A 115,343-nucleotide genomic window follows, 5' to 3' on the forward strand; every position below is an offset into this window, starting at 1 on the left:
CTCGGGCGGAATATTAATATATCACAGCTTATCTATGATAGTCAACTATTTTATTAAATAATTTTTAATTCAATATCTCTTGGATAAATAAATGCCGTTCATGGACCAGATTAATAATTTGTCCCTTCACGGATACCCAAGGACGTGTCGGGTGATGATGATCCGAGAATACGATCTCTCCCATGCGTCCATCATTCAATCGCACAACCATTCCATTGTGGAATTGTGTGACACGATGAATAAAGGTGCGTACACAATCGACATCCAATTTACCGAATGATTCTTCTGCTAACTGCTCTAGCACCAAATACGGCGAGGCAGCCTTCTTGAATGTCCGATTCAACGTCATCGCATGGAAAATATCCGCTACAGCAACGATTTTGGCATAAGGGTGGATCTGTTCGGACTTAACCCCAAGCGGATATCCCGAACCGTCAATCTTCTCATGATGCTGCAGTGCCGTTCTTTTAACGCCTTCATTAATCGATGCAAGATTCTTAAGCAGGTTATAACCGTAGGTTGTATGACGACGAATCTCTTCTGTCTCTTCACGCGTTAATACAGTTGGCTTGAAGAGGAGATCTGGATCGACCTTAGCATTCCCAATATCGTGCAGCAGCCCCGCTAGAGCAACCTGCATGAGCTCCTTCTGTGGCATCCCTTTCCACTTGGCCAGCATATATGAAGTTAACGCTACAAGTACAGCATTATGATACATGTACTCCTGCTCTTTCATCTGGTGAGGCGAGAAGGTAAGCACATTGTATTGCGCGATTTGGTCAATTAGCAATTCAAGCTGTGAGCGCAGTTCCAGTACAGGAATATCGTTCACAATCGCACTTTTGAATGCCCGTCTGACCAACGAGACCATTTTCTCATATTGCTCATAGAAGGATAGCGAGGCGGGAGTTGCCACGGCTGGCGTGACAGATTCACTCCCCTCCTCGATCTCTTGTGCTTTTAGTCTGTCTTCTGGACGCTCGACAGCCACTTGCGTGATAAGAAAAGCTTGTAGGATTTCTAAATCACGCTGAAGGATGACTCTCCCCTTATGGAACAACAAACTTCCTAATGGAGTGTGCACATCTTGTATGATTTTATCGCCTAATTTCAGCCCTGAAACCGTCACATTCGCCATCGTGGCTTCACTTCTCCCGTATATGCAACTACGATCATCTATTCTTCTGAATCGCTTGGTTCATCCAAATCTTGCACTTCTGTACCTGGCTCAGCCGAAATATCTGCTGATTCTAGGCCTTCTGCCTGATCCTGCTGCTCCCCATTCGATTCTTCTTCTTCTTCACTCTTATCCGCGCGCGCTACCGTTGCTACCGAATCGTCCTCACGGATATTAATCAATCTAACCCCTTGCGTATAACGACCCATCGTGGAGATGCCAGACATACTCATCCGGATCAAAGTACCGGATTCTGTAATGATCATTAAGTCCTCTTCATTACGAACCACTTTGAGTCCGACGACAGGACCATTCTTCTCCGTAACGTTGATTGTCTTAATCCCTTTACCGCCACGGGTCTGAGAACGATACTCTGTTGCTGGTGTACGTTTACCGTAACCTTTAGAAGTAACGATCAACACCTCGAGTTCAGGATCTACGATATCCATATCGATGACTTTGTCATCTTCACCGATACTGATCCCTTTTACCCCTGTTGCGCTGCGGCCCATGGAGCGAACGTCATTCTCGGAGAAGCGGATCGACATCCCTTGGCTTGTACCCATAATGATCTCTTGATTGCCATCCGTTAACTTAACCCCGATCAGATCATCGTCTTCACGCAGGTTGATCGCAATCAAGCCGCCCTTACGAATATTCGTATAGTCATCAAGCGGTGTCTTCTTCACAATCCCTTGACGTGTTGCGAAGAACAAGTATTCATCGCTGTCAAATTGTTGTACCGGAATCACGGCATTAATCGTCTCACCCTGCTCAATGTGAATCAGGTTGATAATTGGAGTCCCTCTTGCCGTCCGGCTTAGATCTGGAATCTCGTATCCCTTGATCTTGTACACCTTTCCTTTGTTCGTGAAGAACATCAGGTAATGGTGCGTATTGGTTACGAAGAGATGCTCGACGAAGTCGTTATCCTTCGTATCCATCCCAATAACACCTTTACCGCCACGACGTTGACTGCGGTATGTGTTCACAGGAAGACGCTTGATATACCCTGAATGGGTAATCGTTACAATCACATCTTCTTGTGGGATCAGATCCTCATCCAGGATGCTCTCTTCACCAACCGTAATCTCTGTACGACGCTCATCACCAAAACGAATCTTGATCTCGTTCAACTCTTCGCTGATGATATCGAGTACGAGCTGCTCATTCGCAAGAATCTCGCGATACTGTGCGATCTTAAGCATCAATTCTTGATACTCGCTCTCGATCTTATCGCGTTCCAGACCGGTTAACCGGCGAAGACGCATATCGAGAATCGCTTGAGCTTGGTCGAAGCTGAGTCCAAAACGAGTAATCAAGCCTTCACGCGCTTCTTCGTCAGACTTGGAGCCGCGAATCAATGCGATCACTTCGTCGATATGGTCAAGCGCAATGCGAAGACCCTCTAAAATATGAGCGCGAGCTTCCGCTTTCTTCAGATCGAACTCCGTACGACGACGGATAACGACTTTCTGATGCTCCAGGTAATGATAGAGCATGTCTTTCAAATTCAGAACTTTCGGCTGCTTATCAACCAAGGCAAGCATATTAATACCAAAGTTCGTCTGCATAGCTGTATGTTTGTAGAGATTGTTCAAGACGACATTCGGGTTCACATCTTTGCGAAGCTCAATCACGATGCGCATACCGTTACGGTCGGATTCATCTCTTAAATCTGTAATGCCTTCTAATTTCTTCTCGCGAACCAACTCAGCGATTTTCTCAACGAGACGCGCCTTGATCACTTGATACGGCAATTCATGGACGACAATTCGTGCACGGTTTCCGTTCTCCTCAATGGTTGCACGTGCGCGCATCGTTACTGATCCGCGTCCTGTTGCATAGGCTTGGCGAATGCCTTCCCGTCCCAGAATATATCCGGATGTCGGGAAATCAGGACCTTTTATGTAATCCATCAATTCCATTGGCGTGATCTCAGGATTGTTAATCAGTGCCTGCACCCCATCAATGACTTCGGATAAGTTGTGCGGCGGAATATTCGTCGCCATCCCGACAGCGATCCCCGATACCCCGTTAACGAGCAAATTCGGAAAACGAGCTGGCAAGACAACAGGTTCATTCTCTTCCCCATCATAGTTCGGAGCAAAGTCGACCGTTTCTTTGTTAATGTCGCGCAGCATTTCCATCGCAATCTTGGACAGACGTGCTTCGGTATAACGCATTGCCGCTGCAAAATCACCGTCAATGGAACCGAAGTTACCGTGCCCGTCGATCAACATATATCGTAACGAGAAATCTTGTGCCATCCGGACCATCGTCTCGTAAACAGCGGAATCCCCGTGTGGATGATACTTACCGATAACTTCTCCGACGATTCTCGCCGATTTCTTGTACGGCTTGTCCGGCGACATGCCGAGTTCCGACATCGCGAACAAAATTCTACGGTGAACCGGCTTCAGACCATCGCGAACATCAGGTAAAGCACGGCTAGCAATGATGCTCATCGCATAATCCATGAAGGATTCGCGCATTTCAACACCAATGTCCCGATCTTTAATTTGCGAGCGTATTTCTTCTGACATGCTGGACCTCCTCAAACTGTATATCCCTCAAAAACACAATCCATATATTTCTATTTGTTCCACCATCCAAGGACAATTAAACCTTAGCCGGACAGTGTCTGTGCCTTGCTGCACAACATATCTATTATACCATTGAAAAGGATGATTGTCCTGCTGTTTTCATTTCTTTTCATTCCATCGATGGCGAAAACAAGAAGAAAGGAAGATGGTTCCCCATCTCCCCTGTGTTCTAAATATCTAAGTTCTTAACGTCCTTCGCGTATTGATGAATGAAGTCACGTCTTGGTTCAACGTTATCCCCCATCAGTGCATCGAAAATGGCGTCTGCTTCCATCGCATCATCAACTGTAACTTGCAGCATCGTGCGGCTCTCAGGATCCATTGTCGTCTCCCAGAGCTGACCTGCATTCATCTCGCCGAGACCTTTATAACGCTGTACGTTATATTTCGCGCCTTCGCCGAATTCTGCAATGATATCGTCACGTTCTTTTTCGCTGCCTGCGTAACGAACCACTTTATTGCGCTCTACTTTGAAGAGCGGCGGTTGTGCAATATAGATGTACCCTGCCTCAACTAGCTTGCGCATGTAACGGTAGAAGAAAGTAAGCAGTAGCGTACGAATATGCGCACCGTCGACATCGGCATCGGTCATAATAATGATTTTGTGATAACGAGCTTTGGCAAGATCGAAATCTTCACCAATCCCTGTTCCTGCCGCTGTAATGATCGCACGAATCTCGAGGTTCGATAGAATCCGATCAAGGCGTGCTTTCTCAACGTTCAGAATCTTACCGCGCAGCGGCAAAATAGCTTGGAAATGACGATCCCGTCCTTGCTTCGCCGAACCGCCCGCAGAGTCACCCTCTACGATGTACAATTCGCTGATCGAAGCATCCTTCGATGAACAGTCTGCTAATTTCCCAGGCAATGAACTTACTTCAAGCGCGCTCTTACGACGTGTTAACTCACGCGCTTTCTTCGCAGCTTCACGGGCACGCGCAGCTTGCTGACCCTTCTCGACGATTTTACGCGATACCGCTGGGTTCTCATCCAAGAACTCTTGGAACTTCTCAGCGAAGAAGGATTCCACAATACCGCGAACTTCACTGTTCCCGAGCTTCGTCTTCGTCTGACCTTCGAATTGCGGTTCAGGAATTTTCACGGAGATAATCGCCGTTAGTCCTTCACGCACATCGTCACCGGAGAAGTTCGAATCGTTGTCTTTGAGCAAATTCACACGACGTGCATAGTCGTTAATGATTCGCGTCAGAGCACTCTTGAAGCCCGATTCATGCGTTCCACCTTCATGGGTATTGATATTATTGGCAAAAGAATAAATATTCTCGGTATAGCCCTCATTGTATTGCAGCGCGACTTCAACTTGGATATTATCTTTCATGCCTTCCACGTAGATCGGCTGTTCATGCAATACTTCGCGGCTGCGGTTCAAATATTGAACGAATTCAATGATACCGCCGTCGGCTTTGAAGGTGTGCGTCTGACCTGAGCGCTCATCGAGAATCGTAATCGAAATTCCTTTATTCAAGAAGGCAAGCTCACGAACACGTGATACCAAGGTATCGTATTCGTAGACCGTTGTATCGGTAAAGATCTCTGGATCCGGCTTGAAACGAATCGTTGTCCCTGTCTCGTCGGATTCGCCTACCACTTTCATATCGTATTGCGGCGTACCCCGACGGAATTCTTGTTGATAGATATGTCCGTCACGTCGAACTTGCGCAATCAGTTGCTCGGACAACGCATTTACAACGGATACCCCTACCCCGTGCAGACCACCGGACACTTTATAGCCTTCCCCACCGAATTTACCACCGGCATGCAAGACCGTAAGTACAACTTCCAGTGTCGGACGCTTCAGCTTCGCATTCTCGCCTACGGGTATACCGCGACCATTATCAATAACAGTAATACTATTATCTTCATGAATAATAATTTGAATGGTGTCGCAATAACCGGCCAAAGCCTCATCAATACTATTATCGACTACTTCCCATACCAAATGATGAAGCCCTTTACCGCTCGTCGATCCGATGTACATCCCCGGACGTTTACGAACAGCTTCAAGTCCTTCGAGTACCTGAATCTGACTCTCATCATATGTATTTTGGTTCATAGACATGCCCTTCACCTACTTCTATAGTTTCAATTCAACGAATCGAGGGTGCTTAAGCCCCCGCCGTAAAAGAATTCGCTCTTTTTTTCAACGTCGTAGAGGAAATCGGAGAATAATATATTTTGCCTTTGGTAACAACGATGGATTTCGCTTCTTCCTCGCCGATTACTTCAACATTTTTTTGCCCTTCCGCATAAGAAAGAAACTGCTTCGAGCATTTGGATGATTTCTCGATCGATACATCAAAAATCGCTACGAGCTCTGACGAGCGAATCACCTTTTCTCCGCCTAAATGAATATACATCAGATTCTACGCCTCCAAACCAAAAGGTTATCTCACAAAGACAAGTGCTTAACGCATGACATTTCCCGAACGGACATGATAAATGTTCGCATCCTTCAGCTTGCTCGCATGAATGCTCTCAATGCTGGTCGTTGTAATAAACGTCTGCACTTTACTCTGGAACGTCTCGATCAACTGCGTTTGTCGATTCTGGTCAAGTTCTGACAGTACATCATCCAGCAAAAGTACCGGATATTCGCCAATTTCCTCATGAATGAGCTCAATCTCAGCCAATTTAAGCGATAATGCGGTTGTGCGTTGCTGGCCTTGAGAACCGTACGTTTGAACTTCTTTATCGTTGATAAAAAAAGAAAGATCATCACGATGAGGCCCCACGAGGGTCATTCCACGCCGGATCTCCTGTTCTTTCATTTGTGATAACTTTATCATAAATTGCTCAAATAAGACAGCTTCATCTTCCGACCCGTCCATGGGAAAAGAGGGAAGATAGCTGATTGAAAGCTCTTCAATCCCGTTCGTGATCCCCTGATGAATCGATTTGGCCCACTGTTCTAGTTTACTTATAAATTGTTTCCTCTTTCTGATAATTTTAACACCTTGGGTCACGAGTTGTTCGTTCCACACCTCGAGCATCGCTTGGGATGAGGCCCCTTGCTGCCAGGCATTCTTAAGCACGTTATTGCGTTGAACCACAATTTTCTGATATTGCTGGAGAGCGTAGAGGTAATTGGGCTGCACTTGGCCGATTTCGATATCGAGGAACCGACGTCGAATCCCCGGTGTTCCTTTGACAATTTCCAAGTCTTCAGGTGCGAACATGACCACATTCAACGCCCCAATGAAATTGCTGAGCTTCTTCTGCTCCAGCCCGTTAATCTTGGCCTGCTTGCCTTGTTGAGCGAGGTTGAGCTCCAGATGAACGGGGCCGTACTTCTTATCCACAACCGCCTCGAGATGCGCACGCGATTCTCCCCAGCCGATCAGTTCCTTGTTCTTATCCGTGCGATGTGATTTGGTCAGGGCAAGCACGAAGATCGCTTCGAGCAAATTCGTCTTGCCTTGCGCATTCTGACCAATGAAAATATTCACTTTCTGATCCGTATTCAATTCAATCTCAGATATATTGCGATAGTTCTGCAGCCGAATATTCTTAACGAACACGCCTTCGCCTCCCCTCGTGTCAGAATGGACAGCTTATGCTACGAAAGCGCAGATCGTTCGACTTGAAACTCCCCATGCCCGTCCACTTTGACGATATCGGCAGCGTACAGCTTGCGTCCGCGGCGATTCTCCAATTCTCCGTTCACCCACACTTGCTCTTCTTGCAGGAAGAACTTCGCATGGCCTCCTGTTGCAATGCAATCCGACAGCTTCAGGAATTGTCCTAATGTAATAAATTCGGTCTTAATCGTAATCTTCTTCATCTTTCAATCCCTCTCAAAGGCGATTCTTGCCAAATTAGACTTGCGGTGTACGATACGGCAGGATCAGGTGCAAACTGTTCTGATGGTCTGTCGGTTTAATAATGATTGGGCTCATCGCGCCAGTAAATCCAATAAAAATATATTCGCTCTCGATAACTTTCAGCACGTCTAACATATATTTGGAGTTAAACGTAATGCGAAGCGGTTCGCCGTTAAATTCACGCGCATCCAATTGCTCCGTTACCTTACCCAGCTGTGTTGAGCTCGAAGAAATCTCGATGCTGCCATCCTCTTTGGTCATCAGGAGTACAATATTCGTCTTTTCTTCACGGGATAACAAATAAGCACGGTCAATCGCTTCCGTTAATTTTTTTGTATCCAAGACGAGTTCTGTTTTGTAATTTTGCGGAATAATTTTAGAAGTATCGGGATAAATGCCGTCCAATATACGCGAATAGAACAAGACACGATCGATTTTGAATAACACTTGGTTATCTGAGACGACAATGTCGACCATGGTGTTCTGGTCCGGCACGATTTTACTTAATTCGTTCAGGGTCTTACCAGCAATAACGACATTATTGAATCGAGCATCGGACTCGACTTGAATCGTTGCTGTACGGCTTGCTAGACGGTGGCGGTCTGTTGCAGCGAATTTCAATTCATTGCCGGATAAGTTCCAGAGGATCCCCGTTAAGATCGGTGTGCTCTCGTTGGTTGAAATTGCGAATACTGTTTGTTTGATCATTGTCTTGAGCAGGTCGCCGTTTATACTGAATACTTCGTTTTCTTCAATTGTCGGAAGAACAGGAAACTCTTCAGGATCTAATCCAACCATTTGGATATCTGTAGCGCCAGAGCGGATAAATGTCTGGAAATGCTCTTTAACCTCAATTTCGATAAATTCCGACGGCAATTTCTTAATCATTTCGATAAAAAATTTAGCAGGTAGTACAACACTGCCAATTTTCTCGATTTGAACGATGGTTTGTTTATCGTCTTCAACAGGAATAAAACTTTGGATTGAAATATCTGTATCGCTAGCCGTTAAGGTTACCCCTTGGTAGGTAACATCGATTTTGATCCCGCTAAGAATAGGAATCGTCGTCCGACTGGAAATTGCTTTGGATACATGTTGTATCGAATCATTGAGTTCATGTTTTAAAATGCTGATTTTCATGGATATTCTCCTTTTACATTTTCCTTGTGAAAAATGATTGCGTTGCGACGTTGTGTATAGTTGTAATTCTTTAAATAATTATTAGTAATCGTAGTAGGCACCCTGAATATGTGGATAAGTGCCTTAACCATTCAAAAATGAAGCCTATCCACATGTGTATAGATTGTGCATAGGCGTTTTTGTTGTGGCATATAGTTGTTGATAGTTTTGAGAAGCTCCGGCAACCATCACGTAGGATTCTTAATTTTCTCCGTGATGTTATGAATGATTTTATATAATTCCTGATCTTGCTTCAGCGACTGGCTGATTTTCTCATGGGCATGAATGACCGTTGTATGGTCGCGCCCGCCAAAGGCTTCGCCGATCTTCGGAAGGGAATAATCCGTTAGTTCGCGAGACAGGTACATAGCGATTTGACGTGGGAAAGCGACGGCTTTGGTCCGTTTTCTCGCTTTGAAATCTTCCAGCTTGAGGTTATAGAATTCGCCAACTTTCTGCTGAATGTGCTGAATCGTAATCATCCGCGGACGAGCTGTCGGGATAATATCCTTGAGCGCTTCAGCGGCTAGATGCGATGTAATATCTTCGTTAATGAGCGACGAGTATGCAACGACACGAATTAGAGCGCCCTCGAGCTCTCGAATGTTCGTATCGATTTGATTGGCAATATAGACCATAGCTTCGTTCGGAATATCAAGGTTCTCTGCCTTCGCTTTCTTGCGAAGAATCGCGATGCGTGTCTCGAGATCCGGCGCTTGGATATCGGTGATTAATCCCCATTCGAACCGGGAGCGAAGCCGTTCCTCCAACGTTGGGATTTCCTTCGGTGGTCGGTCACTGGAAATAATGATCTGTTTCCGTTCTTCATGCAGCGCGTTGAATGTGTGGAAGAATTCCTCTTGTGTTCCGTCTTTCCCCGCTAGAAATTGAATATCGTCAATGAGCAAAATGTCGATATTTCTGTATTTATTCCGGAAGCTTTCCCCGCGGTTATCACGAATCGCATTAATAAATTCATTCGTAAATTTCTCGGAAGAGAGGTAGAGAACTTTGGCAGATGGATTATGCTCCAAGATGAATTGGCCGATCGCATGCATTAAGTGCGTCTTGCCAAGACCAACGCCTCCATAGAGGAAGAGCGGGTTATAGGCTTTGGCCGGTGCTTCTGCCACAGCGAGCGAGGCAGCGTGCGCAAAACGGTTATTCGCACCAATAACAAAGGTATCGAAGGTATACTTCGGATTTAACATATGAGGAAACGGTTCATCTTGAACGATCGGCTCTGTAACAGCCGTCAATGGCTGAGGGGGGAGCAGATCAACCTGTTTTGGTTCGTCGATCACAAATTTGACGTCAACTTGTTTGTCCAAATATTCGGAAATGGCGGATGCGACTAATTTGGTATAGCGGCTCTCCAGCCACTCTACTGCAAAAGATGTCGGTGCCGATATGATGACAGAAGAATCACTAAGGGATACGAGTCTTGTCGCTTTAAACCAGGTATCAAAGCTGGGTTTGCTTAATTTTGTTTGGATGACAGACAAAATTTGATGCCATATTTCATTTGTATGGCTGCTATCCACAGAAGTCACTCCTTATTATTATTTCAAATGTGGTCGTAGCCATGGGTATGCCATTAGAGCAAGCTAAACTTGTCCTATGTCGTAGAAAAAGAAAAAACGATGTAGAAATATCCACAAAATGCAGTATCGTTAAACTGATTTTGTACCCTTACATCGAAGTTTGTTCACAACGTTATCCACAGGCTGTTGATAAGATTGTTATTTTAAACGGCTATTCACAGCAAAAAGTAATCTAAGCATAGCAAAAAGAGGCTTGATTTTCAACGGATCCAAGCATTTTATCCACAAATTCAATAACTTGTGTATAATTTTTATATACAACACAAGATATTGTTTATAACTTGTTGAATAAACGACAAAGTTATCCAAAATGTGATTTTTATTATTCACAGGTTGTCCGCTGTGGGTAAGTTTTTGTCGAACAATTCTGTGTATATGTATCCGGGTGAGGCTGTGGATAATGTGAGTGGTATAGTTTATGGATCAAGGAAGAATGTCATACATTAGATTGTCTTTCATCTATATGGTATTAGTAGGGATTAGTTGACATTTGGGTGCGCCCGTGATTTAATGATATAAGGTGTTTTTTGAAGACCGATAATTGGAATTCCTTTGAGGAGGTGCAAATAGATGAGACCTACATTTAAACCAAATGTGAGCAAGCGTAAGAAGGTTCATGGTTTCCGTAAGAGAATGAGCACTGCAAACGGCCGCAAGGTTTTAGCTGCTCGTCGTCTTAAAGGCAGAAAGAAATTAAGCGCGTAAGAGCGTATGATAAGACCACTCAACGTGGTCTTTTTTTCATGTAAGGAGAAGAAATCGTATTCAATGGGACGGTTTATAAAGGCTTCTGTTGGTCGATACTGACAGTTGATCTAATCTCATGAGGCCAGAGGAGTTCGTCGTGCAAAAAAAACTGCGTTTAACTAATCGTGCAGACTTCACACGTGTCTATCGGCATGGGAAATCATTCGCCAATCATCAATTTGTGGTGTATTGGTTCAACAAGCCGGAAATCGAGCGGTTTCGATTAGGCATCTCTGCAAGCAAAAAGATCGGGAATGCGGTCGTTCGCAATCGAATGCGCAGGCTCATTAAGGAAATTGTTCGTAAAAATGAAGCTCGGATCATCGACCATGTCGATATGGTCTTTATCGTACGAAAAGGAGCTGTCCAGATGTCTTTTCAAGAGATGGAGAAAAGTATTCTGCATGTGCTTAAAAAAGCATCGCTCATCAAGCGGTCCCGCTAGCATGTGGACAGTTTCTTTGTTGTATTAAATATGTTATTATTTACATTGGAATCGGTAGGCGAAGAGAGGAGTTATGAATCTTGTTTCTGAATAAGCTACGTAACCGTAAATGGATTGTCCTCGTCGCACTTGTGATGCTGGTTGTATTGCTTGCGGGCTGTACTTCGACAACACAGGCATCGTTGACGACGGAAGAGATGAAAAACGGAGGATTTTGGCAGTCTAATGTCGTGTATTATTTCTCCTATGCACTGGATACATTCGCAAGATGGTTCGGCGGAGAGTATGGTCTAGCTATTCTAGTGCTCACGTTGATCGTACGTACATTAATCTTACCACTCACGATCAAGCAAATGCGCAGTTCCAAAGCAATGCAAGAGATTCAGCCGGAAGTCAACAAAATTAAGCAGAAGTACAAAGATGATCCGAAGAAACAACAGGAAGAGACAATGAAGCTGTTCCAACAGCATTCCATTAATCCACTTGCAGGATGTCTTCCATTACTTATTCAGATGCCAGTATTTATCGCACTGTATAACTCGATTTACATGAACATTCATATTAGAGAGCACGCTTTCTTATGGATGGAGCTTGGTAAACCGGATCATCTCTATATTCTACCGATCATTGCGGCGATTACAACTTTCGTACAATCGAAGATGATGCCGACGCAAGCGACGGGCGCGATGCAGATGATGTTCTTCATCTTCCCAGTATTGATCTTCGTGATGGCGATTCAGTTCCCAGCCGCGTTGCCGCTCTACTGGATTTACAGTAACCTTTATACAATTATTCAGAATTACTTCCTATATAAAAGAAAATCGGGTAAAAACAAGGAGGCTCTTCCTTCCAAATGAGAACAGTCGTAGCTTCAGGTAAATCGATTGAGGATGCAGTAAAGAACGGTTTAACCCAGTTGAATACAACTGAGGATCGCGTTTCGATTACAGTATTAGAGCAGCCGTCCAAAGGATTGTTCGGCCTCATCGGTGCCAAAGCGGCGAAGGTAGAGGTCACGCTGCTCCCTGAACCCGAGGTTGCAACGATTTCAGCGGTACAAGCTGTAGAACCTGTTGCAGTGGAAGAGAAAGACGATACGTTCCCGATAAAAGAGGCTATCCGCTTCATTGAAGAAGTAGCTAGTACGATGGATTTGGCAATTGAAGTCGAGCATACGCAGGATCGTGAAGGACATGTCTTGAACATTACCGGATCCAATCTCGGATTGCTCATCGGTCGAAGAGGCCAGACGTTAGATGCACTGCAGTACTTGACGAATATTGTCGTTAATCGATATTCGAAGAATCATCTGCGCGTTGTACTCGATGCGGAGTCGTTCCGAGACCGTCGAAGAAAGACGCTGGAGGATCTAGCAGAGAGGCTGGCTGGCCGAGTGATCCGGACACGGAAAGAGGTTGTACTCGAACCGATGTCTCCGCAAGAGCGGAAAGTGATCCATGCGAAGCTTCAACATCATCCAAAAGTAAAAACATTTAGTAAAGGCGAGGAACCGAATCGCCGTGTGATTATTACACTTAAGTAGACGAAAATGCAATGACTCCTGGATTGATGCCGAGTCATTGCTTTTTTCATAGATGAAGAGGTGTTAGCGTGATTAATGATACAATAGCTGCAATAGCAACAGCCGTAGGAGAAGGTAGTGTTGCGATTGTACGCGTCAGTGGACCAGAATCAGTTGCGATTGTCGAATCAATATTTGCAGCGAAAAATAAATTAACACAAGTGGATTCTCATACCGTTCATTATGGCTATATCGTGGATCCTGATACGCGAGAAAAGATGGAAGAAGTACTCGTGACGGTTATGCGAGCACCGCGTTCTTTCACCATGGAAGATGTGGTGGAGATTAGTACGCACGGCGGTGTGATAGCGGTCAAGCGCGTGATGGATATCCTGCTGCAGCAAAATGTTCGTCTCGCCGAGCCGGGGGAATTCACGAAGCGTGCTTTCTTGAATGGTCGAATTGACTTATCCCAAGCCGAAGCCGTTATCGATTTAATCCGTTCTAAGTCAGAACGTGCGTTCTCAGCAGCCTTTAAGCAGGTGCAGGGGAATTTGTCGAAAGAGATTGAAGTGTTGAGACATACTTTGCTCGAGACGATGGCTCATATCGAAGTAAATATTGATTATCCAGAACATGATGTCGAATCGCTGACAAGTGCATTCATTCGAGAAAAATGTTCATTGGTTATGGGGCAAATCGAGAGGTTGTTAAGAACAGCGAATGAAGGCAAAATATTAAGGGAAGGGATCGTCACGGCGATTGTCGGGCGACCGAATGTCGGTAAATCTTCCTTATTAAATGCATTAGCCAAAGAGAGCAAGGCGATTGTAACGGATATTCCAGGAACGACGCGCGACGTGATTGAGGAATACATTACGATTAATGGCATTCCGCTTAAGCTGTTGGATACAGCAGGGATTCGCGAAACGGCGGATGTCGTCGAACAGATCGGTGTCGAACGGTCGAAATCTGCGCTTGAAGATGCGGATCTTGTCATTCTTGTGCTGAATCAGAATGAGCCGCTGCATGCAGATGATCTGCAATTAATGGAACAAATCAAGAGTAGACAAGTGATTGTCGTACTGAATAAAATGGATTTACCACAGCAGCTTGAGCTGCGTCAGATTGAAGAGTTGTTCGAAGCGAATCGGATCGTGAAGATGTCGGTCAAAGAGCAAGAAGGATTGGATGCATTAGAGGCTGCTATCGCAGGTATCTTCTTTAGCGGCGGTATTGAGTCCAATGATCTGACCTATGTCAGCAATGTTCGACACATTGCGCTTCTGAAGAAAGCGATCGTGTCGTTGCAAGATGCGATGGATGCGACGGAACAGCATATACCGATCGATCTGATTCAGATTGATGTTAGAGCGGCGTGGGAACAGTTAGGTGAAATTATCGGCGATGCGGTAGGAGATTCGCTGATTGATCAAATATTTAGTCAATTCTGTCTAGGTAAGTAAAAGGAGGATCGGAAGATGGGCTATGTAGCTGGGGAATATGATGTGATTGTGATTGGTGCAGGGCATGCGGGCGTAGAAGCTGCGCTTGCCTCTGCACGGATGGGATGTGAGACATTACTGCTCACAATCAATTTAGATATGGTGGCGTTTATGCCGTGTAATCCATCGATTGGTGGTCCGGCTAAAGGCCATGTCGTGCGTGAAATTGATGCCCTCGGGGGAGAGATGGGACGCAATATTGACAAAACGTACATTCAAATGCGGATGTTGAATACAGGGAAGGGACCTGCGGTTCATGCCCTTCGTGCGCAAGCCGATAAATTCTTGTATCAGCATGAGATGAAGAAGACGATTGAAGAGACCCCGCATTTGACGCTTCGCCAAGGGATGGTCGAAGAACTGATTGTAGAAGATGGCCAGTGTGTTGGAGCCGTCACGAAGACGGGTGCAGAATATCGTGCCAAAGCTGTTGTCTTAACGACGGGTACCTACCTGCGAGGCAAGATCATCATGGGTGAATTGATGTATGAGAGCGGGCCGAATAACCAGCAGCCATCGGTGAAGTTATCCGAATCCCTGCGTGCGTTAGGGTTGCAATTGGTACGATTTAAGACAGGAACACCGCCGCGTGTTCATAAAGATACGATTGATTTCTCGAAGACGGAAATTCAACCGGGTGACGAGCATCCGAAGTTCTTCTCTTTCGAGACGACTTCTTCCGATAATGAACAGCTTCCTTGTTGGTTAACGTACACTTCTTCTGCGACACATCAGATTATTAATGATAATTTGCATCGTGCACCGATGTTCTCTGGTGCGATTGAAGGAACGGGGCCTCGTTATTGTCCTTCCATCGAAGATAAAATTGTACGATTCAGTGATAAGCCCAAACATCAGATTTTCCTCGAACCAGAAGGTAAAAATACGTCGGAGTATTATGTACAAGGGCTGTCAACCAGTATGCCGGAAGACGTTCAGCTACAAATTCTACGTTCAATTCCAGGGCTTGAAAAAGTTGATATGATGCGTACGGGTTATGCGATTGAATATGATGCCGTTGTTCCTACTCAGCTATACCCATCACTTGAGACGAAACTTGTACCGGGTCTATTCACGGCGGGACAGATTAACGGAACATCCGGCTATGAAGAAGCGGCTGGGCAAGGGATCATGGCTGGGATTAACGCGGCTCGCAAAGTCCAAGGAAAAGAAGCTGTGGTGCTCGATCGTTCCCAAGGATATATTGGTGTTCTTATCGATGATCTAGTTACTAAAGGAACGAGCGAACCTTATCGTCTGTTGACATCTCGTGCAGAATATCGTTTATTACTCCGTCATGACAATGCGGATCTCAGACTTACACCGATTGGGCATGAAATCGGATTGATCACCGAAGATCGCTACGCGAAGTTCTTGCACAAAAAAGAAATGGTCGAGTTGGAGATTGAACGTCTGCGTACAACGAAGATTCGTCCAGATGAGCAGGTGCAAGCGATGTTAGCTTCGGTAGGTTCTGCACCTCTTACCAATGGGGTAGACATTCTGACCTTGCTTCGTCGCCCTGAAGTGACTTATGCGCATATCGAGCCGATTTCATCTTCTTCGCATGAATTAACGGAAGAGATGAAAGAGCAGGTTGAAATTCAGATTAAATATTCCGGATATATCGAGAAGCAATTACTGCAGGTTGAACGCCTTCAGAAGATGGAGAAGAAGAAGATCCCAGACGACATTGATTACAGCGATATTCATGGCATTGCGACGGAAGCGAAGCAGAAGCTCGATAAGATTCGACCGATTTCCATTGGTCAGGCTTCACGGATTTCCGGTGTAACGCCAGCAGACATCTCCATTTTGCTCGTATACTTGGAACACTATAACCGCGTAATCGCATCGAGAGGATAAAATATGGATCACATTCAAACCGTATTTGCAGAACGGTTGGCGAAATATAATATTTCGCTGACCGAACAACAATTCAATCAATTCGAGATTTATTTGATAGAATTGGTCTCATGGAATGAGAAAATGAATCTAACAGGGATTACTGAAAGAGAACAGGTCTATACGAAGCATTTCTATGATTCTGTGTCGCTTTCTTTCTTTTTGAATATGAAGGAGATTACGACCGTTGCAGATATCGGGTCGGGTGCCGGTTTTCCGAGCATTCCTCTTAAAATCTGTTTCCCGCATCTAAAAGTTACGATCGTTGATTCTCTGAATAAACGCATTCAATTTCTTAATCATCTGGTCGAGCAGCTCGGACTTACCGACGTACAATGTATTCATGGACGTGCAGAGGATATTGCTCGTCAATTCAAGTACCGAGATCAATTCGATCTTGTAACTGCACGGGCGGTTGCCAGACTTGCTGTTCTGAATGAATTCTGTCTTCCGTTCGTTAAGGTAGGGGGGACCTTCGCAGCGATGAAGGGGACTGATCTTACAGAAGAAATCAAAGAAGCAGCGCGTAGCTTCAAAGAATTAAAGGGCAGCGTCAATCGGGTAGAACATTTTAAGCTTCCCGTAGAAGATTCAGATCGGCATATCGTGATTGTCGATAAGAAAGGCCCAACCTCAGCCAAATATCCTCGTAAAGCTGGAACGCCATTAAAAAGTCCGCTCCTATAAATTTTCCGCAGCATCGAATAGAGATGTTTCACGTGGAACATTTCACGAAAATGTTGCTTCACGCCGATTGTCTGGCAGGAAAACGTCATAGAATTGGAGAATATATAAATAGTAGAATATTAAGTTATTAGCATAAGTTGGATAACCAACGAAGCTGTTAATCAGATGAGGCTGCTCAATGATGAAAGGCCTCATTCTCTCTCTTTATTTCATTTTCATGAATTGAATATCGAAACGAATGCACGGATGTTGTTCACTTGGCGAAAACAATTTTTGCGGTTGGATAGACATGCTGAAGTTTCTACTGGATCATGGTTTAGGTACATCGAGAGGCAATGGATTGAAACGTAGTGACGTTATTTTTCCATGGAGTGGAGTACGTGGGCTATATTTTCATGTGTTCTTTGAACAATAGAATCCATCAGAACAATTATAGAATGATAGGTAGATTCAAGAAGATAGTGCCTGTTAGTTATTGTTCTAATTGCCATTCGAGTGCGATTATGAATTTAGGTGGTATCATACGAAATGAAAGAACAATTGTCTAAGCTATTTGGAATCGCAGAAAAAAATAATCAAGATGAGGTTAAACAAATTCCGATCTCGGAAATTGTTACAAGTCCTTATCAACCACGGACGATATTTGACGATGAGAAAATCGATGAGTTATGCCAGACGATCAAAACGCATGGCGTGATTCAGCCGATTGTTGTTCGCATGCGCAATGGCAAATATGAGATTATTGCTGGGGAGCGTCGTTGGCGAGCGGTTACACGCCTTGGACTAGACACCATTCCGGCCATTGTTCGTGAGTTTAATGATTCTCAAGCGGCATCCATCGCCCTCATTGAGAACTTACAACGTGAAGGCTTAACTTCGATTGAAGAAGCGGTAGCATATCAGAAATTGATGGATTTACATAGTCTGACCCAAGAGAGCTTAGCGCAGCGATTGGGTAAGAGTCAATCAACGATTGCGAATAAAATTCGTTTGTTAAATTTGCCTGATATGGTGAAAACGGCATTAATGGAGCGCCAGATTACAGAGCGTCATGCAAGAGCGTTGTTGTCACTTGACTCCGAAGAACTGCAATTAAAAGTATTGAATGATATAATAACAAAAGAACTGAATGTAAAACAGACGGAAGCACGTGTTGCCTTCTATAAAGAAGCGATGCAGCCGAAGAGCAAATCGAAACGGATTTCGTTCACGAAGGACGTGCGTCTTGCCTTGAATACCATTCGACAATCCATTGAGATGGTATCCGGTACAGGCATGCAGATTAAGACCGATGAGAAAGATCATGAAGATCACTACGAGATTGTCATTAAAATTCCAAAAAGATCATAAAGAAGCTTCACGGTTCAGCGGTAGCGATGTCCGCTGTCTTCTTGTTGATAAATTTGAGGTGAGAATGAGTGTCTAAAATCATAGCGGTAACCAACCAAAAGGGGGGCGTTGGTAAAACAACGACTTCTGTAAATTTATCAGCTGCACTTGCCACGCTAGGCAAACGTGTCTTATTGGTTGACATTGACCCGCAAGGTAATACAACAAGCGGGATTGGTGTGAATAAAGCTGATGTTACAAATTGCGTCTATGACGTCATTATTAATGATGTGCATCCGAAGGATGCGATTCTTCCAACTCAAATCACAGGGCTAAGTATTCTGCCGGCAACGATTCAGCTAGCAGGGGCTGAAATTGAATTGGTTCCTACGATATCTCGTGAGGTTCGTCTTAAGAAGTCGCTTCATCTGGTGAAGCATATGTTCGATTATATTATTATCGATTGTCCGCCATCGCTCGGTATTCTTACGATTAACTCCTTAACCGCAGCGGATTCGGTCATTATCCCGATTCAATGTGAATATTATGCGTTAGAAGGATTGAGCCAACTGCTTAATACAGTGAGGCTTGTTCAGAAACATTTAAATACGTCCCTTCAAATTGAAGGTGTCTTACTTACGATGTTCGATGCTCGTACGAACTTAGGTATTCAGGTAATTGAAGAGGTCAAAAAATATTTTCAGCAAAAAGTATATCAAACCGTTATTCCTCGCAATGTTAGGCTGAGTGAAGCCCCTTCGCATGGTGAGTCAATTATTACGTATGATCCGAGATCGAAAGGTGCGGAAGTGTACTTGGAGCTTGCAAAGGAAGTGATATCAAGTGAGTAAACGTCTAGGTAAAGGGTTGGATGCACTTATTCCATCATTGTCTATTCATGAAGATGACAAAGTAATCGAAATTATGCTAGGTCAATTACGTCCCAACCCGTATCAACCGCGCAAAGCATTTGATGAAGCTTCGATTCAAGAATTAGCAGAATCGATTAAGCAGCATGGCGTTATTCAACCTATTATTGTTCGCAGTGTGTTGAAGGGCTTTGAGATCATCGCAGGGGAACGCCGTTTCCGTGCATCGCAATTATGCGGGAATGCTACGATTCCAGCTGTCGTTCGTAACTTCAATGACCAACAAGTGATGGAAATTGCCCTCATCGAGAACCTCCAACGTGAGAATCTGAATGCAATTGAGATTGCCGTTGCTTATCAGGGGTTAATGGATCAGTTCTCCTTAACGCAAGAAGAATTGTCGATGAAGGTTGGGAAGTCGCGTTCACATATTGCCAACTTCCTTCGGTTGCTTCAATTACCTGAAGAAGTGAAAGATTATGTTTCACGTGGAACATTATCGATGGGACATGCTCGTGCTATTGCGGGGGTCAAAGATGTTGGTAAGGTAAAAGAATTGGCCAAACAAACGATTAGTAATGAATGGAGTGTGCGGGAATTAGAGGAAGCCATTCAGAACTTAAACGCAAAAGCAACAGCGGTGAAAGAAAAACCGAAGGCCAAAAAGCGTGATCCATACATTCATCAAATTGAAGAATCCTTGCGTGAACGATTCAAAACAACGGTTAAGATTAAGGCGAGTAAAGATAAAGGTAAAATTGAACTAGCCTATTATAGTCAGCAAGATTTGGAACGTTTGTTAGAGTTGTTAGGCTAACGAAATTTCGTATAGATGTCACCAAGTAGCATGCCATTGAATTCTTCTGAGCGAAGGATTACACTTAGGTATGCTATTCTTTTTTTGGGGAGAAGAGAGGTGCGATACGTGGAAAATTCAGAACAGCAACGCGTCATTTACATGGACCATGCAGCAACATCCTGGCCCAAGCCTGATCAGGTCGTCGTAGCTATGCAAAATGCAATGCAAATGTACGGGGCTAACCCAGGTCGGGGAAGTCATACAATGGCGGTTCAAGCTAGTCGCGTGATCTTTCAGACAAGAAGAAATCTAGCAAAATTATTAGGAATTCGAAACCCGAATGACATTGCCTTTACCATGAATACGACGATGGCGCTTAATATGGCTATCAATGGTCTATTGTCATCAGGAGACCATGTGATCGCGACCTCTATCGAACATAATTCGGTACGCAGACCCTTGGAATATTTGCGTCGTACGCTTGGTGTGGAAGTGACGTATCTGGAGACGGATGCTGCGGGCAATCTGGATATGGAACATTTCGAGGCTTCATTTCAGCCGCACACGAAATTGGTTGTCTGCAGTCATAGTTCGAACTTACTTGGGACGATCTTGCCAGTCGAAGAGATTGGGCAGATTACGCGAACACGAGGTGTTATGCTGCTGGTCGATGCAGCGCAGTCGGCTGGTATTCTGCCGATCGACGTAGAACGCATGGGGATCGATCTGTTGGCCTTTCCTGGGCATAAAGGACTTCTGGGTCCTCAAGGGACTGGCGGGCTTTATATCGGCCCTCACGTTGATCTGGAGCCGCTTATGCGCGGGGGGACAGGCAGTCGGTCAGAGGACATGGAGCAACCAGGAGTAAGGCCGGATCGTTACGAAGCTGGAACACCAAATACGGTTGGAATTGCAGGATTAAATGAAGGCGTCAAATTTATTCTGAATGAGACCGTCGAAAAAATTCATACTAAAGAATGGTCGCTAACGAGGTTGTTAATGGAAGGGTTAGAAGCGATAGAGGGCATTCAATTGCTCGGCCCGCCCAAGGATCAACCGCGGACGGGGATCGTCTCCTTTATCGCCCAAGGCATTGAAGCATCACAGCTGGCTTTTCGCCTAGATCGCGAATATGGCATTGCAGTAAGGTCAGGGATGCATTGCACACCTCTGGCGCATGCTTCAGCTGGAACGCTAGAGACAGGGGCTGTGCGTGCAAGCGTAGGCTATGCGACAACAGAAGAAGATATCGATGCCGTTATTGCGGCAGTTAAACAGATCATTGAGGATTTTGCACGGTAGGGGAGAACAGATGAGATGGACACGATGACGTTAGAACAAATGCAGTGGATGATAATGGGTGTAATGGTTTTACTGATGGTCGTCTTATTGATCATGTTCATCGCACAAGCGGTGAAGCTGAAGAAATTGAGACGCAAGTACGATCTCATGATGGAAGGCACAGGCGTAAATGATCTTGAGAATATCATCATCGAGATGAAAGAACATATTTATGCATTACGAGAAGAACAGAGTGAGCATACGAAGCAAGTAAGTGGAATTCATCAGCAAATGAAGAAGATGAAATCTAACGTAGGATTTCTACGATATAATCCTTTTCAAGGGAATGGCAGCGATCTCAGCTTCTCCTTAGCCATTGTAAATGATGAGCAGGATGGTATCGTTCTCAGTGCCCTTCATAGTCGTGAGAACACATATGTGTATGCCAAGCCGGTGGAGCAAGGCGAATCGAAATATCCTTTATCTCCGGAAGAGATGGAGGCACTTAATCTCGCCCAGCGTAAGAATTGAGCCGATGATGCCATTGTTTGATGGCCATATATAAGCTGTTCGCTATAATATCCGACAGCTTCATGACGAGGCTTAGACGGGTATTCTGTAGGACAAAGTATTCCATAAAGCCGCCAACGTTGACGATCCCTGTGATATGCATATCGCCAACAGGCGGCAATTGTTTGTGTACGCCTGCACCAGGTCGGACCGGTCCAGAAGCAACTTGAATATTCCCGACGCTGGTCGTCTGGCCGAGGCATGCATCAATGCCGATAATGAACGGATTCTTGACAGAGGATTCGATGTACTGTAATGTATCGCTTAAATTCACGGCATGAACCGGATGATCCAGTGTTCCATAAATCTCGAATAGAGGGCTGTTGAATTTCGAGAGAGCGGTTCCGACGAGAGGTCCTAGACAGTCGCCTGTAGATCGATCCGTACCTACACAAACGACCGTAATCGTACTCTCAGCAGGAATGGGGGTCAGGAAATCTACTATTCTGTTCGTGACGGCTGCATGAATGTGAGATTCGGTATGCGCGATTTTGAGAGAAGGTAGTTCTTTGATCCGGCTAGAATACAGGGAAAAGGACATATGGGATTAACCTCCGTCTATGATTTGTATTCCTAGTATATGGATGGAAGAGCGGATTTATACTTCGAAGTGTAGAAGAATCCATTCTATAGAGAGAGTGAGGCAGAATCATGGGGACATGGATGCTGATTGCATTTGATTCGACCCAACAGGCATTGCGAACGGAGATGCTCTTGGAGTTCTTAGATATCGAGATCGATATATGTCCAACACCGAAGGAGATTACGGCAGGATGTGCATTATCGATTCATTTTCCAGCACAAGAGGTTGAATTGGTGAAGAAAACGATCAGAGATGAGCAGGTAGAGATCCGGGGGATTTTTAGACAGCAAGAGCATGAATATGTATTCGTAGATATGTAGTACAATGGGATAGGGAGTGGTGTAGTGGCTTATTATGCGCTTGCCGAAGAGACAGGAGAAATCATTGAACAGAATTTGAACTGGTTCCAGAAGAAGATCTGGGGACCCGTGACGAACCCCGAACTGTGGGAAAATATGATGTGGGAGATTATTAAAGTCCTCCTTATCATTATCGTATGCCGTGTATTGATTCGTGTTCTTCATAAGGCAATTAACCATCTGATTATTAAGAAGGGCGACACTCGATTGCAGTTCACACCAAGACGGATGATTACGATCGGGAAATTGCTTAAAAATGTCACGACATATGTTATTAACTTCGTGATGATCCTTATGGTCATTAGTGAGTGGAATATTGTAGATTTAAGACCGGTGTTAGCAGGGGCCGGGGTGCTCGGGCTTGCGATTGGGTTCGGGGCACAGAGTCTTGTCAAAGATATCATTACAGGGTTTTTCATTATTTTCGAGGATCAATTCGCTGTCGGTGACGTGATCGAAGTGAATAAGAATCGGGGGACTGTTGAAGTCATTGGTCTACGCTCGACACGCATTCAGAGCTGGACGGGAGAAGTGTTCATTATCCCGAACGGAATGATCAATGAGGTGACGAACTTCTCCTTACACAATTCCGTAGCTTTTATCGATATATCCGTTGCCTATGAAGAAAATGTGGATGAGGCCATGGAAATTATGAAGAAGGCGATGCCGGAACTGAAGGAACGTAATCTCGATATCGTAAAAGTTCCCGAGGTGCTCGGTGTACAAATGATGAGCGCATCAGATGTAAAGATTCGGATCATTGCGGAATGTAAGCCATATACACAAGCTGGTGTAGCACGATTTATTAATATAGAAATGAAGCGGCTGCTTGATGCGCATGGCATTGAGATTCCATATCCGCGGATGGTGACGTATCACCGATCAGAGAGGGAGGGATAGGACGTGGAACGCAAACAATTCGAACTATGGGATGTCGTACAGATGAAGAAACCGCATCCTTGCGGAACCAATGAAATGGAGATTATTCGGATGGGAATGGATATCCGGGTTAAATGTGTCGGTTGTCAGCACAGTGTTCTCATCCCAAGACAGAAATTCGAGAAGAATATGAAGAAGGTGCTTCGCAATACGAAGCAGATCACACCGCCCACAGAATAATTTTTGGGACAATCCTGTTGCAGAATGTCAAAAAGTGTGATAGAATTAATTTTGCTGCGGAAAGGTACCCAAGAGGCCCAAGGGGGCTGACTCGAAATCAGCTAGGCGTCGCAAGGCGTGCGTGGGTTCGAATCCCACTCTTTCCGCCACCTTCATATGATAAATTCAACCTCTCTATTCATTAGAGAGGTTTTTTGTTGCGTTTATCACAGATTCGTGTCCAAGAAACAACACATTCCAAGACTTTAACGGGTATTTATGTTGTTTCTTTTTGTTTTATCCAAAAATGTTATGTGATTGAGAGGAACTATTTCCCTGAAAACGCGTACATACAGGTACAACACATCCAAAGGACAAGAGGAGAGGTTTCAATGCTAAGCAAAACGACGGTTGTACCTAAAGTTAAGCAGCTTCAGTTCCAAGACTGGGAGTATGGGTTATTTCTTCACTTCGGTCTACGGACATTCTATGAGGGGTATGTGGATTTCGATGAAAGACCGATGACGCCAGAAGTTTTTATGCCGACAAATCTAGATTGTGAGCAGTGGATCCGCAATGCGAAGGAGTCGGGGATGGAATATGCCGTCCTGACAGCGAAACATCATGATGGATTCTCGAACTGGCCATCCAAATATACGAAGTTCTCTGTTGCGTATTCACCGTGGAAAAATGGGCAAGGGGATGTCGTACGCGAGTTCGTCGAGGCATGCCGTAAAAATGATGTTAAGCCAGGACTTTATTATTCTCCGTTCGATGGTTCAGCTGATTTCTACACGCAGGACGCGAAGGCCTATGATGATTATTTCGTGAACCAGATCACGGAGCTGCTCGGCGATTATGGCGATATCGATATTCTATGGTTCGATGGCTGCGGGTCGGAAGGGCATGAATATGATTGGCCGCGCATTATCCGTGAAATTCGCCGTCTACAGCCGAACATTCTTATCTTCAATATCGGGGATCCTGATTTCCGCTGGATTGGGAACGAAGACGGCATTGCGCCAATACCAACGTGGAATGTGACCGACGCCATTGAATGGTCGATTCTCTCAGAAGGGGAAGATGAGCTTAGCGGCCAGCACTGGCTGCCAGCAGAATGTGACGTACAGCTGCGGTCAACCTGGTTCTATAGTGATCAGAATGAAGATACATTGAAATCCCTCGATGAACTAATGGGACTCTATTATCATTCCGTGGGCCGGGGAACGAATTTGCTGTTAAATATCGGACCGGACCGTGAAGGGTTACTGCCAGCCATCGATGTCGAGAGAGTGCAGCAGATGGGGGCAGAGATTCGCCGCCGATTCGGGCAGCCTATTGCGGACACCTCGACATTCGTAGAAGAGAAGCCAGGGAAATGGGTATATCAGACGGACAAGCCGCACTTGATTGATCATGTCGTATTGCAGGAGAACCTGGAGCAAGGGGAGCGGGTCCGCAGATTTACTGTCACGGTTATCTCTAAGAAGACACATAAGCCTGTCCAGGTATATGAAGGCATCAATATGGGACATAAAGCGATTATCCGAATTCCTGCCGTCTATATTCGCGGTGTGATCATCGAGGTGACGGAGAGCGAAGGAACGCCTATTTTACGAGAAGCCTCACTACATTATACCGGAGCATAATAAAAGAGCCACCGCATGAAAATTGCGGTGGCTCTAATCTTGTTAAGAACGAATGAGGTGTAAAAGTTCATCGAAGGAAGTAATGATGGCGTCAGCGCCTTCTAATTCGCCGGACTTGCGGAAGCCTGCATAGTCGCAGCCAATGGCTGTGATCTGATTTTTTTTGCCGGCTTCAATATCCGATGAACGATCTCCGACCATCCATGCCGTAGGGACTTGATGGTTCTCTAGGAGGATCCGAATGAGGTCTACCTTCGTTGCGGTCTGGAATTCCCCTGCGCTATATAAACGCTCAAATAAGTGATCAATACCCATATGACGCGTAACGTCCTTCACGTAGCCTTCCAGCCCATTGCTGCCGACGAATAGGCGAATCCCTTGGTCTCTGAGCGCCTGAAGCGTCTCAGCCACGCCAGGGTATAGTTTTCCTTGACCACGCTCCATTAATGCGTTCTCATATTCGTGCATTAGCTCATTCGCACGTTCTCTTACTTCCAAGGAAGCTTTCGGCATGAGCCGTTCCCATATATGTTCAAGGAGCATGCCGAGGCAGCCAAGAATATCTTGATCGGCCGGTACGTCTCCATGGTATAGATTCTCCTCACGAAGCTTGGCGTATGTAAGATGGAATGCTTCAATTACGATTGTCTCTGTCTGAAATAACGTACCGTCGAGGTCAAAAATCATTGCTGCAGGTTTCTGTAACATTTCTGTCTCCTCCGTTATCTAGGTTTTCTATTTTCCTATAGTCATAACATAATTGAAACGGAAGTACAACTTAGGCGGGGCACGACTTTGTGATGTCAAGCATAAAGAAGTTAAGAAATTTTCATCATTTTTTAATAATAAAGAGGAATGTGTTGCGCGGCGTAGGGTTAACCAAACGGTGGTACATCATGGAATCGCGTTATATGTTACAGTAAGCGTGTGGTTAACGACAGAGCTTAAAAGTTTACAAAAATAAAACATTGTGCAGACGATGAGGAGGAATAACATGAAAAATCCAACGAACAAACGTATTCATAAAACAGCGGTTGCTATGATGCTTAGTCTTTCGATTACTTTGTCGGCGGGGCTAATCATTCCAGCTCCATCCGCACAAGCAGCTCCGACGACGAACAGTTACACGGTTGCAATGGCAGTTATGAACACAGGCGAGAAGTTTCTAGGTGTCCCTTATAAATTTAGTGCTGAGGCTGGAAGAACGGATCAATTTGATTGCTCGTCTTTTACGCAATATGTATTTAAGAAGAACGGGATTGATCTTCCGAGATCTTCGCGTGAACAAGCGACAGTAGGTACGCGCGTAGCGAAGAGTGACCTTCGTGCTGGGGATTTGGTATTCTCGGATACGAATCATGACGGCATCATTAATCACGTAAGTATTTATATGGGTGACGGCCGATTGCTTCACACGTATCGTGTAGGTATTGGTGTGGCGATTTCCAATTTTGAAGGCAGCACATGGGATAAGACCTTCGTGACGGCGCGCCGTGTGATTCCAGACAATACGAACTTGACTTATGATAATAATAATTCTGACAATAACAACGGAAATTGGGACAATCAAGCGGAATAGGTAATTCCTACGGTGAAGAAACGAACCGCCCTGTATTCACATGATGAGTGCAGGGCTTTATTTTTGTTTTGTAAAAGAAGAACAAATGTTTGACATTTGCAAACTTAAACAAATATTATATATAGACCGATTGTTATAATTCTGATCGAGGAGAAGGGGTTTTGATGCGGGTAAAACCAAAAACGCGTGATCATATTGTCGAGATTGCGACTCGCTTATTTTTCGTGCAAGGATATCATGCGACAGGGCTGAACCAAATTATTCAGGAAAGCCAAGCGCCCAAAGGTTCGCTCTATTATTATTTTCCGAACGGAAAAGAGGAGCTGGCTCAGGTATGCATTGAACAGCAGCGGAAGCATACAGCAGAGATTCTGCGGAGCAACTTCACAGCGTCGAATGATTTTGTTACGGGTGTACAGGCATTTTTCTTAGGCCTTGTACAGGAAATTGAACGGCAGCAATTCCAAGGCGTTCCGCCAAGCTGCTTCTGGAATGCTGTAGAGACATCTTGTATTAGCAATCGATTGCGGGAAGCCTGTCAGGATACATTCGATATGTGGAAATCAATCATGGTGGAACGTCTCCTGAAGGAAGGACATGAAGAGAAGCGGGCGGAATCGATTGCTATGGGGGTTTTCTCATTGCTCGAGGGTTCTTTTGTCCTGGCATTGACGTACCGGGACGCGAATCCGCTCATTAATGCGTCGAATCTGATTCCACTGCTGTTGATAAGCGAGAGCAATTAAGAAGGATTAGACAGAAAAGATTTGGGGGATAGGAATATGGAAGCTGCTATGCAAGCTACAACACAAACGGAAGGAAAATCATATAAGGTCATGCCGATTATGATCTCACTCTTGATTAGTGGATTCGTCGGCATGTTCAGTGAGACGGCGCTGAATATCGCACTCAGTCAGTTGATGGAGATTCTACACATCACGCCAGCGACGGCGCAATGGCTCACGACCGGATTCCTGCTGACGCTAGGTATTCTCGTGCCAGTATCCGGTTTATTACTTCAATGGTTTACGACAAGGCAGTTATTTGTTGCATCATTATCATTCTCCATCGCAGGGACGCTGGTTGCGGCGCTTGCTGGGAATTTTGAAGTACTGCTCATTGCGCGCGTACTTCAGGCGGTAGGGACAGCGCTGCTGCTGCCGCTAATGTTTAATACGATTTTGGTGATATTCCCGCCAGAGAAGCGGGGCGCAGCGATGGGGGTTATTGGCCTTGTGATCATGTTCGCACCGGCAGTGGGACCAACGGCAGCGGGGTTAATTATTGAACATTTGACTTGGAACTGGATCTTCTGGATCTCTCTGCCGTTCCTTGTCATCGGGCTCTTGTTCGGGATTGCCTATATGCAGAATGTCTCGACCGTTACGAAGCCTAAGATCGATATTCTCTCGATTATTTTATCGACGATTGGATTTGGCGGCATTGTATTCGGGTTCAGTAAAGCGGGTGAGGAAGGGTGGAGCAATCCGATCGTGCTTATAACGATTGGCGCTGGTATTGCGGCGCTCATCTTATTCTCGATCCGCCAGTTAACGATGAAGAAGCCGATGATGGATTTAAGGGTGTTCAAATATCCGATGTTCGTGGTCGGTACGTTAATGGTCTTAATCTGCATGATGATCATTCTTTCTACCGTGCTGATTTTACCGCTCTATATGCAAAATGGGATGGGGCTTTCGGCGTTCACGGCCGGTATTGCCTTATTGCCCGGCGGTATTCTTAATGGATTAATGTCGCCTGTCATGGGCAAGCTGTTCGATAAGTACGGACCCAGATGGCTAGTTATTCCAGGTCTAATCATTGCAGGTGTCTGCTTGTGGTTCTTCACAAGTCTTACGACAACATCTGCGATCGCACTTATTATCGTACTGCATTCATGTCTGTTCATTGGTATTTCGATGGTGTTCATGCCGGCGCAGACGAATGGTCTGAATCAATTGCCGCCATCGATGTATCCGGACGGAACAGCCGTTATGAATACATTGCAGCAAGTCGCAGGGGCAATTGGTACGGCGGTTGCTGTCAGTATACTGTCGCACGGCACTAGCGACTACCTGAAGACATCTGCGAATCCTCAGGATCCGATGGAGATAGTGAAGGGGATGACTATGGGGGCGCAGCACTCGTTCCTATTCGGATTAATTATTGCGGTTGTAGGACTGGTTCTAGCCTTCTTCATCCGCCGCGTACATGTAGAGAAACAAGAGATGAAGGTATCTATGCATTAATCTCTGTTAGAAACCAAAAAGGACCTTTTTAAGGGTCCTTTTCTGGTATCGGTGGTCAGTTAGTTGGAACTCTTGTGATACATCATCATTGTTAGCTTGTTCGACGGATTGCTGTGAAGCAATTCATCTCTAGGGTGTTACAGACGGTAGCCTGCGGCACATCCACTCGCTTTCTATGCTGAGTAACTACAGATATCCTTCTTCGTGTTCATGTTCAACTGAATTGTTCAATGGAACCACACCTCGCTTGCACCGACAAGAGTTATTATGGACATTGGCCAGAAATATATGCATTCACTTTTTATTTTTTTTGAATCGGTGGAAAATGGGGAGTAGTGAGAGGAATACTTGCTAAAAAGCATCTATTTGGTGGAAATGTGATCTGAAAATACGAAATAACTGCTAAAAAGCAGTTAATTTGGAGAAAAAGTGGGCGTGCTCACAAAATAACTGCAAAAAGGCAGTTAATTCGGAGAAAAAGTAGGCCAACCTCGCAAAATAACTGCAAAAAAGCAGCAAATTAGCTGGAAAGTCGCTCGAGAATACGAAATAACTGCTAAAAAGCATTTAATAGCCGGAATAAGGTTTGAAACTGAAAAATAACTGCTAAAAAGCATTTATTTCTCGATACGCCAAAAAGGACCCTTGCGGGTCCTTTATCTGGTTGCCGGTACGATAGTCGATTTTAGAATACAGAGAATCACTACATCATGTTAAGCATGTACCATGTGTTGCAGACGGTAGTCTTTAGCACATCCACTCGCTTTCTATGCTGAGTAACTACAGATATCCTTCTTCGTGTTCATGTTCAACTGAATTGTTCAATGGAACCACACCTCGCTTGTACCGACAAAAGTATTATGGACCGAACGAAGAGAGATTATGCATATCTTATTTCATCTTTTTCGTTCGTGTCGTTAGTGTACCATTGCGTGGTGCTTCTTCTTCCACTTCCGGTCCTTGTTCGTCGTCTCGGGGAATGTATCACCGCGTTTCAATTCGATCATTTTCGGATCTTGGATCTCTGTGTGGAAGCTGGCTTCACCAACCTCCATGTACCAGCCGTTATTCGGCGCTTTGTCACCGGGTTCGAATTCTGTTCTCTCGCCCATGCGGGCCACCTCCTTCAGGATAAGTGCGTTCCACATTATTGTGAGTCAAAGCGATGCTGAACATGAATGGAGAATTGTTCCCGCAGGAAGCTGCCACAAACCGGCACTTGCAGGTCGTGACTGAATTTGGTACACTATTTGGGTGCGAGTTCGACTCGTGCCCCTTGCTCTCAATCTTGAATTGAGGGCCGCTAAGTCCAAGAGGAGGTGAAAAATATGCGCAAATATGAAGTGATGTACATTATTCGTACTGATATTGAGCAAGAAGTTGTTCAAGCAGCAGTCGAGAAATTCCAAGGCATCATCTCCAACGGTGGTGGAGAGATTACAAAGCACGATGTGCTCGGTAAACGCCGTCTTGCGTATGAGATCAAGAAGTTCCGTGATGGACACTATGTCCTAGTTAACTTCACAGCTGAACCAGCTGTTGTAGCGGAACTTGAGCGTGTGATGAAGATTTCCGATGAAGTCATTCGTTACCTGATCACTCAAGATGTTGCTTAATTGAGACAAGCTTATGTAATTGAACGTTGAAGGAGAGGATTGGATGTTAAACCGTGTTATTCTTATCGGTCGATTAACGCGTGACCCTGAATTGCGCTACACGCCAGCTGGTGTTGCAGTGACTCAATTCACCATTGCGGTAGATCGTCCGTTCTCGAACCAAGGCGGCGAACGTGAGGCGGATTTCATTCCAGTCGTTACGTGGAGACAACTTGCAGAGACTTGCGCGAATTATTTGCGTAAAGGTCGCTTAACCGCGGTAGAAGGGCGTATCCAAGTTCGTAACTATGACAATAACGAAGGTAAACGTGTATACGTAACGGAAGTTATTGCAGATAATGTTCGTTTCTTGGAGTCTGGCAATCGTGAAGGCGGCGGATCTCGCGAAGAGGCTCAAGGCTCAGGTGGTTTCGGCGGTGGCGGATTTGGCGGCGGAAGCAATCAAGGAAGCAACCGGAATACATCGCGTAGCAACCAGGATCCTTTTTCGGATGACGGAAAACCGATCGATATATCGGATGATGATTTGCCATTTTAATTGGAAAGGACTGACAACGAATGAGCTTCAAGCAAAGAGATAACAATGAAGAGCGTGGCGAGAAGAAATTCGGCGGCCGCCGTGGCGGACGCAACAAACGTCGCAAAGTTTGCTACTTCACAGTAAACAAAATTACTCACATTGATTATAAAGATACGGATTTGCTTCGCAAATTCATCAGTGAGCGCGGAAAAATTCTTCCTCGTCGTGTAACTGGTACAAGCGCGAAATACCAACGCTTGCTTACAATCGCGGTTAAACGTTCCCGTCAAATCGCATTGTTGCCATACACTACAGAGTAAGATCTGTGAACAAGAGCCTGCCTGAGACGATTCTCAGCAGGCTTTTTATATATTCGAAGAAAGCAGGTGCGAAGGATGGGGCTCGGACTCATTGTCGTGGAAGTCTGTGAGAGTAATGCAATGGCCGCTCTACCGCTGGAGGACCTGGAAGAAGAATTTCCTGAGGTTGCCATTATGCGGACCGATTGCTTAAATATGTGCGCCTTATGCAAGGCCAAATCCTATGTGATGGTGGATAATCAACGTGTTGCATCCTCTGATCGAGATATTTGCTTAGCGAAGACCAAAGAAGCCATTAAGCAGCATTTGGATCAGTTCTATGGGGCTGTAGAAGAATAATAGAAAAAGATCTAGCCGCTGCTCCGTTTGTGGACGGCGGTTTTTTGCGTTATTCGAATGTACATATGTGGGGGTATTTTGGCGTGGAAGTCCAGCAGGGGTTACGTTACAATAGGATGGAAGTACTTACCGATCGGATTCATACATATTGTCATCATTATTGTTGAAGATGGGGGCTGTGAGATGAAAATATCAGTTGAAGGATTCTCGTTCTTTCACTTATTGCAGCAAGAAATGATCGATGTCTTTGGTTACTTGGAGAGCTTGAAATATCGTTATCGAGTCGATGCTGCAGGGCTCTGGAACGGTTATTTCGTCAATCGAAGTGAAGAAATCTGTCAGCTTCGGGAAGTGGACTATATACGCAAGATTAAGCTCGCACTCGCGGAACGCTCCATGACCGTGCCAAATATAGCGATCGATGGAGCCCATGTCTGGGATCCGAACCCGGAGAAGCGGGAGCTACTCTACCAGAATGCACTCGCGCATCTCGATGTCGCTGAATATTTGGGGGCTCAGACGGTTCGAATCGACACAGGTGGTTTCGGATCAACTGATATGACGGAAGAACAGTTCGAATATACGGCCAAGAGGTTCCAGGAATTCGCCCAACGTGCTTATGACGGGGGGTACCGGATTGGTCCAGAGAATCATAGCGGTCCCTCACGTATGCCAAAATGGATGGTGAAGCTTGCTCAAGCAGTGAATCATCCTGGCTATGGCGTTCTACTTCATATGGGACGGTGGGATAGCGATGTGGAGGCTGGGGACTCCCTGCTCGCGCCTTGGGTGTATCACGTTCATCTTGATCCGAAATATGTACATCCGCACCAGATTGAGAACCGGATGCAGCTGCTATTTAACCACGGGTATGATGGCTATTGGGGAATTGAATATTATGCGCAGGCGGCCCCATATGCAGAGATTGAGAGCTACGTCAGCGCAGTCAAAGCAGCTTATTTAAAACAAATTGGTGTTATTATTCGCTAAAAGGTCAGACTCACTGTTCAGGTGGTTGAATTTGGTTTTTTTGCGAAGCATTCACTTTTTGTTGTACCATGGAAGTAGGCGTAGGTAATTGCTGCAGCCGGAAAGGAGATGCGTGTCCGAAGATTGTGCCCATAAATCACCGCAAATAAGGACCATTCGATAAGGCACAATAACCACATAACATCATCTTGCAGACAAAGGAAAAGGTTTATGAAGAAACTAAACATTAAAAAACGTTATATTGCAATATCCCTTGTCGCGCTCGTATTGATCGGAGGATTTATATTCCGCAAACAGCTCGTGCTGCTCGGATTCGATCTCTTCCTGTCCGGACAAGTGGAGAAAAAGCTAGAGGGCTCGTATGAGCCGATTGAAGGGAAAAAGCCGGAAGAGAGCAAAATTACGCCGGCAGGCGATCCTTTCTCCATGCTGCTGCTCGGCATTGATCAGCGCGGCAAGGAGGTCGGTCGATCCGACACAATCATCTATACCGTGGCAAGACCTAAAGATGATAAGATCTTGATGGTGTCGATCCCGCGGGATACGTACGCTGAGATCGTCGGAAAAGACAAGGAAGATAAGATTAATCACGCATTCGCGTTCGGCGGAAAGAAGATGATCATCGACTCGGTCGCGAAGCTGGTGGATGAGCCTGTCGACCACTATGCGACAATTAATTTCCAAGGATTCATCGATGTCGTCGATGCCATGGGCGGCGTAGAATTGCCGATTACGAAGGATATCGTGAACAAAGCCGCTGAGCATGAGAAATTCACCGTTAAAGGCGGCAAACCGATCTATTCCGGTCAGGAAGCACTGTATTATGTAAGATATCGGGAAGATGATCATATTAATCGTAGTGAACGAAACATGGTGTTCCTCAATGCCATTATGAATCGCATGACCCAACTGAACCAAATTACGAAGGTCCCTGAACTTATTTCAATTATGGGTGATAATTTCACAACGGATATTGAACCGAAGAAAATCATTGATTTGGCGAAGGACGTATTCACAGCCGATCATCGTGAAATATATAGCTACACATTAAAGGGAGAAGGCGGACGGAAGGCGAATCATATATGGTACTATATTCCAGATGAGAAAGACTTATCCTATATTCACGATATGATCGATAATTGGATGGATCCGAACACCAAAACGGACCAATTAATGGTGCCAGTCAAGGAGAAGTAATAATCTAGACTGCATCGGTCAGGGAAACAGGAGGTTATGGGGAAACATGAATATTGCTTTTTTCTTGTTGCCGAAAAATGAGGTTGTCTGTCTGACACAAGAAAGTACCTTGCGGCAAGCATTAGAACGGATGGAATATCATCGGTACACTTCGGTACCAGTACTTACGGAAGATGGGGAGTACGTCGGCACGTGTACGGAAGGTGATTTGCTCTGGTTCATGAAGAATTCGAACGGGAAGACGACCTTCGAGACGGCACACAAGGTAGTCTTGAAGGACATTCCGCTGCGAAGCGCCAATAAGCCGGTGCGGATCGATTCCAACATGGAGGACTTGATAAGTCTTGCGAAAGTGCAGAATTTCGTGCCTGTCGTGGATGACATGAACAAGTTCATCGGGATCGTGCGCCGTTCGGAGATTATTGGGTATTGCGAGAAGAGGGTCTTCGCGAACAAGGTATAGAAACAGCAGCAAAAGCCATATCGGATGAACAAGGTTCAAGCGACTGCAGGGTCTACGGCACCAACGTGACAATGCAGTCTTTTTTTTAAAAGGACGACGAAGTCGTTTCTTCTTGAATGTAGAAGCTTTCGCCATCAAGCCACTCCTTCCTTGGGTCAGCTTCGATAAGAAGCTTTATTTATGATATAATCGAGAGTAAAGCGTTTTTATTCATGGAGAGAGTGTGGGTGACAAAGATGCAGAAAGAAATGGATTTGGCCAAGCGCGCCAAAGTGATTGAATGGCTGAAGACAGAAGTGCTCGATCACGTTTCACGACTGTTTAAATCTTTGTGGGAAGGCAGTACAACACGTGTCGTTGACAGTCTGTCCAGCCTTATCGTGAGCAGCTATATTCTAGGCCGCCGCCTTGGCGTGCCCTATAAAGAATTAGATGACAGCATTCTTGAGAAACTTAAGAAACATAAGCAAGAAGGGCATCAGCTTGAAGACTGGTATCAAGACATCTCCGCGCTCGAAGAACATTTACGTAAGAGGTGAACACATTGAAAATGCGCTGGTCTTCGGCATTGTGGAGCATTGCTGCTCTACTACTGATCTTGTCGCTATTTACACCGTTCCAAATTGTAACCATTAGCTTTATCGCCATTCCGATTGTTGTGCTCTATGCGACAACAAATGTTCGAACATTTATCCTGCATATGCTCTGCGTATACCTGGTTGCATTTCTAGCCATGGGAACCTTCGGCTCAGCAGCGATCTTGTTCGCCGTATACTTTACCATCCCTGCCGTGGTGATGGGCCGTCTGTATCGACGCAAGGCGTCAGCCATGGCGGTTTTCGTAGGTGGTACAGTTACTGTGCTCGCAGAATCGATCATTATGTTGTTCGTCATGAATACGATCCTCGGCTTCGACTTTAATCTCTACCTTGGGGAGACCGTTCGGACAAGTCTTGATCCGCTGCAAACCGCGAATCTGATGCCTGTCGGCTGGACACCGAAGATGACGGATGACTTGGTCGCGATGATGACGCAGATGGTACCGTTCGCACTGATCTTCAGCTCGGTCCTGATCGCTGCTGTCACGCATACGATAAGCCGGCGTATTCTAAATAGACAGGGCGTCGAAGCTTCGAAGTTCAAGCCGCTTCACGAATGGATGCTGCCGAGATCGCTGATTTGGTATTACTTTATCGCGGTACTCGCAGATATGTTCATTTCCGATACGGATACATCCTTCGTCACGGTTGTCTTAGTTAACTTATTGCCATTATTAAAAATCGCGTTTATGATCCAAACGGTATGCTTCTTCTTCTTCGTAGCGCATATTAAACAATGGAATCGCATCCTGCCTATTCTGTTCGTGATTCCGCTCTTCATTTTCCCGCCGCTTCGGATTATCGGCTTATTGGATATCGCGTTTCCAATTCGCCAAAGTTTGGTAAAACCTAAAATGTAGGGTGAGGAATGGATGCCTAAATATTTATTTCAGCGGTGGCACGGTTATCATATGGTGTGGGCGTTCATCGTCATGCTGGTCATGATCGTTGCGCTCGCATGGCATAACTGGGTGCTCGGTGTAGCAGGTCTTGTATTGATTGCGATCCTCGTCATCTTGGCATGGAATGCGGAGAAGAACTTCCGGAAAGACATGAATGAGTATATTGCAACGTTAACGTATCGCGTGAAGCGGACAGGAAATGACGTAATTAATGAGCTGCCATTCGGCGTTGTCCTCTATGATGAGGACAAACATGTAGAATGGCATAATCCATACATGCTCCACATGTTAGGGCGTGAGACGCTGATCGGCGTCTCGTTGAAGGAGCTTGTACCTGGATTGCAGATACAGAAGGAAAAGGATAAGGAGCGGATCGTCCAGAGCGAGGTTGCGATCGGCGACCGTATCTTCTTAACCGTTCCGAAGCAAGAAGAGCGTCTGATCTACTTCCAAGACGTAACGGACTATGTGACGCTCCGACGTCGCTATGAAGCGGAGAAGCTCGTAATCGGCATCGTGATGCTCGATAATCTAGATGAACTGACCCAGGGGCTGGATGATCAACAACGTGCGGCACTGCTCTCGAGGGTGACGAATCATATTACCGAATGGGCGCATGACCATCAGATCTATATGAAACGCCTTACCTCGGATCGATATCTGATTCTGCTCGATCACGAGCTGCTCAAGGAAATTGAGATGACGCGCTTCGTTATTCTCGATGAGGTTCGTGAGCTTACGGTGGATAACAAGCTGCCGCTTACACTCAGCATCGGGATTGCAGCAGGAATTGATAATATCATTGAGCTAGGTCAGCTGGCACAGTCCAGCTTGGATATTGCACTTGGCCGCGGCGGCGACCAGGTAGCTGTCCGCGAAGGACAGCGGTTATCGTTCTATGGCGGGAAGTCGAATGCGGTGGAGAAACGGACACGGGTCCGTGTACGCGTCGTTGCGCATGCGCTTCGCGATTTCATGCAGGCGAGCGACAAAATAATAATTATGGGCCACCGCATGCCGGATATGGACTCCGTCGGTGCGGCGATCGGGTTGCTCAAAGCTGCCCAAGCGCTGCAGGTAGAAGCTTATATTGTGCTTGAGGGTGTGAACCCATCCATCGATCGCATGATTAGTTATATTAAGCAGAATGATGCGCTCTGGGAGCAATTCATTACCCCAGAACAAGCGGTGCAGAAGATGACCGCGAATACGCTCGCGATCGTCGTGGATACGCACAAAGCTTCCATGGTGAAGGAGCCGCGGTTATTGCAGCTCACGAACCGCGTCGTGGTGATCGATCATCACCGGCGTGGGGAAGAGTTCCTGCAGGATGCCGTCCTGATTTATATGGAGCCGTATGCCTCCTCGACCTGCGAGCTTGTGACAGAGCTGCTGCAATATATTCATGATCGAATTATTTTCCAGCCGCTCGAAGCGACAGTGCTTCTGGCAGGGATTACGGTGGATACGAAGAATTTCTCCATGCGGACGGGCTCAAGAACGTTCGAGGCGGCAGGATTCTTACGGCGCAATGGCGCAGATACGATTATGATTCAGAATATGTTAAAAGAAAATCTCAAGGAATATATCGCAAAAGCGGAGGTGATGCGCCTCACGCAAATGCTGTACGGACATATCGCTGTAGCGGTTACAGAACCAGAACGTAAATTTTCACAGTTGATGATTGCGCAAGTAGCTGATACGCTGTTAACCATGAACGATGTGCTAGCTTCCTTTGTTATTAGTGAACGGCCGGACGGTCATATCGGAATTAGCGCTCGTTCCCTCGGCCAAATGAATGTGCAAGTGGTGATGGAACGGCTCGGCGGCGGCGGACATTTAACGAATGCCGCAGCGCAATTGGACGGAACATTGGCAGAAGCCGAAGCGAAGCTCAAACGGGTATTGGCTGAAATTGATGCGGAAGAGGGGTTATTCGAATGAAAGTTATTTTCTTGAAAGATGTTAAAGGTCAAGGTAAAAAAGGTGATATTAAAGAGATTTCGGAAGGATACGCGCAAAACTTCCTTCTACCAAGAGGTCTTGCACGTCTAGCGACGGATGGTAATGTGAAGACGCTGGAACAGCAGAACCTATCGGAACAGAAGCGTAAAGCACAAGAGAAAGCAGATGCAGAAACGCTCGGCAAAACGCTTGAGGAGACAACAGTTGTCATCAAGGCGAAATCCGGTGAAGGCGGCCGTCTATTCGGAGCGATCACAAGCAAGCAAATTGCTGAGGCTCTTGAGAAAATGAAATTTAAAGTCGATAAACGTAAAATTGAATTGAACGATCCGATTCGTTCACTTGGAACGATGCATGTCATGATCAAATTGCATCCGGAAGTGAAGACTCAGGTGAAGGTTCAAATCGTGGAGGAATAAGATGAACGAGGATCTGAATCTGAATTTCAATCGTCTTCAGCCGCAGAACCTCGAAGCAGAGCAAGCAGTTCTTGGCGCGATTCTACTCCAGCCAGAAGCGCTAATCACCGTCATGGAGCGGGTGCGGGAAGAGGATTTCTACGACCCAAGGCATCAATTCATCTTCGCGGCGATGATTCAGCTTGGGGAAGAGAATCAGCCGATCGATTTGATTACGATGACCGCGACGTTGCAGGATAAGCAGCAGCTTGAGGATATTGGGAATGTTACGTACCTGATGAAGCTGGCGAATGCCGTCCCTACGGCAGCGAACGTCGATTACTATGCACAGATCATCGAAGAGAAATCGATGCTTCGCCGTCTCATACGGACTGCGACCCAAATCGTCAATGACGGTTATGCGTCAGGCGATGAAGTCAGCGATTTGTTAAGCGATGCGGAGCGCAAAATCTTAGAAATATCGAACCGCCGGTCGGGTACAGGGTTCATCGCGATTAAGGATGTCCTCATGGAGGTATTCGAGAACGTCGAGAACCTCAGCATGAACAAAGGCGGAACGACGGGGATTCCATCGGGGTTCACCGACCTTGATAAAATGACGGCGGGCTTCCAGCGAAATGACCTTATTATCGTTGCTGCCCGTCCATCCGTAGGGAAGACGGCCTTCGCGCTGAATGTGGCACAGAACGTGGGCGTACGGGCCAAAGAGACCGTCGCGATCTTCAGTCTCGAGATGTCCGCCGCACAGCTCGTGCAGCGGATTGTCTGCGCCGAATCGAACGTCGATGCGACACGTATGCGGACAGGAAATCTAGAGAATGATGACTGGGAGAAGCTGACGATGGCGATCGGAGCCCTCGCTGAGGCGAACATTTTCATCGATGATACGCCGGGCGTTACGGTTGCCGATATTCGTGCGAAATGCCGTCGGCTTAAGAAAGAACATGGCCTTGGCATGATCATGATCGATTACCTGCAGCTGATTCATGGCCGCGGTAAGGCTGGTGAGAACCGTCAGCAGGAGGTCTCCGAGATTTCGAGAACGCTGAAGATGATTGCCCGTGAACTTGAAGTACCGGTCATTGCCTTGTCGCAGTTAAGCCGTGGGGTTGAGCAGCGGCAGGACAAGCGTCCGATGATGTCTGACCTTCGGGAATCCGGTTCGATCGAGCAGGATGCCGATATCGTCGCGTTCTTGTACCGTGACGATTACTATAATCAGGATTCCGAGAAAAAGAATATCATTGAGATCATTATTGCGAAACAGCGGAATGGCCCGGTCGGGACCGTCGAGCTCGTCTTCTTGAAGAACTTCAACAAGTTCGTCAATTATGAACGGACGCATCAAGATCCAATGCCAGGTAGTGCATAGGCGAATGTCGGGTTATTCCCGAACATTCGCCTGTTTTGTGTGAAAATTGTTCGCATTTCGTTGACTTTGCTAGGCAACACTGCTAAACTTAACATGCCGCGAAATGCGGTACAAACTTGGTGTATGAACACCCGAAACGGGGGAATCAGTCTTGTCAACAGTTGTTGTTGTCGGAACCCAATGGGGAGACGAAGGTAAAGGTAAAATTACGGATTATTTAGCAGAGAGTGCTGAAGTCGTTGCACGTTACCAAGGTGGTAATAATGCAGGGCACACGATTCTAATCGATAATAAAAAATATAAATTAAGCTTAATTCCATCCGGTGTTTTCTATACGGATAAAATCTGCGTGATCGGTAACGGTATGGTCGTTAACCCGAAAGCGTTGATCGAAGAAATCAACTATATCCATGAGAATGGATTTTCGACGGATAACTTGCGCATTAGCGATCGCGCACATGTCATCTTGCCATACCACATGGTCCTTGATGCACTGGAAGAAGATCGTAAAGGACCGAATAAAATCGGCACAACGCGCAAAGGGATTGGCCCAGCTTACATGGACAAGGCTGCACGTAACGGTATCCGTATTGCAGACCTGATGGATGCGGCTGAGTTCGAAATGAAGCTTCGTCATGCGGTACAAGAGAAGAATCAATTGATTCAACAAGTTTATGGTGCAGAGCCATTAAACGCGGACGACATTCTCAAAGAATACTTAGAATATGCGGAATTCATTCGTAAGTACGTAACGGATACTTCTGTTGTATTGAACGATGCTATTGATGCGGACAAGAAAGTATTATTCGAAGGCGCACAAGGCGTCATGCTGGATATCGACCAAGGTACGTACCCATTCGTTACATCGTCTAACCCATCTGCGGGCGGCGTATGTATCGGATCTGGTGTAGGTCCTTCGAAGATCCAACAAGTTATCGGGGTTGCCAAAGCGTATACAACGCGTGTAGGTGACGGTCCTTTCCCAACGGAATTGAACAATGAAATTGGTGATGCGATCCGTGAAGCAGGACATGAATACGGTACGGTTACAGGCCGTCCACGTCGTGTGGGCTGGTTCGATAGCGTCGTCGTCCGTCATGCACGTCGTGTTAGCGGAATTACAGGCTTGTCCCTGAACTCGCTAGACGTATTAACAGGTCTTGAGACTGTGAAGATCTGTACAGGCTACAAATACCGCGGCGAAATCATTACGCATTACCCTGCAAGCCTGAACATGCTCGCAGAGTGTGAAGCGGTATATGAAGAAATGCCGGGTTGGTCGGAAGATATAACTTCGGCGAAGACGCTTGCTGATTTGCCTGAGACGACGCGCAACTATGTTAACCGCGTATCCGAGTTGACAGGTATTCCAATCGCGATCTTCTCGGTTGGCCGTAACCGTGAGCAGACGAACCAAATCTTGCCGATCTACGTATAATTGATCATTATTATATCGCTCCAATCTTTCGCTTAGGCGAGAGGTTGGAGCTTTTTTAGTTTCGGGGTTATTTCATTGCCCGGGAAAAGCGTGGTGCGTGTGTGTTAGGGAACAAGGATTGAACGACTGAAAGGATTTAGAAAATGGTTGTTGACCACTGTGGTCAACAGGAATATAATCGAAATTGACCGATGTGGTCAATGATACAGGAGGTTATCTTATGGTTGCTAAATTTCTTAATCTGAGCCCGGAGAAGCAGGAACGGATCCTCAATGCTGCGATGAAGCAATTCGCGCAGAAAGGGTATGAGCAGGCATCGACGAATGAGATCGTGAAAGAAGCCGAAATCTCCAAAGGCATCTTGTTCCACTATTTCAAAAATAAAAAGGAGATGTTCCTCTACCTCTTTGACCGGGCAGTGGAGATGATGATGGAAGAGTTCCTCGCGAAGCTGGATGCAGAGGAACGGGATTTATTCGTGAAGTGGCGTCAGGCCACGATGCTAAAGCTGGACCTCATCACCAAGCACCCGGATCTGTTCGATTTCCTCCGCGTGGCCTATCTCGAGGACGCATCGGAGATTAGAGACGAGTTGAAGCAGCGGAATCACGACCTGATGTCCACGGGATTCAACGTGATGTTCAGTCATATCGATACGACAAAGTTCAAAGAGGGGACGGACGTCGAACGAACGCTGAATATTATTTTCTGGACACTCGAAGGGTTCGGTGCACGTCAGCAGGATCGCATCAAGGCTTCGCCATTTACGGAAGCTGATATGAATGAGCTGGTCTCGGAGCTGGATAAGTATATGGAAGTACTGAAGCAAGCTTTTTACAAATAAATGAGGGTGGAAAAGGAGTGTTCAGGATGCATGTCATTGAAGTCAACAACCTGACGAAAACCTATGGAAGCGCAAGAGGGATTACGAATTTGAGCTTTCAAGTCGAGCAAGGTGAAATCTTCGGATTCATCGGGCCGAACGGGGCTGGCAAATCAACGACGATTCGGACACTGCTCGGGCTAATCTATCCGACGAGCGGCAGCGCAAAGATCTTCGGGAAGGATTGTATTCAGGACGGACCGGCGATTAAGAAAGAGATCGGCTATCTGCCCTCGGAAGTGTTCTACTACGACAATATGAAGGTGAAGGATCTGCTGCAGTACTCTGCCAGCTTCTACAAGAAGGACTGCCGGAAGCGTATTGCTGAGCTCGCAGCCATTATGGACTTGGATCTGAATAAGAAAATCGATGATCTATCCCTCGGCAACAAGAAGAAGGTCGGCATCGTCCAAGGACTGCTCCATGAACCAAAACTCATTATTCTGGATGAACCGACGAGCGGCCTTGATCCATTAATGCAGCAGCGATTCTTCGAATTGCTCGAAGCGGAGAATAAACGGGGAGCAACGATTCTGTTCTCATCGCATATTCTGAGCGAGGTTCAGCGTCTCTGTGACCGGGTAGCGATCATCAAGGAAGGCAAGTTGATCCAGCTGGAGAAGATCAGCACACTCAAGGAGAACAATTATAAACGATTCAAGTTGGAGACGAAGGAGCCCGTGAGTTCGGATTACTTCCAGATGAGCGGGGTGAACGAGCTGAAGGTCGAAGGAACGACGATCTCGTTCCTCTATCGAGGCAACGTCAATGCGATGATGAATAAGATTGCGGCCGTCGATCTAGCGAATATCCTCGTGGAGGAGCCAGATCTGGAAGAGATCTTCATGCATTACTATGAGAAGGAGGACTAATCCATGAATATGGTCTTGCATGAATTACGTGCATATCGCAAGTCTACCCTCATCTGGATGTGTACGCTTGTTGCATTGGTCGTGCTGCTCTTATCGATGTTCCCGACCTTCGCGAAGGATGCGGAGCAGTTCAAATCGATGCTGCGGACGATGCCGGAGGCCGTACTCAAAGCGGTTGGCGTACAGATCGAGACGATTACCTCGATTCTCGGATTCTATGCCTATGTCTTTATGTATATCTCGCTCTGCGGCGCCATTCAGGCGATGAATCTAGGGACTTCGATCCTATCGAAGGAGATCCGGGAGAAGACGGCGGACTTCCTATTGACGAAGCCTGTGACCCGAACTGCGGTCGTGAGCGCTAAGCTGCTCGCAGCTTTCATCTCACTGTTGATAACGAATCTTGTCTATCTCGCGGCCGCTGTGATCATGGCCTTGGCTGTGAAGAATGGGGACTTCGAGATGTCGAAGCTGGTACTCATCTCCGTCACGCTATTGTTCATCCAACTGATTTTCCTAGCATTAGGGTTCTTCGTCTCGGTCTTGGTGCTTAAGATTAAATCCGTATTACCGATTTCCCTTGGCACAGTATTCGCGTTCTTTATTATTGGGATGCTCGGAGCGACGTCCGGCGATGAAGCGATTCGGTATTTCACGCCATTTAAATATTTTGACCCGGCCTACATTATGCAGCATGCGAGCTATGAAGGACCATTCCTCTGGTTGGGGTTGGGGATTGTCGTTGCGGCCATTGTCATGAGTTATGTGGTATATCGAAAGAGAGATATTCATGCCGTCTAAGGCGCGTGGAAAGGCTGTAAGCTGGCGTATGGATAATGGGAGGCGATAATCATGAATCTCTGGATTCGCGAAATGAAGGCGCATCGCAAGTCGCTCATTCTATGGTGTATCGGAATCATTGCGATGGTTGGCGCGAGTATGAGTAAATATGCGGGGTTGTCGATGTCTAATTCTGGGGCGTCGATGAATGAATTGATGGCAGATATGCCAAAATCGCTGCAAGCGATGATGGGGGTCGGCACATTTGACCTATCGAAGGCTAGCGGGTATTACGGGGCAATCTTCATCTATCTGCTCCTGATGGCAACGATCCATGCGGCGATGCTCGGGGCGAATATTCTCTCCAAAGAAGAACGGGATAAGACGGCGGAGTTCCTTCTCGTGAAGCCGATCTCCCGCAGTCAAATGCTAACGTATAAACTCTTCGCTGCACTGGTGCAGATCGTCTTATTCAACCTTGTGATGCTTGTGAGCTCCATTCTCTTCGTGAACCCTTACAGCCACGGGGAGTCCGTCAATCACGATATCATGCTGCTCATGATCGGGATGTTCTTCCTGCAGCTGTTGTTCCTCGGGATCGGACTTGCGATTGCGGGGGCTAGCCGGCATCCGAAGCGGGCTGTCTCGATTTCGACGGGCATTCTGCTGCTAACATTCATGCTATCGATTGGGATTGATATAAGCGGGAAGATCGATGGGCTGAAATACTTGACGCCATTTAAATATTTCGATGCGAAGCATGTGATGTACGGCGGAGGTCTCGATGGATTATTCATTGGGCTGACGGCCTTGATCTTGGCGGGGTCTCTGATCTTAGCGTACGTAGGCTATAATAGACGAGATTTGCACGTTTAATATGTATAGGTTCGGATTAACGAACGAGGGACTCCAACCTGAGCCGCAAAGGTACAGGTTGGAGTTTTTTTTGCGGGATAGCGTTACCTTCTCCTTACGAGAAGCTTTATACTGAGGAGGAGGTGATAGGACGGTGAAAATCACGGAAGTCGCAAGCCTGCTGAACGTATCGGCCAGGGCCATTCGATTCTATGAGGAAAAGGGTCTGATTACGCCTGATAAGGAGCCAGGCAATCAGTATCGCCTATTTACGGAGGAACATATCAGGCAGCTGCAGACGATCATTGCCCTTCGGGAAATCGGCGTACCTGTGGAGCAAATCAAAGTGATGCTCGACGGACTGGAACAAGGCAATACCGCACCTCTGCACGATGAGCTGGAGCAGCATCGGAATCAACTCTATCGGGAATGGCTGGAGATGAAGCAGCTCATCGAGACGGCAGATCGGATGCTGGAGCGAGTACAAATGGAACACAAGGTGGATCGGTCATGGATCTTTAAGCTAGCGGAAGGTTCTAAGCGGCTGCGAGATTCCCGGAATGCTTGGAAGGATCGATGGGGGTTCGATCGGCTGGCGGCCATCTATGATGAGGAAGCCGAACAGGGGGCACCTGCGCATCTCAGACCGTTCGCGGAGGAGATCGGCGGGAAGTATGCGCTGCTGCTTGACCACATGGTGGAATGGATCGCCCCTCGCGCGGGAGAGCAGGGACTCGACATCGGCATTGGAACGGGAAATTTGGCTGAGCGCTTTCTCGCGCAGGGTGCCTTGATGTCTGGTCTAGATCAGTCGCAATCGATGTTGAACGAGAGTCGGCGCAAGCTGCCACATCTGCATACGAGACTCGGGAACTGGCTATTGATTCCGTATTTCGAACGAACCTTCGATTTCGTCGTAAGCAGCTTCACGCTGCATCACCTGACCGAGGAGCAGAAGCCGATTGCACTCGAGGAGATGACACGGGTGCTGAAGCACCGGGGACGGATCTGTCTTGTCGATGTGATGTTCGAGCACGAGGAGGCCCGTGAACGGTACCGACGCTTGAAGGAGCGCGAAGGGGATCAAGCGGTCTTGCAGTCACTTCAAGAGCGGATGTATGCGGACAAATCGAAGCTGCTGGCTTGGCTCCGAGATCATGGTTATGTCACCATGCACCAAGCCTATTCCGAAGTGCTGCATATCGTCTATGCGATTCGAGCATCGGATTAGGGCTTGAGCTTCTCCTAACGTGAACCTCTATGCTGGGTGTGGAAAGATGAACGCCGAGGAGGATGAGGGATGAATCAGAAGGAGACGCAAGGGATAACAGGCACTGAACAGCAAGGGGCAGGCAGCCTCAGTAGTACGGAAGTCTATGCCCTTCCTGTTGCAGAACGGTATGATGCCTTGATTATGAAGGAAGATCATGCGAAGAACATCGATTATTTCCTAGGGAATGTTATTGCGGATGGGAGCGGGGCCTTGCAGCTCGATGTGCTGGATCTAGGAGCGGGTACAGGTAGGCTCTCCTGTATGGCAGCACCCTATGTCAGATCGATAACGGCCTTGGATGCCTCTGAGGGCATGCTGAAGCAGGCGGCGATGAAGCTGGCAGGAACGGGGCTGCAGCAAGTTCATATTCAGGTTGCCGACCTGCGGGGACGACTTCCGCTGGAAGACCAGTCGGTAGATCTCGTTATGGCCGGTTGGAGCATCTGTTATGTGGCCAGCGAGAATCATCCGCAGCATGAATCTTACTTGAAGGCGCTGATGCAGGAGATTCGTCGGGTGCTGAGGCCCAGCGGGAAGGTGATGATTCTCGAGACACTGGGGACAGGTAATGCACAGCCGGAGCCGGCAACTTTCCTCGCCGACTATATGAGGGTGTTGGAAGAAGAGTATCATCTGACGAAGACGATTCTGGATACGAGCTTCAAATTCGATTCAGTAGAGCAGGCGGAAGTGTTGTGCCGAGATTTTTTCGGTGATGCGGTAGGGGATTGGATAGAGCGGGAGCAGAGCCTGGTGGTTCCGTCTTGGACGGGCATTTGGCTGGGAGAACTCTAATTCGGAGAATAAGAATCATAAGATTCGAGCGATACTATAGCAGAATGGAAAGAAATGAAATAATTGTTATAGGCATGCGCGCGGGAACGTGGTACAGTGGAGTTCGTCCAATTGGACAGAATTTCAAATACGAAGCGAATTAGCGATTCAGATCGCGGCGCTTACGTACCATTTTCCCACAGATAGGAAGGATTTAGAACTATGGCACAACCAGAGGAACAGTCACCTCGAGAACGCTGGATGCAGCTCGTCAAGAATGTCTGCGTGACGATCGTCTGCGGGATACTTGTCGGTCTCGGCATTCAGTTATTCTTAACGCCTCATCAATTATTAAGCGGAGGTATTCCGGGAATCGCGATGATTATGCAGTACGCGGCGAACTGGAATGTATCTCTCGTCTATTTCGTCCTGAACGTACCGGTCATTGTATGGGGCTGGATCTCGCTCGGTCGGAAGTTCATTTTACTTAGCTTGCTGTCCGTCATCGTAACGACGATTACGTTGGAGTACATTCCGGCTTACCAGGTCACGACAGACCCGATCATGGGCGCCATCATCGGCGGGATTGTGATTGCCATCGGCGTAGGGTATTCCCTGCGTGTCGGAGGATCGACGGGTGGATTCGATATCATTGGATTTATTGTAACAAAAAAAAGAGATTTTCCGCTCGGTACGGTGCTGTCGGTACTCAACTCGGTCATTATTGTAATTCTCGGATTCTTGATTAGCTGGGATGTTGCATTCTATTCCCTACTCTCCTTGTTCATTAAAGGCAAATGCATTGATATGATTCATGTGCGTCATATGAAAGTGACGGCTTTTATTATTACGCAGAAGAAAGATCTGATGGCGGAAGAACTGATCAAGTTCCCGCATGGCATTACGATGGTGAAGGCGTATGGATGCTACAGCCATACGGAGAACTATATGCTGATGACTGTAACGACGCGCAGCGAGCTGCCAAGCCTTCGCAAACGCGTGCTCGAGGTGGATCCAAGAGCATTCATTAATATCGTGCAGACGGCCGAAGTGGTGGGGAGATTCCGCCGCGTTATTTAATTTTATAGCTATTCATGCGACGCGCCTTCGGGCGCGTTTTTTGGTATGCGTGCCATGTGTAAAAAATGTACTCTTCGGCGAATGGTACCCTCCGTTTCCGTTAATACTAAGAAGTATGTCTGTTCGCAAAAACTCGTATGTGCAGGAAATGGAGGAATCGAACTATGGTACGACTGCTTATGAAGCTATCGAAGTTATTAGGACTTGTGATTCTTGTTAGTTCATTAACGCTCGTGACAACCGGATTGATTGTCAATTCGTATATAGATAGCGTATTGAAGAAGTTCAACATCCAGCTCGAAGGCAAGCCGTTCGCGCTGTCTTCGCTATGGGGCGGGAGCAAGCCGGCGAAGACGGAGTCCGGCGTGACGACAGGAAAGTCTGGCGACGCAGAGAAGCCGTCGTCCGCTAAGACGCAGGATGGCGCCGTCCCCGCATTCGGCGGGGTGACGGAGCCGCCAGCGGCGAACGGCGGCGGGTCTGGCGATTCCGCCGCCGGAGAGGGCAACGCCCCTACGGGAGGCACGACCTCGGGCGACACAGGCGCCGCAGGCACCTCGGGCAGCAGCACGGGCACGGGTACGGGCAGTGCTGCGGAGCCAGGAGCAGCCACGACCACGCCGAAGGAAGACGTGGTCATTCCTTCGGATGCCATCGCCAAGGCGAAAGATGGCTTGTCGACGGCCGAGAAGGAGAAGGTGTTCACGACGCTCATCTCCAAAATTCCAGCGGATGAGCTTCAGACGGTGCTGAACGCCGTAGAAGACGGGCTGACTGGAAGTGAGTTGACAGAGGTGGAGCAGATTATCGCCAAATATGTGAGCACCGAAGAATATGACAAATTAATAGAATTATTGAAGCAATAGACCCCAAGGGACAATCTGGAATCCATGGGATGGAAAATGTCTGACGCACAAGATGTGGTATGCGCTTCCAAATCTAAAATCAATCTATAGACAGGTGTGCGAACACCTGTTTGTTTTTATCTATCGAGCTGAGTCTAAAGACGCTGATTTGACATAATCGACAAATTCTGGAACACGACTCTATTCCTAGTCGTGGAGTTGAATTTGGTAGGAAAGCTGTGGTAAAGTAGTTTCGTTGAGCAAAAAGGTTAAAATTTTGACACTTTTTGCAGAACTGGAAATCAAAAATACCACGCAAAGGAGAAGAGTATGTCGGATGTAAATGAAAAATCACGTTTTACGTTACCAGCATGGCTGAAGCGTCCTAAGAAACAATTGATCATCGCCGTCGGTAGCTTGTTCTTCGTAGGTGTGGCTGCTTTTGCAGGCAACCAGTATGTAACAGCGAACACGGTCGAATATTATAAAGTATACATGAATGGCAAGGAAATCGGTTCCGTCAACAACAAAGCGCTCGTAAGTCAATTAGTTGAGCTTAAGACAAAGGAAGCGAAGAAAGATTACCCGAATGTACATATGTCGCTAAATGCAGATCAGATTAGCTACAGTGCTACGAAGGAATATAAACCAACGGTAGATAATAACGAGACGTTAGACAAACTCGGCAAGCTTCTCGTGCCAACGGCCGTAGGGGTTGCGCTTGAGGTTAATGGCAAAGTCATAGGTACCGTGAAGGACCAAGAGACAGCCGATATGCTGCTCGCAAAGGTGAAGAGTCAATATGAGCCAGCGGCCAAAGCGCCTGCCAACCAAGTGAGAACGCTCTCCGTGAGCGCGGCGCCGGCCAAGAACGTGAAGACGCCGATGAAGCGTCTTGAGTCGATTGGGTTCAAGGAAGAAGTCGAGACGGTTCCCGTGAAGTTAGATCCGTCTAAGATTCTATCGGAGAAAGAAGCTTATCAGCTGCTAACGAAGGGTGAAATTGCTCCGATTACCCATAAAGTCAAGGAAGGCGATACCATCTCAGGGATTGCACACAAGTATGGTGTAACCCAAGGTGCGATCTATAAGAACAATCCAACGGTTGATGAATTTACACTGAAGATAGGTCAAGAACTGGATTTGACGGTGTCGAAGCCAGCACTTACGGTGGCAACCGTCGAGAAAGTAACGGAGAATATCGTGATTGAGCCGCAGACGATTATCCAGAAGGATCCGAAGATGCGGGCAGGTCAGTCGAAGGTGATCCGTCAAGGGAAACCGGGACTGAAGCAAATGTCGTATATGTTAACAAAGCATAATGGCGATCTGGTCATTGAGCAGTGGCTCGGACAGAAGGTCATTACAGCAGCAATACCAGAGATTATTGTACGCGGGACGAAGGTTGTGATCGGTGAAGGTTCAGGGAACTTCGCATATCCTGTCTCGGGTGCAAGCTTGTCGAGCCCTTACGGCAAACGTTGGGGACGTACGCATAAAGGAATCGATTTAACTTCGTCGAACCACAACATCAAGGCGGCGGATGACGGCGTCGTCACGTTCGCAGGCACGAAGAGTGGTTACGGGAATGTCATCATTGTGAACCATAAGAACGGCTACGAGACGCTGTATGGACATCTGAACAGCATTAAAGTGAAGAAAGGTGCCGTCGTCGAGAAAGGTCAGCTGATCGGTATTATGGGCAACACGGGACGTTCCACAGGTACACATTTGCATTTCGAAATTCACAAGAATGGATCGCTTCGGAATCCATTAAGTTTCTTATAGATTAGAGCTTACAGCACTTATATCGGTATAAAGGTTAGATTCGATGAGAGCACCATGGAACGTTTATCGTTCGATGGTGTTTTTTTCTTTGCTTGGCGGCATCTTGTTGTTAGGAAAGGCTCGTCCCCATGTGTTAGAATAGAAGAATCATGGATAGTTAGGGGCGGTTGATCTAATGCTGGGTAAAATTCTTGTAGTCGACGATGAACAGCCGATTGCGGATATATTGAAATTCAACTTAGAGAAAGAAGGCTATCAGGTTATATGTGCATTTGACGGGGGCGAGGCGGTAGAGCTGGCGCTGCAAGAGAAGCCAGACCTGATCTTGCTGGATCTTATGCTGCCTGTGAAGGACGGCATGGATGTCTGTCGTGAGGTGCGGCAGCACCTGCAGACACCGATTATTATGTTAACAGCCAAAGATACGGAAATTGATAAAGTGCTCGGCCTTGAGCTAGGGGCGGACGATTATGTTACGAAGCCTTTCAGTACGCGAGAGCTGCTTGCACGTGTGAAGGCTCATCTGCGTCGTCAGACGAAGGTCGTACAGACCTCGGCAGTTGATACGGCGACAGAGGAGCGACAAGGGGTCGCGTATTTCAATCTGTTCATTGATACGGATATGTACGTAGTCTATAAGAATGGCGAGCCGGTGGATCTGACGCACCGGGAATTCGAGCTTCTGCACTATATGATCCGCAGCAGCGGGAAAGTAATGACACGGGAGCATCTATTGCAAGCGGTATGGGGCTTCGAATATTTTGGTGATGTGCGGACGGTCGACGTGACGATTCGTCGCTTGCGCGAGAAGATTGAGGACGATCCGAGTAAGCCGGAATTGATTACGACGCGTCGCGGTCTCGGTTATATGATGCGCAGCCCAAAAACGGGAGGACTGTAAGTTCATGAAATGGGTACGTTTTTTTCGCACGATCCAAGCGAAGTTAATCATTATCTATGTGCTGCTCATCTTGATTGCGATGCAGCTCATTGGTGTGTATTTCGTGAGCGTGATGAAAAATTCGTTAACGAGCGGCTTCACGCGGGATTTGAACAGCAAGGGTGAGATGCTCTCGATCTATGCCGTGCGTTATTTGACGCCGAAGGTAGATGATCAGACGTCAGACGCCTTGAGTATTGAAGGGCTGAATGATCTTGTTCGGGACCTTATTAACATTAATGACGGGGAAATCCAGGTGCTGGATGCGTCGGGAAAAGTGCTCACGACTTCACTGCAAGCGCATCAGGCCTATATTGGGCGTAAGAACACCCAGACGGTTGTCAGCCGGGCGCTACAAGGTATTCGCGATAATGAAGACGAGATGATCGACGAGAACCGGGTGCGGAAGAAAATCGTCGCGAAGCCGGTCATGAACGGCACAAAGGTCGTTGGTGCGATTTATATCGTCGCTTCGATGAAGGAGCTCTACGATACGATCGAGCGCATTAATAATATATTTGTCTCCGGGACATTGATTGCGCTTGGATTGACGGCTCTGCTCGGGATCATTCTGGCTCACACGATCACGAGTCCGATCAAGGAAATAACGAAGCATGCGACCGATGTCGCCGAAGGGAATTTCGAGCTGCGATCGCCAGTAATGGGCAATGATGAGATCGGCCAGCTCAGCGAGGCGTTCAACTATATGACCCAGCGGCTTCATCATGCCTTATCCCTCCATGAGGAGGAGAAGGAGAAGCTGCAGTCGGTCTTAACGAATATGAGCGACGGCGTATTGGCGACCGATGAGCAGGGTCATATCATCGTCATGAACCGCCGCGCGAAGGAGATGCTCCGGGTCGAGGAGCGGGGCGCGACCGATCAAGATATCACCGAGCTGCTCGGCATCTCGATGCAGCATATCAATACGTTGGAACAAGAGGCGAGACCATCGATGCTAATGAAGCTGGGCCTCGATCAGGAGCAAGAGCAAGAGGTCATCCTCCGGGTCATGTTCTCGACGATCCATCGCCGCGGCGAAGGGGTAACGGGGATCATTGTTGTCCTGCAGGACGTCACCGAACAGGAGAAACTCGAACAATCACGGCGCGAGTTCGTCGCGAACGTGTCACATGAGCTGCGTACGCCGCTCACGACAATCAAGAGTTACGTCGAAGCACTGGATGATGGAGCGCTCGAGGAGCCGCAGCTCGCTGGCCGATTCGTTGGCGTCATCCGCAATGAGACGGAGCGGATGATCCGACTCGTAACGGACCTGCTGCATCTGTCCCGTCTCGATTCGAAGCAGGCGATTCTGCGCAAGAAGCCGACGAACATGGTCGAGATGCTGGAGGAAGTGGCAGACCGGTTCTCCTTCCAGATGAAGCAGCGGCGCATTAAGCCGTCAATCTTCATTGCGAACGGCATCGAGCAAGTGGTGCTCGACCGAGATCAGATTGATCAGGTACTTGATAACTTGATGTCCAATGCGATTAAATATACGCCTGACGGCGGCGTGATTGAACTTGAAGCGCATAAAGCAGGCGCTGACCGGATTGCGATCTCGATCAAGGACACCGGCATGGGGATTCCGAAGAAGGACCTGGATCGCATCTTCGACCGCTTCTATCGTGTCGATAAAGCGCGATCACGCAGTATGGGCGGTACGGGGCTTGGGCTGTCCATTGCCCGGGAAATTGTGAAGGCGCATGGCGGTACGATAAATCTTGAATCAGAGCTAGGCGTAGGCACCAAGGTGACGTTCACGATTTCTACACTGGATGAAGGAAGTGAGGCATCATGATGGAGAAATCCAAGACCATTATCCTGACTTTCTTGGTCGTGCTTAGCTTGATACAGAGTTATTTCCTATCCTATAGCATGCCGAACTTCGAGCCGATTCAGAAGTCTGAGAGCAGTTATGTGAAGACGGAAGAGATGGGGCCGGAGGAGAAGATCGAGAATCTCGTCTTCCCGGAGCAGATGGTGCTGCATTTGGGCGGAGGGAAGCATACGGTATTCTCGCCGGATTATATTTTCTACAAAGAAATTTTCAAGCGTCTGCAAGGGCGTAAATTCGATGTATTCCAACGGACCTCTACGCACCTGCTGGATCTATCCCGTATTCGGAATGAAGACCCAGGAATTGAGCTGGTATTCGGACAGGGTGTACCTGTGACGCTGCTGCGCAAAGTGATGCAAATTCAAGGGGATCCGGAATTCGGGGATGAACTGATTAACCGAATCTGGATATTCACCTCAGACGATAAAGAGACCGTACGCGCGCTGTTCTTCAGCAGCAAGAACCAGGTGGTTTATGAGGCGACGAAGGCCGATTTGACCGTGCAGGACGTGAAGCAGCATGTGGAATTCGGGCAAGCATGGGACAGTTACCGTCTGTTGTATGATCAATACTATTTGCCGGATAAGCCGCTGAATATGGTGCAAATTGAGGTGCCATACGAGGTATTTACCGCCGAGCAGATGCAGCACAATCTCTTCTTCGATCCAAGCACGACGCGGAATATTAAGGAGAAGGATGGCTCAGAGATCTATACGGACAGTAAGCGGAGTCTGCAAGTACGCCCCGAACATCAATGGGTAACGTATTCGGACCCGGTTGCGCGGGTAGAAGGCGCGAATGACGTCAGTGAGAACGTGCTCTCGGCTGTACAATTCGTGAATCAGCATGGAGGTTGGAATGGAACGCATCGGCTTACGATTTCACCTATACAGGTGGATGGTACAGAAGTGGTCTTCCAGCAGTACTATGGCGGGTACCCGATTGTGACGGACTCGTTGTTCCGGTTCGGCAGCATTCGGCTTAGCGTGCAGCAAGGCGTTGTAACGAGCTACCAACGTTCATTGATATACCTTGATGATCGGGCGTCACTGAAGCAGCTTCGAACGCTGCCAGGGGGCGATGAGCTCGCGAAGATGTTCAAGCGGTACCTCGATCAAACAAATAACAAAGTCCAGTGGATTTTCCCGGCGTATCGCCCGTTCCTAACGGAGAAAGTGATTCGGTTAATACCGACGTGGGCGGTTCGTCTTGAGGATGGTTCCATGGATTATTTGAAATAACAGCAGGACTGTATCATTATCGCTGAAAAGGAGGATGTCCATGGATTGGAGTCGTGCGAAGAGTGTATTGATTCTGGCTTTTCTGATTCTCAACATTATTCTCGGGTACCAGTTATGGCTTGATGTCAGGGAGCAGCTAAGCTCCAATCTAGACTGGACCTCGCTGCCGGAAGATACGAAGAAGCAAATGGAGATGAAGCTCATTCAGGTGCAGGGCAAGATCCCGTCTGAGACACCAACGCTAACCGAGCGGACGTTCCAGTTCGTCGATGAGGAGCAGGTTACGAAGCGGGTGAATTTGGCAACGCCAATCTCGAGTCAGTTGATTTATATTGATGAGAAGGAATTACGTAAAGCCTTGAAGGATGCAATCCCGACGATTGCTTCGTATTCCTATGATCAGCCTACGAGCTCGGACGGTGTCTTCCGGCTTCAGTATATGCTCGATAACAAGTGGCCGATGTTCGAAGTCAGCTTAGAGCTGTTCTACGCGAACCAGAACATTGTGGCGTATCGGGAGAATAAGGTGGTTGAGCTTGAATCCAAGGAGAAGGACGATAAGGGGCAAAAAGTGCTGCCGGCAACGAATGCACTGGGGATTTTGATTGAGAAGTTCCTGCCGACGGGTTCGGTCGTGAAGGAAATGAAGCTTGGGTATCATGGGCAGGTCTATAACGAGACGCTCGTGACCGCGCCGGCTTGGCGAATTGTACTGGAGAGCGGTGATATTTACTTCGTGAATGCGATTAGCGCCGAAGTCTATCATCCTAAGGGAGAGCAGCAGAAGGAGTAGTGAGTGATGGGGATGGAGTTTACGGTGTTGTCGAGTGGATCTACCGGCAATGCGACAGTTGTGCAGAATGAGTCTGCGACGGTGCTCGTTGATGTCGGCCTAAGCATGAAGCGGATGAATGAATTGTTCGAGGAGCAAGGTATTCAGCCTGCGAATATTGATGCGGTCATGATTACGCACGAGCATTCGGATCATATTAAAGGTCTTGGCGCGCTGGCGCGTAAATATGATTTGCCGATCTATGCGAACGAGGCGACATGGGAAGCGTTAGAGAAGCATATTGGTAATATTGCAGAGGAAAAAAAGGTCGTGATGCAGACGGGCGAAGCGATCGATTTCGGGACGCTGCGCGTGGAATCGTACGGAATCTCGCATGATGCTGCCGAGCCTGTCGGGTATTGTTTCTACGATGGCGAAGAGAAGCTGAGCCTGGCGACAGACCTCGGCTATATGAGCGATAAGGTGAAGGCGGCGATCTCGGACTCGGACGTCCTTGTGCTGGAATCCAATCATGATGTGGAGATGCTGCGGATGGGTCGGTACCCGTGGAATATTAAGCGGCGCATCCTGAGCGATGTTGGGCATTTGTCCAATGAAGCATCGGGCGAGGCACTGAGTGAGCTGATGACAGCGAAGCTGAAGCGGACGTATCTGGCGCATTTAAGCCGAGAGCATAACCTGATGGATCTTGCCAAAATGACGGTGCGGGATGTCATGGAGGATCATGGGCACTTTTTCAAAGAAAAAGAGTTCGAGCTAAGAGATACCTACTATGATCGTCCTACGCCATGGGATAAGGTGGGAAAACCATAAGCTGATCGAGTTCATTAGCTTTGGCGGCGATTTCTTCGCGTGTGAATAGACCTTTGTCTACGAGCAATTCGATGAGTGTGCAGAGGGCGAGAGTGTTGCGGTAATGCTCCTCCTTGAGGTCTGCAAGCTTCGCTACGAGGTTCACATGCTCCAATGTACGGTTGGCCATTGTCATTGTAATTCGTCTCCTTTCATAGGTTTGTTTGTGTTATGATAGGGAAGAATAGAGAAGTAGATTTGTCACAGTCTCTATTATCTAGCTTTTATCGTCTCTAGTAATATTGTAGGCAGTTAGGGGTCAAAACATTCCTACGATTTTTGCGAGATTGAGAGAGGGGATGACCCGAGTGAGCTTTTTCGATGATGATTTCTATTCACCGAAGGTTTCTAAGCCTATCAAAAAGTTATTAGCGCGCAGAGCTGCACGTGGTCTGGGTCCCAGAAAACGTTGGTCTACGCTTCAAATATCGGTCGTAAGCTCGGTGTGCAGCGCAGCGGTCGGGATTCTTCTATTCAGCTGGATAACCGGCGCAGGAAGCCATGTCGGCGTGAGCGCACGTCCTGACTCAGGGATGGAGATGAAGAGTCAAGGTGCGATGTCCTCCGATCCGTTCGAACGAATTATTGATGTATCCGATCAAGTCAGCCCGTCGGTCGTGAGCGTCGTGAACCGTCAGAAGAAGGATGCGAAGACGGTGGATGCGGGGCTTGGATCGGGGATTATTTTTAGAAAAGAAGAAGGACGTGCGCTCATTCTTACGAATGCGCATGTGATCGAAGGCGCAAATGCCGTACAAGTGGTTCTGAACAATAATGCAAGGAAAATAGAGGCAACGGTCGTTGGGAAGGATCATACGACGGATATCGCGGTCCTATCGGTGGAGGATGATAATCTTCCAGAAGCGGCGGTGCTGGGGGATTCAACGAAGCTTCGTCGCGGCGAGATGGTACTCGCGATCGGTAATGCGCTGGGGTTAGGCGATTCCCTGTCGTATGGGATCATCAGTAAGACGCTTCAGGTCGTTCCTGTCTCGCTGAGCGGTGACGGCACTTATGATTGGGAAGCAGAGGTTATCCAGACCGATGCGGCGATCAATGAAGGCAACAGCGGCGGTGCACTGGTGAATTTGCAGGGGCAAGTGATTGGTGTGAATTCGATGAAGATCGCCGATGTCGGCGTCGAAGGGATCGGTTTCGCGATTCCGATTAATCAGGCGATGAAGATCGCGAATGAGATCATCCAAGAGGGCCGTGTGATACGCGCTTATATGGGGGTCTATACGATTGATCTGAACAATGACTATGCACCGATTACGGAGGAGCAGCGGAAGAGTCTGAAGCTGCCGTCGACCGTGAAGGACGGGGTCATCGTCATGGAGGCGAGTGGTCCGTCGGCGTCGGCGGGACTCGAGCTGAATGATGTCATCGTGAAGCTGGATAACCAGGAGGTCGATTCGACGCTTGAACTTCGCAAGTACCTGTATCAGCAGAAGAAAGTCGGCGATACGATGCTGGTCTCGTACTATCGGGAAGGCAAAGGAATGACTACGGAAGTGAAGTTAACCGATCGGCCTCAGGAGTAGACCGGGACCGATTCGGATACGCTAATAGCAGCTAAGAGAAAGAGGGACATGTGCATGTATGTCGTATGTAAAGATCACGTTGAATTAGCCATTGATCGATTCGTCGATGAATTCGAAGATGCACCGGATGTGGTGGATCTGAACGAGGTGGATTTCCCGCAGTGGAAGCCGCCGGTCAAATGTATGGAATGCGAGCATGAAGCGAAATTCCTTATCGTGTAGGTGAAGGGCCCGAGAGATCGGGCTCTTTTTTTTGGCTATTTTGAGTTCTGAGGCCTGTGGATATGTCGGTAACATGGCGTTTTGGCAGAAAAACTTAGATATCCACAGGGTTTTGGGGTGGTTTTCATGGGGGAGGTTGTTGATAACGTCCTCGATTTGGCATGGAGAGCATGGTTCCTCAGGGACTTTAATGTCTGTAAAGGCGTAGAATGCATTCTAAGGGTGGTTTGAGGGGAGGAATCGTTTGGAGTAGGTTCACGCACATGAAGGCTGGCAGAGGGCAATTAGGTCGGTTTTATGTTGGCACAGCTTGTTAAAGCATCATCCTATCGGCGTAACTTCGTTATTCTTCGCATTATCGATCTTCTCACGATCTACAAAACCTCCTTGTACCCCTATGATTTAGCCGCATTCCGTTTAAATCGATTTTATATCGCATAGTACGCCTGTTGGGTATAAAAATCGTTCTGAGAGAGCCATGTCATTAGGCATTTTTGGGGCAATTTCGTGAGGGAGAGGAGGTCAAATGTACTTGATTTTAATATTACATATAACTAACATCAAAATGTATGTATATGTCATATATTTTTTTGACATTTGTAATAAACATCCAAACGATGTCATGAATCATTTCATCCCCTCCCTCTTTTTGCGGTTTTTCACCCTATTTTGACGATTTTTTCGGATTTTCGCCCCGATTTTCCATCCAAATTTCGTGGCGGTTCGATTTTGTAAGATATTAGGTGTCGTTCACTTCGTCACCACTAATTCCGATATTAGTATTACTATATAGAACTACTACTATTTTCGAGCAGTAGAATTCATTGAAATCCCTTTGCTTATGGTATAATGATGCGATTATAAAGGTCGAACCAGACGTAGAAGGAGCGAATTTCTTTTGAATATACAGATCGTGTGTGTAGGTAAGTTGAAGGAGAAGTACTTGGTACAAGGTATTGCAGAGTATAGTAAGCGTCTCGCGCCATACGTGAAGCTAACCGTACATGAGGTGCCTGACGAGAAGGCGCCAGAGAACATGAGCGATGCAGAGATGCGCCAAGTTCAGGAGAAGGAAGGCGACAAGATCATGTCGCACATTAAGCCGGACACGCATGTCGTGGCCCTCGCGATTGGCGGCCAATTGTGGTCGAGCGAGGATCTCGCTGCACATATGGACAAGCTCGGTACCTATGGCACGAGTACGATTGCCTATGTCATCGGCGGCTCGAACGGCCTTTCTGAGGCGGTGCTGTCGCGTGCGCAATCGAAGCTCTCTTTCGGCCGCATGACGCTGCCGCATCAGTTGATGCGACTGGTGCTGGTGGAACAGATTTATCGGGCGGTGAAGATTAATCGGGGGGAACCGTACCATAAGTGACGGCGAAAAATTAGGAGTGAAAAAGTTCGTCTCGCCATATATTTGCCCTGTTCCTATCCGTGATGATGGAAGATAATTCAGATAGAGGTATGGCTAATCAGCTTCGGAATAAGTTATATCATGAAGTTCGTAAACATAAAATTATTTGAAATTAGATTTACCTTTAAGTAGTAATAATCAAGCATGGAAGAATGCAATTGAGATATTTATAGATAGAATGGAAGGGAGGTTCTTGTTATTAATTCAATATTACTCAGATAACATAAGGGTCGATAACAGACATATTGATTATAGCTTCGGCTCAGTGGCATTATGCTGTTTGTTTATAGAAACCTTGCATCAATTTATAATGGACTTGATGAAACGGTTTTTAGAGGACATCGGGAGGCGTTTATAAAGTTTTTGACTAAAAGCATTTTTTCAGTTAGTACTTCACTAGAAGAACTGCTGGTTATTTTTACTCAGATATTCGTAATGGAATTCTTCATCAGGCCCAGACAAAAAGGAATACACAGCTTACTTTTGACCAGGATGAAATGGTTACCGAGATTGAGAATGGAATTCGTTTAGATGTAATTAAATTTAAGGACGAATTATATAGACCGCCTTAGTCAAAGCTCGGATATCGAACTTAGAGAAAATTTTATAAGGAAGATGAACTACATAACAACAATAGATGTTGTAAGTAACTCAAGAAGGCAATAACCCGTCTACGCCCGTGTTAAACGTCTTTTCATAGAACTTCTTCATAACTATCGGTAGTAGAGCGAGAGGGCGTTCAGCTAATGGGTACGATAATGCAACTAATTGATTAATTATTACGTCTAACATATGGAAAAATGAGGTATAAAATAAATCGAGCGTGGCATTACAAAGTTTTGCAATCGGATTTAAAGATGCTTGTGAGGATGACACTGTCATCAGGGATTTATTCTCTCGCGCCGAATTGGATTGATCATAGATTAATATTTGGGTGGTAAGTAAGGTGACTCAAAGAATTACATAAAAAATAGAGGTGTTTATTAGCTGAAAAACAAAAACGTTTATATTTTCTAGCGAATATCATCGATTTACCGTCTACAGTTCGAATATATTGCAATTTTTGCGGGATTTCTTCGTATGACGGGAGTATATTGATTGAGTGAACACAGGGAGGATACTGGGATGAGAATGCCAAGCGACAGCGAGCTGACATTGCTATTCGATGGAGATGGGCGACAGCTTCAACAATTTATTGAGAAGCATCATGAAAAACTCAAGCGCTATCAATTGATGGATGATGAGAATGAATTGGCGGACGAGCTCGCGATCAAGGAGCAAATTCCGATTGTGTTTGCTTTTGTATACAGCGTCACTGTAGATTGGGGAGAGGATGACGAGGAGATCGTCCGATTGTTCGGTAAACGGCTTCTAGATGAAACGGTCGAGGTGACGTCTACGGACAAAGGATTGGACGTTACCTACAATGGACAACTGCATTCGATTGCGCTTACCTTTACCGGAAATGATCGCTATATCACGATTCGCGGCTTTCAGGATCTGATCCGGGACAAATACGAAATTCGACTATTTGAGGCCTCGTATCTTTCTGATACGCACGATTTTTTGATTTTACCGAAGCGGCAGTGGGAGGAACTGGATGCCCGGTATCCGGTGCGGAATAGGGAGATATTCCGTGTCATCGATGATGAGCTGGATTTTCCGTAACCAGGATGTTTTTGCCCTGATTTGCTTGGGATAAGACAAAAAAGAGCTATAGCTGCGACAATAGTTTCATTTTTATAGCGGTTCGTATGTAAAACAAGAGCAATCAGGGATTTATTCTCTCGTGCCGAATTGGATTGATTAGAGTACAAGGGAGCTGGCCGCGACAGCTCCTTTTCGCATTTTTCGCCGATAGACCCGTTAAGCTGAACCGTACCACAAATGAGGCGAAATTTTTGGCCTTGAACGCTCGCGTGGCGCGGAAAGTTGCCCCCGAGTGGGAGATGGGGCTGAGGCCACCCTGGCGGAAGATCGCCGCGCAGGTAGGCACGTGCTGACCGTTGCAGACAGTTCGAAGGGGGCGCGTGAGGCGCAAGTACTTTTTGCGCTAATTGGCGGGTCGGATCATGACTGAAGCACATCGAATCGGCGGCTAGTTCCGCTCACACTAGTTTACTAGAGTGCGAAAAAACAGTTCCATTTAATGGAACTTCCGCTGTAAATATGAGATGATTTATATGGAAGTTTCAAATCGGAGGGGATGACGCAAGAGTATGATCGAACAAATAGAGCTGCTCGTCAAAACAGGCTTTCTTAGCCGAGAGGAAATCTTCGAAATATTAACGGAGGAATATGACATTTCAATTGAAGAGGAGCAGCTTCAGACAGAAATAAACAGCTTGTTCAATCGTCATATGGAAGCTTCTAAACAATGGGCTCGTCCAACGCATTTTGAAAATCTAGCGACGGTCTTTGACATGCTTTGCGATGGAGGCATCATTGCACTGCATAATGCCGGCATTACGATAAGCGATGGCATTGACGTTGCTAAAGAATGTTATGAAGAACTGATTGAACGAGGAAAACTGCCTGCGGGCTACTGTTTTTATCACGAGCAGGATATTGAGAGAGCTATCGACAGTAATGTATTGCCCATTGCCTTCGGCACGTTCAGAGAAAATCCGGAACACGCTGTCAATGTGGCGGATGTCATCGTTTCGTTTTTTGAAAGCTTTGGTTTTCATGTGCTTTGGAATGGCGATATCAATAGCCGTATTGAATTGCGGGATTTTGAATGGAGAAAGACGTATAGCGAGCATGAATCTTATGGGGTGGAACGCGCTGTTGAAATCATAGCGCAATCCAGTTATGACCTTGCCTTCAATGCCCCGCGTCCTGCGGATGTTGGCGGCGGAAAAGCGGATTCGGACTTACCCCCATATACCAAGCGTACTTTTTCGGAAATCAAGCACTTGCTCCCTGCAGATTGCTGGGCTTACTCTCGCAACGAGAAGAATAACGGCGAATTTGAAACTGAAACGGTGCTTGTATATGACGGAGACTTGGGCGTCGACCATATCCATCTTGATTATCCATTGGGAATCGATGCGCAAAGAGGGCGCGGGCAGCATGAGGCATGGCTTGAGCAGCAATCGGTGTTTTTAATCTTGATAACAGGGGACCTGATTGTCCGTAACTACATCTATAATGAAAATACGGACGGTTCAACAGGCTTGATTGTGCTGGGCAATGTACAAGCCTCCAATATCATTGTCGGCGGTCAAGAAATCTATATCTGCGGCAATCTTGAAGTGAAGGAATTATTTTGGGGCGAATATAATCATGGAATGCTTAGCGTACGCGGAAACATGACGGCTTCCTTGTTTGTAGAAACAGACGAATACTATGTAGGGATAAAGGGTGAACGCCATTTCAAGAAACATTGGGTGGATGCAGATGAGTTTGATGAAAATGACGTTCAAACGGTGCTCGCAGAAGGGTGCTATTGGATTGAAGATCATGATGAAAATTATGAGAGTGAAACACAGCTCAATAGAGAAGGAATGTTCAATAGACTGAAGGCAAACCAGCCCCTTGTCATGGAAGAGTGGCCGGAAGAACCGCCGCGGATTTTTGAGAATGAAGAATTGAGCGTGAACAATTTGCAGCGAATCATGGCCTCTCCTTTATTCGGGGAGGATGACACTTACAGATTTTATATAGACGATGTAAGTATAAAGGTGAGTCGACCTTATCTTAATGAAGCAGGCAAGAAAGTCGGCGGTAACATTTATATCCTGCAAGATGATACTTACGCCGTATTCATTTACATAAAGGAAAGTAAAAAGCTTTTTACTACTACGAAAATTTCTCTTGATATAATTTATCAAAACAATGCCGGGGAGGATTGGTATCAGTTGGATGACCGTTCTCCTGCACCGTACGTACAGCTCCTGAAACATTATTGGCCCCGTATACTGAAGGAAATCACCTATAGGGAAAGCCTCAACGCGGAAAAGATTGCCTATTGGCAAGGGCAGCTCCGTGACACGGTAACGGTTGAAAAGATCGAGCGAATACTCGCTTTGCCGATCATAACGGAAAAGTTCAATAACTACTATGATGAAGACAAAAGCGGTTTCTGGAGCGGCAGTCTTCATTACTGTTTCCGATTGCCCAAAGGAGAAGATAACCCCCGCATCGGCGGGGGTAAAGAAAGACGCGATTTGTCGTTATTCCCTACGATTGATGGTGATTTTGATGTATTCTTATATCACTTCGATATCGAAACAAGCGATGACGGTATAAAAAAGGTTGTATTAAAATTTCAGCCGCATAACGAAGGGAATACCCGTCAGGTTGAAGCCGCAGAAATCAAGCACATTCAAACGGCACTTCGGTTCTGGAGCAGAATTGAGAATACTATTTTCTTGCATAATGACGATTTCCAGGCGGAACGGTAAGCGATTGGAAAAGTTTATAGTTGAGGAGATGGTGGCTGATGAAATTAAATAGTGATTTTTACAATAAATTTAATGAAAGGTTTGTCAACAATATTAAAAATACGCCTCAATTCATGAAGGATATGTTAGAAAATGCTTTTCCGGATGAAGAAACGCCCATCGATCACTGGGGCTCCGATTCGTTAGGGGGAGCCGAATTTTTTGTCGATAATACGAATCAAATCGTTAGAGTGATCAGCCTGGATTATGAGGATTCTGAGCGGTTTGGTGAAGACGATGAAGATTTGCTTAAGGATGAAGATAGACGCTTGAAACAATACGAAATGACAATTAACCAACATAAAGAGGACAACTCTCATTTTTTTGTTGATATTGTTGATCTGATAAAGGATGAACTGAAATTTACCGAACCTCAATACATTGCCGGGAACAATAGGCAAGTTTTTTGTGATTTCATGCCAAAACCTACCAGCGAAGACAATACTATATTTGAGGCTTCAGAATACTTTTTTAGCAGTGATGCGAACATAAGTGCTTTTTGGGTGCTTGGTGATCGAATCGCCTTTGTTCAATATGCGGAGTCCGAGGGGGAGGGAGACATTCAGATTTTTGTTACGATAGGCGTTGTCCGTAAATTGCAAGATTAAACAAGTTAATGGAGGAACCATGATGGCCATTCAATCCATTTTGCAAAAAATAAATGAAATAAAGGAGAAAAAAATAACTCTTCCTACCCAGCATAAAGCAATATCTATCAATCCTACGCTCAATGCTGATGAAATTTCTTTATTTGAGGAAAGTTTGAATGCTAAATTTCCCGATGACTTCAAGTGTTTTTTATCTGAAATAGGAAATGGAGGGTTTGGTCCCGGTCATGGAATCATTCCGCTTGGCGCGGAAATGATTATAGACCCGAGGATACCCATTGGAAATCAGGACACCATTGATACTGAAAAAGATTTTGCGTATGTATCGGCGTGGAACTATGAGCCGCTAAGACGCGCCATGGAGGATGGTTCTTCAGATCAAGACAAATTGATGGAATATTATTTTTCGGTCGACCGGATAGCAGGCGCTATCCGTGTATGCGATTGGGGCGGCGGCGGTCTGGGCCTGCTCGTTGTAAAAGGCAGTGAATATGGAAAAGTGTGGAGCGACTACCGAGGGGACTTTGGCGGTATTTTCCCTGAGACGATTTCAAGCGAAAATCTTGCACATATGTCCTTTCTGCAATGGTATGAGGCTTGGTTGGACGAAATCGTTTTGGAGGTGCCGCTGGAAGAGCGCCGGTTCTGGTAGGTCATGATTCTGCCGAGGGAGTGTAGAGATGATTCAAACCACCGAAAAGCTTATACAGCTGTTGAAATCCGGTCAAAAGCTAGATGCTAGCGTTCTTGCATCCTATTGCCGCTTAATATCGAAGTACGGAGACCGGGAGGATGCAGCGGCATTATTTCGAATCTTCGCAGAGCGTCCCTCCGATTACAAGCGTGAGCTGCTACTTGACCCCGTTATGAGATGTGGAGACTTGGCACTTGCGGAGGAGATCGATCCTTTTTGCTTTGAGCAGGGACGGCTTAAGGAAGGAATGCCTAGCGAGGTTCTTCATGTGATGGGGTATATGGGGTATGAGAAATATATCGATTATATGGTGGACTGCATCGGTGCAAACGACTGGCATCTGTGCGAAGATGCTTGCCTCGGACTGCTGCACCTTCCTTGTGAATCGCATGGGGAGAGGTTGGAGAGTGAGCTGGACAAGGTATACGGGCAGCCGCTTTTCCCTGAACTTTTACCTGCCCTGAGCTTTAAGTTTGCAAATGAACAAATTGTTTCCAGGCTGCTTGCGTGGGGGGAACAGGCATCAACGGATTGTAACGCGGGACTGATCCTTGGCATTTCCATGTTTGGCAGTACACAGAAAACACAAATTAAATCTATTTTAATGGAACCGTTTTGGGAAATGTACAGCAGCGGTACGGGGAGCCATTGGTGGGGCTATATGTCCATGCAGATGGTCGAGCTAACGTTCAGCGAACTCATCTCGGATCTAAAAGCGCAGACACCTGTAGCTCGGAAACATGCAGAGCATACCCCGGACGAACGGACGTTGGAACACCGGCTTGATGTTTTGCACGACCTGTTGGAATTGAAGCTGGCCGATGTTCCGCACCCTATCAGGTTTTCCCCGCTCAATCAAGAGTCTGTAATCGACCTCTACCAGGAGTTGTTTCAGTGGAGTAACGAGCATGAGGATGACTCGGTGACAGGCAGAGTTAGCACTTACCTTGGATACAACCACCGTCTGATGGAAAAGTACATGCAACTAAGAACGAGAATGGAAATGGGCATAAAGCAGGAATTAGAATTGGAGGTTTGGGCAAGCGGCGGCAAAAATCATATCTGAGGTGATAAGCTATAAATTTGCATAAATTTAGTCACGCGAAAGAGTTAATGCGCGTTGCGGATAGGATGTCTATAAAAGCAGCCTTACTCTCGAAGGAGCAGGGCTGTAAATATATTCTTGCGGCACTTGAAAAATATAAGCCTTGGAAGACGGAGGGGCACCTTTCTATTGGTGAAGATGCAAATAGCTTGTCCACAGACGATTACGAATTTTCTTTCTCGCTATCCATGGAGAGCGTTCCTGCTTTCATATTTTTCGAGCAAAATTATATAAATGAGTGCAATGTTGTGGTTGTTGATGATGCAAAGAATATTTCCTCGCTGATGGGAAATAGTCATGGTATGGAGTATTTCATCTCCGATGAGAGTCTTTCGTTCCTGATTTCCGTTAATTGGTATGTAATAGAGTATACTGGAGATATTGATTTATCAAAATGAGTGATACATACGGTCCCCATTAAAATGGTAAATTTGCAGGATTCCGATAGAACGCGATCTAGGGCAGAATGAACGGAGGGCCATGGATGATTGATTTTAACGCGGAAGTCATATCGGGGTATTCGATGGGTAATGTGGTTTTGGGGAGAAATATATCAGAGTATATCGATGAACTATATTCGCGGCACAGGACTCAGCTTAAAGAATATTCCGTTCCGGATGGCAAGGTAAGATCTGCCTATACATTGGATGGCACTATGACCATTGTTGTAGATTCTAGCGACCTGATCGTCTCTATTGGCTGCAATCAAAGTTATACGGGGCGTTATAAAGGGTGCTTGTATGCCGGGCAATCCATGAGGGATATCACCCGGCTGACATCCAGGCAGCGTATTTTTAATGGATCGCTGATCATTGATGATGATTTTGGATTTTCTTTTGTAATTCCTCCGCCTTATGATGAAATTGCTGATGTAATGGAGCACATACCGCTTGATTTGATATTTAGCGAAATCTATGTGGCTGACTTTTCTTCTTGGAATCCCAATCATAGCGGAGCAAGATTTTTGCACGAAAGGAAGACAAAGAAGTGAAAATGAATTCACAAGTACTTTCTGGACAAATGGTTGAGCTTGAGAGGGGGCAGGTAAGTTTTTTGGGTCCGAAACTGGAACTGCATGATTGCTCCGTCATTTCAGAAACCGATGGGCGAGGTATGGCTTTTCCCGGACTGAGGATGCATGGAGGAGTTTTCGATCAAAAGCAAGCCTTATGGAACTTTCATTTTCAGGGTGTACATTTCTTACGCGTCAAGTTTATGGGCAACTATATTGGCTGTGATTTTGGCGACTGGGAAGACATGCACAGGTCATCCGTGTCAGAGTGCGACTTTTCATCTGCACGCATGCACGATTGCCGTTTGTTGAACTGTGACATGAAGGGAATTCTTATTCCCAAATGGCCGTGCTTTTGCTTGTTTAATCCGGTGGAAGCCCGGGATTTTGTGATCTCACAACAATGGCCGAAGAAGATCGGTCTGACTTTGGATATTTATACGGATTCGGACCCGGAATGTGTCGCTGCATTGGGTGATGTCAGTGTGTTGGCTAAGGAAAGCGGGTTGCCAATGAGCGAAATACGCGAGCGCTTGCAAACCATTCCCGGTCTTCATATTGTTGAATAAGGCGGTTCAAGTTGGAAAATTACGGGGAGGCATTTTGAACGAATCAGGAATATTGGAGGCTAGGTATATGTGTACGGCACTGGTCATGTATGACACAAGTGAAGTCACTCCAATGGAGGATTGCAATGCAGGCGAGTCTTTCTCTGATGCTATCGGTGCAAGGATTACAACTGCCGGATATTATACATACAAAAATGATGAAGATGGACTCTATGTTGATTTGATAGAAACATCACTCGCCGATCTCAAGCGTAAAATAACCGCAAAAGAAGTAACGGCATTTCGATTATATAGTCAACAAACTGGCTATTTATGAAAATTTCATCGGATTTGTGGAGGATGTATCGAAGAAAATCAGCTATCCGTATGGGATCGTGTATGCTGCCCCAAAAGTGGCAGATGCTTTTTACTATGCTCAGGGTAAGAACTTGATTAAATTGTTTCCATATGAGGATGTGGGGATTTTTAACAAAGAAACTCCTGGGCGATTTAAAGGGAAGGTTCGTTACAGGGGGGAGATGCTGAGAATGATATATCCCTGCAATATGATAAACGAAAACCATCTTCATATCAAAATTCATGGGATGACGCTTGAAGAGTGGATTGTTAAAGAACGGGGACGCGGCTCTTTAAGGAAGATCAGCAATGATTTGTGGCTTTGGGAGGTTGGGAGGGATGATATGGAAGGCGTAAGCAAATGCTGCGGAGACGCCGGAATCCTGGTAGCCTGGAAGCAGCCCTTTCCAACAAAGCCATCCAAAACTTTGCTTTAGAGTCTTCGCCAAATGAATATCGACAAGTGAGAATTTTTCAGAATAAGGAAAGAAATACAATTATATCATGTGCGTCAGGAGTTGTTGCAGGCTCGACTACGACTAATGTAGGACAAAGGAGAGAACATGGATTTTCAAGTGCTGCAATTAAAAATCGAGGCGGCTGCGAAGGCTTCATTCGAGCAAGTAAGAAACAAATATTCAGGACAAAGCTTTTGCGGTTACGCCTTGTATTCTGACTCGGATGCAATCACCGTATGTCCGGCGGTAAACTCAATCGATCACTTGAACAAAATGATTGCAGGTGACCCTGATGATGCGATTTATTATCGCTGGAGTCCAGGGGAATGGGATCATGAATTTGAAGGTGCTGAATTCTTTAAAGATATATCCAATCTTTTGTATAGCGAAGTGATGAGTATACAGTCGACAGAAAGACACAGGGGCTATAAAGAGAAGGTTTATGAGTGTTGCGTGGCTGCGCTTGATACGCTGAAAAAGGAAGGCTTTTTCTCCGATATGAGCGAATCGGGAGTCTTGGTCTTTACTGTATCGGATGACACACATGCACTGGAATGTGATTGGATTGCCCGATTGAACCGAAAAGAACTTGCTGAAGAATTTCATAATTGGATTGGCGGTTGAAAGTTTGATTTAGTACGGTTCTTATCTGCGGCATAAAGGTGAGATAGATGTGTACGTGCTGGGCCATGTATGACACAAATGAAGTCATTATATAAGGAAAAGAATGTACGATTGGGGAGATATTATGTTCGTCATACATGCCTACCTTGCGAAGTCGTCCAATCCTTACTCCCATGAGCGTCTTGCCTCTGAGTTAAGCGCCTACTTTGATTTTGAAACAAAGAATGGACTGGAAATTGGAGCATCAGCAAATCCGTTTACGAAACAGAAATACTTGATTCTTCGTTGGCCAGGTTGGAATTTTTCAGCGCATTTTGAAACTGGCCATAATGTAGCTGCAGATGCAAATTACATTGCAAGCGTCACCAAGGATTGTCCGCCTGAAATCAAAGACTGTACCGAACGCATTCGCTTCGTATTCTCGTCTGATGATGGACGGGACTTCACAGATCATATCATTTCGGCGATAGACTATTTGGTGGCGATACCGGGCGCAATCATTTTTGATGAAAGTCAAGAAGCAATCATTCATTGCTGGTAATGAGGAAAATTCATGCGGTAGCCTCAAATCGAATAGGATCGGGGAGATGACGGTGCAACTTTCAGATACCACCCATGCCGAAATTACTGCGCTGTGTAAACAAGGCGATGATTTGGTGAGAGCAGGCAATCTTGAGGCGGGCAAGAATAAGTACGTCGCGGCCCTCCGATTATTGCCGGAAAATCATCGAGAATGGGAAGCCGCAACGTGGATATATGTGGCTATTGGGGATGTCCATTTTTAGATGAAAAATTACGATAAGGCATTCAAATGTTTTTTTAATAGCGGCGGAAAAGGTACCTTGCTTCGCATCCGTCAGTTTTACCTCGGCCGCAAGAGTGCGTTGTGATCGTACCCGAAATCGATGCTTTTGTCGCTACGCTAAACAATGAACTTCGACCATTGGAAAAGGACCTCATCTTCCGCTTGATACCGGATATGAGGTCCTTCTTTTATGACTGGGGGTGTTTCAATTCCACGCGTCCCGCTAGTCTCCACTCGATATTTCCGCGAAGCAATAGCTTCGCTTTGCTTGTTGCCTGCACAAATGTGACGTTTCAGCTGGCATGACGGCGCAGCAGCAAGGAGGCTAGGGCCGAAATCCCGCTGATTCCCCCACTTGTCAGGAAAGCTGCATGGTACCCGGACAGTTGCGAAGCACCGGCTATTCCGTCGGCAGTTGGCTGCCCACTTGCCACTGCGTGAGCCACGGTTACGAGTACCGCTATGCCGAGTGCACCGCCCAGTTGGCGAGCGGTATTTTGCAGCCCTGCAGCGATGCCGGAATCTTTGGATGGGATGCCAGCGAGCACAGCGTGAATGGCCGTCATCAGCATCAACCCTAGCCCTGCGCCAATGAGCAAGCTAGGAAGCAGCAGCCAGGTAACGTAATCCGGATGAAGCGGCAGCCAATTCAACCAGACGAATCCTGCCGCGGCCAGAAGACCGCCGAAGAAAGGAAGCCTATGGAATCCCGCATCCTCAAGACGGCGAGAAACAATAGCGGTGGTGGCTAACGTACTGGCCATCGGCAACAGGGCAAGACCTGTGTCAAACGGACTGTAGCCTTCGATATTTTGCAGGACAAGCGAGAGAAAGTACATATTGGCCGTCAAGGTCGCGCCGAGCCCAAGTACCATGATCATACCGACAGACACGTTCCGGTGACGAAAGATTTCGAGCCGAATCAGCGGCTGCTTCACACGGAGCTCCACCCAGACGAACGCAGTCAAGAGAATCAGCGATAATCCGAGAGTCCAGAGAACGACCGGTGAGTCCCAACCTCGATCGACCGTCTGCGTGATCCCGTAGATGAAGGCTGCGACAGAGAGTGTAATCGCAGCCGCACCAGGAATATCCAGCTTCTCCCGCTTGGCGTTTTTCGGCTGGTGCTGGAGACTGAGCGCAACGATTATTATAAGCACAACGCCGATGGGCACATTGACAAACATAACCCAGCGCCAACTGGCGAAGCTGGTAAAAATACCGCCGATAATAACTCCGAAAGCGGAAGCGAGCGACGAAGATGCTGCCCATAGCGAGATCGCCCGTTTCTGCTTGGGACCTTTCGGATAAGAGGCCACAATAACCGCTAGCGTAGATGTAGCCAGCACCGATCCTCCGAAGCCCTGAACAGCCCGTGCAGCGATTAGCATAACACTGCTTGTGGCAAGGCCGCCGACAAGGCTCGCACCTGTGAATAGCATCAGCGCGGTTTGCAGAATGACTTTTCTCCCATAGATATCGCTTGCTCGGGAAGCGAGTAGCATGAAGCCGCCGAGCATTAACAAGTACGCGTCCACAACCCATTGTTGCCCCGTGGCCGAGAGACCAAGGTCGGCGCTCATCGCCGATAACGCGACGTTAACGATGGAACTGTCCATGACAACCATAAACGCGCAAACACAAGCGATAGTCGAGGCAATCCATGCAGGAACACCAGGTCGCAGCAATGATGTCGAGCCGACTGTCGCGGTTGAAGAAGATGCAGAGTTCATAAGCTTCACCTCTTGTAACGATTTACGCCTCGATAGACGTTTTTCGCTTATTATCATACACTGGAAAGCATTAGGCATGATAACGCTATTGGGACAAAATATATCGAATAATGGCCACGAAAGGATCGAGTGATATGAAAAATGAGACAATTGATTATAGCGATCGGCTGGACGGTCCTTCTTTGACCGCGTTCTGGGGCACGGAAAATTCCGATCACGATTTCCGGCTTGGCACGCGCGAATACGATTGGCACAGTCACAAGCGCGGACAAATCTTTTGCGTGGAGAGCGGCCTTATTCATGTCCGCACCGTGCATGGCTCATGGCTGCTTCCCCCGCATCGTGCTGGTTGGATACCGCCGGACGTGCGTCATAAGGTCAGCGTGAGCGGCGCGATGAACGGATGGTGTGTGCTTGTCCTTCCCGAGATCGGTCGCGATTTGCCACCGCACCCTTGCGTGATCGGGATTTCCGAGTTGATGTACGCTTTGGTCCGGAGGGCTGCCTCCTGGTACGATCAGGACTTTCTGGAGCCGAAGCAGGAGCGAATCGCTGCCGTTTTGCTCGATGAAATCGTTCAAGCTCCGTTGGAGCCTTTACACTTGCCTATGCCTTCCGAGCCCCGTCTTCTGCGCATTGCGAACGAAATCTTGCAGTGTCCTGAGGACAACCGAACGCTGGATGACTGGGCTGCATGGGCCGCTCTTTCCCCTCGGACCTTGCGGCGGCTGATTCTGGCGGAAACCGGCTTGACGTTCGCTCAGTGGCGTCAACAGGCGCGGTTGACGCATGGGCTGGAAATGCTGGCACGGGGGGATTCTGTCGCGATGATTGCCGACGCGCTCGGCTATTCTTCGCCCAGCAGTTTCATCGCGATGTTCCGACGTGCTTTCGGGGACTCACCGGGACGTTATTTGGCGGCACGAGAGGAGAAATAATCAATGAATGCGATCATCGGGTTCTTCCGAGTTGATAAATTCCCGTACGTTTTCTTGCAAAAATATACAATATCACGAAGAATAAGCAGGGACCAAGAATCACCGAATACTTCAATAGACAGGTTGATAGGACAATAGGAACGGCGTGGATGTACTTTTTTTCATGAAGGTATCAAACATTCCGCTCTCCCATTTTCACCGGTTCATGTTCACTTCGCTCTTATATCCCACTGCATACTGTACGAGGAAGTTCTCAGAACCTTCGAATTTACGTGGCTCGATATAACGAAGAGTAAGCTTCTTATCGTTGTAAGTGATTGGCTCGATGAAAATGGGGTATTTATAAATATTCCTAGTGGGGATTAGCGTTCGGGTAAAAACAACTGTCTTGGCGCGTTGTTTCATGCGCAAGACAGCTCCTTTCGCGTTTTCGCCGTTGGACCCGTTAAGCTGAACCGTATCATAAGTAGGGCGAAAAGAAAGACGCCGCTAATTGAAGCGTCAAAGAACAATTCAATGTCCTTGACGCTTCTCCAACGTTTACGGTGAAGGTCTCTGTTGGCTGTGAGATTTTATTGGGAATATTGATTAGTCATGAGAAGTCCAAATCATGTGTTTGAGGTGTCAAAAATGGAGTTTAATCAATATTTAGCATTTGTCAGAAAAGAGAAATTGAAAACGAATGTTATAGTTTCTCTCCCATTAAATATGGATTTTCGATAGAGAAACATATATATGTTTATGCTGAACAAGGCATTTTTTTCGGGAAAAAGATACCTTTTGCAACAGATATCCATGGACACACATATTTATTGTCTTTAGAAAATGATAGTTATGGACAAGTGGTTTTTCTACAACATGAATACGAAGATGACCAAGAATATGATTTAGTCGCAATCAGCTTTACAGATTTTCTTAATGAATTTGTATCCAAAGAGAAAACATTCCTAAAATGAGTGTCACTCTGTAGGAGCTGTCACGCCGCGACAAGCTCCTTCTTATTTTTCGCCGATGAATATTGCCGACAAGGATTATAGGGTTACTATTCAAAACCATGCTTTGAAAGTAAAGTAAATTTAACATTCATGTTGAAAAAGTAGATTTACAATTACCGTAAGATTTGGACGACCTCAAGTAACCTAAGGTGTAGGGTTTGCGACTTTAGTCGTGAGAGTCTCAAGAGGGATAATGTAAGAAGGAGAATGGAGATGACCGTAAAGTTTATCTTGAATTATACGAATGGAGATTTCACGGAAAACATAGAAGTTTCAATTTATAAAGTGTATCGCAGGGGTACCTCTTTTCAACTGTACCATTTAAATCGCAACCCTGCTCTTATTGTACACAAAGAATTGTTGGTTATCGATGAATCGGGGATTGCACCAGGGTGTATGTTTAAAAGTGTTACAGAATTTTGCGAAAAAATTATCCCCTATTTATTGAATAGGAAAGATGAGTCATTATTTTTATTTGGGGAGTACTATGATGCAGAGAAAGATAAGATGATGGACATTGATGATATTGAGATTTCCTGTTTAATAGGCGGAGCAGCCACCTTACAAAAAGAAGAGAAAAAGTAATCTAGGATCTATAGAGGTAGTTGCTGAAGAATCTGAATCAATAGAAGAAAATAAGATCGATATACCCTGCTCGAGGGCCTCGGCTTGACGGCACCTTGAAATTACCTTTGAACGACAAACTCGCGAAAATTCCAAGTAGGCTTTTCTATATAATAGACATAAAGATATCTCTATCGTCCGTTTCTCTGCTATATTAACTGTGGTAAATTATGGAGAGTACTTATTTAAATGTCTTAGAAGAAAATGACTAGGAGAGAAATACTTCTTGGAAACTCACTCATCCAAATATCAAATGAAAAAGAGCTATATTATATTATTGCTAGTGTTCATATTAGTTGTTTTAACCGGATTGCGCATTTTATGGATGGAAACGTTTCATGTTTCCAAACAGGCGTCAATTCATAATGGGCAATACGATTTGCGCAATTGGAATGCAGAAGATGGCAGCATTCTATTACTTGATGGGGAATGGGAGTTTTATCCCTCACAATGGTTGATAGATGGTAGTCGGCAACAATTGTTCGGCGATAATGCGCCAAGGCATATTCAGGTACCGGGAGGATGGAGTGAAGTTTTGCATGCTGACAAGCCATCTCCATACGGGTATGGCTCTTATCGTTTGCTTCTTTATGTAGACCCGGCGAAGCATCTTAATTATAGTATTCGTGTACCCAGCGTACGCACTGCATCAGAATTATATGTAAACGGTCGATTACTTACTGTATCCGGACAGGTAGCGACAACAAAGGATGAATATTTTTCGAAGGACCTACCTTATTCTACAACCTTTACAGCAGATGACAACGGTGTAATCGAACTCGTCATTCAGGCGGCAAATTATGTGGATAGTCGAAGCGGGGGCATTGTCCGATCCATTAAATTTGGTTCAGAAGAAGCCATTGCCAAAGAGATGAAAGCTTCCATTTTTATGCAGTTTTTAGCAGCGATAATATTTATTATGCATGCTGTCTATGCACTTATTTTGTATGTACTAGGAAATAAGGAAAAGAAGCTGCTTTATTTTAGTTTGCTTGCATTATGTGTAACGATCACGAGTGTCTTTAGTACGGATGAGAAGTTGTTCCATCAGTTATTTTACATTGGTATTAATTGGGATTTTAGGTTGACTAATATTGCTTTCGTTATTGCAGCTTATGCTTTGCTCCAGTGTACGAATCATCGCGAGCTTCCATATTGGCGTAGGATGTACCCTGTCTATAAAATAATGAATCTAGGGACTGCCGGCATTACGTTGTTTTTAAATCCAACTCAGGTGATCATGCTCTTCCCTATTTATTATGTATTAGGTGGTACTGCTGGAGTTATTACGCTAATTACGATGTTTAAAAAAATGATTAAAGATTTAAAGAGCAATCTTTTACTGCTTGTCTCTTTTCTTGCGTTTGTGAACTATGTTCTTTGGTCGTTAATCTTGCTGGATAGCGGTTTGAGTCTTGTCTACTATCCGTTCGATATGATTATTGCGATGGGTTGTTTAGCCTCTGAATGGTTTAAGGGTTACTTTATCATGCATGCGAACACCAAAGAGCTTGCTGCAACCTTACAAAGAATGAATGACCATAAAGATCAATTTCTGGCAAACACTTCGCATGAATTTAAAAATCCGCTGCATAGCATGCTTAACATGTCACAATCCGTTTTACAAAGGGAACAGCATTTATTGCAGGAACGGAGCATCAAGGAGCTAGAAACGGTCTTATCTGTAGGACGTCGGTTGACATGGATATTAAACGACTTGATTGATGTAATGAGTTTACGGGAGGGCAATCCTCGTCTACAGAAAAAAGTCATATTTATTCAGCCGATCGTAACCGGAGTTATGGATATGCTTCAATTTAATGCAGAAGTAAAGTCTATCACAATTGCAAATCAGATTTCGGAAGATTTTCCCCCAGTAATTGCGGATGAGAATCGAGTGATCCAAATCGTGTTCAATTTACTTCATAATGCTGTGAAATATACAAATGAAGGGACAATTTCGATACAAGCTTTTACCAAAGACGGAAAAGCGTATATTGTGATTACTGATACGGGGATCGGAATGGATGAGCAGATGCTTCAGCGCTTATTCCGTCCGTATGAGCAAGGCAGTACGAGTGTGACGATGATTGAAGGCGGCTTTGGGTTAGGTTTAAGCATAAGCAAGCAGCTGGTTGAGCTGCATGAAGGTACTTTAGATGTATCCTCTGTTATAGGCGAAGGCTCGAAATTCACATTTTCGTTGAAGCTGGCGGATGAGGAAGCGAAAGCGTGGGAAGAAAGGGAAGGTTCGAACCGATTGGAACCGTTCGAGTCACAAACTATGGCGATCCAAGAAATAGCCTTCACAGTCGATTTGGACCAAATGGAACTTCCGCTAGCTGCGAAAGGGGTAACACCAACAACTCCATTCCAAATGAATCGAAATCGTCCGCTCGTATTAATTGTCGATGATGATCCAGTCAATCTTCAAGTGCTTGAGGCGATACTGACACCAGACGAATACGAGTTAATGATGGCAACGAGCGGTAAAGAAGCGCTGGAATTACTGGATACCAAGGACTGGGATCTGGTCATCTCTGACGTTATGATGCCGCAGATGTCCGGTTATGAGTTGACGCGGATGATTCGTGAGCGGTTTACACTGACAGAGCTCCCTGTTCTGCTCCTTACGGCAAGAAGTCAACCGAAAGATATTCAAAGCGGCTTCTTGGCTGGAGCCAACGATTATGTGACGAAGCCAGTGGAAGCTGTAGAAATCAAATCGCGGATTGAGGCGCTAACGACAATTAAACAATCAGTTCGGGAACAATTGCGTTTAGAAGCTGCCTGGCTGCAAGCGCAAATCCAGCCTCATTTTTTATTTAATGCGTTAAATGCTGTAACAGCTTTAAGCGAGATTAATCTGGATAAGATGCGTGATTTGGTCGATGAGTTTAGCAATTTTCTGAGGAATAAATTCAGATTTCAAGATATGGGTGGACTTGTTCCGATTGAAGAGGAGCTAAGTCTAGTGCGCTCTTATTTATATATTGAGAAGGTTCGATTTGAAGAAAGGCTGGAGGTTGTTTGGGAGATAGATGATTACGAGGAGTTAGAAGTTCCCTTTCTTTCGATCCAGCCTCTGGTGGAAAATGCGATAAGACATGGCGTTATGAAGCGCGCTCGTGGTGGCAAGATTTATATTCGGATTTCTGTCCATGAAACGCATACAGAGATAACCGTTGAAGACGATGGGGTTGGAATGGATGAGGTTCAATTGCAACGAATTTTAGAAAGAAAAGCAGATAAGAGGTCAGGTGTCGGATTGATCAATACGGATCAGCGATTAAAACGGCACTTCGGCACAGGACTTCATATCACAAGTACGTTATGTACAGGGACAAAGGTAACTTTTCATGTACATAACAGGTTGAATAGCGGGGATAAAGCTAGGTGATAAATAAGTGATTGCATGAGGAGCATCCTTGGCTGCTCCTTTCTTATTTTTCGCTAATAGCCCCGTTATGCTGAACCGTACCACAAGTGACGGCGAAAAATAGTGGTGTTGGGAGGGGGGAGAGGCTTGTAGGAGTGGTGGAGCCAAAGCTCCAGTGTTCGAGATAGAATAGAACTCAGAACAAAGGAATGGCTCCCTGAACTCTAATAGCTATTCGCACATCTACTGCTGAACCTCCTCCTTTAGAGGAGCCGTCTTAATAGTTTTTATCGCTTCCCTCAGTTGATCTATTTCTAGAAACCCTAACTCTTTCGCTTTCTCCACATGCTCCTCGCCTTTCGTATGATCGCCTTTTTGGCTGTAGGCTAAGCCATCAGACAATGAATCTCGACATCATCTGGAAATACATCCCCTCATATAACAAATCCCCGCCGTTATCGTATACAAGCGCGTACCCTTCGCAGGATCCGATTTTTAACGCCACCGACGTATTTGACTTTAGAAAAATATTATATTTTTATTATATTTTTCCTGCTCTTTATTTAAATAGTTTCCTATATCTTGAGCTTGTAAGTTGCAAAGGAGGAAGCTGTAGTTGTGGAGGATTGGTGGGTAGAACAGTAGTTCGATCTGAAAATAAGGGATTTGCCCATCAAAATAGTTGATTACCCATATAGAAAGCAATCCAAGCGTTTACTATAATTGTAAATATAGTTTGGAATTGGAGGGAAAAGCGAAGTGAAATCGGAAGCTTTAGATGATTTAATTGTTGGCGAAAGCCGTGTTCTTACCGATTCCCAAGTCACATCCTTGTGGGGTGGGATAGATCCGCAATTTTCACCGGACAATGCCGTTGCTGCCGTACAAAGAGCACTGCCACAAGAGGAATATGAGCAATTATTCCCTTGCCGTATTGGCACGAAGGAATGGCACAAAATTTCTGCTAACCTACCAAATTACAATATAGATCAAACCGACTATTATTCATATAACAACTTGATTGCTGCCATTACAGATGTAGCTAATATCAAATATAAGCTGGAATATAGACAGGACGATACTAAGAACAGTCGCGTATTCCGATTCGATAAAAAAGCAAAGACACAAACGCTCATCTACCAAAATGCCAACTTTAGCACCTCGAATAGGACGGTTCCGATTATATCGAAAACGGTTGATTTTGGTTCCTTTTTAAAAGAAGGGTCTGAATTGAAGCGAAAGCGCGAGCTGGCAGCCTTTCTCGCCAATATTTCGCACGAAACGGGTATAGTTATGTCAAGATTCGCAAGAGGTCGGCAAGTCTGGGGTTTGTATTGGAATGAGGAAATATCCTACATTAACACCACCACTGTCAACTATGCAGAAGCACATGACTATTTTCCGCCAGTTGCGGGTAAATCCTATCACGGACGTGGACCGATGCAGTTGAGCTGGAACTACAATTACGGATTGATTAGTGGAATTATTTACGGCTCCAAAGACAAGCTGCTTCAGCAGCCTGAGCTTATTGTGAACGATGGCAAGTTAGGCTTTATGACGGCGATCCTGTTCTGGATGACACCACAGCCTCCCAAGCCTTCCGCTCATGATGTGGTGGTTGGCAACTGGACGCCTTCTGAATCGGAGATTTCTAAAGGATTAACACAGGCGGGCTTTGGTATTACCATTATGATCATTAACGGTATCCTTGAAGGTAACTTAGACGAAACCGACCGTCGTATCAAAAGCCGCGTTGATTATTATCGTAAAATTACGACACAAATGGGGATATCCCTTGAAGGAGAAAAATTAATTACTGTAGGCATGAGTCCATTTTAAAACCTATGGATGTATTTGACGAAATTTTGGTGTAAGAACGTGAATAGCATTCAGATAGTGAGCTCACTGTTCAATTGTTGAGGTTAATGGAAAATTGATCGCTTTATTAATTAAGCTTGGATCAAGCTACTTTAAGGAAGAAACCGATCATAGCTTCATATTCAGTGGTGATTTGCGTCATTTAAGGTATTGGTTGGAATGGATACAGAAATAAAAAACCTGCGAAGCCGCTAGGGCTGTCGCAGGTCGCATGAAGTGATCAAGGTGTTCTCTGATTGAAGTATTGGTAAGTGCCTTTCGCATAGACGTTCCATTCCCCAGTTTCCGAGAACTTCGCGGATCCGCTATAGATGGCGGCTTTTCGGATTATCGTTCCGCCGGTTGGCATGAACTCGTCATGGCTGGTCGGATCGCCGAGGACGTCGATAACGTTTCCGTTATGCTTCAAGACGATCGCTATCAATTTTTTGCCTGGAACATTGAGATTCAGTTCGACGTTGTAATAGACCGCATTAATGACATCAAAGAAATCATAAAATGCGCCGTCGATCACGTTGACGTTGTCTATATCCTGTATATTTTGCACAGGAATCTGGAAAATATTCGTCGTTGCACTCGTAATTGCGTTCGTTCCCGGGTTGTAGTGATACACATCGATAGAATATCCCGTAAAGCGTTGCGCCGTACCGAAATAAGGATTGCGGATTTGGAGTGCTTTATTGTAATCTCCGCCATCGATGTATTGGGAGAAGTAAGCTTCTCCACTTACTTGCGCCTTGACGTTGACGCGCAGCAACACGGCTTTATTATCCGCGCCGATGATCCAGTAGTCGCCGTTCATCGGGGCACTGGCCCATACTGTCCCGTTCAAAGGCGTCGGACCCATTAACGTCTGGTCCGGCGTTGCGAAATAGACATTAAAGTTCGACTGCCCCGGGAATTGGGACTTCAGATCGTAAGTCAGGTTCGGCACGCCGACTTTGGTGTTGATCTCGACGAAGCCTTTGTCGACCAGTTGTACCGAGAGCACGGTTAAATTGTACGTTGCGGATCCTCCGTTGCTATCAGTAGCTGTGATCGTAACGGTAACGGATCCCGTATGGCCAGCCTTACCAGGCGACAGGGTGAGCTCGCTACCGTTTACCGTCGCTTGCGCAGCATTCGGATTGCTTACAACCGCGATAAAGGTCATCGCATCGCCATCTGGATCCTCGAATAGCTGGGATAGATCGTAAGAGCGAGTATTCGTATAGCCCGGACTTAACAGTTGCGTCTGAATCGCGGCTACGACCACCGGCGGTTTATTGGGAGGCGTAACTGCGGCGGCGGTTACCGTCAAATTGATCGTTCTCGACGTATAGGCGCCCTTCGGATCCGTCGCTGTCACTTCGATCGTTGTCACGCCTTCGGCTAGCGGCGTAATGCTCAGTTTGCTGCCGGTCACGACGGCTGTCGCCAATGCTCCGTTCTGCACCGTCGCTGTATACGTCAATGCCTCATTCTCCGGATCGGAGAAATAGAGCGACAAATCGATATCCTTGGCGGCCGTTCCGGCTCCCAACGATTGATCCGGCATGTCGAGGCCGACAGGCGGCTGATTCGGAACGTTCGCTGACGTCACCTTCAAGACGATCGTCTTCGACGCCGTTGCTCCTTTCGGATCCTGCGCCGTCACTTCGATCGTCGTCTCGCCTTCGGCTAGCGGCGTAATACTCAGCTTGTTCCCGATCACGCTGGCTGTCGCCAACGCTCCGTTCTGTACCGTCGCTGTATAAGTCAACGCCTCATTCTCCGGATCGGAGAAATACGCCGACAGGTCGATATCCTTGGCGGTCGTTCCGGCTTCCAACGATTGATCCGGCATGTCGAGGCCGACAGGGGGCTGGTTCGGAACGTTCGTCGGCGTCACCTTCAAGACGATCGTCTTCGACGCCGTTGCTCCTTTCGGATCCTGCGCCGTCACTAGAATCGTCGTCTCGCCTTCGGCTAGCGGCGTAATACTCAGTTTGCTGCCGGTCACGACGGCTGTCGCCAATGCTCCGTTCTGCACCGTCGCTGTATACGTCAATGCCTCATTCTCCGGATCGGAGAAATAGAGCGACAAATCGATATCCTTGGCGGCCGTTCCGGCTTCCAACGATTGATCCGGCATGTCGAGGCTGACAGGCGGCTGATTCGTATTGTTCGCAGGTGTCACCTTCAAGACGATCGTCTTCGACGCCGTTGCTCCTTTCGGATCCTGCACCGTTACTTGAATCGTCGTCTCTCCTTCGGCTAGCGGCGTAATGCTCAATTTGCTGCCGATCACGCTGACTGTAGCCAACGTCTCATCTTGCACTGTCGCCGTATACGACAATGCCTCATTCTCCGGATCGGAGAAATAGAGCGACAAATCGATATCCTTGGCGGCCGTGCCAGCTTCCAACGATTGATCCGGGATGTCGAGGCCGACAGGCGGCTGGTTCGGAACGTTCGCTCGCGTCACCTTCAAGACGATCGTTTTCGACGCCCTTGCTCCTTTCGGATCCTGCGCCGTCACATGGATCGTCGTCTCGCCTTCGGCTAGCGGTGTAATGCTCAACTTGTTCCCGATCACGCTGGCTGTCGCCAACGCCCCGTTCTGCACCGTCGCTGTATACGTCAACGCCTCATTCTCCGGATCGGAGAAGTAGAGTGACAAATCGATATCCTTAGTGGCCGTACCAGCTTCCAACGATTGATCCGGGATGTCTAGGCTGACTGGGGGCTGGTTCGGAACGCTCGTCACCTTCACGTTGAACGAAGTCGACACGACGTGACCTTTGCCATCGTTGACACGCATCGTGATAACTGCGGTGCCTGCCGCGACCGGCGTGAGTGTTACCGTCATACCAGTCTGCGCTGCCTTAACGATATTTTTGTTGGACGTCTGCGGTGCCATCGTCAGCTTGTCGTTATCCGGATCGCTGAACAATCCATTAACATCCACGTACTGATCGCCGTCGCTCAGATCGAACATAAGATCCGGCAATGTACGTTCGACGACGGGCGGCCGATTTACTTCAGCCACCGGAGTCGATTCCTGTGCTGCAGACGAAGTTGATTTCTGTGCCGCAGGCGTCGTCGTTACTGCGGACCCCGATACGCCCGGGCCTAATGTGACGTTCGATACTTTCGTATCTGAGCTTAACGTTACAGCAGCTTTCGGATCGTTCACGGTAAGCTGTTGCACGGTGCCTGTCACATTCAAGTTAACCTGAGTGGCCGAGCTTACGATTAACTCCCCGATATTTGCATTGCCTGAGAGCGTTGTCGCCTGATTTCCCGTTAATGCCAAAGAAGAAACCGTCCCCGTCAGCTCTACTTTAGACGCACCTTCCTGAAGCGTAACTTTGCTGACCGTTCCATGGCCATCGAACACGAGCGACGCATTGGATGAGACACTGACATTATCGATTTTGGAGCTGCCGAGTGCTTCAACCCGCACATCCTGCTTATTGACCGATACTTGTCCCAGTGATGCATTATCGAAGACGACCGTATTGCTGTCACCGCCATTAACGAGTGTATGGCCCGTCACCTTCAGACCGTTCGAGTAGAAATCGTGGGCAAGTTTAGACGAAATCTCTAGATTTCCAGTGACGTGTACATTGTTCAAGCTGATAAAATCCCCGGATACGGTCAAATTTCCGTCAATCGCACTGCCGCTTCCGTCGAGCATAAGATTTCCGGAAAACTCCGCTCCATTAGCTGACGGTTCGGCGCCGCTCCGGGTAATTTCCAACGATGTAATGCGTTCGATCGTTCGTCCGTTCGCGACAAACCGAATTTTAGCACCTTTCAGTACCGCCGCGTTGGCTATGCGAAGCACGCCTTTGACGTTGTTCGCAAGCGTGTATTGAATACCGTTAATTTGAACTGAGTCATCCGAAATTCGTTGTAATGATGATGGATGATTCTCAGGGAAGAAGGTGTGCAGCACAATCTCCGCGAGATCTTGGCGTTGCACGAAGCTTTTCGGCTGAAATCCGCCTTCTTTGGTCCCCATTACGCCCTCGCCGAACGCGCGGGTCACGGATGGCTTCGCCCACACTGAAACTTTAGAGAAGTCGGCCGATACCGGTGCAGTCGCCTGAACATTCGACTGCCACCGTGCCGCGCGGTCGAGTATGACGGCAAGCTCTTCGTAGGTCAGCGACGCGGTAGGACGGAATTTTCCGTTGCCTACCTCGCCCATTAATCCGGCGCGATAGACGGCTTCGATTGCTGAAGCCGTCCAGTCCGTTTTTTTCACATCCGTAAAAGACGGAGTCGAACCTTTCTTCAAAGGCAATTGCAGTGTCGATGCGAGTACAACCGCCATCTCTTGCCGGGAAGTCAATCCATAAGGATGGAATCGTCCAGTCGAATCTCCCGTGAACAGCCCCATCTGTTGCGCCTGCAATATAGCCGCCTGGCGCTCGGCGCTTAACGTTGCTATATCGCTGAACTTCCGTTCGACGGCGATAGGGCTTCCGGCGAACGTCGTCGGGATCGCAGTAGTCAAACCCATGGTAACGAGTAAATATTTTGCGAGCGTCTTTTTCATAGATCGAGCTCCTCTTGGTTGTTATTTAGAAGCTACCCAAACCGTCAATCGTATTCTCTTCTAGCGTCGACCATTCGGAACCGTCGAAGTTTGCGCTGCCGTGCGTCGTACTGACGTTCCGACGGAGCGTCGTATCAGGGGAGTAAATTGCGCGGTCGACTAGCATGTCGCCAATGTAAAGCTCCACGAAGATCGGATCAGTGCTATCAGGATTGAAATCGAAATCGGTGGCATAGGATATATCAAAAAAATCTATGCTATTCCAGTCGTAAATCACGAGAGTGCCATGTGCCGGAATACTAAAACCGCTTGTGGAATCGATCACGATTTCCTGTACGCCGATTTTGAGCTTGATGTTATCAATTACCGTGTCCGTCGGATTATAAAGCTCGATCCCTCTATCGAATCCACCGTCAACCGAGTACCATACCAATTCGGAGATGAACGGGCTTTGGCTCACTACCGCCACCGGATGAACCGTAACGCTAATCGTCGTTGTAGCCGTACCGCCCTTGCCGTCGGACACGTTTACCGTGAAGATAGCCGTACCGCTCGCTACCGGATGGATCGTCGGCGTGCTTGTTGTGTCGCCTGAATCGACCGTCGCGATGGACGAGTTGAGCGCCGTAATCGTATAGCTGAGCGCGTCGCCGTCTTCATCTGTGAATAAGCCTGTAAGGTCGAGCGTTCCGTCTGTGCCTACCGTGAACGTAGGCGCAGTCCATGCATCGTTCTTTACCGGCGCATGGTTAATAACTGGTGCCGGATTTACCGTAACGCTAATCGTCGTTGTAGCCGTACCGCCCTTGCCGTCGGACACGTTTACCGTGAAGGTAGCCGTACCGCTCGCTACCGGATGGATCGTCGGGGTGCTCGTTGTCCCGCCGGAAGCAACGGTCGCGATGTTCTCGTCTAGCGATTCGATCGTATAGCTGAGCGCGTCGCCGTCTTCATCCGTGAATAAGCCTGTAAGGTCCAGTGTTCCGTCTGTGCCTACCGTGAACGTAGGTGCGGCCCATGCATCGTTCTTTACAGGATCATGATTAATAGCTGGTGCCGGGTTTACCGTAACGCTAATCGTCGTTGTCGCCGTACCGCCCTTGCCGTCGGAGACGTCTACCGTGAAAGTAGCCGTACCGCTCGCTACCGGATGGATCGTCGGCATGCTCGTTGTACCACCGGGAACGACCGTCGCGATGTTCTCGTCTAGCGCCGTAATCGTATAGCTGAGCGCGTCGCCGTCTTCATCCGTGAACAAACCTGTAAGGTCGAGCGTTCCGTCTGTGCCTACCGTGAATGTAGGTGCGGCCCATGCATCGTTCTTTACAGGGTTATGATTAATAGCTGGTGCCGGGTTTACCGTAACGCTAATCGTCGTTGTAGCCGTACCGCCCTTGCCGTCGGACACGTCCACCGTGAAGTTAGCCGTACCGCTTTCTACCGGATGGATCGTCGGGGTGCTCGTTGTCCCGCCGGAAGCAACGGTCGCGATGGACGAGTTGAGTGCCGTGATCTTATAGCTGAGGGAGTCACCGTCTTGATCTTTGAACAAGCCCGAGAGATTTATTGCAGCGTCCGAGCCTATCGTCATTGGAGACACTGACCAACTTAGGTTCACGACTGGCGCATGGTTCACAGGTGTCGGCACAGGTGTTGGCGTCGGTACATTCGTCACCGGGGCGGTTGGTGCCGGCGTATCCTTCTTGCCGCCGATCACTTGTCCGATCTGCGCCTTTATTTGGTTATAATTTCGGATAATGTCGGATGGAGCTGCGTTATTCGATAATACCAGCGTATCGACTTTTACGCCGGTGAGCTGAAGATCTGAAGCATTGCCCTTCGGTTCGAGTTTCTCGATATGGGTATTCCCGTCTCCCTTGATCGTCACGTGAACGCCCGAAACCCGCAATACGCCGCTGAACGATGTGCCGCTAAGATCGAGCACAGTCGGCTTGTCGCTGCTGCCACTCCGCGTGATTTCCAGTTCTTCCAAATCGTTAAGCGAGCGGTTTTTCGATTTGAAAGTCAACACTGCGCCTGCAAGCACGTCCACATTGTTGTCTCCGATCAGACGCTTCAACGTCGGAGTAATAAGGTACGGCTTATTATCGATAAAGACGACATCCCCGTCGACTCTCGTAATGGTCGCCTGCTGCACCTTTGACTGGAAAATATCAATTAAATAAGCCGCGATATCCTGCCGTTGCACAATTGCCTTCGGTTGGAACGCCCCGTCTTGTTGCGCATTGATCAATCCGAGACGAACAGCCGTGGATACCATATCTTTCACCCAAGCGGAAGTGTTACCGATATCATTAACGACGACCGCATTGCCTCCACGTGTCCCTTCGCCATTAACGGCACGTACAAATATCGCTGCGAGCTCTTCCCGAGATACCGGTTCCTTCGGACGGAAATTGCCGTTGCCATCCCCTAGCATCAATCCAGCTTTGCGAACCGCCTCGATGTAAGGAACAGCCCACTCTCCCGTCCCCGCCTCAAGGTGAGTGCTGCTAGGTGCGGCTTGCGTATCCAACTGCAAAGATCTCGCTAGCAGAACAGCCAGCTCTTGACGCGTCAGTGCATCTACCGGTCGAAACAAGCCCTTGTCGTCTCCGGTTAACAACCCTTGGCGAGCCGCTTCTACGATCGCCGCCTTCTTTTCTTCAGTAATTTGCTCCATGTCCACAAAAGAGGTCCGGTAGGGAACTTTGCTGGTTTCAGCGGATACGAGCGAAGGATTCGTTACCGCGGTCAAAATAATTGCTGTTGAAAGCGCTTTGCTCCATTTTGTCTTCATCGTCTGGCCTCCGTGTTTGGCATTTCTTTAGTAGGTGTTTCCATTATAGTTGAGTCTGGAAAATCATTCCTCATGTAATATTTAACTAAATGAACAGCGAATTACTAGATTCCCTAATTTGGTAATTTTGTTACTTAATCTTCTTGTATAATTACGTTGAAAATTTGCACTATTATACTAAGACTTAAGAATCATATTTAGACAGATTCCAACAAACACCATTTTCCGTTGCTGCCGGTGTTTCCGTTGTTCCTGGTGTTTCTGTCAACACACTGGCAGCGGCTTCAGCCGATACAGACTGCATGATCGGCCATCACAATTGCCAGCCATCTTTTCATAAATTTCGTCATCTTCATACTGGTTTGTTTTAACGCCTTCCTTGTAAATTTTTCTATATTACATTTCATCCTATTGTATAGGATGGTTCTCTCAAAATTCTCCCAAATATCGACAAGGCTCGACCAACTCAAGGAATCTTCAACAAACGGAATTAAATTGAACCAAAAAAGTCCGGCCAAATGGAAAACCGCTGAGAGAGCACGAAAACGTGCCTTCGAAGCGGCTGCATAGAACCCTTATCGGGAATATGTGATATTGCAAAGGAATACCTACAAAAATAGATATTTTCGCTTTACTTGTGGTACGGTTCAGCTTAACGCGTCTATTGGGTTCGAGATAGAATAGAACTCAGAATAAAGGAAGACTTTAGAAAAATATTATATTTTTCCTACTCTTTATTTAAATAGTTTCCTGTATCTTGAGCTTGTGAGTTGCAAAGGAGGAAGCTGTATATGAAAAAGAGGTTTTTTTTGCTTGTCATCCTTTTGCTGTGTGGTTATATCGCGGTTCAGCAGATTACACAGGGTGAGCAGAAGAAGTCAGGTAACCAATACGATCGGGCACAAGAAAAAACTCCCGAAGAGGAGTATCGAACCATAGAAATCGCAAAAGATCAGGTTTATCAAGGCAATCTGTTACTGGTGAACAAAGAGCACCCCGTTCAGCAAGAAGCTATCAAATCGGATGTCATCCAGCTTTCTCAGAATGAGGAGCTGGTACAGGGATACCGTTTGCAGGATGACACGATTCAGGTGTCGGAGAGCGTGGGACGGGTGTTTATGGAGATGGTTCAAGCAGCACAAAAAGATAACGTGGACAATTTTATCATCAACAGCGGATATCGAAGCATGGAAGAACAGGAGCAACTCCATAGGAAAAAGGCTGCGGGGGTTGCCATGCCTGCGGGCTATAGCGAACACAATCTCGGACTGGCTCTCGATATCGGGTCTACCAAAATGAAAATGGAGCATGCACCCGAGGGGAAATGGTTGGAGGAAAATTCTTGGGAATACGGATTTATTTTGCGCTATCCAAGGGACAAGACAGAAATTACTGGCACCATGTATGAACCCTGGCATTTTCGTTACGTAGGGCTGCCGCATAGTGCGATTATGAAGAAGAACAACTTTTCACTGGAAGAATATCTGGCTTACCTGAGAGAGCAAAAACAGGTCGCTGTTCCTATCGATGGTGAAACCTATGATATCTACTATTACCCGATTTCCGCAGAGACAACAATTGATGTTCCAATCGATAAAAACTATCAGATTTCAGGTGACAATATGGGGGGAGTTATTGTAACCCTCTCCCCTTCTCTGGCGAGGGAGGCGAAAACTAACCGATGAGCGCGCCTATTGATAAGAAGTACGGCGGTCTGGATGGTTTTAGAATGATTGCCGCAATCCTCGTGATCACCAACCATACGTCGCCACTTCTGTCCTATGATGCGTTTGCTGATTTCGCCCTCTCACGAATCGTTTCCAGGATGACGGTTCCGTTTTTCTTTATGTGCACGGGGTATTTCTTCTTGCAAAAGATCGGCGCGGATAAAAGTAAGAATTTTGATATGCTGAAGAAGTTTTTAAAGAAGTTAGGAAAGTTATACGTGATTTCTATCATTTTATATATTCCAATAAATGTGTATGCCGGATATTTTACAAATCATTTTTCAGTTGTGACGATGGTTAAAGACATCTTGTTTAACGGGACGCTGTATCATCTGTGGTATTTTCCGGGCCTCATGCTAGGAGTCTGTATTTGTTACTTTCTCTATACGAGACTTTCTGCTATAGGAGCTTTCTTGATATCGTTGCTCCTGTATGGAATCGGGTTATTGGGTGACAGCTATTATGCATTTGCACAGATGAATCCGTCTATTGAAAGCATTTATCAAGCTATGTTTTCCTTGTTCGATTCCACGAGGAACGGTATTTTTTTTGCCCCTGTGTTTGTTATGTTGGGGGGCCTGATTGCTACATACGGCAAACATGATCAGGGAAAGAAGATGTCGTACACGGTTGGATTTGTCTTTTTCTTCTGCATGATGGTTACGGAAGGCTTGCTTGTACATGCATTTCATCTGTCCCGGAATGATAGTATGTATCTGTTGTCGATTCCGTGTGTATATTTTCTGTTTCAACTCTTGCTTAGCATTAGAATCGGAAGCAATGCGTATCTGAGGACTCTGGGCATGTATGTCTATGTCCTACATCCGATGTGCATCGTCATCATCCGAGTCGTGGGAAAATTAACAGGACTTACGCCGTTGATCGTTGGAAATAGTCTGATCCATTTCTTGCTGGTAACGTTACTGTCATTTGTTGTCTCTGTAATCGCGATAAAAGTTGTAAAAAAGCTGAAAAAAGTGATCAGCAGCGCGCCAGCTTTCAATTCAATCAACTGAATGTGAATCAATCAAAAAATGAAAGATACCCCTTTTTAGGTATGTATGGGTGGACTGGAACGTAATAAAATGTCGAAGTAAGCAATGAGTATCTGAAAATGAAGAGGAAAGGAGTGACATATATGTTTCCACCAAGAAGCGGATTTAATGACAAAGGCAGCAGGAGACCGCTACAAATTGTAGTGAACCTACTTGTGAGCAGCGAGCAAGCGAGAACAGCGCCTGCGAAATAAGCATTTGGTATGGGAAGAGCTGCACCTAAGTCTTTGGACTTTCGGGCAGCTTTTTCTTGTGGGACAACATTCATCCTATAAGTAAGAAAAAGAACAGATCTACATCATGAAAGGAGTTGGAATTAATCAGATGAGCTATTACTTTCAAGTCTGCAGTTCAGAGAGCTATCAGGATAAATACATGATATTTCTATTGGAACATTACAATGAACTAAATCTTCCTTATCCTTTTTCAATCTCGCTGAGTTTTCTGGCAAGCTCTGTTCTAATGCAAAAAGAAGCTATCTTGTGTTTCAACGATGAGGATGAAGTTGTCGGGGCGATTGGTTACATTTGCGGGACTTCGGAGAACCAATACAAGGATACGCATGTGGCGCAAATCCAGATTGTTTTCTTTGTTGAAACTTATCGCCAAAGCCGGCTGTTCCTAGAGAGTTTGCAATTTCTGGTGCAATATATATCACAACTACCTGAGCCTATTGTCGAGCTCCGTTTTTGGGTCCCGGTCCATCTCCGGCTGCAAAGACTTCTAGCCAAGCTTGCAGAGAAAACAGCGACATGGGATACAGCGCAAGGTGAGATTGATGAATATCATGCCGATTTCAAGGAATGGCAAGCATACATAATGAAGTTCAGACATGAAGCCTATTTCACTTCGTAGTGCTTGCTCTGTTGTGATTCTCGAGATAACTAAGCTCATATGAACGATTAGGAGGTGGGGCGGTTTATGCTTGCCCATTACCGGAATTGCCAAAATGATGAGGATTATGCGCAGTTTACGTTATATTTTATCCGAAACCGAAAAGATTTTAACCGCCAATTCTCACTTGCGGATGCACTTGTACATGTGTTGGAATCCATCCCCAACTCCCGCATTATATTAATAACGGACAAGATGGGGGCAATGATAGGTTGGGGGCATTATCGCTATCTTAATACTGAGAATGAATTTGATCCCAAAGGTGAAATCGTTTTTGTTAATTCTGCCATTGTCCACCCCTCCTATCGCAGCAGCCGCGTATTTATTCAGGGGTTCCGCTATTTGGTACAACAAATCGTCGCAGAGAATTGTGGCGTTAACTATCTACAATTTTGCGCTCAGATCGACAACACTTATCTAAATCGACTGTATGCGAAGTTTGCCCGCGTTATTGGGCAAAGAGAAGGCTACCATGGAATTGAAAATGTCTATTCCTCGGATTTCGGACAGCTACTTCAGTATCTGAAGCTCAGTTCAAAAGGCGGAGATTGAAATGCATTTTTTATAAACAATAATTCGTTATTAGATTCCATATAAACTGCTTAGCTGCCTATAAGTCTGAAATATTTGGTCGATGCAGCGTTTATGCCAAAGGATGCTCTGAGCTTTCTTCTCGATGCAATCGGCAGCAATTTGCACCTATGTGGGTGCTCATACTTTTCGTCAATAGACCCGTTAAGCTGGACCATATCATAAGTAGTGGCGAAATAAATGGGGTGTATGCGAGGGGGATTTTTGTGGGTAGTGGAATAGAGTGTGTTTTAACCCCTTCGACCTTTTGGTCTAAGGGGTTTTGCTTTTGAAAAGAAACGAATATTTCCCTATATATTTCCATTGTGTGATATCATAAAATTGATGAGGAATGATGCGGAGTTGAATGACTACTCATTAAAAGAGGCAAAAAAATCTGATCGACAGTGCGTTACAGACGGTAGTGAAAACCGTCTGTTTTTATTTGAAAAACTTGTGAACTACTTTAGGATTGAAAGGACGGCCTTTGTGTGACAAAAAAGAAAACAATGAAAAGAATCTACAAGATTCTCCTGACTGCGATAGGTGGAATTATACTTATTTTCGGTGCTCTGGCGGGTTATGTTTATTTCTTCATGCTTGAAAAGCCTGCTGAACCGGATAAATGGGCTGCTGCGGAGCGCTATGTCTGGAATAAAATCAAGTTTGACCAGGATGCACAAGTCATTTCTGCCGATGGTTCGGAATACTATTTACTTGCCAATAAGGGAGCAGCTGCTGAAAATAAATTGATCATTTATTTTTCTGGGGGCGGTGTGGCCTGGGATGCGGTGACTGCCACGCATCCGATCAGTCTGGGTAATGTAATGAAGAGCGGTAAAATCAAATATTACTTTCCGAACATTCCATTCTTTAAGGTAAGTACGCTTGGCGGTCTGTTGAAAAATAATAACCCTGACAATCCGTTCAATGGTTGGAATATTGTATATATCCCTTATTCTACGGGTGATCTGCATATCGGGAATGCATTCAAGGAATATACGGACGCCAAAGGCAAGCCGTTCACCATGCGTTACAACGGTCAAGCCAATACGCGCGCAGCATTGGAATGGATTACAAACCATTTCGCTGCGCCGGAAAAGATCCTCATTGCGGGAGAAAGCGCCGGAGGATTCGGAGCTGCCTTCTGGGCGCCTGAGATTGCGAAATGCTACCCGACTGCACGCATTTATCAATATTCGGACAGCTCCTACTTAAATGCCGACCGCTGGCCAGATATTATCGATAACGAATGGAAGGCCAATTTTGCAGCAACCTTTGGTTATGAAGTCCACGGCGATTTGATTTCGTCCGTATTCGCGGCGAACCGCAAGCTGCTCCCGGACAACGCGGTACTTTTGCAGTCCAATACACTTTATGATGAGCTGTTGTTCGACTTTGAAAAGGATTTGAATGGTGACGTTTCGGATGATGGCGAATATATGCATCGCTGGTCGACGCGCATGCTGCAATCTGCCCGAGAGCTTACTGAAGCATTACCAGGCTACTATTATTACATCACGGATTACGGTCTTAACGAGAAGACGGGCAGGACACCACATACACTCTCCCCATTAAACCATTTCTACAATGCCGAACAGGACGGGGTGAAGCTGATGAAGTGGCTGGACGATGCCGTGAATAAGGATGAATATTACTCCGTGGGGCGGCATTTTGTAGCACGATAATTGAATCATCGACAAATTAGTGAACAGGCAAAGGGAGCGATTGTAATAAATATTACCAAAAAAACTTATATAGTGTAGAATTATACCGAATCTCCAATGTATAGTGGAGAAGAATGCAGCACCATTCTATTCTGTAGTCGGGAGTGAATCGTCAGATGAATCAGAAATATCGTAAACGGAACACGCTTGCCTTTACGGCAGTATCGTATTTTGCTTTGGCTGCAGGTCTCTTTTTATTCTGTCTAGGAGTGTATAACGCAGATTGGGAATTGAACGTGAAAGGTTATTATCTGCTTTGCATGGTGTTAATCACGATAAGCTGTATCGTTGTACAGAAGGTCGTTCGAGACAATACAGAAGATAATGAACTTCGTTTGGAAAATCCGAAACACCGGATGAGAAATACAGCAGCTTTTACAGGTATGTCTTTTGCGGGTTTGATTATCGGGTATGGGATGTTCTTCATTGGCCTTTACAACGCTCCATTTGAATTAAATGTAAAGGGGTATTACATAGCTGTGATTCTTTTGATATCATATAGCGCAATTGGCGTTCAGAAAGTGGCGAGGGATAACGCGGAAGATAAAGAGATTCTTGCCGAGGAAGATGCCAGACGGGACATTCATGCGTGAAAATGGACAAATTCTGTCGTCGATGAACGACGTTTGGTATCTAGGCGAAAAGCAGTGGAAGGCAGGTAATCTCATCTCCAAATAAGCGGATTTCTGTTTCGGAAACCGACTCTGAAGTGCATGTTTAGAGTAAACGAGTAAAGGCACCCTTGATAAGAGGGTGCCTTTTTTTCACTTCTATAGTGATCTTATCATTTTAAAGCTGATTTCTTTTGTTTTTGGTCTAAAAGATGGCTAAAGAAAGTTAGCAGACTTGCACAGACTGCAACTACCCCACCGACCCATGTTACATTCATTAAATTCCCTTGGTGGTATACAATTCCGCCTAATGCAGAACCAAAAGCGATACCTACGTTGCTTGCCACTGGCATAAGTGAAGCAGCTAGTCCTGTTGCATTTGGCTGATAAACACCGGCAAGGTCTATTAAATAAAGCTGAGTAGATGTTGTTAAGAGGATGGCCATTAACGACATCAAGCCAATGTTTGTCAGTCCTAAAATAAAATGATTTGTAGTCCAAAATAAACTTGTCAGAACAACTGCCTGCACGAGAAAAACAAACCGAAGACGACCAATAGCATTGTGGCTGGCAATTTTACCAGCAAGGATGTTGCTGAAAATCGAGATGAACCCGTAACCGAATAAGATTAAACTAATTGATTGATTTGGTGCTCCCATTCCTTTCAAGATAGGAACAAGGTACGTAAAGACGGCATACGTTGCGCAAAATCCGAGAGCAGGAATGAAAAAAGCCATCAAAATTCGTGGCTTGGTCAATAAAGAAAATTGATCCCGTATCGAACTGCGTACTTGGCTGAGTTTATTAGGTAAGACAACAAAGGATGCCCAAAATGCCAATCCCCCTAGGAAAGTGGTTAACATGAAAGTGGCATTCCAGCCGTACCATTCGGCGATGACAATACCAATGGGCACGCCAACGACATTTGCAAGTGTGAAACCACCGAAAACGAATGATATCGCAAGTCCGCGTTTTTCGATCGGCATGGTTTCACTTGCAACAATCATGGCTAGAGAGATTAATACTCCTGTTACAATGGCTGTCATAATCCGAAGTACAAGGAGCATGATGTAGCTCGTCGATATTACGCACAAAGCATTCAGGGCGATGAAAGATCCTATCAAAAACAACATCCACTTACGCTTTGGAAAATGACTTGTTGCTGACATCACGAGTGGTGTGGAGATGGCAAACGTAATCGCAAACGCAGAAACAAGTGTGCCTGCTTTTGCATTTGTCATATGAAGGTTTGAGGAAATATCTGTTAAGATACCGACAATAACAAATTCACTTGTCCCGAGAACAAATGTTAATAAAGTAAGTGCTAAGATAAGCAACCAATGTTGCTTGGATAATTTTGTGGTGTGCATAAATACCTCTTTTCTTAGATGAATGTAAATGTGTCATATGGTAAATACACAGCCTGAACATCATACCATAATATATTTTTGCGAGGAAAGCTCTTTCTTGCTAAGCGAATTTCATTATTATGAAATTATTTCATCATATATTGAATGTTGTTCTCATATATATTACATTATTCATAAATATGAAATTAAGGGTGAAGTCATGAATATAGGAATGGAAATAAAGAAATTAAGGACTGAAAAAGGAATTACTTTGAAAGAGTTAAGTGAAAAAAGCGAACTATCTGTTGGATTTCTGTCTCAATTAGAAAGGGGGCTTACGACCATAGCGGTTGATTCACTTGAAAAACTAGCTGATATTTTGGAAGTGCATTTAACATACTTTTTTGATTATCCACTTAAAAAGAAAGACATGGTACTCAGAAGTTATGAACAAGAAATAATGGATTCAGCAGAAGGTGGTTTTATTAAGTATAGTTTAAGTACAGATTTGGAAAATAAACAACTTGTTCCAAGGCTTATAGAAATCCTTCCTCAAAGGAGAGATGAAGAAATATTATCCTATAAGCATGAGGGAGAAGAGTTCATTTATGTATTAGAGGGTATATTAACCGTTTATATCAATGGTACGAGGCATGAAGTATATCCTGGTGACAGTGTTCATATGGACTCAAATATTGACCACAATTGGGCTAATTATACGAACAAAAAGGTCAAGCTTATCGCTGTGAATACGCCTAATTATATCTACAATAGTCGGGTTAACAATGGATAAATTAATATTATATCTCATCGGTTCTTTTTTTGTAATCGGAGCTATTGATTATATTACCGGGAATCACTTGAAACTGGGTGGGAAATTTGAGGAAGGCATAAAGACCATGGGGGCTTTAGGGCTTGGCATGATAGGAATAATTTCTTTAGCCCCTATATTTACAAATTTTCTGTCCGCTGTGATTATTCCAATCTGTAGAGTTTTTCATCTAGATCCTTCTATCGTTCCTGCAGCATTGTTAGCTGTAGATATGGGGGGCTATCAAATCGCTGATAAGCTAGCATTAACAAAGGAAATGGGGACATTCTCAGGAATTATCATCGCATCTACTTTAGGAGCCACCATTAGTTTTTCAATCCCCGTCGCGTTAGGGATGCTCTCTAAAGAGGATGAGAAATATTTCTCTAAGGGTGTGCTGGTTGGAATTATTACTATACCGATAGGATGTCTTGCAGCAGGCTTATGGCAAAAAATAAATTTCGGCATATTAGTATGGAATCTGGCACCTATATTTGTTTTTGCCATTATTTTAGGAGCCGGATTATTAAAAGCCCCTCATGTTTTTATAAAAGTTTTTAATGGTTTTGGAAAGCTTATCATGAGTTTGAGTATTGTTGGATTACTTTTACAAGGTATAGATGTGATATTTGGCGTAAAGCTTGTCTCAGGATTAACACCCCTATCTGAATGTACAGTTATCGTAGGCAAGATCGCATTTGTTTTAGGTGGAGCATATCCTATGCTAGCACTTATCAATCGAATTTTTAAAAATAGTTTTGAAAAAATAGGGGAGAAATTTGGAGTTAATTCCGTGTCAGTAGCGGGGATTCTAGGAAATTTGGCTAGTAATCTGTTGATATTCGGAACATATAAGGAAATGAATCCTAAAGGAAAAGTGGTATGTGCTGCCTTTGGCGTAAGTGGAGCATTTGTATTTGGTGGTCAACTTGGCTTCGTGTCAGGAGTAGCCCCTGAAATGTTAGGAGCCTTTATCATATCAAAGCTTACAGCCGGAATCATTAGTATCGTACTAGCCGTATGGCTGTATGATCGTGAAAGTAAAGAATTTAGCCTTAAGAAAAATGGAGGTATTCGTAATGATTATCAGGGATAGGGTTTCAATGTTAAGGCAGCTCATGAAAGAAAATCAAATGGATGCTTATATTATTCCCAGTTTTGATGCACATCAGAGTGAATATGTAGCAGAACATTGGAAGGGTAGACAATGGATATCAGGGTTCACAGGGTCTGCAGGTACAGTCGTTATTACATTAGAGGATGCTGGGTTATGGACAGACGGCAGATACTATATTCAAGCTGAACAGCAGCTTGAGGGATCAGGAATCAGATTATTTAGAATGATGGATCCCGGGGTACCCTTTTATACAAAATGGCTAGCAGATGTTCTTCAAGAAGGAAGCATTGTGGGCTTTGATGGAAATGTTTTTTCAACGAATATGGTTAAAAAGATGGAGAAAGATCTAAAAGCAAAGAGAATCGAATTAAAAATGAATCAAGACTTCATTGGTGATCTGTGGGAAGATAGACCGGAGATTCCTAAAGGATCAATTTTTACTCATGACGTAAACTATGCAGGCAAATCGAGAGTAGAAAAATTAAATGAAGTAAGAGAAGAAATGAAAAATATCGGAGCAAATTATTATATTTTAACTTCTCTTGATGACATTGCATGGCTATTGAATATAAGAGGGTCCGATGTGCCTAACAATCCAGTTGTAATAGCAAATGTTATCGTTGCAGAACATAAATGTTATTTATTTATTGATTCTAGCAAGGTTCCCTTTTTGGTTAGAGCAGAGCTGGAGGCTGAAGGAGTCGAGTTAAAAGCGAATCATGAAATTCAAACATTCTTGGGAAATCTTTCAAGCGGAGATACGATTATTTTAGATTCGAATAAAACAAATATCAGTTTATATCATGCCATAAACAGTAATACAAAGAAAATTGAAATTCCTGACATCACGACGAATTTAAAAGCGATTAAAAATGAAGTTGAGATAAACAACTTAAAATGGTGTGAAATAAAAGATGGTTTAGCCATGGTGAAATTTATAAAATGGCTAAAAAACGTTGTAGATAAAGAAGAAATTACAGAGATTACTGCAGAAGAAAGATTAGAAGATTTCAGAAGGGGACAGGAAGGATACGTTGGGCCTAGCTTTGATACGATAGCAGGTTATAAAGAACATGCTGCGATGATGCATTATAAAGCCAATAAAGAAACGCAATATACGCTTAAGAATGAAGGTCTTTTTTTAATTGATTCAGGCGGACAATATTATGATGGAACAACTGATATTACACGCACGATTGTTTTAGGAAAACTTACCGATGAACAAAAAAGAGATTTTACTTTGGTGTTAAAAGGATTTATTGCATTAAGCTCAGTCAAATATTTATACGGAGCAACAGGCTCTAACTTAGACGTTTTGGCAAGACAACCCATTTGGCAGTATGGTCTGGACTATAAATGCGGGACAGGACATGGGGTAGGTTTTTTCTTGAATGTTCATGAAGGCCCACAAAGCATAAGAAATAATAATAATAATGTTATATTAGAAAAAGGCATGATTATTACGAATGAACCGGGAATATACCTCGAAGGTAAATACGGAATTCGAATTGAAAATATGATGTTAGTCGCCCAAGACGAGAAAACAGAGTTTGGTCAATTTATGAAGTTTGAAGCAATTACATATTGCCCTATTGATTTAGCTGGTATCCATATAGATATGTTAACAGAGAGTGAAAAGCAATGGTTAAACAATTATCATCAAGAGGTATACACGAAGCTAGCTCCTTATTTAAATGAAGAAGAGAGCGTATGGCTAAGGGAAGAAACTAGGGAAATATAAATAGAATATTATCTTTTGATGGGCACCCATAGGGGTGCTCATTTTTTCACCGATAGACACGTTAAGCGGAACCGTATGCTAAGTATGGCGAATTATTTTAGCAAAAAGGTGCTGTTACAATCCGTCTCAAGATGGAGAACAAATCCATCATCAGACTGATAAATGGATGTGCCAGTATCCTTTATACTACGGTTAAGGAATTTCCAGTAGAGGTGGAATTGAAAACCATGAATGCAAATCAAAATCAGCGAATTCGCTATGCGGTTTTCGAGAATGAAATTCAATTACCGATCCTGGATATTACTCATCCGCTTTTCAACGCAAGCATTGATGAACATGCGTATCATTTAAGCTGTCTCAAGTCAGCCCGGAGTATTGAATCATTAAAGCGGATGCCTGGCTTTATCCGGAATATCTTTGTGAAAATGTCGAATGTTGATCATTCCTATCTTAGCGGCATGCGTACTTTGCTGTACAAACTTGGCCCTGACTTAAGCCGGGGGATAAAATTGGGTTTCCGGGACAAGTGGGCGGTGAAGCAAACCTCTTTCATGGGACTGCGGATCCGGCTGAGGGATCTTTGCCGACGCCAGTCGAAAATTTTGCAGCCCCAGCTCAAGCAATTCCCTGAACGGAACCTTTGTTTCTTCAATATCGCTGGGGGGGCAGCTGCTGACAGTATTAACACCCTGATTCTAATTCAGGAATCAGACCCGGAATTACTTAAGGGACGGAAGATTGAGATCAACATTTTAGATATCGATACCTACGGCCCCAGTTTTGCAAAACGGTGCATTGATGTTTTGAAGCAGCCGGGGGAATGCTTCCATGGTCTGGACATTACCCTCAATACTATTCATTATAACTGGAGCCAACCAGAGGGATTATTAAAGATGAGTCTGGAACGTTCCGGCTGGATTCAGCTCTGTTCATCGGAGGGCGGTCTTTTCGAGTACGGTTCGGATTCAGATATTATTGAGAATTTAAACCATTTCTTTACTAACTCCCCGGCGGACGCCCGGGTTACCGGTTCATTAATTTTCGACCGGGAACATGTAAATCCGGGGTACCTGGGATTTACAGAGTTTATTGGTGTGCAAATCCGATATCTTGGGCTGGAGGGATTGCAGCGAATTCTAATCCAAACCTCGTGGGTATTGGAAGAATCCCATGAAATTGATACGATCTATATTCTGTTTTCATTAAAGAAACCGTGACTTAAACGTCAAGGATCAGTCTCCGAACTCGGGAATTGGTTTGCGCACAAGCGGGCAACCCGCCACTGGCGTACAATGAACCATAACCAGTGAGCGAGGTGAACTTAAATGACACAATCCAAAGGGGCGTTCGCACGGGCCAAGCTGCTGCAGGGTAGGCCGGTATGCATCACCCTGCATAGCGGAAAGTCCTACGTCGGCTACATTACCGACGTCAACAGCAGCGGCTTGACGCTGGCTAGCGCCGGAGCTCGGCCGCGCACCTCATCCGGGAAGCAAGGCTCCCGGCTTAGTCAGCGCAGAGCCGGCTCCCATGCCTCGGGCAGACGACCCGGTAGTCGGCGAAGCGGCGCGCGCAAGTCTTACGTCCGTTCCCACTCCCGTAAGCCGGAAGCCAAGGTATCGGCCTTTCTGCCGATGATGGGATCGCTGCTTGGGGGATTAGGCGGCATCGGCGGACTTGGCGGCGCTGCTGCGGGATCGTTCGGCGGTGCGTTGGGCGGCGGCATGCGGCTGTTCGGTATGATGCAGCGGTTTTTCCCGGTCATGAAGTTAGGGTTCGGCATGATCAAATCCGTAAGTCCGTTTTTCGGCGCTTTTCAAGGCTTAATGAAGCCATCTGGAGCTGCCTCGAGATAGGGTGAATCACCGTAACCGGAAGAGGAGTAGCCCTTTTGGACGGACCAAGGGGCTATCCTTGATTCACGAGTTTATTCCACCATGGCAGAGCAGGAACATTCATCTCCCCATTCAAAGCAACGGTATCACCAATTTGAGGAGCAACGAGGTTCACATTTGCTTTCTTTGCTTCGATTATGGCTCGTCGGATCGGTTCCGTCCAACCATGATAAGCAAGGGTAAAGGCTCCCCAATGAATTAACATCATATTTTTCCCATTTACATCCTTATGAGCCTTCACAGCTTCTTCAGGAGTCATATGGACCCAAGACCAGCGCCTGTCATACTGCCCACCTTCAATTAATGCTAGATCAAATGGTCCATACTTTTTCCCGATATCTATAAAATGCGTATCGTAGCCACCATCACCACTGGTAAAGAAACGGGTTTTCTTACCGAGAATGACCCATCCACCCCATAAAGTCGTATCCCGATTAAAAAGCCCTCTTCCAGAGAAGTGTTTAGAAGGAGTTAATACAACGGTTAAACCTTGGAACTCCGTTTCGTCCCACCAATTCAGTTCAGTAATGTTTTCTTTTGCAACGCCCCATCGGAGCAAGTGAGCACTTACACCATAAGGAACAAAAAAATGTCTGACCTTGTCCTTAAGCTTACGTATCGAGGGATAATCTAAGTGGTCGTAGTGATCATGGGTAATAAAAACCGCATCGATTGGCGGTAATTCATCAACAATATACAGCATATCTTCGCTGTAGCGTTTGCTTCCTGCAAAAGAAACAGGTGAAGCCACAGGTCCAAGCATCGGGTCTACAAATAGCTTTTTATTATCGATACTGAGTAAGAAAGAAGAGTGCCCAAACCAAGTTAAGCTATCTTCTTTACTTTTGATCTTGTTCCAGTCCAATTTCGTAACAGGAAGTTTACCGGAAGGCTTGCGGTCTGGAGCCCTTGAAATCGAATCCTTTATCATTGAGAAATAATCAGATGCGCTCATGGCTAGACTGGTTGGCACCTGATTAACAAACTTCCCGTTTACATAGTTATCAAACCTGCTATATTGTTCTTTTTGGGCGTTACTTGGGTTGCCACCGAATACTGGAATCATATTGCTTTCACATTTCCTTCCTCTAAGAGCTCCCCGTTAACCGCAATCCGATTGGTGCCATTGGACTTGGCGAGATACATCGATTGGTCCGCCGCGCGAATGAGGTCGAGCTCCGTCTTACCATCTGTCCATAGTGTACAGCCGACGCTGGTAGACATCGGCAGCTGTAGCTCCTTAATCCGCATTGGCAACTCTAGTTGCTCGATCAAACGCTTGGCAACCTGCACCAGGCCGTCGTAGTCGTTCTGCAGCCATGCCGCTACCACGAACTCATCGCCGCCGACGCGTGCGATCAGATCAGATTCGCAAACCGCATTCTTAATGCGATTCGCAAATTCTACAAGCACGAGATCGCCGACTTCATGTCCGTAAGTATCGTTGCATTGCTTGAACTTATTCAAATCGAGGTAGAACACCCCGAATAAGTCTTCCTCTCGACTGGCCCGATTCATCCAGCCTTGAATTCGATCGCTAAAACCTCTACGATTCAGCAATCCCGTCAGAATGTCGCGCTCTGTCAATTGAATGAGCTCGCTCTCTAGTTTTTCGCGTCTTTCAATTTCGGCTCTTAATTGAACTAATAATTGCTCATAATCGTTCAGAATTCGAATTTTGTCGTCGTAGTTGATTTGCTTGCCCAGCTCCGAGCCCAGGGCGAGCGATAACAACTGCAATGTCTCGATATCGCGGCTGGAGAAAGCATCGGGGCGGTCGGAGATGACTTTCAACACGCCGACGGCGTTGCTAGATTCGAACAGAGGAACGCAGACCATGCTCCGCGCGCCGACTTTCATCGTCGCTTCCTTGTTGACGCGATCGTCCTGCTGTGTATCTGGCGAATACAAGATTTCCTTCTCTGTCACGCATAGACCCGACAGACTGCCGCTCTTATTTATTCGAATGCCGAGATGAGGCTGCAAGGTGCCGCTGACGGCGGCATAAACCATTTCATCGCCTGCCAGCATCTCGATGGTAGAACCGTCGGCATCGGTTAATAAGCACATCCGATCGCAGATCGTCTGCATAAACAGTTTCAAATCAAAGTTAGATAACAGCATCTGCTGTTGGATTTCCATGATGACTTTAAGGTGACGGTTCCCAAACATCGTCCCAATTCCTCCATGCTTCACAAAGTAATCTGTCGGCCATTATTAGGTAATATGCTAGCATTTTTAATTAGGTTTGTCAGCAGAGCTCCTGGTGGTGCAGGGGGAACGACAATTAATCCCATCTTGTGGTATGATTTCACTAGCAGTAAATATGTTCCATGAAGAGTGATAAGGAACAAAAACATACTAGGAGAGTGACTAAGGCTATACAACCATATCAACTTCTATCTGAACTCCTATCTCGAATAGAAGAAAATGTCTCTGGTACAAGCGAGACAGAATATCTGAACGATCTCCCAGTCTCTACGGTTCATTTACGTCGGCTTTTCAAGTTCGCTTTCGGCGTGCCGCTACAAAGCTATATCCGCTCTCGAAAGCTAGCCGTCAGCCTGGAGAATCTAATGCAAACCGATAAGCGGGTCCTCGACATTGCCATCGAATGCGGGTATGAACATGAACAAACCTACATACGCGCGTTTAAACGCGAATATGGGATAACGCCTGGCGAATGCAGGGAATCCGGCCGGAACATTCACGTAACGCCTCCTCTGCATCTATTTCCTCAGAACGATGTTTGCGGAAATATGGTATACGGGTCGGAGCTGGTCATGATTCCAGCCTTTCATGTCATCGGGCGAAGGTATCAAATTGAGATCGCGGAAGCGCCGACCCAAGCGCCCGAAGCGGCCAAACAGTTCTGGTGGGACAAGCGGCACCATGTGCCTAATCCGGTGGAACCCCATATCTATTACGGTCTAACGAGGACACCTGATTCATCGCTTCGTTGGACGTATTATCTGCCGTCTATGCGTGTAACGGATCTGAACAATATTCCTGACGGCTTGACAGGCGATACCGTTCCAGCTACTATGTGCGTCGGATTTCGGTATATTGGGAAGCATCATTACGAGGAGATTAGCGAACTACGCGCAGAGGCGCTGTATACTGCCATTGACAGGCTTGCCAAGGAGCACAACGGGAGATATGAGCTTCTGGATAGCGAATTCTTCTTCGAAAAAATTGATACGGATGCATATGATGGGGAGTATTGCCAAATGGAATGGTTTGCGCCCATCCGAGTGAAAAACAGCTAAGATGATCAAAAAAGTCCATTGAGCGTGCCGCAATTAAGGTATGCTCTTTTTGTATTCATCAATAGAGGTTTGTACGAAAAGGAGAGATAGTTATAAATTATAACGAAGTTGTTGCAATCGGAGATACCTATTTACTTACAGTCGTATCAGAGTTATTCGGATTAGAAGGCTATGAAATCCAGCGGATTCCGGCACATGATGGAGGGCGAAATGTCGTTTATACCTGTGAAAAAGAGGGCGAGGGCGCTAAAATACTCCGAATCGCTTTCTTACCAGACAGGAGCCGAGAAGATTTCCTAGGCGAAGTGGAATTTGTTCAGTATCTATTTGAGCATGGAGGCAGTGTCTCAAATGTAATCGGCTCCCGGAATGGGAATCTGCTGGAGGAGATCACCTACAATCACCACACCTTTTTTGTCTGCCTGTTCGAAAAGGCTAAGGGAAAAATGCTTGTAGAAAATAATTATCGGTACCGGGAAGGGGTTCCTATTACCGAATATTATTTTAACTGCGGCAAAACCCTGGGGAAACTTCACCATATATCGAAAGGATATACGCCTGTCCAGCGCCGGAATAGCTTTTTTGACAAATACAATGCCGAATATATCGATAAACTGATACCGGGTTCCTTATCTCTGCTTAAGGAGAAGATGGTAGAGCTCCTTGATACTTTACAAGGATTGGATAGGGACCAGGAGACTTTTGGTATGATCCATTTTGATTACAACGATGGGAATTATTCGATAGATTTTGATACCGGACATATAACTGTATATGATTTCGATAATTCTTGTTACTGTTGGTATATGTTTGACTTGGCCAGTCTCTGGTCAAGCGGAGTGGGTTGGATACAATTTGAACCTGATGCCGGCAAACGCAAAAAGTTTATGGATGATTATTTTACAACAGCCCTCGAGGGATACAGATCTGAGACCAGGATCGAAGATTCGATGCTCGAAAAATTGCCCTTATTTATCCAAGTGAATCTTATGGAAAATATATTAGGCAGATTCGAGGATATGGGCAACAATTGGGAAGAGCCTGAGTGTTACGAGGAACTGTCGTATCTCATAAAATGTTTGGAAGACGATATCCCGTATAAGGGCTTTTTCCATGACATTTACTCTTGTGAAGAACCCTTTGCGTATGAGGAACGGAATATCTAGTCTTTTTGTTGCGGCTTGACCCTTCCACCCTATAAATCAGATCTAAATCCTAAAGCCCATGTGAGTTTTGCCTCGCAGGGGCCTTTTTTCCTTTTCCAAGCAGAACTTCGCAAAGAAGACATTGAAGATTTAGGATGCCTGGGCACTGATTCCAGTGTATTTTATGTGATACAATAAGTTGAATTTCTAGAAGTTGGCAATTTGGAACGGAGGGAAAGCTTGCTTAAGTGGAATAGCGATATATGGGGACAGCTGACAGGACCGTATGGTTCTGCAGACAACGTACCAGTGTTATTGCAGCAGCTGGTGCAGGAATATAGTCAGGAAGTTTTTGACGAACTCTTTCAGGAGTATTTGTTCCATCAAAATACGATCTATACGGCCACTTACGCGGCGATGCCGTTTTTGGCACAGCTAGCATGCACCACATCGGATGCGGAAGTGCGCAAAGAACTGTTTATCAATTGCGGTATCATCGAGGCAAGCCGTGATGGGCGAGATGAGGCGCCATTCCCAGCATCTTGGGCTGAATTAGCTGAGGATGTAGGCAGCTCCGTTTGTACGGAAATGTATCGTGAATATATAGAGGCAATTGGCAAGCTCAGGGTGCTTACAAAGGAAGTATTTGCTTATACAGTCCAGCTTTCCATAGATGAGATAGAGAAGCGTTACATTCTTGTTGCGGATGCTGCTTATCGGGGCTCATATATCCCTGCCAACATGTTGATGACGTTTAGTAACGGTGATGAGTATGTGGTCGTGTGTCCGGTTTGCGAGGAAGATGTGTTCTTATGGCCTAACGAAGATCTTGCAGGAATTCTTCAAGCCTATGAACATGATCCTGTTTTTCATACGGGCCAGGAACCACATCCAATCGTTCCGGCAGCGTCATTTGCAGATGAAGAAGTACGCGTACTAGCGGAGCGGGCGGCAGCGATCGGAGAGCATACATTGGTTGGGCATCTGCATTATTTAGCGGGGGAAACATTATGTCCATCCTGCCGTGAGAAAATTTCCGTATGGCCGTCTTTGCTTCGCAATTTTAAAATGTAGATAAAAGCCGATTTTTCACCTTGGTTAGGAGGAGAAGAATCGGCTTTTTCAACGACATAGTACAATCGTTACATGGTATTCTTGACCGTCCGAGCATTTCCTTTGACCATCATGCTGCCAATCGCATAGAAAATAGCAGAAGTAACAAGGCCAACGACAGCCACGGATAGCTCCGGTGCGTAGAAGTTTACAACTAATGAGATTGCTGCAGATAAGATCCACACGATAAATGCCAGTGGTCTCCAGGATACTAGATCAGCAGAATTATTTTTGCGTAAAACCAAACGGTCCATAATGATAATCGAGCCAATTGGCGGAATAATGACCCCTAGAAGAACAAGCCAGTCGAAAAAGTGATTATAGATACCGGATATCGCAGCGATAAGTCCAACGACACCAATAATAAGCGTGATGGTTCTCATTTTTTTACCGGTCATATGTGACCAGCCTACAGCGCCATTATACAAGCAGTGTGTACCTACAGAACCTAAATTGATAAATACGAACAGAATGGATAAGATCGTGAGCAGTGGACCATGCCCCGCTAATACAGACATAAAGTCGCCGCCAGTAGAAGTCGCATTAGGAATAACTCCCGTTGCTACAACAATCCCCCCAACAAGCTCCGCAATGAAGTTCCCGATGGGAAAAGCGAAAATGACGGATAGAGCACCTTCGCGGCCGTTTTTTGCCCAACGTGTGAAATCCGCTGTCATGGTGCCTGAATCGGCAAATCCAGCGAATACTAAGGTAACAGCAGCTCCAAAAGACATCGCGCCGGTGACTTGCGGATGGTAATTCAAAATATCAGATCGACCGTTTTTTACAGCCATAGCAATGACAATGATCGCAATAATAATGTAGAAAGGTGCAGCAATCCAGCCAAGGATGGACAACGCTTTGATTCCAACATACGTAATAGCGACATAGAGGACTCCGCCGATAATCGTCATTAATAAAAGGCTGGCGCCAAATGATCCATGCATGGTGGAACCGGTAAGGCCTACTTGAAGGGCGAACCACCCAATAACGACCGTAGACAGTAAACCGGAAATGATATAATAACCGGAGCGTCCAAAGGTTTTTTGCGCTGTCAGCGAGAAGTTCATCCCAGAACGACCAGCATCATAGCTTAGCAGACCAACCATGACGAACAGAAGCAGGTTGCCAAGGAGCATGGCTAATGCACCGGCTTTAAATCCAAGCTGTGCTGTAATCAGTCCACCAATGACAGCACTGGTTAGAACCATTGGGAAACCAAACCAGACCGCTGCGACAGAGGATAATTTTTTTCGATACTCTTGAGGAACAGGTGCGTGTTCGAATTCCGGATCTAGTAGTTTTTTATCAACATTTTCGGTTGACATACTTTTGCCCTCATTTCGTATGGTTTTATGATCACCTTAACTCACTTCATAAAAGCGCTTACTTTCAGTGCTTATTGTAGGTGAGGATAGGTCTCGCGTCATTGTATAATGAGACCAAAAATTGATGGCTTCGATTGGGCATAATGTACAATGATAGGTACTCTATTTTTAATTATGGTAAATATATGAATAACGGAGGTACATATGAGAGAATTCGAACAACTAACAAGCATTGCGTCAGCGAATGAATTTATCCAGCGCCATAAACTATCGTTTCTCTTTATTTTCGGCACCGATTGTAGTGTCTGTCATGCATTACAGCCACAGGTCCTGAGATTAATGATGAAATACCCCGAAATCGCACTGGGGGCTATCGATGCGCAAGAAGTAAAAGAAGTCGCCGGGAGGTTCTCTATTTTCACGATTCCTGTCCTATTGCTCTTTGTGGATGGCAAAGAATATATACGAGAAGCGCGAATCGTGCATCTGGATCTGTTTGACGAAAAAATCCGCAAGATCTATGATTTCGTGACGGGATAAAAAAGCGCTATGTCCCGTTGGACAATGGCTTGTCGAAAAGGACTCAATCATATGCAGCCGCTGATTCAAAGGAACGTTTTCGTGTTCTTTCAGCGGCATTTTCCATGCTTGTTCGGACTGTTCCGGTCGGGGCTCAAATTAAAAATATCCAAAATTAGGTTAAAAACCAGTTGACTTCACAAAATGGATCATGATACATTGTGTATGCACAACATGCACAATTTTATGAGGAGGTACAGTATGCTGGCATTAGACATTCGAAACTTAAATAAGAAATACCCTAACTTTCAGTTGAAAGACGTATCGTTTCAACTGGAGAAGGGCTACATTATGGGGTTTATCGGTGCCAATGGCGCAGGGAAAACAACAACGATCAGATCAATCTTGAATATGATTCATATCGATAGCGGCGAGGTATGCATTTTGGGCAAGAACATTGCCGAGCACGAAATCGAATTAAAGCAAGAAATCGGATACGCCTTCGGTGGTGTCGACTTCTATACGCGCAGCAAGATCAAGACGTTGACCGATGTCATACAGAAATTCTACAAGAATTGGGATGATGAAACCTATCGTAAATATCTTAGACGATTCAAATTGGATGAAAACAAAAAAATCGCAGAATTGTCTACGGGCATGAAAGTAAAGTACAGCTTGGCCCTTGCTTTGTCCCATGGCGCGAAGCTTCTTATCCTGGATGAACCGACAAGCGGGCTCGATCCGGTCGCAAGAGACGATCTGTTAGATATTTTTCAGGAGCTCGTCCTTGATGGAGAGATCAGCATTCTATTCTCAACGCATATAACGTCCGATTTGGAAAAAGTCGCCGATTATATTACCTTCATTGAAAACGGGCAAATTATCGCCAGCTCTGAGAAACACGATTTTATGGAGTCGTATCGTTTACTTAGTGGCAGCCAGAGCCAGTTAGACCAAGTGAAGGAACAGATGATTTCCTACAAAATCAATTCATTCGGCTTTACAGGATTGATCCACGCCAAAGACTTCGATCCATCTTCCAACATCAAAGCCACCACGCCGAGTCTCGAGGAGATCATGATTTATTTCGCGAAAAAGGAGGATTTGCATGTATAATTTGGTGATGAAGGATTTAAAACTAGGAATTAATCCTTGGTTTCTCGTATTTCCTTTCGTAATAAACGCTTTAATGCTCGTACCCGGTTGGATTTATTTTATCGTTCCTCTGTATTTTTGTTGGATCACGATACCGAACATGTTTGGCGGATTCAGAACGCAGAACGATTTGATGTTTACCACGATGATGCCCGTATCCAAAAAAGACATCGTGAAAGCAAGGGTGACCGTTATTGTCATCATGGAATTATTGTACCTTGTCATTGCAATGATCTATGGGATGATTACGCTTCGCTTGTACCCGCATCTGACCTACTATTTCTACGCACCGCACATGGGTTTCTGGGGATTATGTTTTGTCATGATCGCGATCTTCAATATCGTATTTATATCGATGTATTACAAGACAGCGTATAAGTATGGCGGGGCCACGGCCACATCCATTACGGCCGCTATGCTGTTTGCTGGAGTTGCCCAATGGGTCGGAATCCAGAGTCCGCAAGTGTACGACATCTTCAATGGTTCTGGGGCTGACAGTACGGTGCTTCAACTATCCATTCTGATCGCAGGCATTGTGGTATTTATTGCATTCACCATGATAGCCTATCGGATTGCGGTGAAACGATTCCTAAAAGTGGAGATATTATGAACGTATTGATCTCGAACACATCTGAAAAACCGATTTATCAGCAGCTTTTCGAACAAATTAGCGCTCAAATTCTGAAAGGCGAGTTAGAAAGCGGCTATTGTCTACCGCCCATTCGACAAGCTGCCCTGGAGCTTGGGGTTAGTGTCATCACGGTTAAGAAAGCTTGGGAAGAGCTCGAACGAAGTGGGTTAATCAATACCGTTACAGGCAAAGGGTGTTTTGTAGCCGAATTCTCATCAGAGGAAATGCTGCGAATACGCAACGACATGATCCTGAAGCAAATGGCAAACGACACATTATACTACAAATCTTTTGGCCTCACCCTCGACGAAGTGATGGAGCTGCTGAAAAAGATTTATTAACGGTGATTTGAACAGGCGCTGAATTGGGCGCCTTTCTTTTCGTTCGATAGCATGTTAAGGTGAATCGTATCACACATGATCGCGAAAAATTTATTGAATAAAGAACAACGTAAGGATGATCTGCATATGAAAATTTTATTAGTCGAGGATGATAAGACAATCGCGTCGGGACTGGAATATTCGCTGCAGCAAGATGGTTATTGGGCCGTTCTCTGCCATGATGTCGCCTCAGCCAAAAAGGTGCTCACTGAGGACATCGATCAGTTTGCTTTATGCTTGTTCGATTTACAGCTTCCGGATGGAAGCGGCTATGAATTGTGCAAGATGGTGAAGGAGCGGCGGGACATTCCGGTCATCTTCTTAACGGTGATCGACGATGAGGTCAATGTCGTGATGGGGCTCGACATGGGAGCCGACGATTACATTACCAAACCTTTTCGAGTTCGCGAGCTGCTGTCCCGAATCAAGTCCGTCTTGCGGAGATACCAGAAGCCATCCCAAGTCAGATCGATCATCGACATCGACCATGTCCGAATCAATACGCTGGAAGGCAAAGTGCATAAGAACGGCACCGAAATTTCGCTCACCGCCTTGGAATATCGCTTATTGCTGATCTTCGGCAGTCACATTGGACAGGTTCTCACAAGGAATCAGCTTTTAGAGCAAATCTGGGACGTGGCTGGCGACTTCGTGAACGATAATACGTTAACGGTGTATATCAAAAGGCTGAGGGAAAAGCTAGAGGATGATCCAGGGCATCCGACATTGATCAAAACAGTACGCGGTTTAGGCTATAAGGTTGGTGATTAAATGCTGCGCAATCGAGAAATTCAACGTTTATTGCTCCTCATGGGCTTGATCAGCTTAGCGGCGCTCGTTGCAGCTGCTTTCATTTCGGCTATTGCCGCGGCGCTCGTCTTCATTCTATCCATGCTGCTTACTGGTGCGAGCTTGTTATTCACGAGATGGAGATATCGCGAGCTAGCAAAGCTGTCCGTCTATTTGCAGGAAATCAGCAACGGCAATGATTCCCTTGACGTTCGTGATAATCAAGAAGGCGAGCTGAGCATTCTCAAGAATGATATTTACAAAGTGACGCTCATGCTATCGGAGCACCGCTCGCTACTACAGCGGGACAAAATTCAACTGACGGATGCCATCTCCGATATATCGCATCAGCTCAAAACACCGCTTACCTCCATGACGGTAATGGCGGATTTGTTAAGCGCCCCTGACCTGCCTCCGGCCAAAAGATCGGAGTTCACCCATCATATTCGCGTCCAGCTTGAACGCATCGATTGGCTTGTCTCTTCTTTACTAAAGCTATCGAAAATTGACGCGAAGACCATCCCATTCAAAAAAGATCGAATTCCCGTGACAAACCTGATTCAAAAAGCATTAGAGCCGGTAATGATTCCGATGGACATTAAGGGACAGTCAGTTTCTATCGCGGGCGATGACGACGTCTCTTTTGTCGGCGATTTCAATTGGACGGCTGAAGCGGTCATCAATATATTGAAGAACGGTGTAGAACATACGCCTGAAGGCGGAGCGATCACCATCGCATATTCCGAAAACGCGTTATTTACGGAAATCGTCATTGCCGACAACGGCAAAGGCATTCCGAAAGAAGATTTGCCTTATATTTTCAAACGTTTTTACAAAGGAAAGAACGCCAGCGAAGGAAGCATCGGCATAGGACTTGCGATGGCTCACAGCATCATTGCCAGCCAGAACGGCGTGATCGATGTAACGAGCGACGGTGAGAAGGGTACGCATTTTCGGATTAAATTTTATAAGCAAGTGATTTAATGGCACGCCGTAAGTGACTGAATTGTCACCTCCATCGTCACTGGAAAGTCATTTTGGACAGATAAAATGATATTCATCAGCTAAGCGATGGAGGCAAGACAATGCAATTGAAGCAACACCGTAAGATTATTTTTGCCATCACAATATTCTACACCCTTTTTATTCTATATTTTTTGTTTTTCGCTTTCGGCAGAGTAAGTAAGGTAGATCAAATCACCGAGTACACCTTTATTTTTTTACCTGACGATTTTTTTAGGGTGCCAGGCCTATCCGATCTTCTACATCCTACGTTGATGGATTTTGTGGGTTTCGGGAACATCGCAGCCTTCATCCCTTTTGGCATATTGATTCCATTGTTATATCGGACCAACTTTATTCGATTCATGACTTTGTTCATCCTGTCCATTCTCGTGCTGGAGACCATTCAGGCACTAACGTTCCTCGGCAGCTTCGACATGAACGACGTCATACAGAACGCATCGGGCGCAGCCATCGGATTCGGGGCGTACAAACTTGGCTTTCGTACGAAAAGCGACTGGAGAAATATTGCTGCTACGGGCATTGCCAGTGCTGTCCTGATGCTCGGGGTATGGGGGGCCTTCGGGCTGGTTGATCAAGCGTTCACCAAAGAAATGGGTCCCTTTGTCGCGATCAACGAACTCAAAGACAGTAACGGGAATCCATCGACGGGTACCAAACGGTACAGTCTAAAGATTGGTGGCCAAGACGTAGAGCCCAGATATAATGTGTATCGCGTCGAAGGTAAAAAAAAAGAAACGTACACGTATACGTTAGGCAATAAGGAGGAGATCTATCTCTCCTTCCATTATGGAATCCCCGATCAAGAGGATTCCCATGGCAGCATCAGGGTTACCGTCGATGGTCATGAGTTTCTGTCCGTATCTTCAGAAGCCGGGCGCGACGAGCCGGATATGTCTGAAATTTTTCTTCCACAGGCCAATGAACTTACGATCACCCTGGAGGGAAATGAAACCCTATGGGATGTTGGATATAGAGAGATGGTATATTTCTGGAATTTGAGCATCGAGGGAGATCCTATGCTTCCGAAGTGAGTTTTGTGCGAAGTCGATTCAGGAAGTAACACTCACAAAACTTTTAGGAGGAATGACAATGGAAATTTTAAGAATCGAGCATCTGTCTAAAATATACGGTACGGGTGAATCGGCGGTGAAGGCGCTCGACGATGTGTCTTTTTCGATCCAAAAAGGCGAATTCGTCGCGATTATCGGCCCGTCTGGATCGGGGAAGTCGACCCTTCTCCATATGCTGGGCGGCGTGGATCGACCGACTGGCGGTAAAGTGTATGTTGAGGATACGGATATGTATGCCTTGAACGAAACGCAGCTGGCCATCTTCAGGCGCAGGCAAATCGGCCTGATCTACCAGTTCTTCAATCTGATTCCTGTCCTGACGGTAGAGGAGAATATGACGCTGCCGCTCTTGCTGGATAACCAAAAGGTAGATCAAAAGCAGTTGGATCGTCTTGTAAATACGCTGAATCTACAGCATCGATTAAATCACCTGCCGAATCAGCTATCTGGCGGACAACAGCAACGGGTCTCGATCGGCAGAGCGCTCATCGGCAATCCTGCGATCATGCTGGCCGACGAACCGACCGGGAATCTGGACAGCAAGAATAGCAGCGAGATCGTCGACTTATTGAAAATGCTGAATAAAACCTATCATCAGACGCTGATCGTAATTACGCATGACGAACGGATCGCCTTGCAAGCCGACAGGATCATTTCGATTGAAGACGGGAGGATCGCCAAAGACGAGGTGATCCGGCGATGAATATTGTTAACACGCTAACCATCCGGCACCTGAAGCAGAACAAGAGACGAACGCTCGTAACCATCATCGGCGTCATCATTTCGGTTGCCATGGTGACCGCTGTCGCTACGCTTGTTTTTTCCTTTTCGGATCTAATGATCAGACAAGCCATTGCGGATACAGGGGAGTGGCATATCCAATATCAAGATGTCACCAAAGAGCAGCTTGCGGCGATACAGGGCGATGATGCAACCAAAACCGCAGCGATCACAAGAGATCTTGGTTATGCCCCATTAGAAGGGGGGCAAAATCCCAATAAGCCGTACTTGTTCATTAAGGAATATAATGCGCAGGGTTTCGCACAATTTCAGATTGAACTAAGCAAGGGGCGTCTTCCGCATACGGACAAGGAAGTCGTGATTTCCGAGCCCGTTGCAACAAACGCCAAAGTGAAATACGAGATCGGCGATCGTCTAACCCTTCGTATCGGCGAACGATTCGAGCAAGGGAGCGACCAATCCATGGATCAGACCCAAATGCTGCGTAGGGAAGACGGCAAATTGACCGAAACGTTGCAGCATATCAAGGCAAGGGATTATACAGTGGTAGGTTTCATCAAGCGCCCTGTATGGGAACCGGCTTGGGCCCCGGGCTATACGATCATTAGCTATGTCGATGAAAATATTATCGGGGCAAACGATCGAGTCGATGCGTCGGTGGTGTTGCAGCGTGTCAATCCGTTCTTGTTCGCTCATGCGGAGGAATTGGCTGAGAAAAACCACATTGAAACGGTCCGATATAATAACGGATTGCTACGTTATTATGGCTTGTCCAAAAGTGAATCCTCGTCCAATATGATGTTCTCCTTATCGGCGATCATTATGGCGGTCATTATGATCGGCTCGGTGTCGCTGATCTATAATGCTTTTGCGATATCCGTCTCGGAACGCTCCCGCCATTTAGGGATGCTAGCGAGCGTGGGGGCTACGAAAAGGCAGAAGCGTAATTCGGTGCTGTTTGAAGGTGTCGTTATTGGCCTGATCAGCATTCCTATTGGCATCCTATGCGGACTTGCCGGGATAGGGATCACTTTTTGGTTCATGAATTCTATGATTCAAGGGGCATTATGGACCAGTGAAAAGTTGAGGCTCGTCGTCACGCCGTTATCGCTCTTGATCGCCTGTATTGTGTCGATGTTGACGATTTTCATATCGACGTATCTCCCGGCGATCAGGGCATCCAAGGTATCCGCAATGGACGCGATTCGCCAGACTACCGAAGTCAAGCTTACGGCCAAAGCGGTGAAAACGTCGAGGATCATTCGTAAGTTTTTCGGGATTGAAGCGGAGATCGGGCTGAAAAACTTAAAAAGGAACAAACGGAGATACCATACCATCGTATTTTCGCTCGTTATCAGCATCGTTTTGTTTTTGACGGTATCATTCTTTACCGCCGGTATGCAGCAATCCCTGCAACTGT

Annotated in this window: 111 protein-coding genes and 1 tRNA gene (1 of these 112 only partly in view); 92 read left to right on the forward strand and 20 right to left on the reverse strand. The window is 46.0% G+C overall.

Translation table 11 applies throughout. From position 1 onward, the window contains the following. Nucleotides 1–64 precede the first annotated feature (64 nt). The 8 genes from GCU39_RS24195 to dnaA form a co-directional block, all read right to left on the reverse strand. Nucleotides 65–1,138 carry an HD-GYP domain-containing protein gene (locus GCU39_RS24195; protein ID WP_152395798.1) on the reverse strand — a complete coding sequence of 358 codons (1,074 nt, stop codon included), beginning with the start codon at nt 1,136–1,138 and terminating at the stop codon, nt 65–67. A 38-nt stretch (nt 1,139–1,176) separates the two neighbouring features. After that, a complete protein-coding gene (gene gyrA / locus GCU39_RS24200) occupies nt 1,177–3,723 on the reverse strand; it encodes a DNA gyrase subunit A (RefSeq protein WP_152395799.1) in 2,547 nt (848 codons plus the stop codon). 229 nt (nt 3,724–3,952) lie between these two features. Next, nucleotides 3,953–5,863 carry a DNA topoisomerase (ATP-hydrolyzing) subunit B gene (gyrB, locus tag GCU39_RS24205; RefSeq protein ID WP_152395800.1) on the reverse strand — a complete coding sequence of 637 codons (1,911 nt, stop codon included), beginning with the start codon at nt 5,861–5,863 and terminating at the stop codon, nt 3,953–3,955. A 46-nt stretch (nt 5,864–5,909) separates the two neighbouring features. Continuing rightward, on the reverse strand, nt 5,910–6,161 hold the full coding sequence (gene remB / locus GCU39_RS24210) for an extracellular matrix regulator RemB (RefSeq protein ID WP_152395801.1): 252 nt from the start codon (nt 6,159–6,161) through the stop codon (nt 5,910–5,912). A gap of 48 nt (nt 6,162–6,209) precedes the next feature. Continuing rightward, nucleotides 6,210–7,322, reverse strand: coding sequence for a DNA replication/repair protein RecF (gene recF, locus GCU39_RS24215; RefSeq protein ID WP_152395802.1), 1,113 nt, complete (start codon nt 7,320–7,322; stop codon nt 6,210–6,212). A 38-nt stretch (nt 7,323–7,360) separates the two neighbouring features. Next, nucleotides 7,361–7,585: a S4 domain-containing protein YaaA gene (gene yaaA, locus GCU39_RS24220; protein ID WP_152395803.1), complete on the reverse strand. Its 225-nt coding sequence runs from the start codon at nt 7,583–7,585 to the stop codon at nt 7,361–7,363. A gap of 34 nt (nt 7,586–7,619) precedes the next feature. Next, the gene (gene dnaN, locus GCU39_RS24225; protein ID WP_152395804.1) at nt 7,620–8,765 is read right to left on the reverse strand and encodes a DNA polymerase III subunit beta; all 1,146 of its coding nucleotides are present in this window, start codon (nt 8,763–8,765) and stop codon (nt 7,620–7,622) included. Nucleotides 8,766–8,992: 227 nt separating this feature from the next. Then, nucleotides 8,993–10,348, reverse strand: a complete 1,356-nt coding sequence (gene dnaA, locus GCU39_RS24230; protein ID WP_152395805.1) for a chromosomal replication initiator protein DnaA — start codon at nt 10,346–10,348, stop codon at nt 8,993–8,995. 630 nt (nt 10,349–10,978) lie between these two features. Here dnaA and rpmH point away from each other — a divergent pair. The 12 genes from rpmH to GCU39_RS24290 all read left to right on the forward strand — a co-directional run bounded on the left by rpmH (nt 10,979) and on the right by GCU39_RS24290 (nt 22,028). Further along, nucleotides 10,979–11,113, forward strand: a complete 135-nt coding sequence (gene rpmH / locus GCU39_RS24235) for a 50S ribosomal protein L34 (protein WP_152395806.1) — start codon at nt 10,979–10,981, stop codon at nt 11,111–11,113. A 139-nt stretch (nt 11,114–11,252) separates the two neighbouring features. Further along, nucleotides 11,253–11,600, forward strand: coding sequence for a ribonuclease P protein component (rnpA, locus tag GCU39_RS24240; RefSeq protein WP_018754152.1), 348 nt, complete (start codon nt 11,253–11,255; stop codon nt 11,598–11,600). A 134-nt stretch (nt 11,601–11,734) separates the two neighbouring features. Then, nucleotides 11,735–12,457 (forward strand): YidC/Oxa1 family membrane protein insertase, encoded by a 723-nt coding sequence (locus GCU39_RS24245; protein ID WP_407671723.1) that lies wholly within the window; start codon nt 11,735–11,737, stop codon nt 12,455–12,457. Continuing rightward, the gene (gene jag, locus GCU39_RS24250) at nt 12,454–13,143 is read left to right on the forward strand and encodes an RNA-binding cell elongation regulator Jag/EloR (protein ID WP_152395808.1); all 690 of its coding nucleotides are present in this window, start codon (nt 12,454–12,456) and stop codon (nt 13,141–13,143) included. The genes GCU39_RS24245 and jag overlap by 4 nt, the downstream gene beginning before the upstream one ends. Before the next feature lie 68 nt (nt 13,144–13,211). Continuing rightward, nucleotides 13,212–14,588 (forward strand): tRNA uridine-5-carboxymethylaminomethyl(34) synthesis GTPase MnmE, encoded by a 1,377-nt coding sequence (gene mnmE / locus GCU39_RS24255; RefSeq protein ID WP_152395809.1) that lies wholly within the window; start codon nt 13,212–13,214, stop codon nt 14,586–14,588. Between the two features lie 15 nt (nt 14,589–14,603). After that, nucleotides 14,604–16,493 carry a tRNA uridine-5-carboxymethylaminomethyl(34) synthesis enzyme MnmG gene (gene mnmG / locus GCU39_RS24260; protein WP_152395810.1) on the forward strand — a complete coding sequence of 630 codons (1,890 nt, stop codon included), beginning with the start codon at nt 14,604–14,606 and terminating at the stop codon, nt 16,491–16,493. Between the two features lie 3 nt (nt 16,494–16,496). After that, entirely contained in the window at nt 16,497–17,219 is a 723-nt protein-coding gene (gene rsmG, locus GCU39_RS24265) for a 16S rRNA (guanine(527)-N(7))-methyltransferase RsmG (RefSeq protein ID WP_152395811.1), read from the forward strand. A gap of 528 nt (nt 17,220–17,747) precedes the next feature. Beyond that, nucleotides 17,748–18,569 carry a nucleoid occlusion protein gene (gene noc / locus GCU39_RS24270; protein WP_152395812.1) on the forward strand — a complete coding sequence of 274 codons (822 nt, stop codon included), beginning with the start codon at nt 17,748–17,750 and terminating at the stop codon, nt 18,567–18,569. 68 nt (nt 18,570–18,637) lie between these two features. Then, nucleotides 18,638–19,399 (forward strand): ParA family protein, encoded by a 762-nt coding sequence (locus GCU39_RS24275; RefSeq protein WP_152395813.1) that lies wholly within the window; start codon nt 18,638–18,640, stop codon nt 19,397–19,399. Then, the gene (locus tag GCU39_RS24280; RefSeq protein WP_152395814.1) at nt 19,392–20,234 is read left to right on the forward strand and encodes a ParB/RepB/Spo0J family partition protein; all 843 of its coding nucleotides are present in this window, start codon (nt 19,392–19,394) and stop codon (nt 20,232–20,234) included. The genes GCU39_RS24275 and GCU39_RS24280 overlap by 8 nt, the downstream gene beginning before the upstream one ends. A 141-nt stretch (nt 20,235–20,375) precedes the next feature. Then, entirely contained in the window at nt 20,376–21,518 is a 1,143-nt protein-coding gene (locus GCU39_RS24285) for an aminotransferase class V-fold PLP-dependent enzyme (RefSeq protein WP_152397411.1), read from the forward strand. A 15-nt stretch (nt 21,519–21,533) separates the two neighbouring features. Then, entirely contained in the window at nt 21,534–22,028 is a 495-nt protein-coding gene (locus GCU39_RS24290) for a DUF4446 family protein (RefSeq protein WP_152395815.1), read from the forward strand. Here the strand turns inward: GCU39_RS24290 and yyaC are convergent. Continuing rightward, nucleotides 22,003–22,608: a spore protease YyaC gene (gene yyaC / locus GCU39_RS24295; protein ID WP_152395816.1), complete on the reverse strand. Its 606-nt coding sequence runs from the start codon at nt 22,606–22,608 to the stop codon at nt 22,003–22,005. The two genes, GCU39_RS24290 and yyaC, sit on opposite strands and share 26 nt — an antisense overlap. A gap of 110 nt (nt 22,609–22,718) precedes the next feature. Here yyaC and GCU39_RS24300 point away from each other — a divergent pair, with 110 nt between their 5' ends. From GCU39_RS24300 to GCU39_RS24320, 5 genes are all read left to right on the forward strand, one after another. After that, nucleotides 22,719–22,970, forward strand: a complete 252-nt coding sequence (locus tag GCU39_RS24300; RefSeq protein ID WP_152395817.1) for a putative Se/S carrier protein — start codon at nt 22,719–22,721, stop codon at nt 22,968–22,970. A 24-nt stretch (nt 22,971–22,994) separates the two neighbouring features. Beyond that, nucleotides 22,995–23,909, forward strand: a complete 915-nt coding sequence (locus tag GCU39_RS24305; RefSeq protein WP_152395818.1) for a mechanosensitive ion channel family protein — start codon at nt 22,995–22,997, stop codon at nt 23,907–23,909. 3 nt (nt 23,910–23,912) lie between these two features. Beyond that, complete coding sequence (locus tag GCU39_RS24310; RefSeq protein ID WP_152395819.1) at nt 23,913–24,128, forward strand: DUF951 domain-containing protein; 216 nt, start codon at nt 23,913–23,915, stop codon at nt 24,126–24,128. 58 nt (nt 24,129–24,186) lie between these two features. Further along, nucleotides 24,187–24,277, forward strand: a tRNA-Ser gene (locus GCU39_RS24315). Between the two features lie 222 nt (nt 24,278–24,499). Beyond that, nucleotides 24,500–25,756 (forward strand): alpha-L-fucosidase, encoded by a 1,257-nt coding sequence (locus GCU39_RS24320; protein WP_152395820.1) that lies wholly within the window; start codon nt 24,500–24,502, stop codon nt 25,754–25,756. A 42-nt stretch (nt 25,757–25,798) separates the two neighbouring features. Here GCU39_RS24320 and GCU39_RS24325 read toward each other — a convergent pair whose 3' ends face one another. Beyond that, nucleotides 25,799–26,464: an HAD family hydrolase gene (locus tag GCU39_RS24325; RefSeq protein WP_152395821.1), complete on the reverse strand. Its 666-nt coding sequence runs from the start codon at nt 26,462–26,464 to the stop codon at nt 25,799–25,801. A gap of 286 nt (nt 26,465–26,750) precedes the next feature. On the opposite strand from GCU39_RS24325, the gene GCU39_RS24330 reads away from it, so the two are divergent. The 3 genes from GCU39_RS24330 (at nt 26,751) to GCU39_RS24340 (ending at nt 29,584) form a co-directional block, all read left to right on the forward strand. After that, the gene (locus GCU39_RS24330) at nt 26,751–27,335 is read left to right on the forward strand and encodes a C40 family peptidase (RefSeq protein WP_152395822.1); all 585 of its coding nucleotides are present in this window, start codon (nt 26,751–26,753) and stop codon (nt 27,333–27,335) included. 164 nt (nt 27,336–27,499) lie between these two features. Then, entirely contained in the window at nt 27,500–28,081 is a 582-nt protein-coding gene (locus GCU39_RS32410) for a TetR/AcrR family transcriptional regulator (protein ID WP_152395823.1), read from the forward strand. Between the two features lie 48 nt (nt 28,082–28,129). Next, nucleotides 28,130–29,584 (forward strand): DHA2 family efflux MFS transporter permease subunit, encoded by a 1,455-nt coding sequence (locus GCU39_RS24340; RefSeq protein WP_152397412.1) that lies wholly within the window; start codon nt 28,130–28,132, stop codon nt 29,582–29,584. 917 nt (nt 29,585–30,501) lie between these two features. Here the strand turns inward: GCU39_RS24340 and GCU39_RS24345 are convergent. After that, on the reverse strand, nt 30,502–30,696 hold the full coding sequence (locus tag GCU39_RS24345) for a YjzC family protein (RefSeq protein WP_152395824.1): 195 nt from the start codon (nt 30,694–30,696) through the stop codon (nt 30,502–30,504). Nucleotides 30,697–30,912: 216 nt separating this feature from the next. Here GCU39_RS24345 and rpsF point away from each other — a divergent pair, with 216 nt between their 5' ends. The 27 genes from rpsF (at nt 30,913) to GCU39_RS24480 (ending at nt 56,504) form a co-directional block, all read left to right on the forward strand. After that, entirely contained in the window at nt 30,913–31,200 is a 288-nt protein-coding gene (gene rpsF, locus GCU39_RS24350; protein WP_152395825.1) for a 30S ribosomal protein S6, read from the forward strand. Nucleotides 31,201–31,243: 43 nt separating this feature from the next. Beyond that, nucleotides 31,244–31,738 (forward strand): single-stranded DNA-binding protein, encoded by a 495-nt coding sequence (gene ssb, locus GCU39_RS24355; protein ID WP_152395826.1) that lies wholly within the window; start codon nt 31,244–31,246, stop codon nt 31,736–31,738. Nucleotides 31,739–31,758: 20 nt separating this feature from the next. After that, nucleotides 31,759–32,040 (forward strand): 30S ribosomal protein S18, encoded by a 282-nt coding sequence (rpsR, locus tag GCU39_RS24360; protein WP_078498027.1) that lies wholly within the window; start codon nt 31,759–31,761, stop codon nt 32,038–32,040. 75 nt (nt 32,041–32,115) lie between these two features. Next, complete coding sequence (locus GCU39_RS24365) at nt 32,116–32,379, forward strand: DUF1450 domain-containing protein (protein WP_152395827.1); 264 nt, start codon at nt 32,116–32,118, stop codon at nt 32,377–32,379. Nucleotides 32,380–32,562: 183 nt separating this feature from the next. Next, nucleotides 32,563–33,369, forward strand: a complete 807-nt coding sequence (locus GCU39_RS24370) for a sugar phosphate isomerase/epimerase family protein (RefSeq protein WP_152395828.1) — start codon at nt 32,563–32,565, stop codon at nt 33,367–33,369. A 210-nt stretch (nt 33,370–33,579) separates the two neighbouring features. Next, nucleotides 33,580–34,566, forward strand: coding sequence for an LCP family protein (locus GCU39_RS24375; RefSeq protein WP_193726608.1), 987 nt, complete (start codon nt 33,580–33,582; stop codon nt 34,564–34,566). Nucleotides 34,567–34,612: 46 nt separating this feature from the next. Continuing rightward, a complete protein-coding gene (locus GCU39_RS24380) occupies nt 34,613–35,029 on the forward strand; it encodes a CBS domain-containing protein (RefSeq protein ID WP_152395829.1) in 417 nt (138 codons plus the stop codon). A 236-nt stretch (nt 35,030–35,265) separates the two neighbouring features. Then, nucleotides 35,266–35,568, forward strand: coding sequence for a MazG-like family protein (locus GCU39_RS24385; RefSeq protein WP_026263646.1), 303 nt, complete (start codon nt 35,266–35,268; stop codon nt 35,566–35,568). Between the two features lie 11 nt (nt 35,569–35,579). Then, nucleotides 35,580–36,488 (forward strand): DUF2232 domain-containing protein, encoded by a 909-nt coding sequence (locus GCU39_RS24390; RefSeq protein WP_227793663.1) that lies wholly within the window; start codon nt 35,580–35,582, stop codon nt 36,486–36,488. Nucleotides 36,489–36,500: 12 nt separating this feature from the next. Further along, a complete protein-coding gene (locus tag GCU39_RS24395) occupies nt 36,501–38,474 on the forward strand; it encodes a DHH family phosphoesterase (RefSeq protein ID WP_152395831.1) in 1,974 nt (657 codons plus the stop codon). Beyond that, nucleotides 38,471–38,914, forward strand: coding sequence for a 50S ribosomal protein L9 (rplI, locus tag GCU39_RS24400; RefSeq protein ID WP_152395832.1), 444 nt, complete (start codon nt 38,471–38,473; stop codon nt 38,912–38,914). Before GCU39_RS24395 ends, rplI begins: the two co-directional genes overlap by 4 nt. A 1-nt stretch (nt 38,915) precedes the next feature. After that, nucleotides 38,916–40,286 (forward strand): replicative DNA helicase, encoded by a 1,371-nt coding sequence (gene dnaB / locus GCU39_RS24405; protein WP_152395833.1) that lies wholly within the window; start codon nt 38,916–38,918, stop codon nt 40,284–40,286. A 151-nt stretch (nt 40,287–40,437) separates the two neighbouring features. Further along, on the forward strand, nt 40,438–41,724 hold the full coding sequence (locus GCU39_RS24410) for an adenylosuccinate synthase (protein ID WP_152395834.1): 1,287 nt from the start codon (nt 40,438–40,440) through the stop codon (nt 41,722–41,724). A 220-nt stretch (nt 41,725–41,944) separates the two neighbouring features. Further along, nucleotides 41,945–42,568, forward strand: coding sequence for a TetR/AcrR family transcriptional regulator (locus GCU39_RS24415; protein ID WP_152395835.1), 624 nt, complete (start codon nt 41,945–41,947; stop codon nt 42,566–42,568). A gap of 26 nt (nt 42,569–42,594) precedes the next feature. After that, entirely contained in the window at nt 42,595–43,479 is an 885-nt protein-coding gene (locus tag GCU39_RS24420) for an ABC transporter ATP-binding protein (RefSeq protein ID WP_152395836.1), read from the forward strand. A 3-nt stretch (nt 43,480–43,482) separates the two neighbouring features. Further along, entirely contained in the window at nt 43,483–44,280 is a 798-nt protein-coding gene (locus GCU39_RS24425; RefSeq protein WP_152395837.1) for an ABC transporter permease subunit, read from the forward strand. A gap of 51 nt (nt 44,281–44,331) precedes the next feature. After that, a complete protein-coding gene (locus GCU39_RS24430; RefSeq protein ID WP_152395838.1) occupies nt 44,332–45,135 on the forward strand; it encodes an ABC transporter permease subunit in 804 nt (267 codons plus the stop codon). 133 nt (nt 45,136–45,268) lie between these two features. Continuing rightward, nucleotides 45,269–46,345, forward strand: coding sequence for a MerR family transcriptional regulator (locus tag GCU39_RS24435; protein ID WP_152395839.1), 1,077 nt, complete (start codon nt 45,269–45,271; stop codon nt 46,343–46,345). A 69-nt stretch (nt 46,346–46,414) separates the two neighbouring features. Next, entirely contained in the window at nt 46,415–47,182 is a 768-nt protein-coding gene (locus GCU39_RS24440) for a class I SAM-dependent methyltransferase (RefSeq protein ID WP_152395840.1), read from the forward strand. 201 nt (nt 47,183–47,383) lie between these two features. Further along, the gene (locus tag GCU39_RS24445) at nt 47,384–48,241 is read left to right on the forward strand and encodes a YitT family protein (RefSeq protein ID WP_193726609.1); all 858 of its coding nucleotides are present in this window, start codon (nt 47,384–47,386) and stop codon (nt 48,239–48,241) included. Nucleotides 48,242–48,420: 179 nt separating this feature from the next. Further along, nucleotides 48,421–49,107, forward strand: a complete 687-nt coding sequence (locus tag GCU39_RS24450; RefSeq protein ID WP_193726610.1) for a hypothetical protein — start codon at nt 48,421–48,423, stop codon at nt 49,105–49,107. 309 nt (nt 49,108–49,416) lie between these two features. Then, the gene (locus GCU39_RS24455) at nt 49,417–50,874 is read left to right on the forward strand and encodes a peptidoglycan DD-metalloendopeptidase family protein (protein WP_152395842.1); all 1,458 of its coding nucleotides are present in this window, start codon (nt 49,417–49,419) and stop codon (nt 50,872–50,874) included. A gap of 175 nt (nt 50,875–51,049) precedes the next feature. Further along, a complete protein-coding gene (gene yycF, locus GCU39_RS24460) occupies nt 51,050–51,775 on the forward strand; it encodes a response regulator YycF (RefSeq protein WP_152395843.1) in 726 nt (241 codons plus the stop codon). A 4-nt stretch (nt 51,776–51,779) separates the two neighbouring features. After that, nucleotides 51,780–53,618, forward strand: a complete 1,839-nt coding sequence (gene walK, locus GCU39_RS24465; RefSeq protein ID WP_152395844.1) for a cell wall metabolism sensor histidine kinase WalK — start codon at nt 51,780–51,782, stop codon at nt 53,616–53,618. Next, complete coding sequence (locus tag GCU39_RS24470) at nt 53,615–54,898, forward strand: YycH family regulatory protein (RefSeq protein ID WP_152395845.1); 1,284 nt, start codon at nt 53,615–53,617, stop codon at nt 54,896–54,898. Before walK ends, GCU39_RS24470 begins: the two co-directional genes overlap by 4 nt. Nucleotides 54,899–54,938: 40 nt before the next feature. Continuing rightward, nucleotides 54,939–55,691 (forward strand): two-component system regulatory protein YycI, encoded by a 753-nt coding sequence (yycI, locus tag GCU39_RS24475; RefSeq protein ID WP_152395846.1) that lies wholly within the window; start codon nt 54,939–54,941, stop codon nt 55,689–55,691. 6 nt (nt 55,692–55,697) lie between these two features. Next, nucleotides 55,698–56,504: an MBL fold metallo-hydrolase gene (locus GCU39_RS24480; RefSeq protein ID WP_152395847.1), complete on the forward strand. Its 807-nt coding sequence runs from the start codon at nt 55,698–55,700 to the stop codon at nt 56,502–56,504. Here GCU39_RS24480 and GCU39_RS24485 read toward each other — a convergent pair. Beyond that, nucleotides 56,473–56,679: a hypothetical protein gene (locus GCU39_RS24485; protein ID WP_152395848.1), complete on the reverse strand. Its 207-nt coding sequence runs from the start codon at nt 56,677–56,679 to the stop codon at nt 56,473–56,475. The two genes, GCU39_RS24480 and GCU39_RS24485, sit on opposite strands and share 32 nt — an antisense overlap. A 172-nt stretch (nt 56,680–56,851) precedes the next feature. On the opposite strand from GCU39_RS24485, the gene GCU39_RS24490 reads away from it, so the two are divergent. From GCU39_RS24490 to GCU39_RS24565, 17 genes are all read left to right on the forward strand, one after another. Next, nucleotides 56,852–58,087, forward strand: a complete 1,236-nt coding sequence (locus tag GCU39_RS24490) for a S1C family serine protease (RefSeq protein ID WP_152395849.1) — start codon at nt 56,852–56,854, stop codon at nt 58,085–58,087. Nucleotides 58,088–58,141: 54 nt separating this feature from the next. After that, nucleotides 58,142–58,309, forward strand: coding sequence for a CxxH/CxxC protein (locus tag GCU39_RS24495; RefSeq protein WP_018754203.1), 168 nt, complete (start codon nt 58,142–58,144; stop codon nt 58,307–58,309). Nucleotides 58,310–59,207: 898 nt separating this feature from the next. Beyond that, complete coding sequence (gene rlmH / locus GCU39_RS24500; RefSeq protein ID WP_152395850.1) at nt 59,208–59,687, forward strand: 23S rRNA (pseudouridine(1915)-N(3))-methyltransferase RlmH; 480 nt, start codon at nt 59,208–59,210, stop codon at nt 59,685–59,687. Between the two features lie 1,164 nt (nt 59,688–60,851). Beyond that, complete coding sequence (locus GCU39_RS24505) at nt 60,852–61,394, forward strand: hypothetical protein (protein ID WP_152395851.1); 543 nt, start codon at nt 60,852–60,854, stop codon at nt 61,392–61,394. Between the two features lie 274 nt (nt 61,395–61,668). Then, nucleotides 61,669–61,806 (forward strand): hypothetical protein, encoded by a 138-nt coding sequence (locus GCU39_RS31650; RefSeq protein ID WP_193726611.1) that lies wholly within the window; start codon nt 61,669–61,671, stop codon nt 61,804–61,806. Nucleotides 61,807–61,945: 139 nt separating this feature from the next. Further along, on the forward strand, nt 61,946–64,135 hold the full coding sequence (locus tag GCU39_RS24510) for a DUF6891 domain-containing protein (RefSeq protein ID WP_152395852.1): 2,190 nt from the start codon (nt 61,946–61,948) through the stop codon (nt 64,133–64,135). Between the two features lie 38 nt (nt 64,136–64,173). Beyond that, nucleotides 64,174–64,782, forward strand: a complete 609-nt coding sequence (locus tag GCU39_RS24515) for a hypothetical protein (RefSeq protein ID WP_152395853.1) — start codon at nt 64,174–64,176, stop codon at nt 64,780–64,782. Nucleotides 64,783–64,801: 19 nt separating this feature from the next. Then, nucleotides 64,802–65,434, forward strand: coding sequence for an SMI1/KNR4 family protein (locus GCU39_RS24520; RefSeq protein WP_227793316.1), 633 nt, complete (start codon nt 64,802–64,804; stop codon nt 65,432–65,434). Between the two features lie 28 nt (nt 65,435–65,462). Continuing rightward, nucleotides 65,463–66,542, forward strand: coding sequence for a hypothetical protein (locus GCU39_RS24525; RefSeq protein WP_152395854.1), 1,080 nt, complete (start codon nt 65,463–65,465; stop codon nt 66,540–66,542). Nucleotides 66,543–66,607: 65 nt separating this feature from the next. Further along, nucleotides 66,608–66,979 (forward strand): hypothetical protein, encoded by a 372-nt coding sequence (locus GCU39_RS24530; RefSeq protein ID WP_227793317.1) that lies wholly within the window; start codon nt 66,608–66,610, stop codon nt 66,977–66,979. 86 nt (nt 66,980–67,065) lie between these two features. Beyond that, nucleotides 67,066–67,572: a hypothetical protein gene (locus tag GCU39_RS24535; RefSeq protein ID WP_152395856.1), complete on the forward strand. Its 507-nt coding sequence runs from the start codon at nt 67,066–67,068 to the stop codon at nt 67,570–67,572. A 2-nt stretch (nt 67,573–67,574) separates the two neighbouring features. Then, complete coding sequence (locus tag GCU39_RS24540; RefSeq protein WP_152397416.1) at nt 67,575–68,162, forward strand: hypothetical protein; 588 nt, start codon at nt 67,575–67,577, stop codon at nt 68,160–68,162. Between the two features lie 67 nt (nt 68,163–68,229). After that, nucleotides 68,230–68,478: a hypothetical protein gene (locus tag GCU39_RS24545; RefSeq protein ID WP_152395857.1), complete on the forward strand. Its 249-nt coding sequence runs from the start codon at nt 68,230–68,232 to the stop codon at nt 68,476–68,478. Nucleotides 68,479–68,494: 16 nt separating this feature from the next. Beyond that, complete coding sequence (locus GCU39_RS24550) at nt 68,495–68,935, forward strand: hypothetical protein (protein ID WP_152395858.1); 441 nt, start codon at nt 68,495–68,497, stop codon at nt 68,933–68,935. A 126-nt stretch (nt 68,936–69,061) separates the two neighbouring features. After that, nucleotides 69,062–69,580 carry a DUF4303 domain-containing protein gene (locus GCU39_RS24555; RefSeq protein WP_152395859.1) on the forward strand — a complete coding sequence of 173 codons (519 nt, stop codon included), beginning with the start codon at nt 69,062–69,064 and terminating at the stop codon, nt 69,578–69,580. A gap of 103 nt (nt 69,581–69,683) precedes the next feature. Beyond that, entirely contained in the window at nt 69,684–70,121 is a 438-nt protein-coding gene (locus tag GCU39_RS31655) for a hypothetical protein (RefSeq protein WP_193726612.1), read from the forward strand. Between the two features lie 46 nt (nt 70,122–70,167). Further along, nucleotides 70,168–70,365 carry a hypothetical protein gene (locus tag GCU39_RS24565; protein ID WP_227793318.1) on the forward strand — a complete coding sequence of 66 codons (198 nt, stop codon included), beginning with the start codon at nt 70,168–70,170 and terminating at the stop codon, nt 70,363–70,365. A gap of 313 nt (nt 70,366–70,678) precedes the next feature. On the opposite strand, the gene GCU39_RS24570 is transcribed toward GCU39_RS24565, so the two are convergent. Beyond that, on the reverse strand, nt 70,679–72,118 hold the full coding sequence (locus GCU39_RS24570) for an MFS transporter (RefSeq protein ID WP_152395860.1): 1,440 nt from the start codon (nt 72,116–72,118) through the stop codon (nt 70,679–70,681). A 110-nt stretch (nt 72,119–72,228) separates the two neighbouring features. Here GCU39_RS24570 and GCU39_RS24575 point away from each other — a divergent pair, with 110 nt between their 5' ends. Then, on the forward strand, nt 72,229–73,056 hold the full coding sequence (locus GCU39_RS24575) for an AraC family transcriptional regulator (protein WP_152395861.1): 828 nt from the start codon (nt 72,229–72,231) through the stop codon (nt 73,054–73,056). A 195-nt stretch (nt 73,057–73,251) separates the two neighbouring features. On the opposite strand, the gene GCU39_RS24585 is transcribed toward GCU39_RS24575, so the two are convergent. Then, entirely contained in the window at nt 73,252–73,461 is a 210-nt protein-coding gene (locus GCU39_RS24585) for a hypothetical protein (RefSeq protein WP_152395862.1), read from the reverse strand. 326 nt (nt 73,462–73,787) lie between these two features. Here GCU39_RS24585 and GCU39_RS32560 point away from each other — a divergent pair, with 326 nt between their 5' ends. The 4 genes from GCU39_RS32560 to GCU39_RS24600 all read left to right on the forward strand — a co-directional run bounded on the left by GCU39_RS32560 (nt 73,788) and on the right by GCU39_RS24600 (nt 79,893). Further along, nucleotides 73,788–74,012 (forward strand): SMI1/KNR4 family protein, encoded by a 225-nt coding sequence (locus GCU39_RS32560; protein WP_227793664.1) that lies wholly within the window; start codon nt 73,788–73,790, stop codon nt 74,010–74,012. 270 nt (nt 74,013–74,282) lie between these two features. Further along, on the forward strand, nt 74,283–74,636 hold the full coding sequence (locus GCU39_RS31660) for a hypothetical protein (protein ID WP_227793319.1): 354 nt from the start codon (nt 74,283–74,285) through the stop codon (nt 74,634–74,636). 292 nt (nt 74,637–74,928) lie between these two features. Beyond that, complete coding sequence (locus GCU39_RS24595) at nt 74,929–78,075, forward strand: hybrid sensor histidine kinase/response regulator (protein ID WP_193726614.1); 3,147 nt, start codon at nt 74,929–74,931, stop codon at nt 78,073–78,075. Nucleotides 78,076–78,813: 738 nt separating this feature from the next. After that, nucleotides 78,814–79,893 carry a chitinase gene (locus GCU39_RS24600; protein ID WP_227793320.1) on the forward strand — a complete coding sequence of 360 codons (1,080 nt, stop codon included), beginning with the start codon at nt 78,814–78,816 and terminating at the stop codon, nt 79,891–79,893. A 259-nt stretch (nt 79,894–80,152) separates the two neighbouring features. Here GCU39_RS24600 and GCU39_RS24605 read toward each other — a convergent pair whose 3' ends face one another. Together GCU39_RS24605 and GCU39_RS24610 are read right to left on the reverse strand one after the other, a co-directional pair. After that, a complete protein-coding gene (locus GCU39_RS24605) occupies nt 80,153–84,460 on the reverse strand; it encodes an S-layer homology domain-containing protein (protein ID WP_152395865.1) in 4,308 nt (1,435 codons plus the stop codon). A 25-nt stretch (nt 84,461–84,485) separates the two neighbouring features. After that, nucleotides 84,486–87,260, reverse strand: a complete 2,775-nt coding sequence (locus tag GCU39_RS24610) for an S-layer homology domain-containing protein (RefSeq protein ID WP_152395866.1) — start codon at nt 87,258–87,260, stop codon at nt 84,486–84,488. A gap of 791 nt (nt 87,261–88,051) precedes the next feature. On the opposite strand from GCU39_RS24610, the gene GCU39_RS24615 reads away from it, so the two are divergent. From GCU39_RS24615 to GCU39_RS24640, 6 genes are all read left to right on the forward strand, one after another. Next, nucleotides 88,052–88,945 (forward strand): M15 family metallopeptidase, encoded by an 894-nt coding sequence (locus GCU39_RS24615; RefSeq protein WP_152395867.1) that lies wholly within the window; start codon nt 88,052–88,054, stop codon nt 88,943–88,945. Further along, nucleotides 88,942–90,003: an acyltransferase family protein gene (locus GCU39_RS24620; protein ID WP_152395868.1), complete on the forward strand. Its 1,062-nt coding sequence runs from the start codon at nt 88,942–88,944 to the stop codon at nt 90,001–90,003. Before GCU39_RS24615 ends, GCU39_RS24620 begins: the two co-directional genes overlap by 4 nt. 339 nt (nt 90,004–90,342) lie before the next feature. After that, nucleotides 90,343–90,897, forward strand: a complete 555-nt coding sequence (locus GCU39_RS24625; protein WP_227793321.1) for a hypothetical protein — start codon at nt 90,343–90,345, stop codon at nt 90,895–90,897. A 66-nt stretch (nt 90,898–90,963) separates the two neighbouring features. Next, on the forward strand, nt 90,964–91,488 hold the full coding sequence (locus tag GCU39_RS24630) for a GNAT family N-acetyltransferase (RefSeq protein ID WP_152395870.1): 525 nt from the start codon (nt 90,964–90,966) through the stop codon (nt 91,486–91,488). A 527-nt stretch (nt 91,489–92,015) separates the two neighbouring features. After that, a complete protein-coding gene (locus GCU39_RS24635) occupies nt 92,016–93,194 on the forward strand; it encodes a pectinacetylesterase family protein (RefSeq protein WP_227793322.1) in 1,179 nt (392 codons plus the stop codon). Nucleotides 93,195–93,349: 155 nt separating this feature from the next. Next, nucleotides 93,350–93,826, forward strand: a complete 477-nt coding sequence (locus tag GCU39_RS24640; RefSeq protein ID WP_152395872.1) for a YiaA/YiaB family inner membrane protein — start codon at nt 93,350–93,352, stop codon at nt 93,824–93,826. A gap of 191 nt (nt 93,827–94,017) precedes the next feature. Here the strand turns inward: GCU39_RS24640 and GCU39_RS24645 are convergent, their stop codons facing one another. Next, the gene (locus GCU39_RS24645) at nt 94,018–95,214 is read right to left on the reverse strand and encodes an MFS transporter (RefSeq protein WP_152395873.1); all 1,197 of its coding nucleotides are present in this window, start codon (nt 95,212–95,214) and stop codon (nt 94,018–94,020) included. Between the two features lie 199 nt (nt 95,215–95,413). Here GCU39_RS24645 and GCU39_RS24650 point away from each other — a divergent pair, with 199 nt between their 5' ends. The 5 genes from GCU39_RS24650 to GCU39_RS24670 all read left to right on the forward strand — a co-directional run bounded on the left by GCU39_RS24650 (nt 95,414) and on the right by GCU39_RS24670 (nt 100,718). Next, nucleotides 95,414–95,986, forward strand: coding sequence for a helix-turn-helix domain-containing protein (locus GCU39_RS24650; RefSeq protein WP_152395874.1), 573 nt, complete (start codon nt 95,414–95,416; stop codon nt 95,984–95,986). Then, a complete protein-coding gene (gene eutH, locus GCU39_RS24655) occupies nt 95,979–97,100 on the forward strand; it encodes an ethanolamine utilization protein EutH (RefSeq protein ID WP_152395875.1) in 1,122 nt (373 codons plus the stop codon). The genes GCU39_RS24650 and eutH overlap by 8 nt, the downstream gene beginning before the upstream one ends. Continuing rightward, complete coding sequence (locus tag GCU39_RS24660) at nt 97,084–98,862, forward strand: aminopeptidase P family protein (RefSeq protein WP_152395876.1); 1,779 nt, start codon at nt 97,084–97,086, stop codon at nt 98,860–98,862. Before eutH ends, GCU39_RS24660 begins: the two co-directional genes overlap by 17 nt. A gap of 227 nt (nt 98,863–99,089) precedes the next feature. Next, entirely contained in the window at nt 99,090–100,079 is a 990-nt protein-coding gene (locus tag GCU39_RS24665; protein ID WP_152395877.1) for a hypothetical protein, read from the forward strand. Between the two features lie 108 nt (nt 100,080–100,187). Further along, nucleotides 100,188–100,718: a hypothetical protein gene (locus GCU39_RS24670; RefSeq protein ID WP_152395878.1), complete on the forward strand. Its 531-nt coding sequence runs from the start codon at nt 100,188–100,190 to the stop codon at nt 100,716–100,718. A gap of 52 nt (nt 100,719–100,770) precedes the next feature. Here the strand turns inward: GCU39_RS24670 and GCU39_RS24675 are convergent, their stop codons facing one another. Both GCU39_RS24675 and GCU39_RS24680 read right to left on the reverse strand, forming a co-directional pair. Beyond that, nucleotides 100,771–101,823: an MBL fold metallo-hydrolase gene (locus GCU39_RS24675; protein WP_152395879.1), complete on the reverse strand. Its 1,053-nt coding sequence runs from the start codon at nt 101,821–101,823 to the stop codon at nt 100,771–100,773. Beyond that, the gene (locus GCU39_RS24680) at nt 101,820–102,929 is read right to left on the reverse strand and encodes a sensor domain-containing diguanylate cyclase (protein ID WP_152395880.1); all 1,110 of its coding nucleotides are present in this window, start codon (nt 102,927–102,929) and stop codon (nt 101,820–101,822) included. The genes GCU39_RS24675 and GCU39_RS24680 overlap by 4 nt, the downstream gene beginning before the upstream one ends. A gap of 197 nt (nt 102,930–103,126) precedes the next feature. Here GCU39_RS24680 and GCU39_RS24685 point away from each other — a divergent pair, with 197 nt between their 5' ends. The 3 genes from GCU39_RS24685 (at nt 103,127) to GCU39_RS24695 (ending at nt 106,245) form a co-directional block, all read left to right on the forward strand. Next, entirely contained in the window at nt 103,127–104,026 is a 900-nt protein-coding gene (locus tag GCU39_RS24685; RefSeq protein ID WP_193726615.1) for a helix-turn-helix domain-containing protein, read from the forward strand. 116 nt (nt 104,027–104,142) lie between these two features. After that, on the forward strand, nt 104,143–105,192 hold the full coding sequence (locus tag GCU39_RS24690) for a phosphotransferase enzyme family protein (protein WP_152395882.1): 1,050 nt from the start codon (nt 104,143–104,145) through the stop codon (nt 105,190–105,192). Nucleotides 105,193–105,411: 219 nt separating this feature from the next. Continuing rightward, nucleotides 105,412–106,245 (forward strand): hypothetical protein, encoded by an 834-nt coding sequence (locus tag GCU39_RS24695; protein WP_152395883.1) that lies wholly within the window; start codon nt 105,412–105,414, stop codon nt 106,243–106,245. A 68-nt stretch (nt 106,246–106,313) separates the two neighbouring features. Here GCU39_RS24695 and GCU39_RS24700 read toward each other — a convergent pair whose 3' ends face one another. Further along, a complete protein-coding gene (locus tag GCU39_RS24700; RefSeq protein ID WP_152395884.1) occupies nt 106,314–107,612 on the reverse strand; it encodes a purine-cytosine permease family protein in 1,299 nt (432 codons plus the stop codon). A 204-nt stretch (nt 107,613–107,816) separates the two neighbouring features. Here GCU39_RS24700 and GCU39_RS24705 point away from each other — a divergent pair, with 204 nt between their 5' ends. From GCU39_RS24705 to GCU39_RS24745, 9 genes are all read left to right on the forward strand, one after another. Then, nucleotides 107,817–108,152: a thioredoxin family protein gene (locus GCU39_RS24705; protein ID WP_152395885.1), complete on the forward strand. Its 336-nt coding sequence runs from the start codon at nt 107,817–107,819 to the stop codon at nt 108,150–108,152. 240 nt (nt 108,153–108,392) lie between these two features. Continuing rightward, nucleotides 108,393–109,247 (forward strand): ABC transporter ATP-binding protein, encoded by an 855-nt coding sequence (locus GCU39_RS24710; RefSeq protein ID WP_152395886.1) that lies wholly within the window; start codon nt 108,393–108,395, stop codon nt 109,245–109,247. After that, nucleotides 109,240–109,896 (forward strand): ABC-2 transporter permease, encoded by a 657-nt coding sequence (locus GCU39_RS24715; RefSeq protein ID WP_152395887.1) that lies wholly within the window; start codon nt 109,240–109,242, stop codon nt 109,894–109,896. Before GCU39_RS24710 ends, GCU39_RS24715 begins: the two co-directional genes overlap by 8 nt. Then, nucleotides 109,893–110,258, forward strand: a complete 366-nt coding sequence (locus tag GCU39_RS24720; RefSeq protein ID WP_152395888.1) for a GntR family transcriptional regulator — start codon at nt 109,893–109,895, stop codon at nt 110,256–110,258. The genes GCU39_RS24715 and GCU39_RS24720 overlap by 4 nt, the downstream gene beginning before the upstream one ends. 126 nt (nt 110,259–110,384) lie before the next feature. Further along, on the forward strand, nt 110,385–111,068 hold the full coding sequence (locus GCU39_RS24725) for a response regulator transcription factor (protein WP_152395889.1): 684 nt from the start codon (nt 110,385–110,387) through the stop codon (nt 111,066–111,068). Continuing rightward, nucleotides 111,069–112,070 carry a sensor histidine kinase gene (locus GCU39_RS24730; RefSeq protein WP_152395890.1) on the forward strand — a complete coding sequence of 334 codons (1,002 nt, stop codon included), beginning with the start codon at nt 111,069–111,071 and terminating at the stop codon, nt 112,068–112,070. 101 nt (nt 112,071–112,171) lie between these two features. Beyond that, the gene (locus tag GCU39_RS24735; RefSeq protein WP_152395891.1) at nt 112,172–113,143 is read left to right on the forward strand and encodes a VanZ family protein; all 972 of its coding nucleotides are present in this window, start codon (nt 112,172–112,174) and stop codon (nt 113,141–113,143) included. A 58-nt stretch (nt 113,144–113,201) separates the two neighbouring features. Continuing rightward, nucleotides 113,202–113,885 carry an ABC transporter ATP-binding protein gene (locus GCU39_RS24740; RefSeq protein ID WP_152395892.1) on the forward strand — a complete coding sequence of 228 codons (684 nt, stop codon included), beginning with the start codon at nt 113,202–113,204 and terminating at the stop codon, nt 113,883–113,885. Continuing rightward, nucleotides 113,882–115,343, forward strand: the 5' portion of a protein-coding gene (locus tag GCU39_RS24745; RefSeq protein WP_152395893.1) for an ABC transporter permease. Its footprint extends 1,130 nt past the window's final position; 1,462 of the gene's 2,592 nt are visible here — the first part of the coding sequence; it begins with the start codon at nt 113,882–113,884; the stop codon falls past the right edge of the window. Before GCU39_RS24740 ends, GCU39_RS24745 begins: the two co-directional genes overlap by 4 nt.

The sequence above is a fragment of the Paenibacillus guangzhouensis genome, assembly GCF_009363075.1.
Classification (GTDB): Bacteria; Bacillota; Bacilli; order Paenibacillales; family Paenibacillaceae; genus Paenibacillus_K; species Paenibacillus_K guangzhouensis.

Excerpts from the sequence above, each read along its gene's own strand:
- GCU39_RS24195 (WP_152395798.1), bottom strand. The coding sequence starts at position 1,138 with ATGGCGAATGTGACGGTTTCAGGGCTGAAATTAGGCGATAAAATCATA.
- gyrA (WP_152395799.1), bottom strand. The coding sequence starts at position 3,723 with ATGTCAGAAGAAATACGCTCGCAAATTAAAGATCGGGACATTGGTGTT.
- gyrB (WP_152395800.1), bottom strand. The coding sequence starts at position 5,863 with ATGTCTATGAACCAAAATACATATGATGAGAGTCAGATTCAGGTACTC.
- remB (WP_152395801.1), bottom strand. The coding sequence starts at position 6,161 with ATGTATATTCATTTAGGCGGAGAAAAGGTGATTCGCTCGTCAGAGCTC.
- yaaA (WP_152395803.1), bottom strand. The coding sequence starts at position 7,585 with ATGAAGAAGATTACGATTAAGACCGAATTTATTACATTAGGACAATTC.
- dnaN (WP_152395804.1), bottom strand. The coding sequence starts at position 8,765 with ATGAAAATCAGCATTTTAAAACATGAACTCAATGATTCGATACAACAT.
- rpmH (WP_152395806.1), top strand. The coding sequence starts at position 10,979 with ATGAGACCTACATTTAAACCAAATGTGAGCAAGCGTAAGAAGGTTCAT.
- GCU39_RS24245 (WP_407671723.1), top strand. The coding sequence starts at position 11,735 with ATGCTGGTTGTATTGCTTGCGGGCTGTACTTCGACAACACAGGCATCG.
- jag (WP_152395808.1), top strand. The coding sequence starts at position 12,454 with ATGAGAACAGTCGTAGCTTCAGGTAAATCGATTGAGGATGCAGTAAAG.
- mnmG (WP_152395810.1), top strand. The coding sequence starts at position 14,604 with ATGGGCTATGTAGCTGGGGAATATGATGTGATTGTGATTGGTGCAGGG.
- rsmG (WP_152395811.1), top strand. The coding sequence starts at position 16,497 with ATGGATCACATTCAAACCGTATTTGCAGAACGGTTGGCGAAATATAAT.
- noc (WP_152395812.1), top strand. The coding sequence starts at position 17,748 with ATGAAAGAACAATTGTCTAAGCTATTTGGAATCGCAGAAAAAAATAAT.
- GCU39_RS24285 (WP_152397411.1), top strand. The coding sequence starts at position 20,376 with ATGGACCATGCAGCAACATCCTGGCCCAAGCCTGATCAGGTCGTCGTA.
- GCU39_RS24290 (WP_152395815.1), top strand. The coding sequence starts at position 21,534 with ATGGACACGATGACGTTAGAACAAATGCAGTGGATGATAATGGGTGTA.
- yyaC (WP_152395816.1), bottom strand. The coding sequence starts at position 22,608 with ATGTCCTTTTCCCTGTATTCTAGCCGGATCAAAGAACTACCTTCTCTC.
- GCU39_RS24300 (WP_152395817.1), top strand. The coding sequence starts at position 22,719 with ATGGGGACATGGATGCTGATTGCATTTGATTCGACCCAACAGGCATTG.
- GCU39_RS24320 (WP_152395820.1), top strand. The coding sequence starts at position 24,500 with ATGCTAAGCAAAACGACGGTTGTACCTAAAGTTAAGCAGCTTCAGTTC.
- GCU39_RS24325 (WP_152395821.1), bottom strand. The coding sequence starts at position 26,464 with ATGTTACAGAAACCTGCAGCAATGATTTTTGACCTCGACGGTACGTTA.
- GCU39_RS24330 (WP_152395822.1), top strand. The coding sequence starts at position 26,751 with ATGAAAAATCCAACGAACAAACGTATTCATAAAACAGCGGTTGCTATG.
- GCU39_RS32410 (WP_152395823.1), top strand. The coding sequence starts at position 27,500 with ATGCGGGTAAAACCAAAAACGCGTGATCATATTGTCGAGATTGCGACT.
- GCU39_RS24340 (WP_152397412.1), top strand. The coding sequence starts at position 28,130 with ATGCAAGCTACAACACAAACGGAAGGAAAATCATATAAGGTCATGCCG.
- GCU39_RS24345 (WP_152395824.1), bottom strand. The coding sequence starts at position 30,696 with ATGGGCGAGAGAACAGAATTCGAACCCGGTGACAAAGCGCCGAATAAC.
- rpsF (WP_152395825.1), top strand. The coding sequence starts at position 30,913 with ATGCGCAAATATGAAGTGATGTACATTATTCGTACTGATATTGAGCAA.
- ssb (WP_152395826.1), top strand. The coding sequence starts at position 31,244 with ATGTTAAACCGTGTTATTCTTATCGGTCGATTAACGCGTGACCCTGAA.
- rpsR (WP_078498027.1), top strand. The coding sequence starts at position 31,759 with ATGAGCTTCAAGCAAAGAGATAACAATGAAGAGCGTGGCGAGAAGAAA.
- GCU39_RS24365 (WP_152395827.1), top strand. The coding sequence starts at position 32,116 with ATGGGGCTCGGACTCATTGTCGTGGAAGTCTGTGAGAGTAATGCAATG.
- GCU39_RS24370 (WP_152395828.1), top strand. The coding sequence starts at position 32,563 with ATGAAAATATCAGTTGAAGGATTCTCGTTCTTTCACTTATTGCAGCAA.
- GCU39_RS24375 (WP_193726608.1), top strand. The coding sequence starts at position 33,580 with ATGAAGAAACTAAACATTAAAAAACGTTATATTGCAATATCCCTTGTC.
- GCU39_RS24380 (WP_152395829.1), top strand. The coding sequence starts at position 34,613 with ATGAATATTGCTTTTTTCTTGTTGCCGAAAAATGAGGTTGTCTGTCTG.
- GCU39_RS24385 (WP_026263646.1), top strand. The coding sequence starts at position 35,266 with ATGCAGAAAGAAATGGATTTGGCCAAGCGCGCCAAAGTGATTGAATGG.
- GCU39_RS24390 (WP_227793663.1), top strand. The coding sequence starts at position 35,580 with ATGCGCTGGTCTTCGGCATTGTGGAGCATTGCTGCTCTACTACTGATC.
- GCU39_RS24395 (WP_152395831.1), top strand. The coding sequence starts at position 36,501 with ATGCCTAAATATTTATTTCAGCGGTGGCACGGTTATCATATGGTGTGG.
- rplI (WP_152395832.1), top strand. The coding sequence starts at position 38,471 with ATGAAAGTTATTTTCTTGAAAGATGTTAAAGGTCAAGGTAAAAAAGGT.
- dnaB (WP_152395833.1), top strand. The coding sequence starts at position 38,916 with ATGAACGAGGATCTGAATCTGAATTTCAATCGTCTTCAGCCGCAGAAC.
- GCU39_RS24415 (WP_152395835.1), top strand. The coding sequence starts at position 41,945 with ATGGTTGCTAAATTTCTTAATCTGAGCCCGGAGAAGCAGGAACGGATC.
- GCU39_RS24420 (WP_152395836.1), top strand. The coding sequence starts at position 42,595 with ATGCATGTCATTGAAGTCAACAACCTGACGAAAACCTATGGAAGCGCA.
- GCU39_RS24425 (WP_152395837.1), top strand. The coding sequence starts at position 43,483 with ATGAATATGGTCTTGCATGAATTACGTGCATATCGCAAGTCTACCCTC.
- GCU39_RS24430 (WP_152395838.1), top strand. The coding sequence starts at position 44,332 with ATGAATCTCTGGATTCGCGAAATGAAGGCGCATCGCAAGTCGCTCATT.
- GCU39_RS24440 (WP_152395840.1), top strand. The coding sequence starts at position 46,415 with ATGAATCAGAAGGAGACGCAAGGGATAACAGGCACTGAACAGCAAGGG.
- GCU39_RS24445 (WP_193726609.1), top strand. The coding sequence starts at position 47,384 with ATGGCACAACCAGAGGAACAGTCACCTCGAGAACGCTGGATGCAGCTC.
- GCU39_RS24450 (WP_193726610.1), top strand. The coding sequence starts at position 48,421 with ATGAAGCTATCGAAGTTATTAGGACTTGTGATTCTTGTTAGTTCATTA.
- GCU39_RS24455 (WP_152395842.1), top strand. The coding sequence starts at position 49,417 with ATGTCGGATGTAAATGAAAAATCACGTTTTACGTTACCAGCATGGCTG.
- yycF (WP_152395843.1), top strand. The coding sequence starts at position 51,050 with ATGCTGGGTAAAATTCTTGTAGTCGACGATGAACAGCCGATTGCGGAT.
- walK (WP_152395844.1), top strand. The coding sequence starts at position 51,780 with ATGAAATGGGTACGTTTTTTTCGCACGATCCAAGCGAAGTTAATCATT.
- GCU39_RS24470 (WP_152395845.1), top strand. The coding sequence starts at position 53,615 with ATGATGGAGAAATCCAAGACCATTATCCTGACTTTCTTGGTCGTGCTT.
- yycI (WP_152395846.1), top strand. The coding sequence starts at position 54,939 with ATGGATTGGAGTCGTGCGAAGAGTGTATTGATTCTGGCTTTTCTGATT.
- GCU39_RS24480 (WP_152395847.1), top strand. The coding sequence starts at position 55,698 with ATGGGGATGGAGTTTACGGTGTTGTCGAGTGGATCTACCGGCAATGCG.
- GCU39_RS24485 (WP_152395848.1), bottom strand. The coding sequence starts at position 56,679 with ATGACAATGGCCAACCGTACATTGGAGCATGTGAACCTCGTAGCGAAG.
- GCU39_RS24495 (WP_018754203.1), top strand. The coding sequence starts at position 58,142 with ATGTATGTCGTATGTAAAGATCACGTTGAATTAGCCATTGATCGATTC.
- GCU39_RS24505 (WP_152395851.1), top strand. The coding sequence starts at position 60,852 with ATGAGAATGCCAAGCGACAGCGAGCTGACATTGCTATTCGATGGAGAT.
- GCU39_RS24510 (WP_152395852.1), top strand. The coding sequence starts at position 61,946 with ATGATCGAACAAATAGAGCTGCTCGTCAAAACAGGCTTTCTTAGCCGA.
- GCU39_RS24515 (WP_152395853.1), top strand. The coding sequence starts at position 64,174 with ATGAAATTAAATAGTGATTTTTACAATAAATTTAATGAAAGGTTTGTC.
- GCU39_RS24520 (WP_227793316.1), top strand. The coding sequence starts at position 64,802 with ATGATGGCCATTCAATCCATTTTGCAAAAAATAAATGAAATAAAGGAG.
- GCU39_RS24525 (WP_152395854.1), top strand. The coding sequence starts at position 65,463 with ATGATTCAAACCACCGAAAAGCTTATACAGCTGTTGAAATCCGGTCAA.
- GCU39_RS24530 (WP_227793317.1), top strand. The coding sequence starts at position 66,608 with ATGTCTATAAAAGCAGCCTTACTCTCGAAGGAGCAGGGCTGTAAATAT.
- GCU39_RS24535 (WP_152395856.1), top strand. The coding sequence starts at position 67,066 with ATGATTGATTTTAACGCGGAAGTCATATCGGGGTATTCGATGGGTAAT.
- GCU39_RS24540 (WP_152397416.1), top strand. The coding sequence starts at position 67,575 with ATGAATTCACAAGTACTTTCTGGACAAATGGTTGAGCTTGAGAGGGGG.
- GCU39_RS24545 (WP_152395857.1), top strand. The coding sequence starts at position 68,230 with ATGTGTACGGCACTGGTCATGTATGACACAAGTGAAGTCACTCCAATG.
- GCU39_RS24555 (WP_152395859.1), top strand. The coding sequence starts at position 69,062 with ATGGATTTTCAAGTGCTGCAATTAAAAATCGAGGCGGCTGCGAAGGCT.
- GCU39_RS31655 (WP_193726612.1), top strand. The coding sequence starts at position 69,684 with ATGTACGATTGGGGAGATATTATGTTCGTCATACATGCCTACCTTGCG.
- GCU39_RS24565 (WP_227793318.1), top strand. The coding sequence starts at position 70,168 with ATGACGGTGCAACTTTCAGATACCACCCATGCCGAAATTACTGCGCTG.
- GCU39_RS24570 (WP_152395860.1), bottom strand. The coding sequence starts at position 72,118 with ATGAACTCTGCATCTTCTTCAACCGCGACAGTCGGCTCGACATCATTG.
- GCU39_RS24575 (WP_152395861.1), top strand. The coding sequence starts at position 72,229 with ATGGCCACGAAAGGATCGAGTGATATGAAAAATGAGACAATTGATTAT.
- GCU39_RS24585 (WP_152395862.1), bottom strand. The coding sequence starts at position 73,461 with ATGAAACAACGCGCCAAGACAGTTGTTTTTACCCGAACGCTAATCCCC.
- GCU39_RS24595 (WP_193726614.1), top strand. The coding sequence starts at position 74,929 with ATGAAAAAGAGCTATATTATATTATTGCTAGTGTTCATATTAGTTGTT.
- GCU39_RS24605 (WP_152395865.1), bottom strand. The coding sequence starts at position 84,460 with ATGAAAAAGACGCTCGCAAAATATTTACTCGTTACCATGGGTTTGACT.
- GCU39_RS24610 (WP_152395866.1), bottom strand. The coding sequence starts at position 87,260 with ATGAAGACAAAATGGAGCAAAGCGCTTTCAACAGCAATTATTTTGACC.
- GCU39_RS24615 (WP_152395867.1), top strand. The coding sequence starts at position 88,052 with ATGAAAAAGAGGTTTTTTTTGCTTGTCATCCTTTTGCTGTGTGGTTAT.
- GCU39_RS24620 (WP_152395868.1), top strand. The coding sequence starts at position 88,942 with ATGAGCGCGCCTATTGATAAGAAGTACGGCGGTCTGGATGGTTTTAGA.
- GCU39_RS24625 (WP_227793321.1), top strand. The coding sequence starts at position 90,343 with ATGAAAGGAGTTGGAATTAATCAGATGAGCTATTACTTTCAAGTCTGC.
- GCU39_RS24630 (WP_152395870.1), top strand. The coding sequence starts at position 90,964 with ATGCTTGCCCATTACCGGAATTGCCAAAATGATGAGGATTATGCGCAG.
- GCU39_RS24635 (WP_227793322.1), top strand. The coding sequence starts at position 92,016 with ATGAAAAGAATCTACAAGATTCTCCTGACTGCGATAGGTGGAATTATA.
- GCU39_RS24640 (WP_152395872.1), top strand. The coding sequence starts at position 93,350 with ATGAATCAGAAATATCGTAAACGGAACACGCTTGCCTTTACGGCAGTA.
- GCU39_RS24645 (WP_152395873.1), bottom strand. The coding sequence starts at position 95,214 with ATGCACACCACAAAATTATCCAAGCAACATTGGTTGCTTATCTTAGCA.
- GCU39_RS24650 (WP_152395874.1), top strand. The coding sequence starts at position 95,414 with ATGAATATAGGAATGGAAATAAAGAAATTAAGGACTGAAAAAGGAATT.
- eutH (WP_152395875.1), top strand. The coding sequence starts at position 95,979 with ATGGATAAATTAATATTATATCTCATCGGTTCTTTTTTTGTAATCGGA.
- GCU39_RS24660 (WP_152395876.1), top strand. The coding sequence starts at position 97,084 with ATGATTATCAGGGATAGGGTTTCAATGTTAAGGCAGCTCATGAAAGAA.
- GCU39_RS24665 (WP_152395877.1), top strand. The coding sequence starts at position 99,090 with ATGAATGCAAATCAAAATCAGCGAATTCGCTATGCGGTTTTCGAGAAT.
- GCU39_RS24670 (WP_152395878.1), top strand. The coding sequence starts at position 100,188 with ATGACACAATCCAAAGGGGCGTTCGCACGGGCCAAGCTGCTGCAGGGT.
- GCU39_RS24675 (WP_152395879.1), bottom strand. The coding sequence starts at position 101,823 with ATGATTCCAGTATTCGGTGGCAACCCAAGTAACGCCCAAAAAGAACAA.
- GCU39_RS24680 (WP_152395880.1), bottom strand. The coding sequence starts at position 102,929 with ATGTTTGGGAACCGTCACCTTAAAGTCATCATGGAAATCCAACAGCAG.
- GCU39_RS24700 (WP_152395884.1), bottom strand. The coding sequence starts at position 107,612 with ATGTCAACCGAAAATGTTGATAAAAAACTACTAGATCCGGAATTCGAA.
- GCU39_RS24705 (WP_152395885.1), top strand. The coding sequence starts at position 107,817 with ATGAGAGAATTCGAACAACTAACAAGCATTGCGTCAGCGAATGAATTT.
- GCU39_RS24710 (WP_152395886.1), top strand. The coding sequence starts at position 108,393 with ATGCTGGCATTAGACATTCGAAACTTAAATAAGAAATACCCTAACTTT.
- GCU39_RS24715 (WP_152395887.1), top strand. The coding sequence starts at position 109,240 with ATGTATAATTTGGTGATGAAGGATTTAAAACTAGGAATTAATCCTTGG.
- GCU39_RS24720 (WP_152395888.1), top strand. The coding sequence starts at position 109,893 with ATGAACGTATTGATCTCGAACACATCTGAAAAACCGATTTATCAGCAG.
- GCU39_RS24725 (WP_152395889.1), top strand. The coding sequence starts at position 110,385 with ATGAAAATTTTATTAGTCGAGGATGATAAGACAATCGCGTCGGGACTG.
- GCU39_RS24730 (WP_152395890.1), top strand. The coding sequence starts at position 111,069 with ATGCTGCGCAATCGAGAAATTCAACGTTTATTGCTCCTCATGGGCTTG.
- GCU39_RS24735 (WP_152395891.1), top strand. The coding sequence starts at position 112,172 with ATGCAATTGAAGCAACACCGTAAGATTATTTTTGCCATCACAATATTC.
- GCU39_RS24740 (WP_152395892.1), top strand. The coding sequence starts at position 113,202 with ATGGAAATTTTAAGAATCGAGCATCTGTCTAAAATATACGGTACGGGT.